Below are 114,615 nucleotides of genomic sequence, written 5' to 3' on the forward strand. Positions count from 1 at the left end.
GCGCTGTTCCGGCTGTCGATGTTGCTGGCCAAACCTGTCGACCAACTGCCAGCCGGCACGGGCACCTGTGCCGAGCTGCCACATATTGCTCAACTGCTGCCGGTAGGCGATGGCGCCACGCTGCTCAAGCGTCGCCCTGATGTGCGCCAGGCCGAACGCCAGCTGGCCGCCGCCACGGCGCGTATTGGCGTGGCGACCGGCGCGTTGTACCCGGATATCAGCATCGGCGCCACGGTCGGCACCGTCGGCCTGCTGGAAAACCTCGGCACGCCTGCCACCAACCGCTGGGGCTTTGGCCCGATGATCAGCTGGACTGTACCGACCAACGGCGCTCGCGCCCGCGTGCATGAAGCTGAAGCCGCGACCCAGGGCGCCCTGGCCCACTTCGACGGCGTGGTGCTCAACGCCATCCGCGAAACCCAGACCGGCCTGGCCCAATACACCGCCGTGTTGCAACGCCGCGACGCCCTGGCCGACGCCGAACAGTCGGCGCGAGAAGCCGCCGGCCAGACCCATCGCTTCTTCCAGGCCGGCCGCGAATCCTTCCTGGCCGACCTGCAAGCCACGCGCACCTACACCGATATGCGTGCGCAACTGGCGGCGGCCAACACCCAGGTTGCCATGAGCCAGATCGACCTGTTCCTGGCCCTGGGCGGCGGTTGGGAAAGCGGACGAACGCAAGGGGAAAAACCCGGCAAACCGTGAGGTGATTGCTATGCTTTCTTGGGTGAGGCCCGCTGGCGCCTCACCCGACAAAGCTCGCGTTTGCTCATGGGGATTCCAAGAATGAAAAACCCTTATGCTCCCGCTTTCTGGTGCGTGCTCTTCGCACTGGTTTTGTTATCGGCCGCGTATTTTTACGGCGTCATGCTCGCCCATCAACTCGACAAGGCCATGGTGTTCCTCGACAGCGCCTGCCTGGTGATCGGCACCTTGTCCATCGGCGTGGTGGCCTGGGCGTCGTATCAAAACCAGCGCGTGAAGAAAAAACTCCTCGAACAGGGCAAGACCCGCGTGGCGATCTGGGACACCAAGGTCGCCCTGCGCCGTGTCGAAACCGTGTTCGATCGCTATTTCTGGGGCAGTTACTGGCAGCCGGGGCGCACGTTCCAGGAAGTCATGGGCGACCTCACCGGCACGCCGCTGGAAAAAAGCCTCGAAATCCTGAAAAAACAATGTGTGCTGCTGGATCGGCAGGTTGCCGACGGTAGGCACTGGCTGGATAACGCGCGGGAATTGTCCGACGTGGCCACGCAAATGGCCCGCGAGCGCTACCAGCTGGACTTTTGCGACCCCAAGGCCGACACCCCCGGCAATGCCGTGATACATCGCGAGTTCGAGGTGCTGGTGTACACCTGGACCGCACGCTTGAAGAGTTTTGATCACCAACTGGATGAAGTCGAACAGGAGTACTCCTGAACTCCTGCTGAACTGATCCCTCTGAAAGGTTGGGCCGTTTACGCCCGCCAGTGCTAATCTTCCCCAGCCTTTGGCCACACGGGCCACGACTGTAGGAGCGAGCTTGCTCGCGAAAGACGCCAACGATAACGCGGGCATTCTGAATGAACGCGGTGCCCATGCGTTGTTCGCGAGCACGCTCGCTCCTACAGGAACCCCTACAGGGTTCAAGGAAGACAGCCCACTTCTCACAGGATTTGATCAGGTCACTTCATGAATAAGCCAGCCGTTGTTTTCTTGGGTTTTGTTGTCGCCGTCGGCGCCGTCAGTGCGGGCGGTGCCTGGTACACCGGTAAACAACTGGAGCCGGTCCTGCAAACCGCTATCCAGAGCGCCAATAAAGAACTGCAGACCTCCATGGCCGGCGTCGATGGCAGCGTGACCCTGGAGCTGGTGTCCCTGGACCGTGGCGTGTTCAGCAGCACCGCGCACTATCGCCTCAAGGGCCAAGGCAGCGTGTTCGGCGAAGACAACCCGAACCCCGAATTGCTGTTCGTCGACCATATCGAACACGGCCCGCTGCCGTTCTCGCGCCTGGTGACCCTCAAGTGGTTGCCGGTCATGGCCACCAGTCACTACGAACTGGAAAAGAACCCCACCACCGAAAAATGGTTCGCCGCCAGCAAAGACGTGTCGCCGCTCAAAGGCGTGGCGAATATCGGCTATAGCCGTTCGGTCAGCGGCAACATCGAATTGCTGCCCCTGGAGTTCAAGGACGCCACTTCCTCGGTGAGCTTCTCCGGCGCCAACCTCAACTTCGACAGCAGCGCCGAAGGCCAGAAGGTCAAGGCCGAAGGCTTCATGAACAGCCTCAAGGTTGCCGCAGTGGACGCCGAAGGCGCACCGTTCGAAGCGGAGCTGGCCGGCCTGACCGTCGCCAGCAACCTGGAAAAAACCACCTTCGGTTTCTACACCGGCCAGAACACCGTGGAGCTGACCGACACCAAGGTCACCTTCGGCCCGCAGAAAGCCGTGCTGACCCTCAAGGGTTTCGAGCAGAAAGACTCCAGCGAAACCAAGGACAACAACCTGGCTGGCCGCGTCGACTACAAGATCGACGAGATCGGCTACCAGGGCAAAGCAGTCGGTTCGGCCGCCATGGCCGTGAGCATGAAGAACGTCGACATTCCGGCGATGCTGGTGCTGACCAAGCTCTACCAGGACAAGATGCAACCGGTGCAAGCTGCCGCTGCTGCCGGTCAACCGGTGCCGGAGCTGCAAATGACCGAAGCCGAGCAAGCCCTTGCGGAAGCCAACGTCAACCAGGTGCTGGCCGCCAAGCCGCAACTGGCCGTGGAAAACCTGTCGCTCAAAACCACCCGTGGCGAAAGCAAGTTCAACCTGGTGGTGGACCTGGCCAAGCCAACGTCCATGGAGCTGCCGCCGGTTGAACTGGGCAAGCAAATGGTCTCGCTGCTGGATGCCAACCTGACCCTGTCCAAGCCGATGATCAGCGACGTGGCGGCCCTGCAAGCCCAGGTGGGCGGCGTGACCGACCCGCAAGCCATCGAACAGCAATCGCAGATGGCGGCTGAGATGGTCAGCAGCATGGCGGTCGGTACTCAACTGGCGACCCTGGTGGGCACCGACGTGGTTTCCAAGCTGCACTACGCCAACAACGAGGTGACCTTCAACGGCCAGAAGATGACCGTTGAGCAGTTCCTCAGCTTTGTGATGTCCAAAGCCGGTGCGGTCAGCGGCGCCCAATAAACCTGAAATGCGATAAAAAAATGTGGGAGCTGGCTTGTGTGGGAGCTGGCTTGCCTGCGATAGCATCGCCCCGGTCTGGCTGGACGACCGAGGTGCCTGCATCGCGGGCAAGCCCGGCTCCCACACAAACCCGGCTCCCACTTTTGTTTTGTGTGAGGGCAAAAAATCGCGGTCGTACAATTCTGAACAATTGTTCTGAATTGTGCTTCCCCCTACTTCCCTAAGGGATAGTTCCTACAGGAAAGCTAGGTCGGGTCCCGAGACGCCGACACCCTGAAGCGTTTCGCTCAGGACCATCTATCGTTAGAGCTTTCCGTGTGTAAGGAAGCTCACGACATGCTGCGAAACCACCCCTACAGTGCCTCAGGCCGGTTGCGTCTGCTTATCGGAGCCGCACTGTGCAGCCAATTGCTGGTCCCAGGCCTTGCATTTGCCGACCCTGCCTACGACGCTCTGATCATCCAGGCCCGCAACGGTCACTTCACGCCGGCGCTGACCCAACTTCGCCAACTCTCCGCCGAACGCCAGACCCCAGGCCAGGTCAGCGACCACCTGGTGATCGCCGGCTGGGCCGGGCAAGATGCTGAAGTGCTCAAGGTTTACGAGGCGCAAGGCAAGCATCGCAACCTCACCACCCAGGCACTCGCCACGGTGGCGCGCACTTATCGCAATCAAAAGCAGTGGGCTCAGGCCGAAGCGGTCTATCGCCAGGCGCTGCTGCGTGAACCCAATAACGTCGACCTGCAACTGGGCCAGGCCCTCACCCAGGCCGATGGCGGCAAAGCCAACGAAGCGGTACAACGCCTGCGCACGCTGGTGGCGGCGCAACCCAATGACCCCAATCGCCGCATGGCCCTGGGATATGCGCTGACACGTGCCGGCCTGAACTACGACGCGCTGTTCGAATTCGACCAAGCCTTTATCCGGGCGGGCGATAAACCCGAAGTGGCGCGTGAATACATCGTTGCCCTGCAAAAGGCGCGGCTGCCGGAGCCGGCACTGCGCCTCTCGGCCAAGCGCCCGGGGCTGGTGGACGCAGTCACCCAGCGCCGCCTCGAAGGTGACCTTGCCGCCGAGCGTGTGCGCATGGCTGAGTTCGCCACACGCAGCGAGAAGGAACGCTACGTCATCGCAGACCGTGCCCTGCAGGACTACGACAAACTGATCAGTCGCTGGGCGCCGGACGCCACAGCCAAGGACGACGTCATCCGCTGGCGCATTGACCGCCTGGGCGCGCTCAAGGCGCGAGCACGGCATGCCGAGGTGATCCGCGATTACCAGACCCTCACTGGCGAAGGCGTGCAACTGCCTACCTACGCGTTGCGTTGGGTTGCCGGCTCTTACCTGGAACAGCGCCAGCCGGAAAAGGCCGAGCCGTTGTACCGCCAGGTACTCACCGCCCCCGACACCGATGCCAGCTATCGGGTCGATGACAGCACGGCGCTGTTCTACGCCTTGTTGGAAAGCGACAAGGTCGAAGAGGCTCGCCAGGTCGCTAACAACCTGGCCAAGGAGCAAAACCCCCGCGTTGAGCTCAAGGGCTTGCCCATTGGTAACCCCAATGACAACTGGATGGACGCCCAACAATTATCCGCCCAGGCCGGTACCTATGGCGGTGACCTGCCCGGCAGCGAAGCCAGCCTGGAAGCCCTGGTGGCCAAGGCACCGGGCAATGTGGGCCTGCGCCTGGCCCAGGCCGACATGTACCGCGCCCGCGACTGGCCGCGTCGCGCCGAAGGCACGCTCAAGGAAACTGAAACCCAGGCTCCCCGCGATATCGGCCTGGAAGTCTCCCAAGCCTATACCGCCATGGACTTGCAAGAATGGCGGCAGATGGACGCGCTCACCGACGACGTGCTCGCCCGTAACCCGGACAACCGTCAGGTGCAGCGCCTGAGCCGCCTGCGCGATGTGCACGACATGGCCGAGTTGCGTGTCGAGGCCTACACCGGCAAGAGCTACGGTGGCGGCAATAACAACGACGCTGGTGCCGTCTCCGGCAGCCGAGACTGGGGCATTGAAAGCGTGATCTACACGCCTCCCATCGACGAAGATTGGCGCCTGTTCGCCGGTGCCGGCTATGCCACCGCCGACTTCCAGGAGGGCACTGGCCAACATCGCTGGCAGCGCGTGGGCGTGGAGCGTCGCACCCGTGACATGACCATCGAAGCCGAAGTGTCCAACCATTCCTATGGCGACGGTTCCAAGCAAGGCGCCAGCGTGTCGATTGCCCGCGACATCAACGACCACTGGCAATACGGCGGCAGCCTTGGTTATTTGCTCAGCACCACGCCGTTGCGGGCCCTGAATGACGGTGTCACAGCCAACGGCGGCAGCGGTTTTATCCGCTGGCGCGCCAACGAAAGCCGCGAGTGGAAACTGACCCTCAGCCCGTCCCATTTCAGCGACGGCAACGACCGCTTCGAAGCCTTGCTCACCGGCCGCGAGGGCCTCTACAGCTCGCCCCATGTGCAAGTGGACCTGGGCCTGGAAGTGGGCGCCAGCCGCAACAGCAAGGAAGACACCGTGTACTTCAACCCGAAGTCGGACTTCACGGTGTTGCCCATGATCAACGTCAATCACGTGCTCTATCACCGCTATGAAACCCAGTGGAGTCAGCAGTTCCAAATCGGCGCGGGTACCTACAGCCAGCGTGACTACTCCACCGGCGGTATTGGCCTGATTGGCTACGGCCAACGCTATCGCTGGAATGACGTACTGGAAATGGGCGCCAACCTCAGCCTGATCAGCCGACCTTATGACGGTGATCGCGAACGCGATCTGCGCCTGCTCGTCGACCTCACTTACCGTTTCTAAAAGAGCCTGACCATGACCGTCCTCAGCCGTTGCTTGTTGGTCCTGGGTGTAATGCTGGCCGCCGCCTGCGCCCAACAACCCGCGCCCTACACCCCACCCGCCGAACGGCCGATAGCGCCCAACGAAGCGCCGTGGCCGAAGAACCACTTTTTGGGCATTGCCTATCACGACGTGGAAGATCGCGACCCCGATCAAGCCGTGGTGGCGGTGCGCACCGAGCGTTTGATCGAGCAACTGGCGTGGCTGCGGGAGAATGGCTACCAGGCGGTAAGCGTCGACCAGATTCTGGCGGCCAGGCGTGGCGGCCCGGCATTGCCGCCCAAGGCGGTGATGCTCAGCTTCGATGACGGTTATTCCAGCTTCTACACCCGCGTGATGCCGATTCTGCGTGCCTACCACTGGCCTGCATTGTTGGCGCCGGTGGGGTCCTGGATCGACACGCCGTTGAACCAACCGGTGGATTTTGCCGGTACGCCACGACCACGGGGAGAGTTCCTGACGTGGCAGCAGATTCGCGAGGTGTCGCAGTCTGGCCTGGTGGAAATCGCCGCCCACACCGATGCCAATCACAAGGGCATCCTGGCCAACCCCCAGGGCAACCTGGAACCGGCCGCCACCACGCGAAGTTTTGACCCCAAAACCAACGGCTACGAAAGCGAAGCGCAGTTCCAGGCGCGTATGCGGGCTGACGTCGCCGCGATTTCGAACAAAATCCGAACCGTCACCGGCAAGGCGCCGCGTGTATGGGTGTGGCCGTACGGGGCCGCCGATGGCACCTCGTTGGCGGTGGTCGGCGAGCACGGCTACGAGATGGCGCTGACCCTGGAGGACGGGCTCGACGACCTCGGCAACCTGATGAACAGCCCACGCTTTCTGGTGGCCTCAGACCCGGACGGCGAGCATTTTGCCAACAGCATGGTCGCCGTGCAGACCAAAGCGCCGATGCGCGTGCTGCACGTAGACCTGGACAACGTGTACGACCCCGACCCGGCCCAACAGGCGCGCAACCTCGACGTGCTGGTTCAGCGCGTGGTGGACATGGGCGCTGGCACCGTCTTCCTGCAAGCCTTTGCCGACCCCAAGGGCGACGGCCTAGTGCATTCGCTGTACTTCCCCAACCGCCATCTGCCGATGCGTGCTGACCTGTTCAACCGGGTTGCCTGGCAATTGCACACCCGTGCCCATGCCAGTGTGTACGCCTGGATGCCGGTGCTGAGTTTTGCCCTGGACCCCAAGCTGCCGCGTGTGACCCGCTGGGACCCGAAAACCGGCCAGGTCGGCCCCGACCCGGATCAATACAAACGCCTGTCGCCATTTGATCCCAAGGTGCGGCAGGTCATCGGTGAGATCTACCAAGACCTGGCGCGTGTAGGGCCGATTGACGGCATCCTTTACCACGATGATGCGGTGTTCAACGACTTCGAAGACGCCAGCCCCGCAGCACTCAAGGCCTATGCGGCCCAAGGCCTGCCGGACACCATCGCCGCCCTGCGTGCCGACCCGGCCGTGATGCAGCGCTGGACCAGTTTCAAAAGCCGCTACCTGATCGACTTCACCCATGAGCTCACCGCCAAGGTCCGCGCTATCCGTGGGCCGCAGGTACTCACCGCGCGCAATATCTTCGCCGAGCCGATGCTCAACCCTGGCAGCGAAACCTGGTTCGCGCAGAACCTTGATGACTTCCTCCAGGCCTACGACTGGACCGCGCCGATGGCGATGCCGTTGATGGAAGGCCAGGAAGTGAAGACCTCCAACGCCTGGCTGGAAAAACTCATCGCCACGGTCAAGGCGCGCCCCGGCGCCATGGAAAAAACCATCTTCGAATTGCAAGCCAAAGACTGGCGCACCCAGGCCGCACCGGATATCAGCGCTGAGCAATTGGCAGAGTGGATGGGTGTACTCAAACGCCAGGGCGTCACCAGTTTCGGCTACTACCCGGACAACTTCCTGGAAAACTCCCCGGACTTGAAAACTATTCGTCCGGCCCTCTCCAACCAATGGAACCCTTGATCATGGTTGACAGAATCCTGGCTCTATTCGTGTTGGCACTGGTACTGGGCTTGCCCCTGGGCCTGATCTTCCTGGTGACCGGGCAGTTCCTGATGGACTTCGTGTTCTTCTACCCGTTGTTCATGTCGGCACTATGGATAGCCGGTGGCCTGTATTTCTGGCTGCACTGGGAACGCCACTGGCCGTGGAAAGAAGACACGCCGGCGCCGACCCTGGCCGGCGAGCCGCTGATCTCGATCATCATCCCTTGCTACAACGAGGGCGATAACGTCGCTGACACCATTGGCGCGGCCCTCGGCCAGTTGTACCCGAACATCGAAGTGATCGCGGTCAACGACGGCTCCAGCGACAACACCGCCGCAGTTCTCGATGCCCTGGCGTTGCAACACCCGCGCTTGCGCGTGCTGCACCTGGCGCAGAACCAGGGCAAAGCCGTGGCCCTGCGCATGGGCGCCGTGGCCGCCCGCAGCGAATACCTGGTGTGCATCGACGGCGATGCCTTGCTCGACAAAAACGCGGCCGCCTACATGGTCGCGCCGATGCTCGACAACCCGCGCCTGGGGGCCGTCACCGGCAACCCGCGCATTCGTACCCGCTCGACCCTGATCGGCCGGGTGCAGGTGGGCGAGTTCTCCTCGATCATCGGTTTGATCAAGCGTACCCAGCGGGTATTCGGTCGGATCTTCACGGTCTCCGGTGTGGTGGTGGCGTTTCGCAAGAAGGCACTGGACCGCATCGACTACTGGAGCACCGACATGATCACCGAGGACATCGATGTCAGTTGGAAGCTGCAACTCGATCACTGGGCGATCTTCTACGAGCCGCGCGCCCTATGCTGGATCCTCATGCCCGAAACCGTCGGCGGCCTGTGGAAACAACGCCTGCGTTGGGCCCAGGGCGGCGCTGAAGTGCTGTTCAAGAACATCCGTGGCATCTGGCAATGGCGCCACCGCTACCTGTGGCCGCTGCTGTTCGAGTACTGCCTGTCTACCGGTTGGGCCTTCACCTTCCTGCTGTCGGTGATCTTCTGGGCCGTGGGTAAATTCGTCACGCTGCCGGCGGCGATCACCGTGAGCTCGTTGGTGCCGCCCGCGTTCACCGGCCTGGTGCTGGCGATGGTGTGCCTGCTGCAGTTTGCGGTGAGCATCCTGATCGACCGGCGCTACGAAAAAGACCTGTGGAAAACCCTGTTCTGGACCGTGTGGTACCCGATGGTGTTCTGGCTGGTGAGCCTGCTCACCACCCTGGTCAGCTTTCCCAAGGTGTTGTTCAACCAGCATCAGAAACGCGCACGCTGGGTCAGCCCGGACCGCGGTATCAAACCTGCACAAGAGGAGGCGTGATCATGAAACTGGTCAGAACTCGCCAAAACACACTGATGTGGATCGTCGATGTGCTGCTGACCCTGCTGGCCTGGGGTGGGTTGATCTGGCTGCTGGCGCGAGGCATCAGCGCCATGCTTGAAACCCACGGCGGCCCACGCATCGAGGCGCCTATCTTTGCGGCGCTCAACACCTTGCAGGTTTACCTGTGGATCGCGCTGTTCAATGCGGTGATCCTGATCAGCTGGGCACGTTATCAACAGCATCGCGGGCGCAAATTCGCCCAGCGCCGCGCCGAGGCCAATGCGCTGAGCGACCAGCACCTGAGTGAAAGTTTCAACTTGGGCGACGGCGACCTCGAACAACTGCGCCGCCCCGGCGTGCTGGTGATTCACAACGATGAAGAGGGCGGCGTCGAAGAAGTGAAGTCCCACGTCTCCCGCGACGTCGAACGCCCCGGCCTGACCCTGGTACCCGACAAAGACAAGGGCATTGGCTAGACCTAAGCGAACGCAATGCCCAAAGCAATGAAGACCCAATGTGGGAGCTGGCTTGCCTGCGAAAGCGATAGTGCAGTAACAGTTGCAGTGACTGACACACCGCCTTCGCGAGCAAGCCCGCTCCTACAGGTAGTATTTCCACCCATGGCTTGCAGTGGTTCACTCCTCTTGTTGGAATTCCGATAAATGGGATCCAATTCACAAAACCCCCGCGAACTTTTCCCCCTTCTCCGGTACTAACCTAACTCGGCGAACATCTGATGGCTAAGTAATGGCAGTCGGAAAGTCATTCGTCGAATCGCCATCAAAACAGTTGCCACTTGTCGGAATAATCACTGCAAGTGCCCGACTTAAACTCTTTTGATGAAAAATTATCATTAATAATCAACAGGTTAGAAAACTAATCAGTCGAACGGCCCCACGTCGCCCGTTTCTAGGCGGGCTGGAAGTTCGATGTTAGTTTCGCGGCCCTTGATTTTCGATGGATCGAACATGTCTTCGTTATTGCCATGGACCCGGTTATTGCTCTGCACCCTCCTGCTCACCTGCATGGGCCTGAACAGTGCATCCGCCGCCCCCACGCCTGGCGATCAAGACTTGATCCGCGACCGGCAGAACCGCTTGCTTGAAGAGCAACAGCGGCGCCTCCAGGAGCTGCAGGACCTGCCCGGCAAAGCGGACAAGCCCCAAGCCCCGGCAACCCCGGCCGACACCCGTTGCTTCCCGATCAAAACCATCGAACTCAAAGGCGCCGACAGCCTGCCGGCGCCCGACCGCGAGCGCCTGCTCAAGCCCTACATCGGCCAGTGCCTGGGCGTGTCCCAGCTGAACGACCTGCTCAAAACCATCACCGACTACTACCTCGGCAAAGGCCGCGTCACCAGCCGTGCCTACCTGCCGCAGCAAGACCTCTCCACCGGCCATCTGCAAGTGCTGGTGGTGGAAGGCAAACTCGAAGCGTTGCGCAGCGCCGAAGGCAGCACGGTGACCGACCGCGAACTGGCCATGGCGTTTCCCGGCAAGGTCGGCGAAGCACTGAACCTGCGTGAAATCGAGCAACTGGTGGACCAGCTCAACCGCCTGCCGTCCAAACAAGCGCAGATGGAGCTGACGCCTGGCAAGCAAGTCGGTGGCAGCGACGTGGTGGTCAAGAACACCGCGCAAAAGCCCTGGCGCGCCAGCCTGTCGCGCAACAACGATGGGCAGAAAAGCACCGGCGAACAGCAATGGGGCGCTGGCCTTGAGTGGGACAGCCCACTGGGCCTGGGTGACCAACTGATGCTGCGCGGCGGCCATGACGCCATCAGCGACCACCAGAAAACCTCGAAAAACACCATGCTCTACTACAACCTGCCCTGGGGCTGGTGGAACTTCAGCTACACCTACAGCGAGAGCGACTACCGCACCTACGGCGTGACCGACGGCTTCAAATTCAAGCAGGACGGCGACAACCAGAACCACCAACTGCGCGCCGAGCGGGTGATCCATCGCGACGATGTGAGCAAGACCTCGGTCAACGTCGGCCTGGCGCACCTGCGCACCAACAACTACATCCTCGACACACGCACCGAGGCCAGCAGCAACCGCCTCAGCGAACTGCAACTGGGCGTCAACCACGGTCGGCGCATCGGCAGTGCCTTCGTCAACCTGGACCTGGGCATGCAAAGCGGCATTGGCCTGCTCGACGCCCAGTCTCAAGACGAGCGTGACCCGCTCGGTCGGCGTCAGCCCAATTCGCGCTACCGCAAATACACCGCCACCGTCAGCTACCTGCAACCGTTCAGCCTGTGGGGCGAGTCGTTCAGCTTCAGCAGTTTGGCCACCGGCCAACGCAGCGAAGACATTCTGTTTTCGCCCCAGCGCATGAGCCTCGGCGGCTCGGCCTCGGTGCGCGGTTTCAAGGACCAGTTGCTGACCGGCGACAGCGGCGGCTACTGGCGCAACGAAGTGCGCTGGGCACGCCCGGTGACCCTCGACTGGATGCGCCCGGCCTTCGCCGAATACGGCGCCAGCGTCGGCTACGACCAAGGCGTGATCCGCAACGACCGCTACAACGACAACGTTCATGGCCGGGTGTCCAGCAACTCCCTGGAGCTGTTCGCCCGTGGCAAACACGTCAGCACCAGCGTGACCTTTGCTCATTCGTTAGAAAGACCCGGTGTGGTGACCGAGCGCGAAGCGCCGATCTACTTCCGCATGGATTTTTTCCTGTAATTCAACGCCCCGCTGCATGAGAGCCTGACAATGGATGTTCGCCAATTCGCCTTCCTGGCCCGCCAACCTTCTGCCGCCCTGAAGCGCCGGGACGCGTTCTTCGGCCTGCCCAAGCGCGGGCTGGCGTTGATCCTTGCCAACGCACTGTTCTGGCAGCCGCTGCTGGCCCAGGCCGAGGGCATTGTGGTCAGTGCGCCGGGCACCACCGTGGGCGCGGCGGGCAATGGCGTGCCGGTGGTAAACATCGCTACCCCCAATGGCGCGGGCTTGTCCCATAACCAGTTCAAGGACTACAACGTCGGCCCCAACGGCGTGATCCTCAACAACGCCAACGGCACCATGACTAACACCCAACTGGGCGGGATCATTGTCGGCAACCCCAACCTCAAGGGCGGCGCGGCGAACGTCATCCTCAACGAAGTCAACGGCGGCAGCCCCAGCCAGTTGCGCGGTTATACCGAAGTGGCGGGGCAGTCGGCCAAGGTCATCGTCGCCAACCCGTACGGCGTGACGTGCAGCGGTTGCGGCTTTATCAACACCCCCAACGTCACCCTCACCACCGGCAAACCGGTGCTCGACGCCAGCGGCCAATTGCAGCGCTATGAAGTGGATGGCGGCGCCGTGACCATCGACGGCCAGGGCTTGAACGCCAGCAACGTCGAACGCTTCGACATCATCACCCGCTCGGCCAAGATCAACGCACAAATCAACGCCCGCGAACTCAACGTGATCGCCGGGCGCAACGACGTCGATGCGCAAAGCCTGAAAACCACCCCCCGCGCCGATGACGGCAGCGCCAAGCCGGAGCTGGCGATCGACTCCTCGGCCCTGGGTGGCATGTATGCCGGCGCGATCAAACTGGTGGGCACCGAAGCCGGTGTGGGCGTGAAGCTCGACGGCACCCTGGCCGCCAGTGGTGGCGATATTCAGCTCGACGCCAACGGGCGCCTGAGCATGGCGCAGGCGGCGGCCACCGGTAACGTCAAGATCACCGCGCAAAACATCGACCTCACCGACAAGGTCTACGCCAACGGCAACGTGCAGGTCACCAGCGCCCAGGCTTTGGTCAACCGCAAGAGCATCGCCGCCGACCAGCGCATCGAGATCAACGCGGCCAGCGTGAACAACCCCGGCATCATCGAAGCCGGCGTCGCCGCCGACAACAGCCGCAACACCACGGGCGACTTGGTGGTGAACGCGCAAACCGTCACCACCAGCGGCAACCTGCTGGCCAGCCGCGCCCTGGCGATTACCGCCGCACAAGCGCTGACCAACCAGGGCGCGATTATTCAGGCCAAGACCGTCGAGGTCAGCAGCGCCAAACTGACCAACCAGGGCGCCAGCGCACGTCTGTTTGGCGAACAAACCCTGGTGATCAGCTCGCCGGCCATCGTCAACCTAGGCGGCCTGATCCGCTTCGGCGAAGGCCAGGCCGCCACGCTCAACAGCGCCTCCCTGGACAACCGCCAGGGCCATATCGAAATGGCCGGTGGCAGCCTGGTGCTCACCAGCGCCAACCTGAACAACAGCGGCGGCCAAGTCATCGCCAACGACCTGACCGTCAACGCCGGCAACCTGAACAACCAGAACGGCGTGCTGGTGGCCAAGACCGCGACCGTTACTGCCAGCAACCTCGACAACAGCCTCAAGGGCCTGATCCAGGCCGACGGCGGCGCGCTCAACCTCGCCGTTTCCAACACCTTCAACAACAATCAGGGTTTCGCCCAGGCCAGCACCGATCTGAACGTTACGGCCGGCACCCTCAGCAGCAACGCAGGCGGCGTACTGAGCGCCGACACCGGCAAGCTCACCCTCACCGCCGCGCAACAGCTCAACAACGCCCAGGGCCGCTTGCAGGCCGGGCAGGGCGATATCGAACTGCACGCCGCGAACCTGGATAACCAGAGCGGCACGATCGTCGGCAAACAACTGCTGCTCGACGTGGCCGGCGGCGACATCGACAACCGCGCCGGGCGCGTGTTGGGTGACCACCTCGACGTGCGCGCCTCGGGCCTCGACAACCGCAACGCCGGCCTGCTGGCCGGTGGTGCCCTGGGCGTAAGCCTGCTGCTCAAAGGCCCGGGCCAGTTGCTCAACGCCCAGGGCCGCATCCAGAGCGAGGGCCTGCTGCAACTGCAAGGCGAGCGCTTCGACAACAGCGCCGGCATCCTGCTGGGCCAGACCGTCGACGTCACCGCGCAGACCTTCACCAACAGCAACAAAGGCGCGCTGGTCAGCAACGGCGGCGACGTGGTGCTCAAGGTCAGCGACCTGCTCACCAACGTCGGCGGCCAGATCGACGCGGGCGAACGCAGCGTGCTGGTCAAGCAGCTCACCACCCTCAACAACGACGGCGGCACCCTGCGCGGCAAGCGCCTGGACATCGCCGCCCAGCACCTGAACAACGACAACGGCCAACTGCTGGCCGGCGCCGAAGGCCTGAGCTACAGCGGCCAGGATGTAAGCAACCGCAAAGGCCTGATCCTCAGCGGCGGCGCCCTCACCGAACTGAACACCACCCGCCTGGATAACCAGGGCGGCACCGTGCAGGGCGACAGCCTGAGCGTCACCGCCAACAGCGTCGACAACGCCAGCGGCGGCCTGATGGCCAGCCTGGTCGGTAACCTGCAACTGACCGTAGAAGCCCTGGCCAACCGTGGCGGCAAACTGTTCGGTAAAGAACAAGTGACCGTCAGCGGCGCCAGCCTCGACAACAGCGCGGGCGGCCAGATCAGCGGCAACCAGATCAACCTGACCTCACGTGGCACCCTCAGCAACCAGGGCGGCCTGATCGAAGCCAACCAGGGCCTGACCCTCACCGGCGGCAACCTGGACAACAGCGCCAACGGCCAACTGCGTGCCCTGGGCGGCGCCAGCAGCAAGCTCAACCTCAGCGGTGCGTTGAACAACCAGAACGGCACCCTCGAATTCGGCAGCCAGGCCTTCAGCCTTGACGCCGCCAGCGTCAACAACCAGAACGGCATGTTGCAACACGCCGGCACCGGCCTGTTCCACCTCAACACCGCCAGCCTCGAAGGCAGCCAGGGCAATATCCAGGGCATGGGCAGCGCCGACTGGGCATTCGGTAAAGTCGACGGCCTGGGCCGTGTGCAACTCAACGACGTGCTCACCTACAAGAGCGACCAAGGGCTGGCCCTCAAGGCCGGTGACCGCATGGCCAGCGCCAAGGGCTTGATCCTCAACGTGGCCAGCCTGGACAACGGCGGCGAACTGCTCAGCGACAGTGACATCAGCATCACCACCGGCGATATCACCAACAGCGGCCGCGTCTCGGCCCTGCAAACACTCACCGTCGCCGCCAACAACCTCAGCCAGAACGGCGGCCGCCTGGCCGCAACCAATGCGCGCCTGACCCTGGGCGGCACCCTGGACAACCTCGGGTTCCTCACCGCCCGCCAGCAACTGGACATCGCCGCCGCGCAAATCAACAACCGTGGCACCCTCGGTGCCCAGGGCGCAGTGAACCTCACCGCAGTCAACGGCATCACCAATGCCGCCGATACGCTGCTGTTCAGCGGCGGCGACATGACCTTGCGCAGCAATGGCTTCAGCAACAGCTATGGCGATGTCTACAGCAAAGGCAACCTGAGCTTCGCCGCCCGCGATGGCGGGCGTGCCGTGCTGTTCAGCAACCGCTCCGGCACCGTGGAAAGCGAAGGCTCGATCGGCATCAATGCGGGCTTTATCGAAAACGCCAAAGACGAATTCGAACTCGGGCAAACGCTGACCACCGGCAGCTTGAGTTGGATCTGTGGCCAGCACTGCGGCGAGAGCGACAACTGGGAACGCGGCGAGATCACCATCTACGAAACGTACCTCGAGGCGGCGACCAAGGACTCGGTAGCGGCGCGCCTGGTGGCGGGCAAAAACATGCTGCTGCAAGGCGACAACGTGCAGAACCGCTACAGCCTGATGGCCGCCAATGGCGACCTGAGCATCACTGCCGGTGACCTGCTCAACCAGGGCGCCGCCACGCGCACGGGCCAGCGCAAGCTTGTAATCGGCACGCCAGGTCACGTCTCCGACGATTTGTTTGAACGCATGCAATATGTTGATGTGCCCGCGTTCAATGCGGCCACGGCGGCTGGGAATTTCGACAAGGCGCGCTTCGAAGAACTCAAAAGCCGCTCACCCAATAGCCTGCCGTTCGCCTACGCAAGTGACGTCACCACCTGGACCAACAACAGCGGCCCCGGCTACGACGCCACCCTGCAAGCGGGCGGCACGGTCAACCTCAACGTCGCCCGCACCCTGCAAAACGGCACGCTGCACAACAACACCCTGGCCCAGTTGACCGGCACCCTCGGCGACGACCAGACCGGCATCCCCGTCGGCGGCATCAACATCAACCTGAGCAAACACGCCAACGACCCGAGCGCCCAGGCGCCCGGCAGCGTATTGCCCGTGGTAGGCGTGGCCCCTGGTGGCGGCTTCGTGCCCGTGGACTACACCGGCACCGCGTTTGCCCCGGTCGACCCCACCACCTCGCCCACCTTCCAACTGCCCAAGGGCGAGTACGGCCTGTTCGTCAAAAACGCCGACCCCGCCAGCCACTACCTGATCGAAACCAACCCCGAGTTCACTTCCGTATCGGGCTTCCTCAGCTCCGACTACCTGCTCGGCAAGCTCGGCTTCAACGCCGACAACGCCTGGCGCCGCCTCGGAGACGGTCAGTACGAAACCCGCCTGATCCGCGACGCCGTGCTCGCGCAAACCGGCCAGCGCTTCCTCGCCGGCGGCCTGTACAGCGACGCCGACCAGTTCCGCTACCTGATGGACAACGGCCTCGCCAGCAAAGACGCCCTGCGCCTGAGCCTGGGCGTGGCCCTCACCGACCAGCAAGTCGGCGCCCTGACCCACGACATCGTGTGGATGGAAAACCGCGTCATCGACGGCCAGACCGTGCTCGTACCGGTGCTGTACCTGGCCCAGGCCGACTCGCGCAACGTGCGCGGCAACAGCCTCATCCAGGGCCGCGACCTCAACCTGGTCACCGGCGGCGACCTGATCAACGTCGGCACCCTGCGCGCCAGCAACAACCTCTCCGCCATCAGCAGCGGCAGCATCTACACCGGCGGTCTGGTCGAAGCCGGCAACAACCTCAACCTGCTCGCCCAAGACAGCATCCGCAACGCCATGGCCGGCGAAATCCGCGGCAAACAAGTCAGCCTCACGGCGCTCAAAGGCGACATCACCAACGAGACCACCGCCATCCAGGTACGTGACGGCGCCGGCATGCGCACCCTCACCGACACCAGCGCCGGCACCATCGTCGCCCGCGAAAACCTCGCCATCGACGCCGGCCGCGACCTCACCAACCGAGGCGCTCTCACCGCTGGCAACGACGCCAACCTCACCGCCGGCCGCGACCTCAACCTCATCGCCGCCAGCGACACCCGCGTCAAACACGAAACCCGCGACGGCGGCGAGAAATCCAGCATCACCACCGACGTCAAAAACCTCGCCGCCAGCGTCACGGCGGGCGGCAACCTCAACATGCAGGCCGGGCAAGACGTCAACATCATTGGCAGCACCGCCACCGCCGGCAAAGACCTCAACATCGCCGCCGGCCGCGACCTCAACGTCGCCTCGGTCAGCGACATGCACAACGTCGAGGGCAAGGAAAAGGACGGCAAAAAACGCATCAAGACTTCGGACGACCAGACTACTCAAGTGGCAAGCGTGCTGACTGCGGGTGGGGATTTCGTCAGCCAGGCGGGGCGTGATACCACGATTGTGGCGAGCAGGATCAGTGCGGGGAATGAGGCTTATCTGTATAGCGGGGATAAGTTGAACCTGCTGGCGGCGCAGAACAGCACCTACAGCCTTTACGACATGAAGGAGAAGGGGGGCTGGGGCGCGAAGAAGACCAAGCGTGATGAGGTGACCCACGTCACGAATGTGGGGACTGAGATCAAGACTGGTGGTGATCTGTCGCTGGTCAGTGGCGGTGATCAGTTGTATCAGCGGGCCAAGCTTGAGAGCGGTAAGGACCTGGCCATCACCAGTGGCGGCGCGGTGACCTTCGAGGCGGTCAAAGACCTGCACCAGGAGAGCCACGAGAAGAGCAAGAGTGACCTGGCGTGGACCAGCGCGAAGGGCAAGGGGAATACCGACGAGACGTTGCGTCAGAGTGAGTTGGTGGCGCAGGGCGAGCTGGCAATCAAGGCCGTGGACGGCTTGAAGATTGATGTAAGGCAGGTTAACCAGAATACGGTAAGCCAGACCATCGACGCGATGGTCCAGGCGGACCCAAGCCTCGCCTGGATCAAGCAAATGGAGCAGCGTGGCGATGTTGACTGGCGCGAGGTCAAAGAGCTGCACGACAGCTTCAAATACAGTAATTCCGGCCTGGGCGCCGGCGCGCAAATTGTCATAGCGATCATTGTTACCTACTTCACGATGGGGGCAGCAAGCGGCGCAATTGCCGCCGCTGGGACGGGTACCTCGATGGCTGGGGCGACGGCTGCTGCCACAGCCACATCTGCCGCAGGCTGGGCCAATGCTGCGGGCAGCGTTGTGCTTGCCGGCATGGCCAGCAATGGTGCTATCAGCACAATCAATAATCGTGGCAATTTAGGCGCAGTGGTCAAGGACGTAACCTCCAGCGATGCGATGCGGGGCTATGTTGTCTCGGGTGTTACCGCGGGGCTGACCGCAGGGTTCTATGACGACTGGACCAGCACGCAGACAGGCACTACTACTGCGCTACCTAACTCGGGCGCAGTGACATCCGCGAGCCCATTGAGTACCTGGCAAGGTGTTGGTCAATTTACTGCGAATCAGGTTCTGCAAAACGGCACATCGGCCATCCTGACTAAAGCGCTGGGAGGAGAAGCCAGCCTCGGGGATGCATTGCAAAGCAGCCTTGCCAATGCATTTGCTGCCTATGGCTTCAACATGATTGGTGATGTCTCCAAGAATCGGTTCGCCGACGGCGGTATCACCAAGATTGGGCTGCATGCGTTGATGGGCGGGCTGGCAGCTGAAGCCGCCGGCGGCGATTTCCGTACTGGTGCGTTGGCAGCAGGTGTGAACGAAGCCCTGGTAGACAGCCTCGCCAAACAGTACGCCAGCATGCCGGAGGATAAGAGAAAGAGCTTGCTGGTGATGAGCTCGCAGTTGATTGGTGTGCTTGCGGCGTCGGTGGACAGTGATGCTGACGGTGACAGTTTGCAAACTGGAGCATGGGTGGCGGGCAGTTCGACACAGTACAACTACCTCAACCATGAAGAAAACCAAGAGCGCTGGGCTGCCAAGAAGAAATGCCAGGGAGGAGATAGTGCTGCGTGTGGGCGTGCTGACGCTCTGGATGCTCTAGATAAAAGTCGAGATTTGGCGCTAACCACCGCCTGCAGTGCGAATGGTGCAGGTGCTACCTGTCGTTCTTTACGGCGAGAAGCTTCGGAGGCTGCTCGAAGCCTTGTGGTTGCGAGATTTGGCCCTGAGGCTAAAGAGCAGGCTAAGCAAGTTGAGCAGAATAAAGAGCTTGCGGCGTATTCCATTGAGGCGGAGCTTCGAAGCATTAAGCAAGTAGATAGCCCGATTGCGCTTGCTCAGACAAAGCGCCTGGCTGAGCAGCTCGCTGAATTTGGTTCAGACTTCATTCCGGTTTACGGCGATGCAAAGGGCTTCTATGAGGCTGAGGATCCGTTTGACTATGCCATGGCGAGTATTGGACTCATCCCGGGCGCCGGGGATGCGGCACAAAAAGTTTTAGGTAAGGCTAAAAAGCTGTATTTGGAAGGAAAGGTTGCTGAGTCTGCGGATTTGGTAGAAGAGCTAGCAAAGAGCTTACCTTCAGGAGCAGGTCCTAAAAATCCACTTCTTGGTGATTCGCTACCCCGAAGCGGTGATCGTTTAGTTGTGAATCAAGGGCCCGTACCTACATGTGGTCACAACTCATGTGGCATGGTTTTGGATACCATGGGACATAAAGTAGACATAGGAAATCTGATTGAAAAGCTTCCACCCGGAAAAGACGGGATTTTCCCTCAGGACGTTGCGAATTTGATGAAGTCTGAGGGCGTCAACACGGCAGTTTATGCAAGCCGTAACGTTGCTGATTTGGCAAGATACACAGCAAACGGAACGCCTGTTATTGTCCAAGTGGTGGATAAAGCAGCGGGTACCGGATTTTCCCATTTTGTTGTGGTCGACGGCATTACGACCAGAAATGGCATTTCTGTCGTAGCAATTCGTGATCCTCATGGTAAGCAGTATTTTAGCCCCGCGACTACTTTTGAAAAGAATTTTTCAGGTTATGTTGTTGTTCCAAAGGATGCTCTGAAATGAAATTAAGCATTAAGTTTCCCGAGAATTTGTTAACCCACAGCCTGCTCGAGCAAAGGCTGATTCCTTGCATTTGCAAAATTGCAACGGAGTTTGAAATTGAATTTTTGGACCCTTTGCCAGAAGCTGCAGGAACCGTTCTGGAGTGGGATCGTGCAGAACTTGAAAAAAGAGCGATAGGTGGGGTAGGTGGGCAATACTCTCACTATGCACACGGTCGGGTGTCGTTAAAAAAAGTTGATATTGATATCTACCAAATATTGGATCTTGAAATGTTTTATAGGCTTTTTGGATGGTGCAGCATCTTGGAAGATGGCAACTATGCGCCGCCGGGGCAGTTTTGGGATGATGAATAAGTTGAAGAAAAGGGGACTGAAGAAAAGGGACAAGAAAAGAGGACAGATTTATCTAGACTAGAGTTTAAAGGCTGTTTAGTCCTGAAGCATGTGTAAACCTATTTCAGGACTAGACAGTCCCCTTTTTTCGTTGATTCGTGACAAAAATGTTGGAAGAGATTAAGACAGAAGCAGTAATCGTGGGTAGTGAAGTTGATAAATGGCTTACGAGGGACTGAAATGAGATATTACTTAATGCGACAAGATGTAACTGTCTGCGATAGGTGGGTGCTCGGAGATGTACATCATGTAGATAACTGGCATTTCAGTGATCCTCCAGTTAATTTTACGGAGCCAGGCACATATACCCTCGATGTAAGGTTCGACGGTAAAGAAGTTGATTATTCCCTCGCTGGATACGCCAGTGTTCCTGTTTTAAGCGAGAGGGCAAAAAATTCGCTCGCCGGTTTGCCAGAGATAGACGAACTTTATCAGCATGTCGTTTTTGAGCCGGTTAAGATAAACAATAAAGTGGTTTGCCAGAGCTATTTTTTGATGATTATAGAAACGCAAATCGATTGCGTGGATGAAAAGCGCTCTCGCTATAAAAAGTTTGAGGTAGATGATGCTGTTAGGCCAGATATGGCCGGCAACTATCGTGCTTTCTACAATTTGGTGGTTGACCCGGGTAGGGTCGGATCAAGTCATATATTTAGACTTAAAAAATATTTGGGTGCGATCATAGTAAGTGAAGAAGTGAAACGGCGACTTGTGGCAGCTGGTGTTGTCGGCGTACTGTTTGATTCTGTTAATGGTGATCAAGAAACCGTTACCTAGTTAGTCAGGTAGTTGGGGGAAGGCGGCGAATTTGTTTAATTCGTGGTGGTAGTGCAAAGACCATTGATTAAATCTGCCCCCTTTTGTTGTGTTTAATTACATGGGGGGCGATTTGTGTCGGACAAACAAGTATATGAGCTAACGATTGATGATCTTGATCGCTACAGCGTTTGGTTTTTTCCGATGGACGATACCGTGGAGGATGAGTTAACTGTACGCCCCCTCGCCGAGCAGGAAACGTGCTCAGACTTTCAGATTATCGTTCGAGCTGATTTTTTTGGTGAAAGACACTCTGTGTATCGCGGCTATTTGTATTGGAACTCCAATTCCGCAATTGAATGCTTAAAGCCTGTTGTATTGTCTGATAAGGGAGCCGTCGTAAATTTTTGGAGCGGTATAGTAACTCCCGCGTGGGAAAGTTCAGAGTTTGCCGGTTCGATTAGATCCGAGCTGCCTATTTCTTATGCCTCGGAATCGGTTTTCGGTCTTCCTTCCATTTGCGGAAAGCTGGAGGGACTTTATTATCTTTCTGATGATCAGGTGTGCTGCGTTAAATGACGCGAGAAAAGGGGGGTGATTTATTTAAATTTGCGCTGGGATCTATTAAATAAATCTGTCCCCTTTTTGCGAGGTTTTTCATAATGGTGCGCGTCACGTCGGGTGGGAATCGATGAGTAAGGGGCAATAAATGATCGCTGGAGTAAGTTTTGATTCTTATTATGGTCAAGGTAATGCTGCTGACATAGAAGCTTTTGAAGCATTGGCGGGTATAGTTTTTCCTGCGGAATACAAAGAAGTTTCAGCGAAATTTAATGGCGCGTTTATTTTAAATAAACCTGTTTTCAATTTTTACAATCGTCTTCTCGGCGAAGATGTTACGAGCAGCGCTGGTATGTTTTTACCTTTCGGTGAAATCGAAGGCTCATTCGAGACAATGGAGGTGAAATACCGTCATCCGCCAGAAGATTTTGTTCAAGGCCTAATTATTTTCTCAGTATTAGGGAACGGAGATGCGCTCTGTTTTGACTATCGTAAAGATCGGCTTTCTGATGATCCAGAAGTTATGATGTGGCATCATGAAGCCGTTCCAGGTAGCGATTCAGAACTATCATTTGTCGCTTCCTCATTTTCAAAATTTTTAGACCAGTTATTTGAGCGGCCGCCCGAATAATAAGAAGTTTCGAAGGATCTAATGGGAGGTGGTGTCGGACAAAATTTAATTTCTAAGGCGACATCGGTATCAGATGTCCCCTTTTGTTTTTGGCATCATCACCAAGATAGCGGACGGATGCAGCTCGTTCCGGAGCTGATTCACTGCAGAACTGGACCCATAGGTGGTGAAGCTATGGGGGGCGGAAAGTGATTATAGAAAAAACTGAGCGTTACAGTGATGAACTTTTAGGGTTTGTAATTACCTGTCTGTTCTGCGAGGCTATTGATATATCAGAGTTACAATCGTGGTGCGCAGGATTTTTAGGGGCGGAGGGAGCTCCAGATTTTTTATATGATTTGATTGAATTTGAGCAGAAAAGGGGACAGATTTATTTAAATTAGAGTTTAAAGGCGCATTAAATAAATCTGTCCCCTTTTGTTAAAAGGCAATGATGTCGTGGTGACCAAGCCGAATGGTACGTTTGTGACGATTTTGAAAGATGGCGTCAACCAAAATCCATCAGTAAAAAGTGCGCTGGAAGGGAAGGTTAGATGATGAAAGAGTCTTCGTTGAAGGCGTGGCTTATACTTGCCATTGGCAAAAGGCTTTTGTCGGTGGACGCACTGATTCATAAGTTAGGCTCGGTGGCGCATGGTTTTCCGCAAGAAATTAGTTTACATTTTGAAGGAAGCATTCCTGGCCGTTTATTTTGCGATAGTGATGGGGTTTCGATAGGACTGTCCGTGGAGCCATTAACCGAGTGCGATATGCAAGAGTATGGCGCGCAAGTAATTGCGTCGATGTCCGACGATGCATGCTTTAGTAATGTTATAAACAAAACGCTGTCCTCAGCTGTTCTGGTGAAATCCTCAGTGGAGGATAGGGTTGTGGGTGTTGGTTTTTCATTTGATTGTGAAGAACGTCTTTTTATTTTGAATTTGGGAGATGAGATTTTTGTTTACAGGTCTATCCCCTCGGATGTTGTTGAAAGTGAATTTCTTGTTTTTATAGCCGTGGAGGGGGAGGACTGAAAGGTCTGGCTAATAAATATGAAAAATTTAATAATTTATTATTTTGGTTTGTTTGTGTTAAGTGGCTGTGTAACCAAAGATCTGAGCGTTGAAAACCGCCAGCAAATCAAAACTGTCAGTGTGTTGCTTGCCTCATTCCCGGAGCAGCAGTTCAAGTACACCAGCATGGATCAAGCCTGGGGGGCCGGCTTAGGTGCCGGTGCCGGGGCGGCTGTGGGAATGGCATCGGATTCGTCCAAAGTCGCTACCAGTGCTATGGCTGGCGTGGGTGTGGTAGCGGGCGCGAAAGTGGCTGATGGTGGAGCTTCAAGTCCACGGCAGGCAATTTTGTTGAACTTGCAGCGTAACGAAATAGATCCAGGGCAGTTGTTCAAACAACTGTTGGAGGCACGGATCAGTGCTGAGCATTTATTCAAAGTTGAACCGGAGGGCGGCCGGGCCGATGCGCATATAGAATTCGTCGTGTCCGAATGGGGCTTTGCCTTGAAAAACTACAGTGCAGAGCTTTATCCAACAGTGGGCATTGTAGCGACCATGAAGCTCGGCGACGCAGTAGTTTGGAGGAATTTCGAAACTGTCACAGCGTTCAGTGATGGAAATGTCCAGGCGTATACACCTCAAGAGTACTCAACAAACCCTGAAGCTCTCCGTAGCGCTTTGCAGAATGCTTTCGAGTTAGTGATAGCTAAACTAATAGCTGATTTGAAACAATAGGCGCTATAAGGCGTAGGGAGAAAAGGGTACAGATTTATTTGAATGAGGCTTGAAAAGCATATTAAATAAATATGTCCCCTTTGTTCTGCTGTTTGTCACGGTACTCCAGTCAGCAATATATTAAACCAAATTCCAGGGTTTAATGGGTTTGCTACATTGCACGATGGTTGGATGATTAACTTGAAAGCTCACAAACAAGCTGATATGTCGTTTTTTGAAAATTTGGGCAGCATGCCGCCTGCTCTGCTTGTAAATTATGGAGCACTGTACGATAAGTACCGCCCAGCAATTGAGTCGCAGAAAAAGCGTGAAAATTAATAAATGGCTTTTGGTAGTATTATTGTCGGCCTTGGCTGGCTGCGCACCTTCCCATTCCAATTGGGAAAATGGAATGAATCTATGGGTAGGTACTCATTTCGATTCCCACCTTTACAAAGACTGCACTCGAGGATGTGGCGACTCATATTGGTCGCCTGTAAATAAAAATAAGACCTTTGATAAGGTTGTTGATGAAAACGGAGGCAGGCGGTATTACATAACTTGGATTAGAGATTGCCGATATTCGGTTTTTGTCGCTGCGGATCGGCTAATAAAGTCATGGAGATACGAAACTTCTAACGTAAAAGGATGTTATGTCTTTTAACTGTTGTTTTAAGGGAAAAGAAAAGAGAGAAAAGGGGGCGAGAGAAAAGGAAGAGAAAAGGGGGCGGATTTATTTAAATTAGAGTTGAAGAGCATATTAAATAAATCTGTCCCCTTTTGTTCCTTTTGTTCTTTTGTTCGCAACGGCCCGTGAGAACTCTTATCCAGGACGAATCAGGCCGGTATTGGTTGCAAGGGCAAGGTGGGGGAAAATTACCCCTTCAGGTTCTTACGATTTTGTCACATTGCCGGATGGGACTATCAAGGTAAGCCGCCCAAATGTGAATGAGCAATTTTCAACCCATCTGGGGTAGCGTGGGGGGGAAATTAAATATGCCGGCTCTATACGCTTTGGTAATAATGACGGTCCAGAGCGAGGAAAAATAACAAGATGGGATAATAGTTCCGGTCATTATCAGCCACCTGCTACTCTAAAGGCTAACTCTGGGTTACCGGAAAACTCATTTAATCCAAGGAAATAGTTTGGTATGGATTCAAGATTGATATCACTCTGTAAAGAGTTGGCGAAAATGACTTCTGATCAGGCGGCAGCTTGGATATTGAGCCGGTACCCGCTTACTTCAGATAATTGGGGTGAAGCTTTATTACTCCTTCCTCATAGATCTTGGAAAAAACCAGAGCAGAAACGTTTAGCGGATTATTATTTTAAGAAAATTCCGTTCTCTAGCGCTAGAGGATATGAAACCTTCGCGTCAATTATGCCAGTTAAGTTAATGGTTGCATGCATTAACGATGCATTGCCCAAAGATCCTAGCAGGCTCGAGTTATTGTTTTATCATCTTGTCCCAGTGCTTAAGTGTTTTGCGAAGAATGATGCAGATCGAAAAATTATTGAGACTTTACTTTCGGCTTTTTCGATAAATTTTCCAAAAGATAATTGAGAACAAAAGGAGGCGGTTTGTTTGATCTTGCTAGAGAAGTGAAAAAAGGGAGCGGAAAAAAAAGGGAGCAGATTTATTTGAATTAGGGTTGAAAAATCTATAAAAAAAATCTGTCCCCTTTTTCTGATTTCCGGATCAGCATCAGGGTGGAATACATCGTGCTGGAGGTGTGCCCAGAGAGATTTTTTCAGATAAAAAGTAGGGGGTGAAGGTGGATATTAAAACTTTTTTGAAGAGTAAGAAAGAAGAGCATTTGCTTGATGGCTTGGCTGCTGTAGATGATGTCAGTCTTAATGCAATAAAGGTAGGGCAGAAAAATGCTCCTGATGATTACTTGGAGTTTTTGCAGGAGTTCGGAAGTGGGGAAATTGAAACAGCCGGATTTATGCTTTATAACGGCCTCCTAGAGGCAAGTGATATTTTTGATGATGAGACTGCGGCGCAATTCGAAAGTGTTATGATTTTTGGTGATGATATGCAGGGGCGATGCGTCGGTTTTGATAAAAATGATAAATGGGCTGTAGTGAAAATAGACTCTGCAGATATGAGTGTTAAGAAGTTATGTGAAACATTTTCTTTGTTTGTTTATAGTTTGTTGAGGTGACTCTGGGAGAAAAGGGAAGGAAATGGGAAGGGAAAGTGATTAAGCCTAGATCAAGGTGGCAGGCGTTTTTGTTATTGTTGATTTATCTGTTTTTATTGTTTTTGTTGGTGGGGGTTATCGCAAAGCTCATGGGGGCGCTGGTTAATTATTCAAAGATTGGTGTATGGGACTTTAGTTGGGCTGAAATCGTAGATATGTTACCCGGTGTTTTTGCCTATGCAATACCTACTGGGGTAGGCGTTTGGATACAGTCCTGGTTGAAAAATCGTAAAGAGAGTGGCCAAGGGAATTGAGCGCAAAGCGGGCGACACAAAGGCCGCCCGATTTTCACTCAGGACGGATCGGCATTAAGCCTGCGACTGATGACATCCAGCAAATCACACCCATCGCGCAGCGGAATGGCCAGCAAATGGGCGAAGTCTGAAAGTACTACGGCATCGCTGCTGAGTTGTTCGCGGAAGGCCAGGTTTTCCAGCAGTTGGGTGACGGCCCGAATGCGGTGCACGGCGGCGTCGTGAAGGACGTCGAGAGGTGCCTGGGTGTCGATGATCAGGGCTGGGACGGTGCAGTCGTGGCCGGTTAGGGGAATGTATCGATTCATCATTAAGCTCTCTGGATTATTGAGGGCTCGTTCTTCGGGTCGCCAAACCCGGTCGCTTTTTGAGCGACGGCCGGACTATAAGCCGCACCACCAAGCCCGCGCAAGGCATCAAAATGCCGCTGCTTCGGAGCGTGTACGCAGCTACTAACGTCTTGCCACCCATTGCCGACATACTGCTCACGAACAAACGCACTACGACTATGCAAATCTGAAAGCCTCACCCCAAACATTAAAGGACCAATGTGAAAAACCTCCTCCTCATTCTCCTCACCACCCTCATCCTCGGCGGCTGCGTCAGCCACCCCCTCACTCCCGAAAACCGCGCGCAGATCAAGACCGTCAAAGTCCTGCCCGTGAAGTGGGAAAAGAACATGGTGTACTTCGGCCGCGAACAGGCCTGGGGCGCGGCCCTGGGTGCCGGGGTTGGCGCGGGTGTTGGCATGGCCAGCGGGGCGTCCAAGGTGGGTACTGCGGCGTTGAGTGGTGCCGGGTTTGCCGGCGGCATGAAGCTTGGGCAGTTGGCCGAGATGCCGACGCCGGTGGCTATTCTGACGGTGATGGAGGCGGAAAAACTCGATGTTGGCGTGTTGCTCAAGCAGGGCTTTGTCGATGAGTTGGGTAAGACGTCGACGCTCAAGGTGGTCGGCGACGATGAGCCGGCTGATGCGCAGATTCAGCTGACCGTGTCCGAGTGGGGCTTTCGCCTGACCCAGGGTTTCAGCAGTGTGATTTATCCGACCCTTAACGTGTTAGCGCAGATGGATCGCGGCGATGAGATGATCTGGCGCACCTTTGAAGCGGTCACGCCGTTTAATGGTCAGAACGTTTATGGCTATACGCCGTTAACCTACCGCACGGACCCGGAAGCTTTGCGCCGGGCGTTGACCGGGATTACGCAGATTTCTGCGCAGTACCTGGTGAAGGAGCTCAAGTAGGGCTGTGCGAAGGCAGGCTGCTGTTGGTGGGCGGGCTTGGACTAATACCAGTCAGGGTTAAACGCAGTTCCCCTGTGGGAGCGGGCTTGCCCGCGAAGGCGGTGTGTCAGTCGCTGCATCTGTTGCTGCACTATCGCTTTCGCAGGCAAGCCAGCTCCCACATTTGATCTTTGTTGCTTTGAGTATTGCGGTCGGCAGTAGGGTAAGCCACCCACCTATGGCCGAAACAACTTGAGAACCGCTCTCAACCCCGTAAAATGCCGCAGCCGTTGTATCACCGTCTTTCAGGGAAGAATCCAGGCCAGTGCGTTTTCAGGCTGCCTTTCTCCTTGGAAAACCCAGCAACGCTGATTTCCTCACCCAAGGAGCACCCTGTGAAGACACTGTCCAAAATCCTGCTGTCGGGCCTCACCGCCGCGGCGCTGTTGACCGTGGCCGGTTGTGCCACCGAGAGCAACCGCGCGATGCCGGTGGAGCAAGTCGCCAGCGCCCACCTGGCCTATTCCGGCGTGCGTGTGCCGATTGCCGTGGGTAAGTTCGATAACCGCTCCAGCTACATGCGCGGCATCTTCTCCGATGGCGTTGACCGTCTCGGCGGCCAGGCCAAGACCATCCTTATCACCCACTTGCAGCAGACCAACCGCTTCAGCGTGCTGGACCGCGACAACATGGGCGAGATCTCCCAGGAAGCCAAAATCAAAGGCACCGTGCAGAAGCTCAAGGGCGCTGACTATGTGGTGACTGGCGATGTGACCGAGTTCGGCCGCAAAGAGACCGGCGACCGCCAGCTGTTCGGCATCCTCGGCCGTGGCAAGACCCAAGTGGCCTACGCCAAAGTTGCGTTGAATATCGTCAACATCAATACCTCCGAAGTGGTGTATTCCACCCAGGGCGCCGGTGAGTACGCGCTGTCCAACCGTGAAGTGATCGGCTTCGGCGGCACCGCCAGCTATGACTCCACCCTCAATGGCAAGGTGCTGGACCTGGCCATGCGCGAAGCGATCAACCGCCTGGTCGACGGCATCAACGCTGGCGCCTGGAACCCGCGTAACTGATCAGCCACACCACAAGGAGCAGTACACGGATGAGCAAGGCAGTGAAGTTAGCGCTGACGCTGGCAGCAATCGCGACGGTAGCCGGGTGCCAAACGGCGCCCCAGCCCCTGTATCAATGGGAAAGCTACCAGCCGCAGGTTTACGAGTACTTCAAGGGCGAGCCCAAGGAAGCGCAGGTGGAAGCACTGGAGCGCGATCTGCAGAAGATCAACGCCAGTGGCCGCAAGGCGCCGCCGGGTTACCACGCGCACCTGGGCATGCTGTACATGAACATGGGCAAGGATGACCAGATGGTGCAGGAGTTTCGCACCGAGAAGGCGCTGTTCCCTGAGTCTGCTGCGTACATGGACTTTCTGTTGAAAAACGCCAAAGCCGGAGTCGCCACCAAATGAGCCTGTTAAAACTCACCGGCGCCTTGCTGGCCCTGGCGTTGCTCGGCGGTTGCGCCGCGCCCAAGACGGTTGATTATTCGGCGTACAAACAGGCGCGGCCCAAGTCGATCCTGGTATTGCCGCCGATCAACGAATCGCCGGAAGTGCAGGCGTCCTACAGCCTGGTGTCGCAAGTCACCTACCCGCTGGCCGAAGCCGGCTACTACGTGTTGCCGATTGCCCTGGTGGACGAAACCTTCCGCCAGAACGGCCTGACCACCGCCAACGATATCCAGGCCGTACAACCGGCCAAGCTGCATGACATCTTTGGCGCGGACGCGGCGCTTTACATCACCATCAGCGAGTACGGCACCCAGTACATGCTGATCTCCAGCGACACCTCGGTGACGGCCTCGGCCAAACTGGTGGACCTGCGCACCGGCACCACCCTGTGGACCGGTTCGGCGCGGGCGTCGAGCGAAGAAGGCAACAACAACGGTGGCGGCCTGGTGGGCATGTTGATCACGGCTGCGGTCAAGCAGGTGATCAACAGCTCTACCGATGCGGCGCATCCGATTGCCGGTATCACCAGCGCACGGTTGCTGTCGGCGGGGCAGCGCACCGGGATTTTGTACGGCCCGCGTAACCCGAAATACGGCACGGACTAAGAGAACACCGCCATACAACTGTGGGAGCTGGCTTGCCTGCGATAGCGGTGGGCCAGTGCTGGAAAGGCTGCCTGACACACCGCTATCGCAGGCAAGCCAGCTCCCACATTGATCGAGGTGAATTTCGAGGGTTTAACCCGAACCCAACCTACCTCGCGTCTGACCTTGTGAACGGCTCATTCATTCACGAGGTTCAGCCCCATGTCCCGCCCTCTGCTTTACCTGCGTCCCGCTGCCCAAGGCTTCACCGTTACCCTGCTGGTGGCGCTGGCTGGGTGTGGGCTGTCATCGTCCCCCGAAGTCTCCAAACCGGTTGAACCGGCGCCTCTCGCCGAGCTGCACAGCGCGCCGATCCAGAATGCAGTGGTCAAACGCATGGCCATGCCGGCACCGATGGCGGTGCGTGAAATGGCGATGATGAATGACCGCAGCGAACCCCGAGAGCAATACGCCAACCTGCCCGACAACCCTGTGCACCGCGTTACCGAAACCCCCGTCTCCACCTTCAGCGTGGATGTCGACACCGGCAGCTACGCCAACGTAAGGCGCTTCCTCAACCAAGGCCGCCTGCCGCCCGAAGGCGCGGTTCGGTTGGAGGAAATGGTCAATTACTTTCCCTATGACTACGCACTGCCCACCGACGGCTCACCCTTTGGCGTCACCACCGAAGTGGCCGCCACACCGTGGAACCCGCGCACAAAACTGCTGCGCATTGGCATCAAGGCCTCCGATAAAACCGTGGCCGAACTGGCGCCCGCCAATCTGGTTTTCCTGGTGGACGTGTCCGGCTCCATGGACCGCCGCGAAGGCTTGCCGTTGGTCAAAAGCACGCTGAAGTTACTGGTGGATCAACTGCGTGATCAGGACCGTGTGTCACTGGTGGTCTATGCCGGTGAATCCCGCGTGGTGCTCAAGCCCACCTCGGGCAGTGAAAAAGCCAAGATCCGCAAAGCCATCGACCAACTCACCGCCGGCGGCTCCACCGCAGGCGCGTCGGGCATCGAGTTGGCCTACCAGATGGCCCGCGAAGGCTTTATCGACCAGGGCATCAACCGCATCCTGCTGGCCACCGACGGCGACTTCAACGTGGGCATCAGCGACTTCGACAGCCTCAAGCAGATGGCCGTGGCCCAGCGCAAAAGCGGCGTATCGCTGACCACCCTCGGCTTTGGCGTGGACAACTACAACGAACACCTGATGGAACAACTGGCCGACGCGGGCGACGGTAACTACGCCTACATCGACAACCTGCGCGAAGCACGCAAGGTGCTGGTAGAGCAACTCAGTTTCACCCTGGCCGTGGTGGCGCGGGATGTGAAACTGCAGGTGGAATTCAACCCGGCCCAGGTCAGCGAATACCGCCTGCTGGGCTATGAAAACCGCGCCCTGAAGCGTGAGGATTTCAACAACGACAAGGTCGATGCCGGTGAGATTGGCGCAGGGCACACAGTGACGGCGTTGTATGAAATCGTGCCCAAGGGCGAGAAGGGCTGGTTGGAGCCTTTGCGCTATGCCGCTGCGCCTGCGGACGCAGGCCAATCCGCAGAGCTTGCGATGCTTCGGGTGCGCTACAAACTCGCTGCGGGCGGTAACAGTCAGTTGATCGAACGCCCCATCGCCAACCAAACCACCCCGGCCAGCGATGATCTGCGCTTCGCGTCTGCCGTGGCCGCCTTCGCTCAACAGCTCAAGGGCGATGGCCGCTACACTGGCATCATGAGTGTGCAAGACACCGCCAAACTGGCGCGCTCGGCCCGCGGCGATGACCCGTTCGGGCTGCGCAACGAGTTCGTGCAACTGGTGGAGTTGGCCCAAAGCCTCAAACCCTGACCTCGCTCACAACCGAGATCAAATGTGGGAGGTGGCTTGCTGCTAAAGCTTTTTGTAGGAGCGAGCTTGCTCGCGAAAAACTCACAGGCACCGCGTTTATCCAGGAAGCACCCGTTATCGTTGACGTTCTTCGCGAGCAAGCTCGCTCCTACAGTAACCCTGCTTCGGCTGACCAAAAGGAGTTCGCCCATTACATGGCCGTTCCAGACGACTCACCCAGCGACGAATCGCTGCTGGCCCGCTACCGAACCGGTGACGCGGGCGCCTTCGAAACCTTGTACACGCGCCACCGCCAGGGCCTGTACCGCTTCCTCGTGTCCCTGTGCAACAAAGCCGAACTGGCCGAAGAAATCTACCAGGACACCTGGCTCAGCCTGATCCGCAGCACCACCCAGCCACAAGGCCGGGCGAGTTTTCGCACCTGGTTGTTCCAGATCGCCCGCAACCGCCTGATCGACCACTGGCGCAAGCACGGCATCCACAACCCCCTGCACGACAGCTACGATGAACAGCTCCACGCCCAGGCCGATGACAGCGACGGCCCCGAGCAACAACTGACCCTCAGCCGCGACCAGGCGCGCCTCGACGCGGCCCTGCAAGCGTTGCCCGAAGACCAGCGCGAAGTGTTTCTGCTGCGCCTGCACGGCGAGCTCGAAGTACCGCAAATCGCCACCCTCACCGGCGCCCCGCTGGAAACCGTAAAAAGCCGCTTGCGCTACGCCCTGCAAAAATTGCGGCGCCTGCTGGCCGAGGAGGTACCCGTATGACTGACTCCCGACACACCCCGGACGACGCGCTGCTTCAGCACTACCGTCAACACAGCACGGGCGAACCGCCCGCGTCCCTCGACGCCTTCATCCTCAACGCCGCCCGCCGCGAAGCCCCGCAGCCGCAACCCAGCCTGTGGCAACGCTGGCTGCAAGCCTGCCAACGCCCGCGCTGGCAAATGGCATTTGCCACCGTCGCCGGGTTGGCACTGATGATCGGCGTGGTCATGCGCTCCCCCGTGCCGCCACCTGAAATCTCCACCGCGACATTCTCTGCGCCGCACCACGAAGAAGCCGCCCAGCCAGCGCCGCAAGCCTTCTCCGCCCCCGCGCCAATGGCCCGGATGGCGATGGCGCCACGCGTTGAAAGTGCTCCGGCTCAAGCCGAAAGCGCATTGGCGGATCAGCCAGCGCTGAAACTCAGCAAACGGGCGCTGCCTACGTTGGAAGCAGGTCTGCAGGAAATTGTGAACCTGCGCCGAGCGGGTGAAGCCAGGGCCGCGGATGAAAAACTGCTGGCGCTGTACCAACGCTTTCCCGAGGAGGACTTGCCGGCGCGGCTAGAGGCGTTGCAACAGCATTGAACCTGTCGCCACGAACCAGCCCCAGGCCTGTCGACCTGGGGCTTTTTATTACAACCCGCCGTAGGCCCGGGACCAGGCCACCGTGTCCGTGAGGGTCTGCTCCAGCACGCGAAAGCTCAACCCCAGTTCTTCTTCACTTTTACGGTGGTCAAAGCGGGTACGGTGCTCCTCGCGTATCAACAGCCGCAACGTCGCCATGCTCAGCAAGATGGGCTTGCCGGTCAGGTAGGCGTAGGCCTCTTGCACCGCTGCCAACAGGTACAGCGCGGGCAGCGGCAGTTGGCGCGAGGGTACCTTGACCCCGGCAATACGCCCCAGCACCGGCATCAGCTGGCGCATGGTCAAGTTGCGACCGGCCGCGAGATAACGCTCGCCCCGTCGCCCGCTCTGGGCGGCAGCAATGTGCGCCCAGGCCACATCGCGGGCATCGACCAGCGAAAAGGTGCCAGGAATCAGCCCCGGCAACTTGCCGTTGATCACGTCCCGGACCAACTGCCCCGAAGACGTCGGCCCACGGTCGCCCGGCCCCCACATCCAACCGGGCAAGACCATGCAGGCGTGCATCTGCGGATGGCTTTCAAGAAACCTCAACACCTCCCGCTCAGCCAGGATCTTGCTGCGGTAGTAGTCGTCCGCATCGGCTTCGGCCCGCAGGCACGTCTCGTCGATCGGCGTACCGGGGGCACCGTCGAGCACGGCAATCGACGAGGTGTGCACAAACCGTCGCACACCGGCGTCATACGCCCGTTGCAGCAGGGCACGCGTACCGACGACATTGATCTTCTCCAGTTCCTCCCAATGGCTGCCGCCCTTGTAGTTATCCCGAAAAAACGCCGCGCAGTGAAACACCGTATCGCAGCCTTGCAACGCCGCCGCAAAGGCATCCACATCAGCCATGTCCCCCACCACCTGCTCCACGCCCGGCACACCGCCGAACTGCAGCGCACCCTTGGCCGCCGAGCGCACCAGCGCCTTCACCGCATAACCCCGTGCGACCAGCTCCCGTACCAGGTTATTGCCCAGCAAGCCGGTGGCACCGGTCACAAAGGCGCTGCGCAAGCGATTGGGGTTCGTGTTCATACATGCCATTCCATTTGTTGAGAAGGCCAGTAGATATACCGGTCAGCCCGCGCCGTAAAAACAGTGCCTGCGGCATAATGGCTTTGCACATCTGCACACCAGGGAAGCGCGGAGATATGGCATTGCAGGCAAATTGGGACGATCTTCGACTGCTGCTGGCAGTCTCACGGCGCGGCAGCTTTTTACAGGCAGGCCAATTACTGGGTATCGCGGCCTCTACCGTCTCCCGCCGCCTCACCCAACTGGAAACCGCCCTGGGCGAACCACTGGTGGAACGCGGCGTGGAAGGCTGCCGGCTCACCTCCCGAGGCCAAGCCCTGGTAGACGTCGCCCTGGCCGCCGAATCCGGCCTGCGACGCCAGGCCCCCGCCGACGGCACGCCAGCAACCCTCAGCGGCACCGTGCTGGTGAGCGCCGGCGAAGGCTTTTCCGCCAGCGTGCTTGAGGCCGCCAGCCGCTTCACCTCCCAGCACCCAGGCTGTTCCGTAGAACTACAGGTCACCACCGACTTTCACAAAATCGTACGAGGCGTGGCCGACATCGCCATACGCACCGCACACCTGGGCGAACCTTCCCTGATCTACCGAGGGCTCGGCAAACTCGCTTACGGCGTATTCGCAACTGCTGAATACCTGCAACGGTTTCCTGCGCTAACGCCAGCTACCGCCGCCAGTATCGCCTTGCTGCCGCCGCTGGATCTGCTGCCGCAAATGCGCGCTGCGAAAGCTGCGGGGGTGGACCGTGCGCCGATCAGGGTGAGTTCGTTTGCGGTGCAGCTTGAATCGGTGAAGCGGGGGATGGGGGTGGCGGTGTTGCCGCGTATTTTGGCGACGGGGTTGAGTGAGGTTTTTCAGGAGATAGAACTGCCGGCGATGGAGGTTTATTTGGTTACGCGGCCGCAGGCGTTGAAGCAGGGGCATATTCAGGGGTTTTTTGGGGTGTTGGAGGGGGTGTTGCGCGGTGAAATTTCAAGCCTGGAAAAGCAGCATTCCGGGAATTCATCAAGGCTTTCGTAATACTCAACCCATCGGGATGTAGGCGCTTAGCCACTCGTAGCAACATCGAGTTGCGCGTGCAAGTGGCTCACAAAAAAGCCCCGGGTCTAAAGACCTCGGGTGTTTCATTCATATCTGGCTCCACACTTCTGCGGCGATGGTGCTGGCGTCCTTTGACATTTCCAACACACCAATGCGTTCTTGCCATTCCTCGAATTTGACAGGTAGAAAGGACGCATTTGTAATGCGCAGCGCAGCTTCGGTGATATACCTCTAAGGCATTAACTGCATCTCCGACAAACCGTATTCCCCCAACGAATACAGCAACGTCCCATACCCCAGCTGGACGTAGCCAACCCTGTCAGCACCATAATCCCCGCCACCACCTTCCACTTGGACGTTATTTGCCATGGCCTGCACATTCGGTGCGCTGAGGCCCTTTCGCACGGCGTAGTGGTTGTAGAGCAGTTCCCATATCGGACGGGTTTCGCCGCGATGATCGGCCGAGATAACGGTCTGTTTGAAGCTGCTGTTGGGGATGGGGGTAAACGGCACCTCCTGGCCAAGGTTGTACTTGGCCACATACTCGGCGCCCTGCAGCACGCGGTTGTTCTGGTAGCCGAACAGGTCGTTGCCCTGGCTCCAGGCCATTTGGCAGAAACTGCCGAGCAGGGCTATGTCGAGCATGGCGTGTGACTGATCACGTCCGCTTTCCTGGACTTGACCAAGGCCATCGCCGTAGAGCTTCCACACCGCGTGGGCGATGGCGCCGTTACCGGTGCCGTGCTTGAAGTAGTCGACGGCCTCGTTGTAGAGATCGCGGCGGTCGGTCAGTACGCCGATGGCCAGCATCGAGTTCATGTTGGCTAGGTCCCAGCTGGCCCCATGATGATCAGGCCGGGCGCCGTCGTGGTTCACCAGGAAGTCATGATTGATGGGGTAGAACACAGTGAGCATCATGCCTTGAAAACGCTGGAAATCTTCCGCCCGCCACTTTGGGTAGCTGCGCAGCAGTTCGGCCGCGTTGGCCAGTTGGTAGCCGTACAAGCCTGCCACCAAAGCTCTGCCGGGCTTGTCTTTGATCGCGGTGAGGGTCAAGGCCCACTGGTTCAAAATACTCACGGCCTTGTCGGCATACGCCGGGTTGTTGGAGATCTGCCAGCGCAGGGCCAGTGCATACGCGGCGGCTGCGTCGTTGAACAGAACACTGTCGTTATTCGGGCCGCCTGAAGTGGGGTACACCACCGGCATCGGGTTGGGCTGCCAGGCTAATGAGGCATGGGGGTTGGCGATCAGCTTCTGCCAGCCGGCCAGCCACGGCTGGTTATAGTTGGCCAGCTTCTCGCGTATCCGCGTGAAGTCCTCCCGGGTCTGGAGCAGGCCAGGATGCACGAACGCTTCGGTATGCAGGGTGGGGGAGGCTTGACTGCCGATACTCATCAATAGCGCATAGAGCAGCACGGCTCTTTTGGACAGGTACTTCAAACGGATCATCGTGTGTACGCCCTGATGGGGAGAACCTTGCGCGGTCTGAAAAGCCATTCGCACAGGACTGGAATCTGCCCCAGGGATAGTTCAGATGAAGCCTGCATACCCGGGGCTTGTTGTCAGAACGTGTAGTTGATTGCAAACAGGCCCAAGCCTGCGGTTTCGCGCCTTACCAGCGGGCTGTCGCTGGCCTGGTCAGCGTATTGAGTCAGCGTCAGGCTGGCCAGCGTTGACCAGTGCGCGTCGAAGGTGTGCTGCCAGTTCAAGGCAGCGGAGTAGGCATAGATCCCGGCGTCGGCGGTGTACTTGCTGTAGATCGAGCGTTGGCTCTGAGCCTGGGTGACGCCGAAGAACGTCTGGTTGTAGCGGCTATCGCCGGCATGGGCGTCGATGGCCAGGCTCAGGGTGTCGCGGTCTGTGTGCAACAAGATGCCTTCCAGGCCAAAGCGGTAACGGTTGCCTCGGTGCTCGCCGGCCATGCGCAGTTCGGCTTCGCCGTTGACCGACAGCCAGTCAAGCAGTTGTTGGCTGAGGGTAAAGTCGGCGACGGTTGCGCCGTTGATATCGCCCATACCTCTGAGCTCGTCGCCGCCCGGGCTGGTGATGCTGTCCTTCTCTTTGCGGCCCAGGTCGTAATTGATCGCTGCGCTGGCGCTAAAACCACTGTCGGATTGAAATTGCAGGCCCACGCCGCGAGTGGTGTCGGCGAACAACGCTCCGTGCTGGATGCTGAGCATCGGCAGTACGAGCGGACGGTAGCGGTCAGCACCCATGTAGCGAGGCGTGACACCCATGCCAAGGCCCAGGGTAACGGTGGTTTCTTCGGCTGTCGGGCTGGCGTCGGTCGCCTGAGCCTGGGGCGCGAGCGCGCAGCACAGCAGCGTGACGGCGCCCAACAGAACGTTGTGGGTAGGGGAGGTGGTGAAGTTCATGGTCAAGCCCTATGTGCAAAAGAAGACAGCAGTGCGCCCGCCGACGCGCGACACAACGCCTCCCTCTGATCGAGCTGTTCAGGCCCGTTGATAGGCTTGGACAGCGATGCAGTGGTCGGCATAGGATCGGCTCGCGAAAGCGGGCGTAGGGCAATACTGGCAGCGCACTTTCAATAAACCGTTCGTAAATTATCAAGGTTTCATCAAGAGGCTTCTTTGTGTCAGGAAAACGTATCCTCATCGTCGAAGACGACGCCGACAGCGCCAACATTCTCGAAGCCTACTTGCTCCGGGATGGCTATGAGGTGGCCCTGGCCGAAGACGGCCAGCGCGGTCTGGACCTGTACAAAAGCTGGCAGCCCGACCTGATCCTGCTCGACGTGATGCTTCCGCGCTTGAGCGGCACCGAGGTGTTATCCGCCGTGCGCCGTAGCAGTGACACGCCGGTCATCATGGTCACGGCCATGGGCGACGAACCGGAAAAACTCGGTGCCTTGCGTTATGGCGCGGACGACTATGTGGTCAAGCCTTACAGCCCGCGCGAAGTGGTGGCGCGGGTGCACGCGGTGTTGCGGCGCACCACCGGCAACCAACCGGTCGAACACCTGCTGCGCCATGAAAACCTGCGGGTGGATCTTGTTGCGTTTACCGCGGCCATTGAGCAGGGCGAAGCACCACCGCAATGGCTGGACCTGACCCCAACGGAATTTAAGCTGCTGGTGACGTTGCTCAAGACGCCGTCCAAGGCCTTCACTCGTGATGAGTTGCTGGAAATCTGCCTACCGGAAAGCGAAGCCCTGGCCCGCGTCGTCGACACCCACGTGCACAACCTGCGCCGCAAGCTGGAAAACCACGGCATCACCGGCGTTCTGGTCACGGTGCGCTCCATTGGCTATCGATTCAGGTAACGCACATGCTTGAGCAACCGCGGGTCAACGACAAACCCATGTGGCGCTGGATCGGCCTGCGCATGAGCCTGCTGGCGATCGGCGCGGTGGTGGTGATCTCGGTGTGCATGTGGATCAACGTCACACTGTCGGACTGGTATTTTGTGCAGCATCTGCCGCCTGGGCCGCGTGAGGAGCTGCTGGCGTTGCGCGCCGAGCCAGAGCTCAATGAGGCACGCTTGCGTCAAGTGGTTGCCCAGTACTATCCGCTGGACTATTTCCAGCCGGCTATCGCCAATCGCGACTGGCTGATACTGATCGGCCTGGTGCTGGCCGCGATCCCTATCATCATTGGCTTCGGCCTGTGGTTTTCGCGGCCCTTGTCCAGCCAGTTCTCGGCAATTGCCCAGGGCGCCCGGCGAGTCGCCGGCGGTGATTTCCTGACTCGCCTGCCGGTGCACCGCGACGCGCCCGACGAGCTGCAACGGCTGGTCAGCGACTTCAACAGCATGACCACGCAACTGGAGCGCTATGAGCGCGATGTGCGTGAATCCAGCGCGGTCATTGCCCACGAACTGCGCACACCCTTGAACGCCGCCATGGGGCGTGTGCAGGGTATGCTCGATGAGGTATTCCCCAGCGATGCCATGCAGTTGGGCATGGTCAAGCGTCAGCTCGATCAACTCAGAAAGCTGGTGGATGATTTGCACCTGTTGTCGATGGCTCGTGCTGGCCGGCTGGTGCTGGAGCGCAGCGAGTTTTCTCTGGTAGCTCTGGTGGCGGAGCGGTTGGCGTGGTTCCAGCCGCAGTTGGATGAGGCTTGCGTGCTGACGCAGGTCAGTATTGCTGATGGGCTTCGTATGCATGCCGATCGTGATCGCCTGGGCCAGGTGATCAACATTCTGGTCGATAACTTGCTGCGTTATGCGGCCGGGGGAGGCGAGTTGAATGTAACGGCGCGCCGGGTTCACGGTTCGGTGGTGATTGAAGTCGGTGACCGAGGGCCAGGTATCGAAGCCCAGCATCTGGACAGCGTGTTCGACCGCTTCTGGCGTGCAGAGCGCTCCAGGGCACGTTACTCGGGGGGGAGCGGGCTAGGCTTGTCCATCGCCCGTGCGATCTGCCACGCCCATGGCGGTACCATTACTGCCCGCAATCTGGCCGAAGGCGGTACGCTGATCAGGGCGGAGGTTCCTGTGTAGGCGTTTCTTCTTTGCTTGAGACCGGCGCTCAAGACGGTGAAATCGTAATGATCATAGAGCTGGAAAACTGCTTGGGAAAAAGGGAGGGGAAAAGGGGATTTATTTTCACCTCTACTATCCCGACGCGACTCAACACTCTCTCACCACCCACCAAACGCACAAAAAAGCCCCAGATCTCCCGACCTGAGGCTTTTTCATTTCATATCTGGTGCACCCGGCGGGATTCGAACCCACGACCCCTGCCTTCGGAGTCCTAAAAGTCGACGTTTAGAATCAATACGTTAGCGCGGATTAGCTGGGAAATCAAAGGGTTGTGATAGCTGGGCTTAGCGAGTTTTCGCCCCGGTTAGCAGGGCGAATGTGGCAAATTTGTGGCATCGCGATAGAAGACTTAATGTGGAATGAGCTTTGGAGGGCGACTGGACGTCTGAGTAATCTAAATTAATCCGCCCATCTTCTCCTATGAGCGGAAAAGCTTGAGCTTATTCTGCCAATCCTAAGCTCCGCTAGACTGGAGACTTTCGTTTGCTCCTGTGTCTTGCGGTATCTTTGCTTTTCGCTGGATGCTCTGGTGCATTATGAATCCTCCCCCTAGTTTCGAAGTTACATGCCGCTGTCCATCAAAAAGGGGACAGATTTATTTTCAACCCGTCGTGAAGCCGCGTAAGGAGGGAATCACCTCGTCGGCCGATGAGATGTTGCTGGTGCTGCATAAGCGCTTTCCGAACGAGGTCTCATCAGCGCGGTTTGAGGTGTTGCATAAGCACTAAATCACCACCCACAAAAAAGCCCCAGATCTCTCAACCTGAGGCTTTTTCATTCCACATCTGGTGCACCCGGCGGGATTCGAACCCACGACCCCTGCCTTCGGAGGGCAGTACTCTATCCAGCTGAGCTACGGATGCTTGTGCGGGCGACATCATACCCATGTCGACCTGATGCGTCCATTCCGGCATTCCCCCCGCCCCCTGTCGTCCATTTCCGCCAAAAAATGGCTAATCGCCACCCTCATTCACAACTCCCCGCGCCGCACGTCCCTTTGTTTGCTTTGCTCTTGTGGCTTTAACCCCGCTTCCACGCCGCAATTCCTCAGGTGAACGCATGCATTCCAAAGGAACCGTGATGCTCGATCTCCCGCTCAGACAAACCCTGCTGGCTCGCTCCGATTTGTTTCGAGGTATGCCGGAGCATCTCTTGCGCTACGTCGCCACCCATATGGTGGAGCGCACGCTGGATGATCGTGAGCTGTTGTATTTCAAGGATGACACCCTCGAATTCATTGCGTTGGTGGTGGAGGGCCGGATTTATTCGGTGGTGCATGGGCCGGATGGGCGCGAGCAGATTATCGGCAGTACCGGGGTCGGGCAGGTGGTGGGGGAGACGGCGTTGATCAAGGATCATGGGCGCGAGTCTTCTACCTTTGCCAGCGGGCCCACGCGGTTGTTGCAGCTGGGTAGTCGGCATTTTGCTGTGTTGTTTGAGGAGCCGGTGTTTCTGCGGCGTTTGTTGATGCTGATGATGCTGAGGTTGCTGCACGCCATCGAGTTGCTGGAGTTGGTGTGTCTGCATCGGCTGGAGTCGCGGTTGGCGCGGTTTTTGTTGGCGAACCTGGGTGAGATCGACCTGGCGTTGGCCTTGCCCAGTGTGTCGTTGCCCGCAAGCCAAGGGGTGTTGGCGTCGATGCTGAACACCAGCCGCCCCAAGCTGAATGTGCAGCTGCAAGTGTGGCGGCGCAGTGGGGTGATCAGCGGCGATCTGGAGCGCATGGTGATCAACGATGTCGAGCATTTGCGGCGCAAGGCTTTTGCGCTGAATTAGTTGTGGCGGTGTTCCCCAGGTAACAGCGTGCCCCCGTCGAGCCCTCGCAGACTGGCCCTTCATCAAGGATGCACAGGAGTGCTGGCGATGGGGATGACTGTTCAGTTCAAGGATCAATGGGCCGCCGATGACCGTTTGTTCGAAGCGAGTTGGCGTGCTGTGCACGGCGAGCTCAGGCGCCGGGCGTTGCGGCGGGCCAAGGGCAATCTGGACCAGGGCCAGGAGTGGTTGGCGGCCACGGCGATCAAGGCCCTGTTGTTTTTTCGGCGTTCGCCGGAGCGCATTCGCGACCCTGAGGGGTTTCTGTTTCTGGTGCTCGATCATGTGTTTCTCGACAGCTTGCGGCGCAGCAAGCGCGAGGGGCGGTTGTTCGATGATTCGGTCGACCTTGAACACGATCACCTGGCCGCGCTCGCCGCGCCCTGCGCCTCGGTGCTGGAGCGGGTGGAATGCTATGAGCGCCTGGAGCAGATCGAGGCGCACGTCGCACGGTTACCGCTGTTGCAGCAGCGCTTGTTCGAGATGCGTTTTGTCGATGACCTGCCTTACCCACAAATCGCCGCCGAGCTGCACGTGAAGCTGCCGCTGGTGCGCAAGCGTGTGCAACTGCTGCGCAGTGCCTTGCGCTGAAGGCGATTCACAGACGTTGGCGTGGGGCGTTCTAGTGGTATGAGCGCAGCACGCCGCCGCTATCCACACCCAAACCTGGGTGAATGCCATCAAGGAGAGATGTATGACAGAGGTCAACAGCCAGATCACCGACGCGGTCACTCAAACCAACGTCAAGGTGGTGGCCGAGGCGCCAGCCCAGGCCATCGCGTCCCTGTACCAGGTGGCCAGCAGCGCGGCGGGCCTGTCGTTGCAGAACGCGGTCAACAGCCAGCAGGCGATGAATCAGATTTCCAACGCGGTGATCTCCAAGGCCGTGGCGCTGATCATGCAGATTGGCGAGAAGGGCTGAGCCCTCGGGAGATCGATTATGTCGTGGTTCAGCAGAAAGAAACCCGCCGCCTCCCAAGCAACGCCCGCCGCCGACCCACCTGCGTCGGCGCCCGCCGCACCGGCCTCGCGCTCGATCATGGCGCGCATGAACGAGCACCTGCTCAACCAGGTGAGCACGCCGTCATCCGACAGCACGGCGGCGCTCAATAGCCAGATCGTGCAGGCGGTGCAGTTCACCAACGCGCAGAACTTTGCCTATGCGCCGGCGCAGATCGCGGTGCCGGCCGACATGATGATCAGCCAGGCGGCCGGGCTGGTGGCGCAAGCGGCGGCGGGGTACTTCGATGGGGTCAGCAAGATCGCGTTGGCGGCCCAGGCCGTGCTGCTCCAGCAAATGACCGAGAACATCGTCAAGGACAACCTGCCGGCCGCTGCCGAAGACGCCTTGGGCGCCTTGGCCACCGACCTGCTGGTAGGCGCCGCTGCCGCCGTGGCTGCCGCTGCCGGTGCGATGGAAGCCGAAGCCGCCAGCGTGGCCATCGACAAGATCGACCAGAGCATCGCCAAGTACGCCGACACCTTGGCCAACCGGGCCGCGCCAGCGGCCTGAACCGAGCACAGCGCTTCGGCGTTCTGCTGGGGCGGTGCAACAGCAACTTGAAAGCAACTTTTCTTGAGTGAGGAGCGACATCATGGACGTTGGAGATCTTATTTTTTCGGTGAAGCAAGAAGATGACAGTACGACGCGGGCTTTCATCAAAGCCGGTCAGTTGGTCAAAGCCAAGGTGTTCTCACAGGACACGACGTATCTGAATGTGGTCCACCCGGCAATTGCGGTGAGCAAGACCATGGTGATCGAAAGCGTCGGCACTGGCCTGGCGTTGACTGACGTGAGCCTGGAAAAACCCCCTCGCACCGCCATGGTGTTTTCCTGCCGTGACACTGAGCTGGGGTTTGCGGCGGCGCTGGCGGCCAAGCAGTTTTATTTCGACAAGCTCGGCGATGAAATCGACGGCAGTTATAGCGCGTGGAACGCGATGCTTTCTGCATTCAAGAACTGGAAGGCCAACGACACCCTACAGGCTCGGATCAATGAGTCGATAGCGATAGGCAGCGGTTCCTTTTGCTCACAATTCGCGGCCAACGCTTATGAGGTCGGCAACCTCTACAACGCGGCCAATCTGGTTCCGCCACCGCCGGCCATCTTCAATCGGCAACCCTCAGCGATGACACCGGCAGAGCTCGCGACGTTCTGTGCTGCGTCGCCGCGTTTTTTCTTTGCCGGTTTCTGGGAAGACGGCAGAGAGGTGCGGCTTTAGCGGCCCTTTTGCAGGCGACGTAAAACCCAAGGAGATCGACATGGCACCCCCTTCCACACCCTCGGTCCTGTCTGCCGATGACCGCCAGCGGCTCGAAGCGATGCTGCGCAACCCGCAGATCTTCGCCGGAACGCCCCATGCCACCGTCGACGAAACCCTCAAGCGCGCTACCGAAGTGCTTGCGCAATCGAAGGCCAACGAACAAGCGCTCAAGACCGCTGCCGAGCAACGTGAGGCGGCGCTACGCCAGGTGTTGGACGGCGCAGCTCCCGACCAGGATGCGCAACGCAAGGAAGTGCAGGCACTGATCCAAGGGTTGATCGCCCAGATTGAAGCGGCGTTGGGTCCCACTGCAAAACCTTGACCCTGCGTTTCACAGCGCCTGTTTCGCAACGTTCATTGATGAACACGGAATGCACCGTGTACTAAATAAGGAAATTGATCATGCCATTAGTCAACGAGCAAATTACCGACGCGGTCACCCAGACCAACGTCAAAGTGGTGGCCGAATCGCCTGCGATGGCGATGAGCACTATTTATCAATCCATGGCGCAGGCCACGGCGATTCTGTTCCAGAACGCGGTGTCGGCCCAGCAGCAGCAAAACACCCTGGCCCAGGCGGCCACCAACCAGGGCGTGATGCAGATCTACAGCGTCGATACCACCGCAGGTGCGGCGGCCACCGAGAAAGTCGCCCAGGGCGGCGTGTCGGATAACCTCACCAGCCTGTTGACCGTGCTCAAGTCGTTCCAGCCGTAAGCACTGAGCAATAACGGATGTTGTTCTTTCTCAACCCAGGAGTTTCAACCATGAGTACAGTCAGCCCGCAAATCACCGATGCCGTCACTCAGACCAACGTCAAGGTGGTTGCCGAATCACCCGCGATGGCCATGAGCACCATTTACCAATCCATGGGCCAGGCCACGGCAATCCTGTTCCAGAACTCGGTCTCGGCCCAACAGCAACAAAACACCCTGGCTCAGGCGGCCACCAACCAGGGCGTGATGCAGATCTACAGCGTCGACACCACCGCTGGCGCCGCCGCCACCGAGAAAGTCGCCCAGGGCGGCGTGGCCGACAACTTGACCAGCCTGTTGGCCGTGCTCAAGTCGTTCCAACCTTAAACTGCAGAGCCCCCAGCAGCCCCGGCGCCCACAAGGCTCCGGGGCTGTTGTCGTGTGGGCACTTGATCCGAAAGATGAATCAGATGCGCCATAATCGTTCTTTTTTTCGAACAGACTATTGCCCTGTACCCCCATTGATCCTAGGATTCGTTTGAGATTTCAAACGCTCTGTCTCCCGTGCGCTTTTCACCTATGCTGGCGTGCTGGACTGATTTCCCTGACGGCAGCCCAGGTTGATGTCGTGTAGGAGCGAGCTTGCTCGCGAAAATCGATAACGATGACGTCGCGCTTCTGGTTTTACGCGGCGCCTTTGAATTTTTCGCGAGCAAGCTCGCTCCTACAACGACATTGCCCACAAGGCGCCTTTCAACAACTCTAATTCGCTCCGCGTGCGCGCGGTGCTGTTAAGGAAAGCCGACATGCAGCTTAAAGACACCCAGTTGTTCCGCCAGCAAGCCTTTATCGATGGCGCTTGGGTCGATGCGGACAATGGTCAAACCATCAAGGTCAACAACCCGGCCACGGGCGAGATTCTCGGCACCGTGCCGAAGATGGGCGCCGCGGAAACCCGCCGCGCCATCGAAGCCGCCGACAAGGCCCTGCCAGCCTGGCGTGCACTCACCGCCAAGGAGCGCGCCAACAAGCTGCGCCGCTGGTTCGAACTGCTGATCGAAAACCAGGACGACCTCGGCCGCCTGATGACCCTCGAACAAGGCAAGCCGCTGGCCGAGGCCAAGGGCGAAATCGTCTACGCCGCTTCCTTTATCGAGTGGTTCGCCGAAGAAGCCAAGCGCATCTATGGCGACGTGATCCCCGGCCACCAGCCCGACAAGCGCCTGATCGTGATCAAGCAGCCCATCGGCGTGACCGCAGCCATCACCCCGTGGAACTTCCCTGCGGCGATGATCACCCGCAAAGCCGGCCCGGCTCTGGCTGCCGGTTGCACCATGGTGATCAAGCCGGCCTCGCAAACCCCGTTCTCGGCCCTGGCCCTGGTTGAGCTGGCGCACCGCGCCGGTATCCCCAAAGGCGTGCTCAGCGTAGTCACCGGCAGTGCTGGCGACATCGGCGGCGAGCTGACCAGTAACCCCATTGTGCGTAAATTGTCCTTCACCGGCTCGACCGAAATTGGTCGCCAGCTGATGGCCGAATGCGCCAAGGACATCAAGAAAGTCTCCCTGGAGCTGGGCGGTAACGCACCGTTCATCGTGTTCGACGACGCCGACCTGGATAAGGCCGTCGAAGGCGCGATCATCTCCAAGTACCGCAACAACGGCCAGACCTGCGTCTGCGCCAACCGCCTGTACATCCAGGATTCGGTGTACGACGCCTTCGCTGAAAAGCTCAAGGTGGCGGTGACCAAATTGAAGATCGGTAACGGTCTGGAAGACGGCACCACCACCGGCCCGCTGATCGACGAAAAAGCCGTGGCCAAGGTGCAGGAACATATCGCTGATGCCCTGAGCAAAGGCGCCAAGTTGTTGGCCGGTGGCAAGGTGATGGAAGGCAACTTCTTCGAACCGACCATCCTGGTCGACGTGCCGAAAAACGCCGCCGTCGCCAAGGAAGAAACCTTCGGCCCGCTGGCGCCACTGTTCCGCTTCAAAGACGAAGCCGAAGTGATCGCCATGTCCAACGACACCGAGTTCGGCCTGGCTTCCTACTTCTACGCCCGCGACCTGGGCCGTGTGTTCCGTGTGGCCGAGGCCCTGGAATACGGTATGGTCGGCGTCAACACCGGGTTGATCTCCAACGAAGTGGCGCCGTTCGGCGGCATCAAGGCCTCCGGCCTGGGCCGTGAAGGCTCCAAGTACGGGATCGAGGACTACCTGGAAATCAAATACCTCTGCCTGGGTATCTAAGGCACGGGATTGCAGTAAACGCAGAGGGCACGAGAGCGCTGCCCCTTTGCGTGTTTCACATGGTTATTCGCAGTGGCCGGGAAAGCTGTGGCAGTCGATCATCGCATGCTGCCGTAGTTGCCTCCCCGCCACCTATCCTTGAGCCACGCCGCCCGATGAGCGGCGAATGAGGACTTTATGAGCAAGACCAACGCATCCCTGATGAAACGCCGCGAAGCCGCTGTACCGCGCGGTGTTGGCCAGATTCACCCGATCTTCGCTGACTCCGCGAAGAACGCCACCGTGACCGACGTTGAAGGTCGCGAGTTCATCGACTTCGCCGGCGGTATCGCCGTGCTGAACACCGGCCACGTGCACCCGAAAATCATCGCGGCCGTGACCGAGCAACTCAACAAGCTGACCCACACCTGCTTCCAGGTATTGGCCTACGAGCCCTACGTAGAAGTGTGCGAAAAAGTCGCCGCCAAGGTGCCGGGTGATTTCGCCAAGAAAACCCTGCTGGTCACCACCGGTTCCGAAGCGGTGGAGAACGCCGTGAAGATCGCCCGCGCCGCCACCGGCCGTGCCGGTGTGATCGCCTTCACCGGCGCCTACCACGGCCGCACCATGATGACCCTGGGCCTCACCGGTAAGGTCGTGCCTTACTCGGCCGGCATGGGCTTGATGCCGGGCGGCGTGTTCCGTGCGCTGTACCCCAACGAACTGCACGGTGTGAGCGTCGACGACTCCATCGCCAGCATCGAGCGCATCTTCAAGAACGACGCCGAGCCGCGTGATATCGCCGCCATCATCATCGAGCCGGTACAGGGCGAGGGCGGTTTCTACGTCGCGCCGAAAGCCTTCATGAAGCGCCTGCGCGAACTGTGCGACAAGCACGGCATCCTGTTGATCGCCGACGAAGTGCAAACCGGTGCCGGCCGTACCGGTACCTTCTTCGCCATGGAACAGATGGGCGTTGCCGCCGACCTGACCACCTTCGCCAAATCCATCGCGGGCGGCTTCCCGCTGGCCGGTGTGTGCGGCAAGGCCGAATACATGGACGCCATCGCTCCAGGCGGCCTGGGCGGCACCTATGCCGGTAGCCCGATTGCCTGCGCAGCAGCCCTGGCCGTGATGGAAGTGTTCGAAGAAGAGCACCTGCTGGACCGCTGCAAGGCCGTGGGCGAGCGCCTGGTGACTGGTCTCAAGGCCATCCAGGCCAAGTACCCGGTGATCGGCGAAGTGCGTGCCCTGGGCGCGATGATCGCGGTCGAGCTGTTTGAAGACGGCGACACCCACAAGCCAAACGCTGCCGCCGTTGCCTCCGTGGTAGCCAAGGCACGTGACAAGGGCCTGATCCTGCTGTCCTGCGGTACCTACGGCAACGTATTGCGCGTACTGGTGCCCCTGACCTCGCCGGACGAGCAGTTGGACAAAGGCCTGGCGATCATCGAAGAGTGTTTCTCCGAACTCTGACCAACCTTAGTCACTGTGGCGAGGGAGCTTGCTCCCGCTGGGGCGCGAAGCGGCCCCGCTCTTTGATTTGGGACTGCTGCGCAGTCCAGCGGGAGCAAGCTCCCTCGCCACAGGTTACAGCCCGTACAAAAAAACCGCTTCGGCGGTTTTTTTGTGCCTGCTTCATTGTACGCACGCGCCTGCATTGTCTAAGGTGCAAGCATTGCCGATGGAGCGTGCTGGATGACTGCTGTTGATTTACCCGCTGTACCCCGAGTGTTAATCGCCGAAGCAGACCCTTGGTCGCGGGACCTGCTCAAGCAAGTGCTGTTGAATGTGCGCTGTGACGCACGGCTGGATGTGTGCGCCGATGGGCAGCACGCCGCCACGCTGTTGGGCGAAAAAACCTATGACCTGATCCTGGCGGATTGGGAACTGCCGGGCGTGGATGGCCTGAGCCTGCTGCGCAGCGTGCGCCAGAAGCGCCGTTCGCTGCCGTTTATCTTGCTGAGCAGTCGCAACGACAGCGCCAGCGTGCGCGAAGCCTTGCCCCTGGCGCCCACCGCCTACCTGACCCGCCCGCTGAACATGGAAAGCCTGACCCAGCGCTTGCAAGACCTGCTGCTCAACGAAGGCGAAAGCGTGTACTGCGAAATCCCACCCCTGGCGCCGGGCATGACCTTGCCCGCCTTCCTCGAGCGGCGCCGGGAGGTCTGCGATGGGGCGCCGTTGCGTGTGGATGTGAAAACCGCCGTGCAACGCAGCCTGGGGCCCGAAGGCCTGGACCTCAAGCAGTTGGAAGACCAGGTGCACAGCGACCCGCAAATCACCGCCGTACTGATCGCCGCCGCCAACAGCGCCGGCTACCACGGCACGCCAGTGCAGACCCTGTCAGAGGCCCTGCATAAGTTGGTGCCCGGCCAGAGCATGAACCTCATCCTGGGCCTGGCGCTCAAGCACAACGTGGTGTTGGGCGACCCTGGGCTGGTGGCCTACGCCGAGCGGCACTGGCAATTGTCCCAGGACAGCGCCGACTACGCCCGGCGCCTGGCGCGCATGCTGGAGCTCGACCACCAGCGCTGCTACAGCGCCTGCATCCTGCATCGCTTGGGCGACCTGGCCTTGTTGCGCTGCCTGGAAGACTGGCGCCAGGGCGGCGGCGCCCTGGATGATGAAGCCATCGGCGAATCCCTCGACGCCTTTGGCGCCGCCTACGGTTCGGCGTTGCGCACGCGTTGGCGCTTGCCGCTGGAGTTGCGACAGTTGATCGCAGGGATCTATTCACTTGAAGGCGGGGTGTATTCGCGCGAAGCCCTGGTGGTGAACCTGGCGGTGCAAATGGCGCGGCTTACCGAGCATGAAGGGCTGGAAGAACTGGCGGGCAGCAAGCCAGCTCCCACAGTGGGTCGGTGTTAACCGGCGATAACGCGGTTCTTGCCCTGGCGCTTGGCCTCGTACATCGCCGCATCCGCTCGCGCAAACAGGCTGTCGAGGGTGGAGTCATCTTCGCGCAGGCCGGCCAGGCCTTGGCTGACGGTCACATTGAATTCATGCCCTTCGTAGCTGAACACCAACGCCTGGATTTCCTTGCCCAACCGTTCGGCCACCTGCAGGGCCATCTCCGGTGGGCAACCCGGCAGCACAGCAGCAAATTCTTCGCCGCCAACGCGTCCGAACAGGTCGCCACGGCGCAATACCCCGCGTCCGCTCTCAGCGATGCGCCGCAGCACCTGGTCGCCTTCCAGGTGGCCGTAGGTGTCGTTGATGTCTTTGAAATCATCGATGTCCAGCAACAGGAACGCCAGCGGCGTGCCCTGCGCGCAGGCATTTTCGAACGCCTGGTTGGCGAGTTCGAAGAAGTGTCGGCGGTTGCTGCTTTGGGTCAGTACGTCGGTGGTGGCGAGGCGATGCAGTTCCAGCTCAAGTTGCTTCTTTTCGGTGATGTCTTCGGCGATGCCCACCACGATCAGCGCTTCACCGGGCACCACCTGCTGGTTGATGTAGCACTTGTCACTCAACCAGCGGATCTGACCGTCAGCGGTGATGATGCGGTACTCGCGGTCCTCCACGGCGCCCTGTTCCAGCACACGGGCCAGGCTGTGTTCGGCGTAGTCGAGGTCTTCGGGGTGGACGCTGTTGCGCCATTCACGGTGGTCGGCCAGCAGCAGGCCGGCGGAGCGGCCAAACAGGCGCTCGTACGCCGGGCTTACATACAGCACGCGGCGTGTTTCCCAATCGATGGCCCACAGCACGGCGTTCACGCTGACCAGCAGGGAACTGAGCAGTTGCTCACGCTCACTCAGCCGCTCGACTTCACCTTGAGCATGCATAAGCGCCAACAGGGTCGCCGCCGCGGCCGGGCGCGGCGGCTCTGCGGTGGGCACATCGGGCAGGCTGGGCTTTTCGTGAACCATCGGTACAACTCTCTCTGGGCGCGCCGCAGGGTGCAAAAGCGGTCACTACAAGGGGTCACCATGATGGCGAAGTGTTCTTTGAGAGAGGGGAATTGCGGTGAAGTTCCGTGATCAGCATGCATTGACGGTGCCCGGAAAATGGCGCCAAAAAGCCAGTGCGTGGGAGGGCGAACCCTCCCACGGCGCCCTCACGCCGCTGTAGGACGCAACGAGTAAGTCTTCAACTGGTGGGCAAAATCGCGCAGGGATTGGATGCCACTGGCCTCGGCTTCATGCACCCATTCCTTGATCGCAGCCAGCATGTCGTGGCCGTTGGAACTGGTCTTGAGCCAGATCTGCTGCAGCGCCAGGCGCTTCTCGTAGATCACCGTGAGGGCATGGCTGTGTTCCAGCATGCTCTGGATGCGCAAGTGGTGGCGGTCTTCCAGCAAGCTGGTTTCCCGCGACAGCAGGCGCTTGGCGCGGTGGAACTGGTGGCGCACCGAATGATCGACCTTCTCCAGCTCCTGCTTGACCAGCGGGCCAATCACCAACTTGCGGTATTGGGCCATGATCTGGAAGCGGTTGTTGAGGATCGCCATGGCGGTGTCCATGTCCAGGCTGCCCTTGCCTTCGACGCGGTGGGCGATGGGGGCCACGCGCTGCACCTTGGCCAGGCGCAGGAAGCTGAACACTTTTATCCAGGCCCAACCCAGGTCGAACTCCCACTTCTTCACCGACAGCTTGGCGGAGTTGGGGTAAGTGTGGTGGTTGTTGTGCAGCTCTTCGCCGCCGACGATGATGCCCCACGGCACCAGGTTGGTGGCGGCGTCACGGCATTCGAAGTTGCGATAGCCCACGGCATGCCCCAGGCCATTGATCACGCCTGCGGCCCAGAACGGAATCCACATCATCTGGATCGCCCAGATGGTGATACCGATGGTGCCGAACAGCAGCAGGTCGATTACGCCCATGAGCGCCACGCCCAGCAGCGGGTAGCGCGTGTAAAGCTTGCGTTCGATCCAGTCGTCCGGGCAGTTTTTGCCGTAGATACGCAGGGTCTCGGGGTTTTCCGCCTCGGCGCGGTACAGCTCGGCACCTTTGCGCAGCACGGTGGACAAGCCCTTGATCACCGGGCTGTGCGGGTCATCGACGGTTTCGCACTTGGCGTGGTGCTTGCGGTGGATGGCGGTCCATTCGCGGGTGTTCTGCGCCGTGGTCAGCCACAGCCAGAAGCGGAAGAAGTGTTTAAGGCCGGCATTGAGCTCGAGCGAGCGATGGGCCGAATAACGGTGCAGATAGACAGTGACCCCAATAATGGTCACGTGGGTCATCAACAGCGTGACTGCCACCAGTTGCCAGGCGGACAGATCAAGAAAACCGTTGTACCACATAGGCTGTATGGCCCTCAGATAAAGAAAAAAACAGCACCCGCATTATCACTTCCTTTGCAGATAAAACCAGTCACCGTTTCAGATAAGACTTACAAAGTGTTTCCTACTCTATAATCCTGATCCTTTGTAGGGCGATTCTGGTTATTTAGTAAGGATTACTAAGCATATGCTGTTTTCATACCGAGGTGCCCTACGTGCGGGGTTGGTGTACCTGCTGGTTTCCATCCTTTGGCTCCAGCTCAGCCATTACCTATTAATCAACTTTATCGATGAACCCCTGGAGCTGGGACGTTGGCTGCAAGCGCGTGGTTATGTGTGGGTCAGCCTCAGCGCCTTGCTCATCTACTGGATAGGCCGGCGTTTTGCCCGTGCCCATGCGTTGCAACAACCCCTGAAAGAGAACCGCGAGCGCCTGCGCCAGGCCGCTGCGGTGTTCGATTGCACCCGCGAAGGGGTGCTGGTCACCGATACCCAAGGGCTGATCGTGCACGTTAACCGCGCTTTCATGGAGATCACCGGCTACCAGTGCGAAGACGTCATGGGCCAACGGCCAAGCCTGTTCAAGTCCGGGCGCCACTCGGCGCATTTCTACCAGCAAATGTTCCAGGCCCTGGAAAGCACCGGCGAATGGAGCGGGGAAATCTGGAACCGCCGTAAAAGCGGCGAGGTTTACCCCCAGTGGCAAACCATCCGGGTGATTCACGACGACCAGGGCCAGGTCAGCCACTACGTGGCGGTGTTTTCGGACATCAGCGCCATGAAGAACTCCGAGCACGAATTGGCGCACCTGGCCCATCACGACCCGCTCACCGACCTGCCCAACCGCCTGCTGTTCACCGATCGCGCCGAGCAGGCCCTGGCTTCCGCGCAGGTGCATAAGCGTGGCTGCGCTCTGCTGTTGATGGACCTGGACCACTTCAAGATCATCAACGACAGCCTCGGCCATAACGTTGGCGATCAGTTGCTCAAACTGGTGGCCGAACGCCTGAGCGGCCTGTTTGGGCCGGGGGTTACCCTGGCGCGCCTGGGGGGCGACGAATTTGCCGTGCTGGCAGAAAGCTGCCCGCAGGTGGTGCAAGCGGCGGCCTTGGCGCAGCGCATGCTCAACGCCATGAAGGATCCGTTCATTTTTGACGGCAACCAGCTGTTTATCAGCGCCAGTATCGGTATCAGCCTGTTCCCCAGTGACGCCCTGAGCGCCGAGCAACTGCTGCGCAACGCCGATTCCGCGTTGTTCAAGGCCAAGAGCGCCGGGCGCGAAGGCTACGCGTTGTACACCGAAGAACTGACCGCCCACGCCCAGCATCGGGTGGAAATCGCTGGCGAGCTGCGTCGCGCCCTCGACCAACATGAGCTGCGCGTCTATTACCAGCCGGTGCACGACCTGCATGATAGCCGTTTGGTCGGCGTTGAAGCACTGGTGCGCTGGCAGCACCCGGAGCGCGGCCTGGTACCCCCGGGCGAGTTCATCCCCATCGCCGAGCGCACCGGGTTGATTGCCGAGATCGATGCGTGGGTGATGGACCAGGCCTGCCGCCAAATGTGCCAGTGGCTGGCCGACGGCGCGCCGCTGAGCTTTATCGCAATCAATGTCTCCAGCCGCCTGTTTGCCCGGCGCGAGCTGTATGAGCAAGTGGCCCAAGTGCTGCACGCCACTGGGCTGGACCCAGCCTTCCTGGAGCTGGAGGTCACCGAGAGCGCAGTGATGGACGACCCGGAAGTCGCACTGGAGCAACTGCACCGCCTGCGCGAACTGGGCCTGCGTCTGGCGATCGACGACTTTGGCACCGGCTATTCCTCGTTGTTGCGCCTCAAACGCCTGCCGGTGCAGAAGCTCAAGATCGACCAGGGCTTTGTGGCGGGCTTGCCGTGGGACGAAGACGACGCCGCGATTGTGCGCGTGGTGATCGCCCTGGCCAAAAGCATGGGCATGCAGGTGCACGCCGAAGGGATCGAGCAGGTGGAACAGGCGCGGTTCCTGCTGGATCAGGAATGCGACATGGGCCAGGGGTACTGGTTTGGACGGCCGATGCCGGCTGATGAAATCGACTGGACCCGAGCCCCTCTGATTCGTCAGGACTGACTCGGCCAATGTGGGAGCCGGGCTTGCCCGCGAAGGCGGCGTGTCAGTCACTGTATCTGTAACTGCACCACCGCTTTCGCAGGCAAGCCAGCTCCCACAGGGGTTCTGCGGCGCCTGTGTGTGAGCGTTTTTTCTGCCGAAACCCTTGCAACCCCATGCCCTATCAGAAAATTCTTTCTGGTTATATAAACATTCTTAAATAGTATTTTTAAGAATATCCGCGCTTATCTACTATCGCCCTCACGCCGCAAGCAGTGCCGCCACTGCCAGGCACTACTCATTTTCAGGAGCGAGACCATGAGCGCATCTCTACGTAGCGTTGACGGCCAGGACGAAGCAGCCATTTTGCGTGAAATCCAGAGCGCCCTGCGCGATCTGCGGTTTGGCGCGGTGGAAATCACCGTACACAACGCCCAAGTGGTACAGATCGAACGCAAGGAAAAATTCCGTCTGCAGAACCCCGGTAACAAACCGAGCTGAGCAAGAACGGCGATAGACCCGCAATTACAAGAAAAGCCAACACTCAAGAATTTCAGGAGCTTCTATGTCGTCGATTCGCCGTTATGCCTTGGCCGCATTGGCCAGTGCCGTGTTTGCCGGTTCCGCCGTTGCCAAGGACTACGAGTTGCTCAACGTCTCGTACGACCCCACCCGTGAGCTGTACCAGGATTACAACGCTGAGTTCACCAGCTTCTGGAAACAGTCCCACCCCGGCGACAACGTGAAGATCCAGCAGTCCCACGGTGGCTCGGGCAAGCAAGCACGCGCAGTGATTGACGGCCTGCGCGCCGACGTAGTGACCCTGGCCCTGGCCGGTGACATTGATGAAGTCGCCAAGCTGGGCAAGACCCTGCCGGAGAACTGGCAGACCCGCCTGCCGGACGCCAGCACGCCCTACACCTCCACCATTGTGTTCCTGGTGCGCAAGGGCAATCCCAAGGGCATCAAGGACTGGGGCGACCTGATCAAGAAAGACGTTTCAGTGATCACGCCCAACCCGAAAACCTCCGGCGGTGCACGCTGGAACTTCCTCGCCGCCTGGGCCTACGGCCTCAAGGCAGGCGGCAGCGAAGCCAAGGCCCAGGAATACGTCAAAGAGCTGTTCAAGCACGTGCCGATACTGGACACCGGCGCACGCGGTTCTACCATTACCTTCGTCAACAACGGCCAGGGTGACGTGCTGCTGGCGTGGGAAAACGAGGCGTTCCTGGCCTTGAAGGAAGACGGCGGCGCCGACAAGTTCGACATCGTCGTGCCGTCCCTGTCGATCCTGGCAGAACCGCCTGTGGCCGTGGTCGACAAGAACGCCGAGAAAAAGGGCAACACCGAGATCGCCACGGCGTACCTCAACCACCTGTACAGCCCGGCGGGCCAGGAGATTGCGGCGAAGAACTTCTACCGTCCACGGGATGAAAAAGTCGCCGCCAAATACGCCCAGCAGTTCCCGAAACTGGACCTGGTGACTATCGACAAAGACTTCGGCGGCTGGAAAACTGCCCAACCGAAATTCTTCAATGATGGTGGTGTGTTCGACCAGATCTACACGGCGCAATAATCAACACCGACTATTGCGCGGGGCTTGTTGTGGCGAGGGAGCTTGCTCCCGCTGGAGTGCGAAGCACTCCCAAAACCGGTACTCACGGTACATCGTGGTTGCCTGGTTCTGGGGCCGCTTCGCAGCCCAGCGGGAGCAAGCTCCCTCGCCACAGTGGGCCGTACGCATATCCGTTCCGCTAACCAAGGACTCTTATGTCGCGTCGTATCTCCCCCGTCATACCCGGCTTCGGGCTGACGCTGGGCTACACCGTCGTGTACCTCAGCCTGATCGTGCTCATCCCGCTGGCGGCGATGTTTGTACACGCCGCTCAACTCACCTGGGATCAGTTCTGGAACATCATTTCCGCACCTCGTGTACTGGCGGCCTTGAAGCTGAGCTTCAGCACCGCGCTGTACGCCGCACTCATCAACGGTGTGATTGGCACTTTGCTGGCCTGGGTGCTGGTGCGCTACACCTTCCCCGGGCGCAAGGTCATCGACGCGATGATCGACCTGCCGTTCGCGCTGCCCACCGCCGTCGCCGGTATCGCGCTGACGGCGCTGTACGCGCCCAACGGCCTGGTCGGCCAGTTTGCCACCGACCTGGGCTTCAAGATCGCCTACACCCCCCTGGGTATCACCCTGGCGCTGACCTTCGTCACGTTGCCCTTCGTGGTGCGCACGGTGCAGCCGGTACTGGCCGATATCCCCCGGGAAATCGAAGAGGCCGCCGCCTGCCTCGGCGCCAAGCCGTTGCAAGTGTTCCGCTACATCCTAGTGCCGGCATTGCTGCCCGCCTGGCTGACCGGCTTCGCCCTGGCCTTTGCCCGAGGCGTGGGTGAGTACGGTTCGGTGATCTTCATCGCCGGCAATATGCCGATGAAAACCGAAATCCTGCCATTGCTGATCATGGTCAAGCTCGACCAATACGACTACCGCGGCGCCACCTCCATTGGTGTGCTGATGCTGGTGGTGTCCTTCGTCTTGCTGCTGCTGATCAACCTGTTGCAGCGGCGCATCGAACGTCCATAAGGAGGCGCGGAACATGTCCCAATCGTCTATTTCTGCCGCGTCCTCGGCCAACGCCGCCCGCCGTGGCAGCGCGACCTCGCGACGTATCCTGATCGGCCTTGGCTGGCTGGTATTCGCGCTGTTCCTGCTGCTGCCGTTGCTGGTGGTGGTGTCCCAGGGCTTGAAAAACGGCCTCGGCACGTTCTTCAGCGCAATCCTTGAACCCGACGCGCTGTCGGCGCTGAAACTCACGGTGATCGCCGTGGTGATTTCGGTGCCGCTCAACCTGGTGTTCGGCGTCAGCGCCGCCTGGTGCGTGAGCAAGTACTCGTTCCGTGGCAAGAGCATCCTGGTCACGCTGATCGACCTGCCGTTCTCGGTGTCGCCGGTGATCGCAGGCCTGGTGTACGTGTTGATGTTCGGCGCCCAGGGCTTCTTCGGGCCGTGGCTGCAAGACCACGACATCCAGATCGTGTTCGCCCTGCCGGGCATCGTGCTGGCGACCATCTTCGTCACCGTGCCGTTCGTGGCCCGTGAGCTGATCCCGCTGATGCAGGAGCAGGGCACCCAGGAAGAAGAAGCCGCACGCCTGCTGGGCGCCAATGGCTGGCAGATGTTCTGGCATGTCACCGTGCCGAACATCAAGTGGGGTCTGATCTACGGCGTGGTGCTGTGTACGGCGCGAGCCATGGGTGAGTTCGGCGCAGTGTCGGTGGTGTCCGGCCACATTCGCGGCGTCACCAACACGCTGCCGCTGCATGTCGAGATTCTCTACAACGAATACAACCACGTTGCCGCGTTTGCGGTGGCCAGCCTGTTGCTGATCCTGGCGCTCTTCATCCTGCTGCTCAAGCAGTGGAGCGAGAACCGAATCAACCGCCTGCGCAACAGCGCGGGTGAGGAATAAGTCATGTCGATCGAAGTCCGTAATGTCAGCAAGAACTTCAATGCCTTCAAGGCCCTGGACAGCATCAACCTGGATATCCAGAGTGGCGAGCTGGTGGCGTTGCTGGGCCCGTCCGGCTGCGGCAAGACCACGCTGCTGCGCATCATTGCCGGCCTGGAAACCCCGGATACCGGCAGTATTGTGTTCCACGGCGAAGACGTCTCCGGCCACGATGTGCGTGATCGCAACGTGGGCTTTGTGTTCCAGCACTACGCGCTGTTCCGCCACATGACCGTGTTCGACAACGTCGCTTTCGGCCTGCGCATGAAGCCGAAAAACCAACGCCCCACCGAAAGCCAGATCGCCAGCAAGGTTCACGAGCTGCTGAACATGGTGCAGCTTGATTGGTTGTCGGACCGTTACCCGGAACAACTCTCCGGTGGCCAGCGCCAGCGTATCGCCCTGGCCCGCGCCCTGGCGGTGGAGCCCAAGGTGTTGCTGCTCGACGAACCCTTCGGCGCCCTCGACGCCAAGGTGCGTAAAGAACTGCGCCGCTGGCTGGCGCGCCTGCACGAAGACATCAACCTGACCTCGGTCTTCGTGACCCACGACCAGGAGGAGGCCATGGAAGTCGCCGACCGTATCGTGGTGATGAACAAGGGCGTGATCGAGCAGATCGGTTCACCGGGCGACGTCTACGAAAACCCGGCCAGCGATTTTGTGTACCACTTCCTGGGTGACTCCAACCGCTTGCATTTGGGCGAAGACAAGCACCTGCTGTTCCGCCCCCACGAAGTGTCGCTGTCACGCCATGAACTGGAAGATCACCATGCGGCGCAAGTGCGGGATATTCGGCCGTTGGGCGCGACCACTCGCGTGACCTTGAAGGTTGAAGGCCAGAGTGAATTGATCGAGGCCGAAGTGGTGAAAGACCATGACAGCCTCACCGGCCTGGCGCGGGGCGAGACCCTGTTCTTCAAACCCAAAACCTGAGCCTCACGTGATCGTTCCCACGCTCTGCGTGGGAACGCCTCTGGTGACGCTCTGCGTCACGCTTTTGGACGCGGAGCGTCCTGGCCTGCATTCCCACGCAGAGCATGGGACCGATCAAGACCGCGCCGCGCCACCGGCCCAGAGCGCTCTTCAATCTGGCGCTTGAGGTCCTGCCGCAACCCCAGCAAAAACGCCAACTCCGCCACCACAAACAACGGCCCCACGATCAGCCCGGACACATCGTCCACAAACGCAGGCTTCCTGCCTTCGTAGTAATGCCCGATGAACTGAATCACCCAGCCCACCACAAACATCCCCACGCCGCTGCTCAGCCACACCGCCGTGCTTTGCGCCGCCAGCACATGCCCGGCCCACACCGACAAGCCCATCAGCATAGTCATCAACACGCCCAGGGCCAGTTCCAGGCGCAGATAAAACCACGCCGAAAACAGCGCCAACAGCACCGCAGGTGATAGCCACAGCCCGCCCACCGACCATTCGGGGCGCGACAGCAGCACGGCCACCGCCACCACAATCAACGGAATACCGATGAAGTGGCTGGCGATGTTGCGTGGGTCGCGGTGGTACGCGGCGTATTGACTGAGGTGGTCGACGAGGCTTTTCATTGTTGTTCCTCCTGTAGGATGTTTGATCATGCCCTGTCAGTCGGTGCCTAACTGTCAACTGGGCGACAATCTTCGGAGTTCGCATGGACACAGGGACATGGCACGCGCAATTGGCTCGCGGTCATTGGTTCAGCCATTTGCCGCCAGACTTGCAGCATAGCCTGCTGGGGGCGGCGCGGTTGCGTGTGCTGACGGCGGGGCAGTACCTGTTCAAGCGCGGTGACCCGCCGTGCGGCGTGTATGCGGTGCTGGAAGGCACGGTGCGCATCAGTGCGGTCAGTGCTCAGGGCAAGGAAGCGGTGTTGAGCCTGGTGGAAACGCCCTACTGGTTCGGCGAGATCTGCCTGTTCGACAACCTGCCGCGCACCCACGATGCCATGGCCACGGGTGCTTGCAGGCTGCTGCAGGTGCCGCAGGCGGCGATGCTCGGCATTCTCGAGCAGCATCCGCTGTTTTGGCGGGAGATGGCGCTGTTGATGAGCCATAAACTACGGCTGTCGTTGATCAATATCGAACAGACAAGCCTGATGCCCGCCTCAGAGCGGCTGGCCCATCGGTTGCTGATGATTGCCCAAGGCTACGGCGAAGTGGATCATGCGCGCCGCGTGCTGCAACTGCCCCAGGAGGATCTGGCGGCGATGCTGGGCCTGTCGCGCCAGACCATCAACAGTCTGCTCAAGGCGCTGGAGCAACAGGGCATTATCGGCTTGAGTTACGGTGCCATCGAGATACGCGACCTCAATGGGCTGCGGCTGGCCGCGGGCCTATGAACCGCGATAGGTAGAGAAACCGTAAGGGCTGAGCAACAGCGGGATGTGGTAGTGCTGGTCGGCCTGCTTGACCTGGAATATCACCGGTACCTCAGGGAAAAACGTCTCGCGGTTAGCCTTCTTGTAGTAATCGCCGGTCTTGAACACCACGCGGTACTCGCCCGGCTGCATGCTGCGGTTGGCCGGGAACAGCTCGGCGATGCGGCCTTGCTGGTTGGTCACACCTTCAGACAGCGACTGCCACTTATCGCCCACATGCTGTTCAAGGGTGACATTGACCCCGGCGCTTGGCAGGCCGTTTTCCAGGTTGAGTACGTGCACGCTCAGGGGGTTGCCGTCGGCCAGGGCCAGGTTGCACAGGCCGCTCAGGCTCAGTGCGGCGAGGGTCATGCTCAAGGTTTTCATCGCGAAGTCCTTTTGAGGGAAGTGGAATCAAGGGGTGATTTTCAGGCCCAGTTGCTCGGCGGCCTGTACGGCGCAGGCTTCATCCTGCGCGGCGCCACCGGCACCGGCGATGCCTAGGGCACCGACCAGTTCGGCGTCGGCAAACAGCGGCACGCCACCGCCGAGCAACAGCAGCTCGGGCAAGCTGTTGAGGTTGGCGGCTTCGGGGTTATTACGCGCCCGTTCGGCAAACAGCCGGGTCGGGGTTTTTGTCGACAGCGCCGTGTACGCCTTGCGTTGGCTGGCGAGGCTGTTGTGCGGGCCGACACCGTCAGCGCGCAGGCCCAGCAACAGGTTGCCACCGCGGTCGAGTACGGTCAGCGCAGCGGTGCAGTGGGCCAGGCTGGCGTCGGCCAGTTGGCGAGCGGTGTGCAGATCCAGCTCGGCATGGCGTGGTAATTGTGGCGCCGCCTGGGCGACGGTGGCCACGGCGAGGCTCAGGAACAAGGCAGTGCGGTACATAGTGAGGGCTCCAGAAAGCAGGCCGTCACGGTAACCAGCGGACGCGGACAAAAGCCGCACAATTGGATGACAGGTTTGTAATCAAACTCAGGGATTTGTGGTGTTTGTACTGGCCTCATCGCAGGCAAGCCAGCTCCCACATGATGTGAACCCCATTCCCCTGTGGGAGCTGGTTTGCCTGCGATGAGGCCCTTCCTACTGCAACCCGTCGCGAAACTGCCCCGGCGTCATCCCCGTCCAGCGCTTGAACGCACGATTGAAACTGCTGGTATCGGCAAACCCCAGCAAATGGCTGATCTCGGCCAATGAGCACTGCGGGTCGCGCAGGTGCAATAACGCCAGGTTTTGCCGGCACTCATTGAGCAAGGCGTCAAACCGACACCCTTCATCGGCCAGATGCCGCTGCAAGCTGCGCAGGCTCAAATGCAGCGCTTGAGCAATGTGTTCGGCGCTTGGCTCGCCGTCTGGCAATTGCGCCTCGATGGCGGCGCGCACCTTGCGTTCCCAGGTCAGCGGTTGCAGTTGGGCGAGGGTGCGCTTGAGCACGGTTTCGTTGTGTTCGGCCAGCTCCGGGTTGGCGTCGTCCAGATGGCTGTCGAAGTCGCTGGCGGCGAATTCCAGGCGGTCTTCGTCGGCGGCAAACCATACCGGAGCGCGAAATACCCTGTGCCACGGCTCGGGGTCGGCGGGTTCCGGGCGCCGCAGGTAAACGGCCAACGGCGCATAGTCGCGACCCAGGCGGTTGCGACACGTGCGCACGTAGATCGCCGCAAAGGCATCAATCGCTTCCGGCGCGGGCGCAGGGCTGCCTGGGGGTTGGAGCAGGCGAAAACGGTAGACGTCGCCGTGGCGGCTCAGCTCCAGGTCCAAGGCATCACTGACCACCTGGTGATAGCGCACGATGCGCTCGAACACCTCGCGCAAGCTGCCGCTGGCCACCAATGCGTAACCCAGCGCATGAAAGGTGGTGGGGCTGACAAACCGCGACACCCGCAGCCCAATCGCCGGGTCGCCACTGGCCTGTACCGCCAGCGCCCATAGGCGCGTGGTGGCCGACAACCGGTAGCGGGCGTTGGGGTCGTCCATCTGCTGCGGGTCGAGCCCGGCCTCGGCGCACAGCGCGGCGCTGTCGAGGCCCAGGGCGTCGAGCTGCTTGCGCAGGGCACGGGTCCAGCTGGCGAGGGAAGTGGGTTCGGTCATGGCAATTGGCGCTTGTGGTCAACAGATTGGCGTGCGCGGCTAGCGTCCTGCGCTAGGGTTGGGTGCAGGATGCAGGCATCACTTCACAAGAGAATGGAAGCATGGACGGTACTTCTGCAAGCCCCCAGCCGTTGAACGCACAACAGCGTTCGGCGCATATCCGCGAGGTGGTGATGGCCGAAGGCGTGCGCTTGCGCCAGCGGCACCCCTGGTTGTTGCATCAGGACGCGCTGGGCGCAGGCATCCTGGCCTTTGCCCTGCTGGGCATGTTCGGCTCGGCAGCGCTCTATATCAGCGGTCATATGGCCTGGTGGGTGTGTCTGCTGCTCAATGCCTTCTTCGCCTCGCTCACCCACGAGCTGGAACACGACCTGATCCACAGCATGTACTTTCGCAAGCAACGCGTGCCCCACAACCTGATGATGGGCCTGGTATGGCTGGCGCGGCCAAGCACCATCAACCCATGGATACGCCGGCACCTGCACCTCAACCATCACAAGGTCTCGGGCACCGAAGCCGACATGGAAGAGCGCGCGATCACCAATGGCGAACCCTGGGGCATCGCACGGTTGCTGATGGTGGGGGACAACATGATGTCGGCCTTGATCCGCCTGTTGCGCGCCAAGACCTGGCCGCACAGGTTCAGCATCCTCAAGCGCGTGCTGCTGGTGTACGCACCGCTGGCCTTGCTGCATTGGGGCGCGTGGTACGTCTTCCTGGGCTTTCATGCCGCCAATGGGATTGCCAGTTTGATGGGCGCGCCCATTCAGTGGTCAGCCGGTACCTTGCAGGTGATGCAGGTGATCGATATCGCTGCGGTGGTGATCATCGGCCCGAACGTGTTGCGCACCTTCTGCCTGCACTTTGTCAGCTCCAACATGCATTACTACGGCGATGTGGAACTGGGCAATGTGATGCAGCAAACCCAAGTGCTGAACCCTTGGTGGCTGTGGCCGTTGCAGGCGTTCTGCTTCAACTTCGGCAGCACCCACGGCATCCATCACTTTGTGGTGAAAGAACCGTTCTACATCCGCCAGATGACCGCCAAGGTGGCGCACAAGGTCATGGCCGAGATGGGGGTGCGCTTCAATGATTTGGGCACGTTTGCGCGAGCCAATCGCCTGGAGCCCCAGGAACACCCGCGCACTGAGCTCTCTTTCAGCAAGCAATGAACGCCAATGGCAGGTCGCGGATCTGTTCGCGCACCGGCGGTTGGTAATGGTCGTCGCTGGTTAATTCGTGCAACAGCTCTTCGCGTAGCTGGTGGAATTCAAAACTGCTGCGCTGGCGCGGATGAGGCAGGGCGATCTCGACGACCTGCTTGATTCGCCCCGGACGCGGCTCCATCACCACCACGCGATCGGCGAGGAAAATCGCCTCTTCCACATCGTGGGTCACCAGTACCGTGGTGATCCTGGCGCGGGCACGAATCGCCAGCAGTTCGTCCTGCATCTGCTGGCGCGTCAGTGCATCCAGGGCGCCGAAGGGTTCGTCCAGCAACAGGATGCGCGGGCTGGCCACCAGGCCGCGGGCAATCGCCACCCGTTGCGCCATGCCGCCGGAGAGTTGGTGGGGGTAGGCGCGAGTGAAATCGGTGAGGCCCACCAGTTCGATAAAGTCGCTGATGCGCCGGTTGCGCTCGGCCTCGTTCAGGGGCTCGTTGACCAGGCCCAGGCCGATGTTTTGCGCCACGGTCAGCCACGGGAACAGGCGGTGCTCCTGGAACACAATGCCGCGCTCGCCGCCGATCCCGCTGACGGCTTTGCCATCGACCTGGATCTCGCCGCGAAACTGCGTATCCAAGCCCACCAGCAAGCGCAGCAGTGTGGATTTCCCGCATCCACTGGAGCCGACAATCGCAACAAATTCCCCTTCGGCCACCTCCAGGTTGAATTCATGGATGGCTTCCAGTTCGAAGCCATCGACGTCGAAGGACTTACCCACGTGGTTGAAGCTGACAATCGGTGCGTTCATGCGTGTCTCCAGCGGGTGGCACGGGTTTCGATGCGTTGGCCGATCAGGTTCAGAGCGGCGCCGGTGAGGCCGACCAGCAGCATGCCGCTCATGATCAAATCCATGCGCAGCAACTGTTGGGCGCCGATCATCAGGCTGCCGATGCCGCCATCTGAGGGCATGAAATATTCGGCGCCGAGGGTGCCCATCCAGGCGTAGATCAGGCTCAGGCGCAGGCCGGCGAAAATCCCCGACGCGGCGCCCGGCAGTACCATGCGGCGCAAGCGTTGCCAGAGGTTCAGGCGCAGCACCTGCGCGGCTTCGCGCAGCTGGGGCGACAAGTTGAGCACGCTGCGCTGGGTGGCAATAAACAACGGGAAGAAGGCGGCGAGGGCGATAAACACCCACTTGGCCAGTTCACCCAGGCCGAACCAGGCGGTGAGCAGCGGCACCCAGGCGAAAATCGCGATCTGGCGCAGCGCGGACAAAGTGGGGCCAAGTAGCCGCTCACTGCGCCGCGACAGCCCCAGCCACAGGCCCATGGCAAAGCCCAGGCTACCGCCCAGCAGCAACCCGCCCAGGGCCCGGCCAAGGCTTTTGCCCAGCGCCGTAGTCAGGCTGCCATCCAGCACGCCCGCCACGCTGGTTTGCAGCACCGCCCAGGGGCTGACCAGAATGTTTGGATCGACCCAATCCTGCTGAGTCGCTACTTGCCATAACGCCAATAGCAGCAGCGGCAACAGCCAGGGTTGCAAGCGCTGCCAGCCTTCGTAGCGTGGCCCGCGTCGAATCTGCGCAGTGGCCGGATGGGGCCAGTGCACCCACTTGCGGTCCAGCCAGCCGATGCCGCGGTCCATCACCACACCCAGCACGCCAATGACCACGATGCACACGAAGACGATATCGAGCATGAACAACTGGCGCGCCCACACCATCAGGTAACCGATGCCTTCGCTGGAGGCCAGCAGCTCCACGGCCAGCAGGGAGGTCCAGCCCGCCGCCAGGGCCAGGCGTACACCGGCCATGAACGCAGGCAGTGCGGCGGGCAGGACCAGACGGCGGATCAGCAAGTGGCGAGGCAGGCGCAGTACACGGGCGGCTTCGCGCAGATTGGGCTGGGCGTCGCGAACGCCTACCAGGGTATGCAGGGTCACGGGCACCACGATGGCCTTGACCAGCACCACCAGCTTGAGGGTTTCGCCAATGCCGAAAAACACCATGAACAGCGGGATCCAGGCGAGGGTCGGCACTTGCGCCAGCGCGCTGAACGTCGGGAACACCAAGCGCTCGGCGCGCGCACTGAAACCCAGGAACGCGCCCAGTATCGCGCCGCCACTGACACCGGCCAGCAGGCCCCAGAACAAGCGCTGCAAGCTGATGGCCAGATGGCTCCATAACTCGCCGCCGGCCAATTCCACCGCGCTGCTCCACACCAGGGCGGGAGTGGGCAGAATCTGCTCGCTCATCCAATGATTGCGGCTGGCCAGCCACCATAAGGCAAACAGCGTGAGCGGCAGCAGCCACGGCAATAAACGCTGGCCCAGCTGCGGCCAGCGCGGCGCGATGCCTTTGGGCGGGGCCGCCAGCGGCAGGCTAAGAAGTGAAATTCGGGCCATGGAAGACCTCCGAATGCGTTATGTGATTTCGATCTTACAAAACCATGATCAAGATGATTGTGAGATAAGAAAAGTCATTTAAAGCCTCACGCCGCCACGCATCCAATGCATTCGAAGAATATTTTCGATGCTGTTTATGCATATGCCTCTGGAGGCTGCGGGTTAACTTGCATATTTCTAAAAGCTATTAAATTGTGAATTTATAGTATTTAAAGTTTTGTTCAGTCTGTGACTACTTTTTGCTCCCCAGGCGACCGTCGCCCACCAGGAGCTGCGCTTATGAAACTGCCCTTTAAACGTCTGATCAGCCTGTTCGCCGGCACCGCCCTGGCCGGGTTGGTGCATGCCGCCGACCTCAAGGAAATCCGCATCGCGGTGCCCGACCTCAGTGCCGGCAGCCAGCACAGCGGCGGTGGCATCACCGACGTGTTGCGTGAACAGCAGATCTTTGAAAAAGCCTTTGCCGACCAAGGCATCAAGATCCAATGGAATTACTTCAAGGGCGCCGGCCCGGTGATCAATGAAGCGTTCGCCAACGGCCAGGTGGACCTGGCCTATCTGGGCGACCTGGCAGCGATCATCGGCCGCTCCAATGGCCTGGACACGCGGCTGCTCAGCGCCTCTGCACGGGGAGTGAAACACTACCTCGGCGTGGTGCCGGGCTCCGGCATCAAGACCCTGCAAGACCTCAAGGGCAAGCGCGTGGCGGTGTTCCGTGGCACGGCCAGCCAGTTGTCGTTCGACAGCGCATTGGCCAGTCAGGGCTTGAGCGAGAAGGACCTGAAGGTGATCAACCTGGACTTCAACGCGGCCGCTGCCGCCCTGGCGGCCAAGCAGATTGACGCCACCTGGGGCGGTTCCACCCTGACGGCGTTGCAGGCCAAAGGTTTGGCAGAGATACCGCTGACCACCAAAGACCTGGGCGATGCCGGCAGCATCCAGGCCGTGCTGGTGGGCAGCGCCAAGTTTGTCGATGAACATCCCGATGCGGTGGCCAAGCTGCTCAAGGCCCAGCAGCAAGCGGTGCAGTGGTTGACCGATGACAACAACAAACAGGCGTACATCGCACTGGTGTCAGGGCTGGCCAGTTACCCGCCGGTGATCCTCACCAATGATTTGAAAGACCAGAAACTCAGCGAAGTTTTCCCCTCCACACTCGACCCGGTGTTCCTTGGAAAATTGCAGGATGCGGTGGACTTGGCGTCCAGGGAGAAGTTGATTCGCAAGTCGTTTCAGGTGAGTGATTGGGTGGCGCCTGGGTTGGTGGCGGCGGGGCTCTGAGCTTGTCGGTGCCTGGGCTATCGCTATCGCAGGCAAGCCAGCTCCCACACTTGAACGTGTTCACCGCTCAATGTGGGAGCTGGCTTGCCTGCGATGAGGCCCTTCAAACCGCCACACTGACCTGCTGGCTATCCACCTCCACCAATGTCTCGATCATCGCCTTCGCCGCCGGCGACAACCGCGACCCCGTGCGGCTGACGATCCCGCAGCGTGCGCTCAGGGTATCCATGTGCTGCGGCAAGTTGCGCCAGTGCAGCAGCACCAGCGCCCCCCTGGCAATGTCCTCGGCAAAGGCTTCTTCAGTGCCGACGCCGATGGCATTGGTTTGCAGCACGATGCTCACCAGTGCCGGGAAGTGCTCGGTCTGGATGCTCGGTGAAAAATCCATGCGCCCACTCAGGTTCGCCAGCAGTTTGCGAATGCCTTGGGAGATCAGCGGCGCCGCCAGCGGGTAGTCGAACATATCGTTGGTGGACAGGCTGTCCTTGGCCAGCAAGGGATGCCCAGGGCGGCAGAAAAACACCCCGCGTTTGGGGGTGAGTGCGCGGGTCTGGAAATTCGGGTCGGCTTCGAACTGGCGGATGTCGGCGATAAAGAATTCGATCTCTTCACGGCTCAGGCGGCGGCTGAGGGTTTCCCAGTTATCCACCTGAAACGTGGTACGGATTTTCGGGTGGGCGTTGATAAACCGCGCCACCGCATCCGGCACCAGTTTCACGGCTGGCGCCGGGCCGCAGCCGAAGCGCAGGTCGCCGGCGTCGAGCTTGGTCATGCGCGTCACTTCACTGCTCAGCAGCGCTGCGCCATGCACCAGGCTTAGGGCGTGCTGCAACACCACCTGGCCTTCCGGCGTGGGGCGCAAGTCCTTGTGGCCACGGTCTACCAGCACGCAACCAAACTCCTGTTCCAGCCCCTGGATGCTGCGGCTGAACGCTGGTTGGGTGATGCCCATGGCGTCCGCGGCGCGCACGAAACTGCGGTGTTCGTTGAGGGCGATGAAGTAGCGCAGTTGGCGAAGATCCATATGCTTTCCCGGCATTTTAAAAATAGGTCGAAGGCATTTGCGACCGAGCAAGCTCAGGTTTTAAATGCAAGCTCTTATTCCGTCAACGAAGCATTCATTCATTTGCTAGACCTAAATTGCATATGGATAGAGCGTTGCTGGAAGCGTCCCCCCACCGTTTCGCAGGCACATGAGGGTCATCACAATGAGCAACGCCGCATTAGCCGTTCAACCCATCGCCCAACCACTTGATATTCACCCGGTAGCCGGGCGGATCGGCGCCGAAATCCGTGGCATCAAATTGTCCGGTGAGCTGGATGTCGCCACCGTCGAGGCCATCCAGCAGGCGCTGGTGCAGTACAAGGTGATCTTCTTCCGCGAACAGACCCATCTCGATGACCAGAGCCAGGAAGCCTTTGCTCACCTGCTCGGCGAGCCGATCGCCCACCCCACCGTACCGGTACGAGACGGCACGCGGTTCCTGATGGAGTTGGATGGCACCCGTGGCCAGCGCGCCAATTCCTGGCACACCGACGTGACGTTCGTCGATGCCTACCCTAAGGCCTCGATCCTGCGTTCGGTGCTGGCGCCTGTGTCCGGCGGCGACACCGTATGGGCCAACACAGCCGCTGCCTACAACGACCTCAGTGTGGAACTGCGCGCACTGGCTGATCACCTGTGGGCGGTGCACAGCAACGAATACGACTACGCCGCACGCAAGCCGGATGTGGCGGTGGAGAAGCTGGAGGAATACCGCAAAGTATTCACTTCCACGGTGTATGAAACCGAACACCCGGTGGTGCGCGTGCATCCGGTCAGCGGTGAGAAAACCCTGCTGTTGGGGCACTTCGTCAAACGCCTGAAAGGCTACTCCCAGGCAGAGTCGGCGCAGTTGTTCAACCTGCTGCAAGGCCATGTCACCCGCCTGGAAAACACCGTGCGCTGGCGCTGGAACACCGGTGACGTGGCGATCTGGGATAACCGCGCCACCCAGCATTACGCGGTGGACGACTACGGCACCCAGGAGCGCATCGTGCGCCGGGTTACGCTCAAGGGCGATGTGCCGGTGGGGGTGCAGGGGCAATCAAGCAAAACCACTAAAGGTCTTTAAGCCGGGTGAGGATAAAAATATGGGAGCGGGCTTGCTCGCGAATGCAGTGGGTCAGTTGATGAATACGTCGACTGACGCTGCGCATTCGCGAGCAAGCCCGCTCCACATTTGGATTTGTGGTGTTTACCAGACTCCGATCTTCACCACTTTCTCTGCCTCTGGCTCACCATAACGAAACCATTGCCCGCGCACCTCAACCTCCGTGTGGCTGATGGTGGTGCGCCGTTTCAACCCGCGTAACCAGTCGAACAGATAACCCAGGTGCGTCTCGCGCACCTCGGCATAGGCAGGATCGCTGCCCAGGTCGTACAGTTCTTGCGGGTCGTTTTCCAGGTCGAACAGTTGCGGGCGAAAGCCGTCGTACGCCAGGTACTTCCAGCGCTCGCTGCGCACCATGGTCATGCGGCAACGGTCGATGGGTTGCTCCAGACGCTCGCGAGCCGGGGCCTGGAAGGCGTAGTCGTATTCGGCAATGGCGTAGCGGCGCCAGGCGGGTTGCGCGCCGTGCAGCAATGGAATCAGTGAGCGACCTTCCAGGCGATGGTCGGCGGCGGGCAAGCCCAAGGCGTCGAGGAAGGTGGGCAAGGCGTCGATGGTTTCCACCAGACGCTCATCCACGGTGCCGCGGCTGACATCGGCGCTGGCACGTGGGTCGCGCACGATCAGCGGTACACCCACCGCAGGCTCCAGCAAGAATTCTTTTTCACCGAGGAAATGATCGCCCAGGAAGTCGCCGTGGTCGCTGGTAAACACGATCAGCGTGTCGTCCCAGCGGCCAGCGCTTTGCAGAAAGTCGAACAGCCGCCCGAGTTGATCGTCAATCTGTTTGATCAGGCCCATGTAGGTCGGAATCACCGTGAGGCGCACCTCGTCACGGGAGAAATTCTGGCTCTCCTGGTGTTGGCGAAATGCCTGGTACACCGGGTGATCGCTGGTGTGGTCAGGTTGAATCGGCGCTTGCACATGCTCGGTTCCGTACAGCGCGTGATACGGCGCCGGCGCGATGTAGGGCCAGTGCGGCTTGATATACGACAGGTGCAGGCACCAGGGCTGTTCACCTTGTTCGTCGATAAAGTCGATGGCGCGGTCGGTGGTGTAGACGGTCTCCGAATGTTCTTCGGCCACCCGTGCGGGTTTGCCGGCGTTGCGCATATGCCAGCCGCTGAGCACTTCGCCGTTCTCACCTTCGGCGGCGTTGGCCCATTCGTGCCAAGGGTTGCTGCCGTGGTAGCCGTGATCACGCAAGTATTGGGTGTAGGGCGCGGACTCGCGCTTATCCTCGAACAGCGGGCTGTCGGGGTAGATGCCGTCGTGACGCAGATACGCGTCGAAGCCGACCTCATTGAGTGGCTCGGCCTGGGCACTGTCGGGGTCTATCTGCAGGCGCTGCAAGGCCTCAATATTCGGCGTGGCGTGGGTCTTGCCCACCAGGGCGGTGCGGATGCCGTGGGGGCGCAGGTAGTCGCCGATCGTCAGCTCTTCGAGCGGCAGCGGCACTGCATTCCACGCCACCTGATGGCTGCTGACATAGCGCCCGGTGTAGGCCGACATGCGCGACGGGCCGCAGATGGTGCCTTGTGTATAGGCCCGACTGAAACGCACGCCAGCGGCGGCCAGGCGGTCGATATTCGGCGTGTGCAGATGGGCATGGCCGTAGCAGGACAGGTAGTCGCGGCGCAGTTGGTCGCACATGATGTAGAGCACGTTGCGCAGGGGTTTGGGGTCAGACATAGGAATTTACCGAACGGAGGACAGGTGGGTTTTTTCGCCGTTCGAGGGGCGCTCTGGCAAGTGCATTTGGGGACTGGGTTCTATGCATTGAGTGCATGGGTGTGGCTGCTGGCGTCATCGCAGGCAAGCCAGCTCCCACAGTTGAAATGCATTTCCCTGTGGGAGCTGGCTTGCCTGCGATGACGGCCTGACAGCAGATACATATCTACCTGCCACCCCGCGATCAAATGGTGGGAGCAGGCTTACCCGGCGAAGGACCTGATGTGAGCGGCCAGTCCTGCCAGCGCTTTATCATCTGCCCTGGAAGCGTCATGGGAGGAGACATAGCCTTCATAACGCTCAAAATATTTGTCCTGGGTCGAACTGATTTTTTTGAAGGCGCTATCTTCCCCGGTCCCATGCATCGGGAATAATTTGGCGTGCAGATGATCGACGCCATAACCCTCCAGAATCATGCCCGTTCTAGCCACACCTTTTAGCGCTTTGTCCAAAAGCTTCGCCGTCTTCTTGGCTGCGATGATCAAGTCACACAGCACGGTGTCCGGTTCGGCAAACGCATAGCTGCCGTGATGGGTTTTAGGGATAACCACACTGAACCCCGGCGTATTGGGAAATATGGAGAGAAAGGCCATGTGGGTCTGGTCTTCCCACAGGAGGTGGGAGGGTGCAGTACCGCGGGCAATGCTGCAAAAGATACAGTCCATCAAACGCGCTTCCTCGTGCGGGTCAAAAGGTAGACTCTCTTGTATGTGATCTTTGTTATCTAATGATGACTTCACTGACGTTGCGGGCCGCTGTTCACCGCTTGGTCAGACCGCAATATTTTCCAACGCATAAGCATCCTCGTCTCTCTCATCAATCTCCTTGATTTGCTCAATCATCGCCTGCGCCAGCGGCGACAACCGATACCCTGCGCGGCTGACGATTCCGTAGCGGGTGTAGCGCTCCTCCAGGTTTTCGTCCAATCCCTCAATCTGCAAACACACCAGTTCGCCGCGGGCCATGTGCAGCACGTCACTGTTGGCGCTGACGATGCCGATGGCGTCCGAGCGCAGCACCACGCCCATCAGGCTGTAACCGTTTTCGCATTCCACATTGGGCTGGTAATCCGGCCGGCCGCTGAGGTCGACGATGACTTTGCGCAGGTTCGGCGGGCGGATGGTTACTGCCAGCGGGTAGCTCATCAGCTCGGCGGCGCTGACGCTGTTGCGCGCGGTCAGGGGGTGGCCGGCGCGGCAGCAGAAGTACCAGCGACGTGGGCGCAGGCGGTGGGTGTGGTAGTCGGGGTTGGCTTCGAAGTGGCGGGTGTCGGCGACGAAGAATTCGAACTCTTCGCTGAGCAGGCGCTTGCCCAGGCTTTGCCAGTCGTCCACCTGGAACTGCACGCGGGCCTTGGGGTAGCGCCCGATAAAACTGCCGATGGCGCGGGGGACCAACCCACCTGCCGGGGCCGGGCCGCAGCCGAAGCGCAGCTCGCCAGCTTCCAGGCCGTTGAACTGGCTGATTTCGTTGGCCAGTTGTTGTGCGCCGCTGACCAGGCGCCGGGCATGTTCGAGGAGCACCTGGCCTTGCTTGGTGGGCGCCAGGTCCTTGCGGCCGCGGTCCACCAGTTGGCAGCCGGCGCTGTGTTCCAGGGCCTGGATGCTGCGACTGAACGCCGACTGCGACAGGTTCACGGCCAAGGCTGCCGCGACAAAACTGCGTTGTTCAGCAAGGGCGATGAAGTGGCGAAGCTGGCGCAAGTCGATATGCATTTTTCACATCAAAAATATCCGGGAAATGCATTGGCTATGCATTACGTCGACTCCTTATAAAGGCTATCTCTTATGCAGTAAATGTTCGTAAAAACATAAATAAATAGCCTTTAGGAATATGAGGCGACGAGTATTCCGGGGTTTTGGAGCCGCTTATGAGTTTGTTCAAGTCCTTGCCCCTGGCTGTTCTAGTGGCCGGTAGCAGCAGTTGGTCGCCGGCCCAGGCCGCTGAAACACCCGCGCCTGCCGGCAAGGGCGAAAGCGCCAGTGGCCAACTGGAAACTGTCACGGTGACTGCCCGGCGGCGTACCGAAAGTGCCCAGGCCGTGCCGACGCCCATGAGCGTGGTCGGCGGCCAGGCTCTGGAAACCCAGCGGGTGTACCGCATCCAGGATTTGCAGCAACTGGTGCCCAGCGTCAACGTCGCCTATATGCATGCGCGCCAGTCCAGCGTGTCGATCCGCGGCCTGGGCAACAACCCGGCCAGCGATGGCCTGGAAGGCAGCGTGGGGCTGTATATCGACAATGTCTACCTCGGGCGCCCGGGCATGGCGGTGTTCGACCTGATGGACATTGAGCAGCTTGAAGTTTTGCGCGGCCCCCAGGGCACGTTGTTCGGCAAGAACACCACTGCCGGGGTCATCAACATCAGCACCCGCGCACCGAGCTTTACCCCGGAGCGCAGCATCGAAACCTCCTTGGGCGAGGACGGTTATTTCCAGACCAAGGGCACGATTTCCGGCCCCCTGACCGATGACCTGGCAGGGCGTTTCTCGGCCTATCGCACCCGCAGCGACGGCGACATCAAGAATGAACACGATGGCCATGATCTGAACGGCGGTTCACGCCAGGGCTTTCGCGGGCAACTGCTGTACAAGCCCAACGAAGCGTTCAACCTGCGCTGGATCGGCGACTACAACGAAGAAGACTCCAGCGCCGGCACCCGCGTGCTGTACAGCACCGGGCCGACCATCAATGGCACCAACCTGTATCAATCCCGGGCCAACGCGGCAGGCGCCACCCTGGTGGACGGCACCCATCGCAAGGTCAACCTGGACAACGACCAGCACGTCACGGTGTTCCAGGGCGGTACCTCGCTGGAAGCCAATTGGACGCTGCCCAGCGACTTCACCCTGACCTCGGTGAGTGCTTACCGCTGGTGGAATTTCACCCCGCGCAACGATGATGGCCTCAACGTACCGGCGTCGTATAACGCCGGGGTTTCGGTGGAAGATAAGCAGTGGTCCCAGGAATTCCGCTTGGCGTCGCCCAGCGGTGGTTTCTTCGATTACGTGCTCGGCGCCTACTACTTCGGCTCCGACCTGGATAACAAATCCTTTGCCTACTACGGGCCCAAGGCCGATATCTGGAACGGCACGCCCGCCGGTGCGTTGAGCAATGTGAGCAGTGTGGGCAACGGGCATATCCGCACCGACAGTTTCGCGCTGTTCGCCCAAGGCACCTGGCACCTGACCGAGCGCCTGGATTTCACCGCCGGTGTACGCGGCACCTACGAAGAAAAAAGCGCCTGGGTCACGCGCAATGCGCCCGTCGGTGGCGCGGCGGTCAGCGGGGCCGCCGCCATGGCGCGGCGTGGGCGTACCGGGGCCTATGACTCGGGCGACCTGTCGCAATACAGCGCTACGCCGTCGGGGCTGCTCAACCTCAGTTATCACTTCAATGAAAACCTGCTGGGCTACGCGACGCTGTCCCATGGCGAGAAGTCCGGCGGTGTGAACCTGGCGGTGGGGTCTGCGCCGACGGCCGGTGCCGACTCGTTGCTGATCGGCACCGAGCGCGCCAACAACGCCGAGCTAGGCTTCAAGAGCACGTTGTGGGACCGCCGCCTGCAGCTCAATGCCAACCTGTTCTGGACCCAGGTCAACGGCTACCAGACCAACGCCTACGACCAGGACAACCGCGTTCAGTACCTGACCAACGCCGGCTCGGTACGCTCGCGGGGGGTGGAGGTGGAAAGCACCCTGGTGCCGATCAAGGGCCTGACCCTGAACATCAACGGTTCCTTCAATGACGTGACGTACCTGTCTTACAAGGATGCGCCATGCCCGCCGGAAACCAGCCTGCGTCCCGGTGCGCCGGCGTCCTGCGACTTGAGCGGCCACCAAGTGGTGGGCGCGTCCAAGTGGATTGCCAACGCCAACGGCGAGTACAAGTGGAACCTGGCGAACGGCTTCGAACCCTACGTCACCGCCAGCTACGCGTTCCGTTCCAAGGCGGTGGGCACCGTGGAAGATTCCGACTACGGGCAGATCCCGGCGTATGCGGTGGTCAACCTGTCTACCGGTTTGCGCGGCGACTATGACCAGGGGCAGTGGGATGTGTCGCTGTGGCTGAAAAACGCTTTCGACAAAACCTACTACACCACCCTGTGGACCGGTGGTAACGGCGGTTACGAGGGCCTGCTGGGCACGCCGCGCACCCTAGGCGTGACTGGGCGCTACGACTTCTAGGTCGGTGCGATAGGTGGCCGGGCTGAACACCCGCGTCACCAGCAGCATCGCCACCACCGTCACCGTCAGCACCACCCATGCACTGACAAAGTTGCCGGTAAGCTCGCGCAGCCAGCCGGTCAGCCACGGCGAAATCGCATTGATCAAAAAGCCTACGCCTTGCACGAACGCCGCCAGTTGCCCGGCTTGGCGTGGGTCGCGATGGTGGTCGAGGGTCAGCAGCAGGCTCAGGGCAAAGCACGCCCCTAACCCGAAGCCGCACAAGGCCACCCACAGGTGGGGATATTCCTGCGGCGCAATGATCAGGCCGAGGTAGCCGATGGTTTGGGCCAGCAGGCTGATGCTGAGCAATGGGCGGCGGTCGATACCGCGTTGCGCCAGCACCGGCATCAGCAGGGCGGCCGCCACCTGAAAAATCGTCATGAATGCCAGCAACGACCCGCTGGGCAGCACGCCCCAGCCCAGTTGCTGATAGTAGGCCGGCAGCCACGCGACCATGCTCATGTAGCCGCAATTGACCAGGCCGAAATACAGCGCCAGCAGCCAGGCGCGGCGGTTGCGCAACCCTTTGAACGCAGGCGCCTGCAGTGGATTGCGCGCGGCGCCCAGCGGTAGCCAGGCCCACAGCAGCAATGCCCCCAGCGCCGGCAATAACCACACACCCAGGCCTGCCTGCCATTGCTGGAAATGCGTGGCTATCACCGGGCTGAGCAGCGCCGCCAGCCCACCGCCGGCCATCAGCGACGCCGAGTACACCCCCATCGCTACGGGCACACGGTGATGGAATTCACGCTTGATCATTGCCGGCACCAGCGCCTGGATCAGCGCAACACCCGCACCGCCAAGCAGCGCGGTAACCAGCAGTGCCGAGGCTTCGCCTATCAACCAGCGCGCCAGGCACGCCAGCAGAATCATCAACAAGCCCAGGGCGATGCCGCGACGCTCGCCCAAGCGAGCCTCCACGCGCACGCCCACCAGTGCCACCAACCCCATGCAGATCACCGGCAGGCTGGTGAGCAGGGCACTGCTCTGAAAGCTCAGGCCGGTGGCCTGGCGAATCTCGCCGAGCAGTGGGCTGATGGAACTGAGGATCGGGCGCAGGTTCAGGCCGAGCACCACCAGCAGGCCCCAGCCGGCGAGGGATTTATTCAGGGTCATGCAGGGTTTTCCACTGGTGATACAGCGCAGTCATTGCGGTATCGGGCAGGTGCTGAATGGGCAGGCGTTGCGCGTCGATGGGCAAGCCAACCTGTTGGCTGATGGCTGCGGTCGACAGGCCGTAAGGCTCGGCCATTTCGTTGCTGGCGGCAAACACTACGCGTTCTACACCGCACAGGTACATGGCGCTCAGGCACATCGGGCAAGGCTGGCCGCTGGCGTAGATCACGCACCCTTCCAGGCGTGCACCCAGCTGCCGGCTCGCTGCGCGAATTGCCAGCAGCTCGGCGTGGGCGGTGGGGTCCTGGGTCAGGTGGATCTCATTCACGGCTTCCACCAACACCTCATCGTTGCGCGTCAGCACCGCGCCGAAGGGGCGGCCACCTTGGGCGACGTTGGCATGGGCCAAAGCGATAGCGCGTTGCAGGTGTGGTTGATCGTTGGTCATACAAGGCCCCGGGGTGCGATGAAAGGTGAAGTATGGTCAGCCAGCAAGGTATGCTGAAATTAAATATAAACATGCCAATCAGTGGCAAACGCAATGGTGATGACGTTGTTCGATCCCGTGTTGTTGCGCAGCTTTGTCGCCGTGGTGGACTGCGGCAATTTCACCCGGGCGGCCGAGCGCCTGCATTTGACTCAATCCACCGTCAGCCAGCAGATCCGCCGCCTGGAAGACGCAGTGGCCTGTCAGTTATTGGACCGCGATCAGCGCCGGGTAGTGGCCACCGCCGAGGGTGAGCGTCTGCTCGCGTATGCGCGCCGTATTCTCGCGTTGCACGAAGAAGCCGCCGACGTGCTGATCAACCAGCAAAGCGACGGTGTGTTGCGCCTCGGCGTGCCGGAGGATTTCGCCGCCGAGCGCCTGATGCCGCTGCTTTCGGCGTTTGTGGTGGCGTACCCACGGGTGCGGCTGGAAGTCACCAGCGGTCTGGGCCCCGAATTGCAGCGCCAGTACCGGGGCGGTGAGTTCGATGTGTTGCTGGTCAAGCAGATGGGCGACAGCGACGACTGTGTGGCGTCGTGGCCGGAGCCCTTGTATTGGGTCGACAGCCTGAGCACCCCGGCCCTGGGCCGCGACCCGCTGCCGCTGGTGGCTTTCCCCGTAGGTGGCCTGTATCGCAACGACATGCTGCACCATCTGGAACGGGCCGGCTGGCGTTGGCGCATCGGCTATTCCAGCGCCAGCCTGGCCAGTGTGTGCTCGGCGGTGGCGGCAGGCTTGGGCATCAGTTTATTGCCAGAACGGGTGTTACAACCGGGCCATCGCATACTCGGCCCAGAGAGTGGCTTGCCACCTGTTCATGGCGTGCGGTTGGCCCTGTATGGCCGCAGTGGTTTGGGCGCAGCGGGCCAGAGTTTGTTGGACGAGTTACTGGCGTTGTGCAGTGGGAACCCGCACTGAGCCCATACCTTTGACGAATATTTTGTATGCCTTAAAGGCATTGAAAAACAACGGCTTGAAGCCAGGCCACGGACCACGTGGCTTTGGTGTGATCGGCTGTTTTATTTATGCGTTTTTGTTCTATATATAACTTTAAAGATTACTTTAAGAGATAAGTGTCTGGCACCGATGATTCAGCCCTCGACGGGCCTTCACGCTGGCCCGTCGGTTTTTCAAAACCGCAGGGAGTGAATCAATGGGCAAAGTCCAGACCGCCGCCAGTGCATCTGAGGCGCAGTGGCGCCAGGCACCGAGTGGTGAGTTGGTCGACCTTGGCCGGCCGCATCGCGCGCCGTTGGGGCAATTGCGCTTGCAGAAGACCCCGAAGCGTTTTTCCAGCCGCCGCGAAGGGGTTTTGCTCGGGTTGCTGGTGTTGGCGCTGCACGGTGCAGTGATCTATTGGGTGAGCCAGAAACCCACGCCGGTGCTGCCGATTGTGCCGCCGGAAATTCCACCGATGACCATCGAATTTTCCCAGCCGGCGCCGCCGGTGGTTGAGCCGCCACCGCCTGTACCGCCACCACCGCCTCCGCCTGTGGTCGAGCCCCCGCCGCCGCTGGTGGATGAGTTGGCGGCCAAGCCGGCGCCGCCCAAACCCATTGCGAAACCCAAGCCCAAGCCCGTGCCTAAACCTGAGCCCAAGCCGGCCCCCAAGGCCGTCGAGCAGCCACCTGCACCACCGACGCCAGCGCCACCTGCACCGCCCGCACCTGCGGCGCCAGCGCCGGTGACGCCTGCTTCGGCCAACGCCGCGTACCTGAAAAACCCGGCGCCGGAATACCCGTCACTGGCTCAGCGTCGCGGTTGGGAAGGCACGGTGTTGCTGCGGGTGCAGGTGCTGGCCAGCGGTAAACCGGGTGAGATCCAGGTGCAAAAAAGCAGTGGTCGCCAGCAGTTGGATGACGCGGCATTGGCGGCGGTGAAGCGCTGGAGTTTCGTGCCTGCCAAGCAGGGCGATGTGGCCCTCAACGGCTGGGTGAGCGTGCCCATCGATTTCAAGATTCATTAATTATTCAGCGGCGCAGAGGGAAAACATCATGGCATTGGCATCTCCACTTGAATCCATCGAAAGCACGGTGATCTGGCTGCTGGTGGCCTTTTCGGTCGCCACTTGGGGCCTGGCCTTGCTCAAGGGCGTGCAGTTCGGTCGCCTCAAGGCCCAGGATCGCAAGTTTCACAAACAGTTCTGGGCGGCATCGAGCCTCGACTCGGCCGCCGAACTCGCCGAAACCCAGCCTGGCGCCGCCGCCCGTGTAGCCCAGGCCGGTTATGCCGCGATCCAGGTGGGCGATACCACCCACGCTGCGGATTTGAGCCAGGCGATCAATCACCAGGACCGCCTCGAACGCGCTCTGCGCCAGCAAATTGTGCGTGAGCGCCGCTCCCTGGAAACCGGTCTGGCTGTAGTCGCCAGTATCGGCAGCACCTCGCCGTTTATCGGCCTGTTTGGCACCGTGTGGGGGATCATGGAAGCGCTGAAGGGGATCAGTGCTGCCGGGTCCGCCAGCCTGGAAACCGTGGCCGGGCCCATCGGCGCGGCACTGGTGGCGACCGGCGTGGGGATCGCCGTCGCGGTGCCTGCGGTGCTGGTCTACAACTACTTTTTGCGCCGCCTGAAGCTGACGGCGGCAGACCTGGATGACTTTGCCCACGACTTCTACAGCCTGGCGCAGAAAAACGCGTTCCGCGTGCTGCTGCACCCGGCGCTGACCAAGGCCGGCGCCGGTAGCCCGCAGAAAGTGAAGGAGGCGTCCTGACATGGCCTTCTCCACGCAAGACAGTGATGAGGTGCTGAGCGAGATCAACGTCACGCCGCTGGTGGACGTGATGCTGGTGCTGCTGGTGGTGTTTATCGTCACCGCGCCGCTGTTGACCAACTCGATCCCGATCAACCTGCCCAAGACCCAGGCCGTGGCACCGGTTGAGCAGAAGGATCCATTGGTGGTGAGCATTGACGGCGCCGGCAAATTGTTTATCAACAAGGACGAAATCCAGTCGGATCTGCTGGAGTTCAACCTGCAGGCGGCGAAGGCCAAGGACCCCGATGTGCGGGTGCAACTGCAGGCTGACGATGGAGTGAACTACGGCGAAGTGGCACGAGCCATGGCGTCGATTGAGCGTGCGGGCATCACCAAGTTGTCGGTGATCACTGCACGTTAGTTTCAAAAAGTCTCGACAGTTTTTGGGCCGCTTTCCTTGGCAGGGTGCGGCCCTTTTTTTATCTAAGCATTGCATGTTTACAGATGTTGCACAGGAAAAGAATTTACATGTATCCGAGCGTGCAATTTTCGGCTGCATGCTTATTCTGGTCGGCGCATAGAGTGATTTAATTAATGGAGTAATTGCATGTCTATACGCGTTCCTGTCCAAGTCGTGAATACGTTCGTTAATCCCCATTTAACGGTTGAAAAGCCTGAAGAAAAGCCTGCGGTAATGGCATCTTCGAACGATCGTATGGCCGGCCTGAGACATCCATCAGCCTGTATTTTGCCCACGCTGGCTGACTATAAGAGAAAACAGAGTTTACTGCAGGGCGCTGAAGCAAGCCCTACGCCAGGAGGTGGGAGCAACTCGGCATTCAAAAAAAATACTCGTTTAGAATCTTATATCAGCAAGCAAACCGCCGACTTTGTAACGCCCGAAAAAGAAATTTCCACTATTTTATCTGCAAAGATAAAGCAGCAGTGGGGTGTGGATATTGATCCAGATAAAACCTATCTGGTGACATTTAAAGATGACAGTGAGGATGAAAAAGAGGTGGTAGAAAAAATCACCCTGACACAAGCGGCATTGAAAAACAGGCAAGATGTAACAATTAAGAAAGATGAAAGCTGGTTCGTAAAGATTGGCAAGTACTTTTCGCCAGCGATATATATTTACAACCAGATTGACGGTTGGGTGCAGGAAGCAAACACTCGACAAGGTATTTATCGGGAGCCCAGTGCGCCGGGCGATGCCCCCTATAACGACGACACCCGCGTTTCCATACCGGTGGATGACTTCAAGGCATTAGTCTGGGATACAGACCGGACCCAACTGTATAAGAAGACCCTTGATGGGTTTTGGGACAAGCACAGCGAATCTTATACGGCATTGAGTAAAATCTCGTTTGTCAAAGCCATCAATCTGCAGCGCCTGGAAGGGAGCCTTGGCTCTGCCGAGACGGCACTCGCTCAGCGAGCGTTGGGGCCTGTTGCGCAAAAGGATTGGTCCAAGCTGACGGTCCAGGATTTTGAAGGGCCTGCCGTGAAGGACCCGGATCTGGACATCGGCCTGCTGAGCATCAATGGGTTTGAGTCGACCGACTTGATGTGTGTGACCGATCGGAAAACCCAGTTGACGTTGCTTTACATCCCTGGCAACTCCTCGCCAATACATCGCTTCGATAATCCCCAGCAAATGACAACGTGGCTGGCCGGGCAAGCCTCGGACCCCGTAAAGCGCGCGTCCTTGTTGACGCACTTTTCCCTCAAGGATCAAGCTGACAGAACGTTTTCAGACGGCGTACGTCAGACCCTGCAAGGGATGGGAAATTGGTCCGATGCGCAGGCATCAGGCAATGCTTTCCTTGCGAGCCTCAACGGTTGGGTGCCGGATCGTTTCATCGCTGTTGAGCAGATGCACGGCGATCCTTTCGAAGCGGTCAAGGTTCGGCAAAAAGCACGGTCCTATTCGGACGCCGACAATGCGATTGTCAGTGACGGGGACTACACCAAGAACCAGGTGCTGCATGTCGTGGAAGAGGCTACCAAGGTCGCCATGTTCATGACGCCCCTGGCGCTGGTGATGCCCGAAGTCGCTATAGGGCTGGATGTTTTCTTCCTGGCCGCCGGGGCTGCCCAGACAGGTATCGGTATTGATGATGCCGTCCAGGGAAAAGCAACGGCTTCCGACCGCATTGTGTTTGGCGTGTTGAACGCCGTACCGCCGTTGGCCACTCACGCGGGAGCACCACTGGCGAAAGCGCTGACAGAGAGGGTGTCCGGCGGTGGCGTTGCAGCAGGGGTTGATGCTGCAACCCGCACACCCACCCAAGTGACTGAACAAGCGCGCCCATTCTTCAGGCCACCACAACGTGTCAATGGGCATATCGGATACCCGATGGGGCCCGTCTCACCTCCAGTGATCCTTGAGGAGGTCAGGGTTCCCATGGATGACGTGAGGCGCATGATCGGGAAAGACTATATGGTTTATGTCGGTCAATACGGTACCAAAGTTACGTATGACGTCGAAGCGGGTCTTTGGCGCGGGCTCCAGGCCAATGGTCAGGTGAACGACATCTTTTATTGGCGTAAAGGTCAAGGACGGTGGCTGGGTGGCACTCAAGCCGAAGCGATTGAGGCCAGTAAAAATGCGCCTGCTTCGATGACAACCAAAGTACTGAAACTACCGAGAATGCCGGTACTGCCGTCCGGCGCTACAGATGTGCCGAAAGTGATCCACTATTTTTGGGCCGGCAATGAAATGCCGGAAAATCTACTCAATAATATTATGGAAAATTCCCGGAAAAGCCCCGGGTATAAATCGATTGTTCACGTTGATGCCAATGACGCGGATACTTTTCAGAAAATACATTCAGCGTTGGATCATAAAGTGGGCGGGCTTGAAGTTCATGATTTAAAGGCCGATGAAAGTTTTCAGGCTCTGAATGCAGGTCAATACGGCGAGATGTATCAGTTTTTCCGTTCAGGGCGCGGGCAGAATTTAGCGGCCTCATCGGACGTCATGCGCGCGGTGCTAATGAAAAAGTACGGTGGCATCTATCTGGATACGGATGATGCACTGACCTTTAATGTGGGCGAGGTCACATTGAAAGCCACGCCCAATGACATCTTGATGAACGTGCCGGTTACTTACGAACCTGCGGACTTCAATGGGTTCAACACCAGTAATTTTGCCAGCCACCCAGACAACCCTGTATTTGACGAGATTCTGGAGACGGCGTATGAGCGATACAAGGCAAACGAAGAATGGTTGAACGCTAATCGTCCCTTTCTGAAGGAAAACTCGACAGCCGCAGAGCGGCAAATTTATAACGAGTATGTAAAGAAAATTTTCGAGATCACTGGGCCGAGAATGTTTGGTGATGTATTGGCGCAAAAAGAATATGGTTTTTTTTCAGAAGTTGAGGAACTGACGGAACTGTTGGAAGCGCGTATTTTACTTCCGCAAGCGTATGCGGAAAAACTTACACAAGTGCGTGATTATTATATGGCGATGAACCATAAGTTCGGAGTTGCTATCGGCTCGGAACACTCTATGCATCATTCTCGCTGAGGTTGGCTCGGTCATTGCGCCGCGGTGGCAGGGGCGCAATGGCCGGTTTTAATGAAGGGCTTGGTAAAGCAAGTTCTGAAAAGGGCGTAAATTCCTTTTGGTTATTAATAAATTCTTTTTTATTCCTTATTGGTGCGTGAGCCTCACCCTATACTGACCAGCAACGTTAAACGCTGCAGGAGGGCACACCCATGCACAGCGAGTCGATTCGTTATCTGATCGTGCCGGGCTGGCAAGGATCGCCAGAAGATCATTGGCAAACCCATTGGCAAAACAGCTTGCCCAACAGCGCACGGGTGGAACAGGCCGATTGGCTGACGCCGCGTCGCGAGGATTGGGTCGCCGCACTGGCCGAGGCCATCGCTGCCGACAGCACGCCGGTCATCCTGATCGCTCATAGCCTGGGTTGCATCACCGTGGCCCACTGGGCCGCCACTGCCCCCGTGCGCTTCTTGCGGCAGGTACGCGGCGCATTGCTGGTGGCACCGGCGGATGTCGAGCGTCCTGCGTGTGCCCCTGCACTGCGCAATTTCGCCCCTATTCCAACTGACCTGCTGCCATTTCCCAGCCAGGTGGTCAGCTCCGACAACGACAGTGCCGTAAGCGCCCCCAGGGCTCTGGAACTGGCGCGTCAGTGGGGCGCCGAAGCCGGCATCTTGTCGGGCGCCGGGCATATCAATGTGAAGTCCGGCCACCGGCGCTGGGAGCAAGGGTTTGCTTACCTCTATCGCCTGCAACATCGCCTCGAGCACCACGCTCGGCGCAGCGCCTAATATTTTCAACGCCCCGTCCCTGTGTGGATTGGGGCGGGAGCCTGCCATGAGTCTGCATGAAACCTTCGGCCAGCCATTGCTGACCTTCCCGGACGCGGAAAAGAGTCCGCTGAGTATTCGCGCCAAAGCTCTGGTGTTTGTCGACCCACGCTCACGCCAACTGCGCGAAGAGCTGGAAAGCCTCGCACCACGTGCCTTGCCTGTGCTGATTCGCGGCGAGACCGGTAGCGGTAAAGAACTGCTGGCACGGCATATCCACCGTGGCAGTGACCGTACTGGCCTGTTTGTCTCGGTCAATTGTGGCGCAATCAGCCCCACCTATGCCGATGCCGAGTTGTTTGGCTATGCCGCCGGTAGCCACAGTGGCGCGGCCAGTAGCCGCGCGGGTTGGTTCGGCTCGGCCAATGGCGGCACCTTGTACCTGGATGAGATCGGCGACTTGCCGCTGCCGATCCAGGTGAAATTGCTCGCGGCTTTGGAAAACCACGAAGTCACGCGTGTGGGTGCCCACCAGCCCAGCCCGGTGGATGTGCGCTTGGTGGCCGCCACCAGCATCGACCTGGCCCAGGCCGTGGCCGTGGGCAAGTTTCACGAGCGTCTGTTCCATTATTTGAGTGAGGGCCGGTTGGACCTGCCGGCGTTGCGCGAGCGGGTGGGGGATATCTTGTCCCTGGCCGAATATTTCCTCGGCATCTACAGCCAGCGCCTGGACCTGCCGGTGCCACTGATCAGCGACGCCGCCCAGCAGGTGCTGGAACACCACACTTGGCCGGGTAATACCCGCGAACTGGAAAACGTCATTCACTTTGCCTTGCTGGTGAGCAGCGGCGATGAAATCTTGCCCGAGCATTTGAACTTGCCAGCGGCGGGTTCGCCGCTGGAGCAAGTGCGACGAATTTTGGCCAGCGCCAGCCCGGCCGAGCAGGAATCGGTGCGTAAATTCCTGTATGAGCAAAATGGAATATCAACGTGAATAAAAGATATTGTTCGGGAATAAAAAATCTAGGTATTGTCCTTTCCACGCCGCGATAGCACTTCGCTGGCACCTCACATAAAAACGGTCGTTAGAAGGACATTGCATGAAAAAGGTTCTGTTGTTTACCGCTCTGGCGGCTGCCCTGACTGCTGGTTTTGCCCAGGCCAGCGAGAAACTGGTGGTGGCTGCTACGCCGATTCCCCACGCCGAAATCCTCGAGCTGATCAAGCCGACCCTGGCCAAGGAAGGTGTGGACCTGCAGATCAAAGTCTTTACCGACTACGTACAGCCAAACGTGCAAGTCGCTGAGAAACGCCTGGATGCCAACTATTTCCAGACCCTGCCGTACCTGGAAAACTTCAACAAGGGTAAAGGTACCAATCTGATTACCGTGGTGGGCGTGCACGTTGAACCCTTCGGCGGCTACTCGAAAAAGATCAAGAAAATCGAAGATCTGAAAGACGGCGCCACCGTGGCGATTCCGAACGAAGGCTCCAACAGCGGCCGCGCCCTGTTGCTGCTGCAAAAGGCCGGTGTTATCACCCTCAAAGACCCGACCAACGCCCTGGCCACGCCGAAAGACATCGCCAGCAACCCGAAGAACCTGAAGTTCAAAGAGCTGGAATCGGCCCTGCTGCCACGGGTGCTGGACCAGGTTGACCTCGACCTGATCAACACCAACTACGCCCTGGAAGCTGGCCTGAACCCGGCCAAGGACGCGTTGATCATCGAAGACGCCAAATCACCTTACGTAAACTTCCTGGTGGCCCGCCCGGACAACAAGGACAGCGATGCTATCCAGAAGTTGGCCAAGGCCCTGACCAGCCCGGAAGTCAAAGCTTTCATCGAGAAGAAGTACAACGGCGCGGTGGTGCCAGCGTTCTGATGTAAGCCAAAACCCCCTTCAAGGTTTCAACGCCGACGGCTACTACAGCGTCGGCGTTTTTTTATCTGAAATACAGTCAAAACTGTGCGATTGCTCGTTCCCACGCTCCGCGTGGGAACGTCTCCTGTGACGCTCTGCGTCACGACTTTAGAGCGGACGCAGAGCGTCCTGGGCTGCATTCCCACGCAGAGCGTGGGAATGATCGACAGCTCCCGCAGGGGTTAGGTTTTTGGGTGATACCAATATGCTATTTTGGTATTTAAATTTTGATTTTTATACTTTTAAAGTTCGCGCTAGCTGACGTTATCCACGTCAGCACGGACTGCGCTCGCGGCATTACCCATGCGGCGATATGGACTGCACATGACCTTCGATTTCGCTTTTATCCTCAGCACCCTCCCGGCGTTTCTCAAGGCTGTGGGTGTGACGCTGCAAGTCGGCCTGATCGCCATTGCCACGTCCTTGCTGGTGGCGCTGATCAACGCTGCGCTGCTGGTGTTTCGCACGCCTTACCTGTCGCGCCTGGTGGCGCTCTATGTGGAGCTGGCGCGTAACACGCCGCTGTTGATCCAACTGTTCTTCGTCTACTTCGCGCTGCCGGCCCTGGGTTTCAATATTTCCGGGTTCTGGGCGGCGATCATCACCATGACCTTTCTGGGCGGCGCCTATCTCACCGAGGTGCTGCGCGCTGGTGTGGAAGCGGTGCCGCTGGCGCAAATCGAGTCGGGCAAGTCCATTGGCCTGTCCGATTGGCAGCTGTTGCGCCATGTGATCCTGCCCCAGGCCGGCATCCTCAGCCTGCCGGCGCTGTTCGCCAATTTCATCTTTCTGCTCAAGGAAACCACGGTGGTTTCCGCCGTGGCGGTGCCGGAAATTCTCTACACCACCAAGAGCTACATCGCCCTCTACTACAAGACCTACGAAATGCTCGCTGTGCTGACGCTGATTTGCGTGCTGTTGTTCTTGCCGTTGTCGCTGTTGCTCAGCCGCCTGGAAAGGAGGCTCCAACATGGCCAGTTCGGGTCTTGAGTTGCTGTGGGTGTCGTTGCCGCAACTGGGCAAGGGCGCTGCGCAAACCCTGTCGATTTCGTTTTTGAGCATCGCCTTCAGTACGGTTGGCGGCGTGCTCTACGGCGTGCTGCGCACTTTGAATAACAAAGCGATCAACGGCGTGCTGCGGGTCTACCTGGAACTGTTCCGCGCCATTCCGGTACTGGTGTGGTTGTACCTGCTGTTTTTTGGCGTGCCGATCTTCTTCGGCCTGAGCATCCCCAGTTTCTGGTGCGCGGTGCTGGTGCTGTCGTTGTGGGGCGCCAGCGAGGTGGGCGAAGTGGTGCGTGGCGCGTTGCATTCGCTGCCCCGTGGCCAGCGCGAAGCGGGCTTGTCGATTGGCCTGTCCGGCCCACAGTTGTACGGCTATGTACTGCTGCCCCAGGCCCTCAAGCGCATGACGCCGCCGACCATCAATGTGTACACGCGCATCATCAAGACCAGCTCCCTGGCGGTGCTGATCGGCGTGGTGGATGTGATCAAGGTCGGCCAGCAAATCATCGAGCGCACCTATGAGTCGGTATTGATCTACGGTGCGCTGTTCCTGTTTTTCTTCTTTATCTGCTACCCGTTGTCAGCCGCCTCCAAGGTGCTGGAACGGCGCTGGGCCCAAGCATGAGCGCATTGATCGAGTTCCAGGGTTTCAACAAATTCTTCGGCGAGGCGCAGGTGCTCAAGGGTATCGACCTGAGCGTGCAACGCGGCGAAGTGGTGGTGATCCTCGGCCCCAGCGGCTGTGGCAAAAGCACCTTGCTGCGTTGTTTGAACGGGTTGGAAGTGGCACACAGCGGCAGTCTGCGGTTCGCCGGCAAAGAGCTGCTGGATAAAACCACCGACTGGCGCCAGGTACGCCAGGACATTGGCATGGTGTTCCAGAGCTACCACCTGTTCCCGCACATGAGCGTGCTCGACAACATCCTGCTCGGCCCGCTCAAAGTGCAAAAGCGCGACCCACGGGAGGCCCGTGAGCAGGCGGAAAAATTGCTGGAGCGCGTGGGCCTTGCCGACAAGCGCGACGCCTTCCCACGCCAGCTTTCCGGCGGCCAGCAGCAACGCATCGCCATCGTGCGCTCGTTGTGCATGAACCCTCAGGTCATGCTGTTTGACGAAGTCACCGCGGCCCTCGACCCGGAGATGGTCAAGGAAGTGCTGGAAGTGATCCAGGACCTGGCCCGCGATGGCATGACCCTGCTGATCGTTACCCACGAAATGGCCTTCGCCCGCGCCGTCGCCGACCGCGTGGTGTTCATGGAGGCCGGTCGCATCCTCGAACACAACACCCCCGAGGCATTCTTTACGAACCCGCAGACCGCACGCGCGCAGCAGTTCCTGGAGAAGTTCTCCTTTGTTTCAACACTGCCCAAAAAGATCAAGGAACTGGAGCTGATATGAAAAAGTTACTGCTGCCACTGTTTGCCGTCGCCTTGCTGGCCGGCTGCGATAAAAAGGCCGAAGAGCCGGTAAAACCCGCGGCTGTGAGCTACATCGACAAAATCAAAGCGCGGGACAAGCTGATTGTCGGCGTGTTTACCGACAAGCCGCCATTCGGTTTTGTGGACGAAGCGGGTCGTTATGTCGGCTTCGATACCGACATCGGCCGTCAATTCGCCAAGGACCTGTTGGGCGACGAAAACAAGGTGGAATTTGTCGCCGTGGAACCGGCCAGCCGCATTCCCTTCCTGCAAAGCGACAAGGTCGACCTGATTCTCGCCAACATGACCGTGACGCCTGAACGCAAGGACGCGGTGGACTTCACCAACCCCAACCTGAAAGTCGCGGTGCAGGCTCTGGTGCCGAATGACAGCGCCGTCAAAAGCCTGGCTGACCTGGCAACCCGCACGACCATCGTCACCACCGGCACCACGGCGGATATCTGGCTGACCAAGAACCATCCGGACTGGAAGCTGCTCAAGTTCGAGAAGAACTCCGAGTCGCTGCAAGCTCTGTCGGCCGGGCGTGGTGATGCCTATGCCCAGGACAACCTGGTGCTGTTCAGCTGGGCCAAGCAGAACCCGGGTTACCGCGTGCTGGAAGAGAAGCTGGGTGATGAAGCGCCGATTGCCCCGGCGGTGAAGAAGGGCAATATCGAGTTGCGCGACTGGGTGAATGCCGAGCTGGCGAAGTTGGGGGAGGAGAAGTTTCTGCTCAAGCTTTATGACCAATATGTGCGAAAAGAACTGAGCGATGACACCAAGCCTGAGAGTGTGATTGTCGAAGGCGGTAAGTGGCAGGGCTGATTGTTCACCCCGTCCTTGTAGGAGCGAGCTTGCTCGCGAAGAACGCACAGGCAACGCGGGCTACCAGATAGCGCTGCGTTATCGTTGACGTTTTTCGCGAGCAAGCTCGCTCCTACTCCGGCCAGTGCCAGGCCGGCCCATCCAGCATCCCTTGCCCCACAATCCGTGTCTCCCCCAACACCTTCTCCAACACAATCGAGTTACACCCCTCATCCTGCTGCAACGCTGCAATCAAGCGGCTGGCATGGCTCACCACCCACACCTGGCACTGCTTCGACGCCTGGATAATCAAGCGCGCCAGTGCCGGCAACAGGTCGGGATGCAGGCTGGTCTCCGGCTCGTTCAGCACCATCATGGTCGGCGGGCGTGGGGTCAGCAGTGCTGCGATCAGCAGCAGGTAACGCAAGGTGCCGTCCGACAGCTCCGCCGCCGACAACGGGCGCAGTAAGCCTTCCTGATAGAACTCAATGGCAAAGCGTCCGCCCTGCAACGGTTCGATATGCAACCGTGCGCCGGGGAAGGCATCACTGACCGCGTGCTGCAACGCCTCGACATCGCCCACTTCGCGAATCGTCTGTAACGCGGCCGCCAAATCCCGACCGTCGTGATGCAGCACCGGCGTGCGCGTGCCTAATTGCGGCTGGCGTACCGGCGCATCCACATCGCTGCGAAAGTGATCATAAAAGCGCCAGCCACGGATGCTTTCGCGCAGCAGCAACACTTCCGGCGAACCGCGCAGGCTGCCGACCTGATCGAACAGGCTGTGATAGTTGGGCGTGTGTTGGGCCAGCACGTCCCAGGCGCGGCCATCACGGGCGCGTACCATCGGTCCCGAGCGCTGAACCAGCAGGCTAGCCGGGCGATAGAGAGGGCCGGCCCAGATACATTCCTTTTTAATCTCCGGGTCCAGTTTGAACTCGCTGCCGGGAACCGGGATGGGCATGCCCAGGGAGATGGCGTAGCTGAAGTCCTCCCCGGCAAAGCCCAGGCGCAAGCGTTTGACGCCTTGGGCGACCACGGCCTCCACCGGTACTTCGCCATTGCGCATGCGCCGGCTGATGTTTTCCGGCCCGGCCCAGAATGTGGAATCCAGCCCGCCTTCGCGGGCCAGCGCATTGATCACCCCACCCTGGGCAGTTTCGGCCAGCAGGCGCAGGGCGCGATACAGGTTGGACTTGCCGCTGCCATTGGGCCCTGTCACCAGGTTCAGCCGGTCCAGGGGCACCACCAATTTGTTGATCGAGCGGTAATTGGCCACCGCGAGGGTTTTAAGCATGTGTATTTAGTCAGCATGGGAACCATTGGAGTATGGGATCCTCCATGCAGATAAGGAACCCTGATCTAAGCTCACAGTCGCATACACACTTGAACGTCGGCATCACGCAAAAGGAGCCTGCATGGGCGGTCGCACCTCGACATTTATTTTCAGCCTTGGCCTCCTGGGGCTGCTCAGTGGCTGTGGCCAAGACAAGGCCGAGCCCAAGCAGCATTCACGGGTGTTCGTGCAAACCGTGCAGTCGGCGGATTTTGCCGCGGCGGTGACGCTGACCGGTGATATCCAGGCGCGGGTGCAAACCGATCTGTCCTTTCGCGTGGGCGGCAAGATCATCCAGCGCATGGTCGACGTGGGCGACCGCGTCACAGCCAGGCAAGTCCTGGCCAAGCTCGACCCCAAGGACCTGCAAACCAACGTCGATTCGGCCCAGGCCCAGGTCGTGGCCGAACAGGCGCGGGTCAAGCAGACCGCCGCCGCCTTTGTGCGCCAGGAAAAACTCCTGCCCAAAGGCTATACCAGCCGCAGCGAATATGACGCCGCCCAGGCCGCGCTGCGCAGCAGCCAAAGTGCCCTGGCCGCCGCCCAGGCGCAGTTGGCCAATGCCCGCGAACAATTGGGCTACACCGCGTTGATCGCCGATGCCTCGGGGATCATCACGGCGCGCCAGGCCGAAGTCGGCCAAGTGGTACAGGCCACCGTGCCGATCTTCAGCCTCGCCCGCGATGGCGAACGTGACGCCGTGTTCAACGTGTATGAGTCCTTGCTGGTGGAGCCGCCGCCCGACGCGCCGATTACGGTGAGCCTGCTGGACAACCCGAGCATCAAGGCCGTGGGCAAAGTCCGCGAAGTCACGCCCGCCGTGGCCGCCAATACCGGCACCGTCCAAGTGAAGATCGCCCTGCAAAGCCTGCCCAAGGGCATGGAACTGGGGTCGGTGGTCAGCGCCACCGCCAATGGCCCGGCCAAGGCGAGCATCGAGCTGCCTTGGTCAGCGCTGACCAAAGACCTCAACGAGCCAGCCGTGTGGCTGGTGGACGGCGAAGGCAAGGCGCAGTTGCACAAGGTCACCGTGGCGCGCTACCTCACCGGCAAAGTGATCATCGGCGAGGGCCTCAAAGGCGGTGAAAAAGTCGTGATAGCCGGTGGGCAATTACTGCACCCCGGCATGGTCGTCGAGATCGCCCAACCCGGAGCGCAGCCATGAAGCAATTGACGCTCATTGTCGCCGCCAGCCTGTTGCTGATGGCCTGCTCCAAGGAAGAGGCGCCGCCCGAACCCATACGCCCGGTGCTGTCCATGGAAGTGAAGGCTGAAGACCAGGAAAACCTGGGCCGTTTCGCCGGCACCATCCAGGCCCGCTATGAAAGCAACCTGGGTTTCCGTGTGCCGGGCCGCATCGCCCGTCGCGCTGTGGATGTCGGCGCCGAAGTGGAGAAGGGCGCCCTGCTCGCCGTGCTTGACCCCACCGACCAGCAGAACCAATTGCGCGCTGCCCAGGGCGACCTGGCGCGCGTACAGGCGCAGTTCATCAACGCCCAGGCCAACGCTCGGCGGCAACAGGAGCTGTTCAACCGTGGCGTCGGCGCCCAGGCCCAGCTGGATGTGGCCCAGACCGACCTGAAAACCACCCAGGCGACCCTCGACCAGGCCCGTGCTTCGGTCAACCAGGCCAAGGATCAGCTCAACTACGCAGAACTGCGCACCGACCATGCCGGCATCGTCACCGCCTGGAATGCCGAGGCCGGCCAAGTAGTCAGCGCCGGCCAGCAAGTGGTGACCCTGGCCCGTCCGGACATCAAGGAAGCGGTGATCGACCTGCCCGCCGGCCTGGCTGAACGCTTGCCTGCCGATGTGGTGTTCCTGGTCGCTGGCCAACTGGACCCCAGCGTGCACACCACTGCCGTGGTGCGTGAGATCGAGCCTCAGGCCCAAAGCGCCACGCGCACCCGTCGCGCACGCCTGAGCCTGGCCGAAACCCCGCCGGCGTTCCGCCTGGGCACGGCAATCAGCGTGACTTTGAGCACCGCCATCGCCCCGCGTATCGAACTGCCACTGAGCGCCTTGCAGGAAGTCGACGGCAAGACCCGTATCTGGCTGCTCGACACCCAGAGCCAGACCGTGCAACCCCGCGAGGTCACGGTTATCAGCCGTGATGCTCACAGCGCCTTGCTCAATGGCAGCGTCAAACCCGGCGAGCACATTGTCACCGCCGGCGTGAACAGCCTGAAACCTGGGCAAAAAGTCAAAATCGACGAGGACAGCCCGCGATGAAAGGGAGCTTCAACTTATCCGACTGGGCCCTCAAGCATCAGTCCTTCGTCTGGTACCTGATGTTCGTCGCGCTGCTGATGGGCGTGTTCTCGTACATGAACCTGGGCCGTGAAGAAGACCCGTCGTTCACCATCAAGACCATGGTGATCCAGACCCGCTGGCCGGGCGCGACCCAGGAAGAAACCCTCAAGCAGGTCACCGACCGCATCGAGAAAAAACTCGAGGAACTCGACTCCCTCGACTACGTGAAAAGCTACACCCGGCCGGGCGAGTCCACGGTGTTCGTGTTCCTCAAGGACACCACCAGCGCCAAGGCCATCCCGGAGATCTGGTACCAGGTTCGCAAGAAGATCGATGATATCCGCGGCACCTTCCCCCAGGGTTTGCAGGGGCCGTCGTTCAACGATGAATTCGGTGACGTGTTCGGCTCGGTGTACGCCTTTACCGGCGATGGCCTGTCGATGCGTCAGCTGCGTGATTACGTGGAGCAGGTGCGCGCCGAAATCCGTTCGGTACCGGGGCTGGGCAAGGTCGAAATGATCGGCCAGCAGGACGAAGTGATCTACCTGAATTTCTCCACGCGCAAACTCGCGGCCCTGGGGATTGATCAGCGCCAGGTCGTGCAAAGCCTGCAATCGCAGAATGCGGTAACGCCGGCCGGGGTAATCGAGGCTGGGCCGGAGCGGATTTCGGTGCGCACCTCCGGGCAGTTCGCCTCGGAGAAAGACCTGGCCAACGTCAACCTGCGCCTCAATGACCGTTTCTACCGGCTGGCGGATATTGCCGACATCAGCCGTGGCTATGTGGACCCGGCGCGGCCGATGTTCCGCTTCAACGGCAAACCGGCGATTGGCTTGGCCATCGCCATGCAGAAGGGCGGCAATATCCAGTCGTTCGGCAAGGCCCTGCACGGGCGCATGGACGAGCTGACCGCCGACCTGCCGGTGGGCGTCGGCGTGCACAAGGTGTCCGACCAGGCCGAAGTGGTGGAAGAAGCCGTCGGCGGGTTTACCAGCGCGTTGTTCGAGGCGGTGATCATCGTGCTGGTGGTGAGCTTTATCAGCCTCGGCATGCGCGCCGGGTTGGTGGTGGCGTGCTCGATTCCGTTGGTGCTGGCGCTGGTGTTCGTGTTCATGGAATACAGCGGCATCACCATGCAGCGCGTGTCGCTGGGCGCATTGATCATCGCCCTCGGCCTGCTGGTGGATGACGCGATGATCACCGTGGAGATGATGATCACGCGCCTGGAAAAAGGCGAAACCAAGGAACAGGCGGCGACATACGCCTATACCTCCACGGCCTTCCCGATGCTCACCGGCACGCTGGTGACCGTGGCCGGCTTCGTGCCGATTGGCCTCAACGCCAGTTCGGCGGGCGAGTACACCTTTACCTTGTTCGCGGTGATTGCCGTGGCGATGCTGGTGTCGTGGGTGGTGGCGGTGCTGTTTGCGCCGGTGATCGGCGTGCATATCCTCAGCGCCAATGTGAAACCGCACAACGCCGAGCCAGGGCGCATTGGCCGGGCCTTCAATGGCGGCATGCTGTGGGCCATGCGCAACCGTTGGTGGGCGATTGGTATCACCGTGGCGCTGTTCGTGGCCTCGGTGTTTTCCATGCAATTTGTGCAGAACCAGTTCTTCCCGTCGTCGGACCGTCCGGAAATTCTCGTCGACCTGAACCTGCCGCAAAACGCCTCGATCAACGAGACGCGCAAGGCGGTAGACCGCCTCGAAGCGATCATCAAGGACGACCCGGATATCGCCCGTTGGAGCACCTACATCGGCCAGGGCGCGATTCGTTTCTACCTGCCGCTGGACCAGCAGTTGGAAAACCCCTACTACGCGCAACTGGTGATTGTGAGCAAGGGCCTGGAAGAGCGTGGCGCCCTGATCGCCCGCCTGCAACAACGCTTGCGCGATGATTTTGTCGGTATCGGCAGCTACGTGCAGCCGCTGGAAATGGGCCCGCCGGTCGGGCGGCCGATCCAGTACCGCGTCTCTGGTAAAGACACCGACCAAGTGCGCAAGCACGCCATTGAACTGGCGACCTTGCTGGATCAGAACACCCACCTGGGCGAGATCATCTACGACTGGAACGAGCCGGGCAAAGTGCTGCGCGTCGACATCGCCCAGGACAAGGCGCGACAACTGGGGCTTTCGTCGGAAGACGTGGCGCAGTTGATGAACAGCGTGGTCAGCGGCGCGGCGGTGACCCAGGTGCACGACGATATCTACCTGATCAACGTGGTCGGCCGCGCCGAGGATGCCGAGCGCGGTACGCCGGAAACCTTGCAGAACCTGCAGATCGTTACGCCCAATGGCACCTCGATTCCATTGCTGGCCTTTGCCACGGTGCGTTACGAACTGGAGCAGCCGCTGGTGTGGCGTCGTGACCGCAAGCCGACGATTACCATCAAGGCCGCGGTGCGCGATGAGATGCAGCCGACCGACCTGGTCAAGCAATTGGCGCCGACCATCGAGAAATTCAGCGAAGGCTTGCCGGTGGGCTATAAAGTCGCCACCGGTGGCACTGTGGAAGAAAGTGGCAAGGCTCAGGGACCTATCGCCAAGGTGGTGCCGTTGATGCTGTTCCTGATGGCCACCTTCCTGATGATCCAGTTGCACAGCGTGCAGAAGATGTTCCTGGTGGCCAGCGTCGCGCCACTGGGGCTGATCGGCGTGGTGCTGGCGTTGATCCCCACGGGCACGCCCATGGGCTTTGTGGCGATCCTGGGGATCCTGGCGCTGATCGGCATCATCATCCGCAACTCGGTGATTCTGGTCACACAGATCCACGAGTACGAAGAGGCCGGCTACACGCCGTGGGATGCGGTGGTGGAAGCCACAGAGCACAGGCGCCGGCCGATTCTGCTGACGGCTGCGGCGGCGAGCCTGGGCATGATCCCGATTGCGCGGGAGGTGTTCTGGGGGCCGATGGCCTACGCGATGATCGGCGGGATCATCATTGCGACGTTACTGACGTTGCTGTTTCTGCCGGCGCTGTATGTGGCCTGGTACAAGATTCGCGAGCCGAAACAGGAACATCAGCCACAACAGGATTAACACTGAGAGAGGGGGCTGCCAGTTAAGCGCAGATCCCCTGTGGGAGCGGGCTTGCCCGCGAAGGCGGTGCGTCAGTCGCAGCATCTGTGACTGAACTGTCGCTTTCGCAGGCAAGCCAGCTCCCACATTTGGAACTTCATTCTGGTTGAGGCTGTGTGAAGTTTCTGAAAAATCCCCATGTCGTGCTGGCTCGCTACTGCATGCTGTACCCTCTGGTCCTCATTTCAAACCCAGGTCGGTCCTCATGCAGTGCCTGCGTTTCACCTTGCTGTTTTGCGCGTTGCTCCTTGCACCGCCTGCCTTCGCCGCCACCGTACTGGAAAACGCCTTGTGGCGCGTCGAACTCGACCCCGCCACCCTGGCGCTGCGCGTGACACCCGCAGGCCAGACTTCGGTGCAGGCATCCAGCGGTGTGGCCGCGCATGCCGTCAGCCAATTGCAGAACACGCCTGATCAAGCCACTTGGCAATGGGACAACGGCGCCTATCGCCTGACCGCCCGCCTGCAACAGCGCGACCTGGCCTTGACCATCAACGCCCGCGAGCCCGGTGAGCTGGCCCTGCTGCGCCAGCCTGCCGAGGCCATGGGGCGAGGGTTGATCTGGCCCTTGGCCGAGGGGCATTACGTGCCTGCCGGCAATGCCATCTGGAAGACGTTTCTGCTGGAGCGGGGTGAGTTCAATACCACCCAGGACCTGAGCCTGCCGCTGTGGGGCGTGGATCACGGTGGCTTCACGTTGAACTGGCTGTTGACCAACCCCTACAACAACCGCCTGCAATGGCAAGCCGACGGCAACGGCCTGGCCCTCTCCGCGGCCCATGAATTCACCTCGCTGGCGCCTGATGCGCCGATGACGCTGCGGCTGTACCTGGGCGATGCCGACCCATTGGCTGGCGCCAAGCGCTACCGCCAGTGGCTGGTGGAGCAGGGCCGCTATGAACCGTTGGCGGACAAGCTGCGGCAAACACCCGAAGCCCAGAAGCTGCTGGGCGCCAGCCATGTGTACCTCTGGGACAACGGCCTGCTGGCTCTGGGCGATGTGCGTGATTGGCCAACATTGATCAAACGGCTGCGCAGCCATGAACTCAAGACGCTGATGGACAAAGAGAGCGCACAGCTGCTGGCGCAGTCCACTCCCTTGAATCGCTATGAGCAAACCGTGCTGCTGCGCGGTCTCAACGCGGCGATCAACACCAAGGCCCGGCAGGCCTGGCAGGTGGAAGAGCCCGACATGACCCGCCTTGCCGCCCGCTATGGTGAGCTGCGCAGTGAACTGGCCGTGGACTTTGCGGGGGCCTTGAGTGACAGCCCGCAAACCTGGGGCAGTAGCACGATTCAAACCCTGCGCGACGCCGGGCTGCAGCGTCTTCTGCTGACCTTGGGCGAAGGTTGGGAGGGTGGTCTCTGGCATCCCGAAGCGATTCGCGCGGGGGTGGAAGCCGGTTTTCTGATGGCGCCTTACGACTCCTATGAAACGGCCCTGTCCGCCACCGAAAACCCCGATTGGACCACTGCCCACTTGGGCGCCAAGGCCTATCGCGACTGCGCGATCGTGTTGAAAGACGGCAAGCTGAAAACCGGTTTCCAGAAGTCCGGCCATTACACCGACCCGCGGTGTGTCCGGCCGCTGCTGGAGGCGCGGGTGAAGGCGGTACACGCCAAGGCTGGCTTCAATGCCTGGTTTCTCGATGCTTACGCCACCAGCATGCTGTTCGACAGCTATCGCAGCAACGCCAGCATGACCCAGGCACAAAACGCCGAAGGCAATATCGACGCCTCCCGCTGGATCAACACCGTGCCGAAGCTGGTCACAGGCTCCGAAGACGGTAACGCGATCACCGCCCAGGGCATCCTGTTTGCCCACGGCATGCAGACCCCGGTGATCGGCTGGGGTGACCGCGAGATGACCCATGACCCGCAGTCGCCGTACTTCGTAGGCAACTGGTACCCCACGGAGCAACCGGCGGTGTTCTTCAAATCGGTGCCGTTGAAGGAGCCGTTTCGCACGCTGTATTTCGAACCGACGATGCGCCTGCCGTTGTATCAGGCGGTGTTCCACGGCTCGGTGATCACCACCCATCATTGGCTGTTCGACAGCCTCAAACTGAGCAATGTGCAGGGCGACAATGAACTGACCCAACTGCTCTACAACGTGCCGCCGCTGTACCACCTCAGTGCTGCGACGCTCAAGGCGCGGCTGCCGATTATTCAGCGCCAGGACCGCTTCTTCCGGCCGTTGCACCAGCGCTTGGCGACCCAGGAAATGACTGGTTTCCGTTGGCTGACGGTGGACAAACAGCTGCAGCAAACCACCTTCGCCGATGGGACGCGGCTGGTGGCGAATTTCTCGGCGGTGGAAAAACAGGGGTATGCCGGGCGCAGTGTGACGGTGCTTGTGGAGGGGGAGGAGCCGGTGGTGTATCAGGTGAAATAACGCTGCCCGTTACGGCGCCATCGCGGGCAAGCCCGCTCCCACAGGGGAATGCATTCCAAAGGTGGGAGCTGGCTTGCCTGCGATGAGGCAGGTACAGGCGATGCAGTACTAAAGTTTACGCCACACACTCGCCAACCAAGGCTGCTGTTCCCGCGGCAACCCGGCCGGCCGGTAGTAATGCTCCAACTCTTCAAACCCTGCCGCGGTCAGCAAGGCCTGCCACGCCTGCAGGTCGTGATAAGAGCCATACCGCGGCCCATTCCAGCCCTCTTGGTTCTCACCCCGAGGGTTGGAGCTGAACAGCACGCCCCCAGGCTTCAACGCGCCGTGCAGCTCTTTGAGCACTCGGGGCAACTCCTGCTTGGGAATATGAAACAGCACAGCATTGGCAAACACCCCATCGAAGCGTTCGGCGGGCAGGTCCAGCTTGAGAAAGTCCTGCTGCAGCACCTCACAGCCGCTGTCTTCGCGGGCCATCTGCGCAAAACGCTCGGAGCCATCCAGGCCAACGGCGATATGCCCCATGCGCGTAAACGTCTGCAAATCCCGCCCTGGCCCACAGCCGAAATCCAGCACAGTGAATGGCGGCGTGCCCTGGATATGCCGCAGCAGCGCGTCGATGTTCTGGCTCACATCGTGATCGCGGGTGCCTTCACGGAAGTCTTCGGCCACCTTGTTGTAATGGCCCAGGGTGGTGGAGGTGATCTGGTTGAGGTCGTCGGGAGCAAGTTTCATGGCATGGCGCACGGCTGCGGCTGAGGTAGCGGGACTATACCCCGGCCCACTCTTGAGTTGAAAACCGTGTATCCGCTGTAGGGCACTTCATGGCGGTCGCAGTGCGCGCATCCGACAGACCGCCACGGGAAATGGTGGGTAAGATTCGGCCCTCATTTGCAGAGGGCTACACATCCATGGAAGAGGAAAAACGTTCACCCGTTGGCGACAACACCGCGCCGAACAAGGTCGACCAATACGCCACGAGATTGAGCAATGGCCTGTTGTGGCTCAATGAGCGTGCCTGGCCGCTGACGGTGGGGGTTCTCTCGGTGGCGGGCCTGTACCTGTACCAGTACATCCAGGTGGAAAAGGTGCCGCTGAGTATCCTGTCGGCGTCGGCGTTCACTGCCTTGCCGGCTATGTTCGCCATGTTGGTATTTGTGATCGGCATGATGGGTGCATCGATCCTGGTGCCCACGTTCATCTTGTTCACGCGCCTGAACGGCACCGGTGTGCGCCTGAGTGATCAACTCAATCTCAGCCCGCAGTCGCCGCAAGAGACGGCCCAGCACAGGAGGTTACTGGGACATTGGGCGGCCAGCCTGTTGGTGATGTTTGTGTTCTGGATGTCCGCCGTGTACCTGTCCGTGAACGCCGAAAGTGGGTTGTTGCTCACGCTCAGTTGGATCGTGGCGATCATGGCGGCGGTAGTAGCTTATGTCGGCATCATCATTCGTGCGCGTCCCGCCGATGTTGCCCTGCGTGAGCTGACCGGCGAGTTCTGGCTGGCCAGTGCTGGCGCCGGGGTCGTTCAAATGATGGTCATTTTGATGGTGACGGTGCCGGTCTCCCGCGCCTTCAGCGAGTACTCCGACAGCGCCGTGTTCTTTGCGCCGTTCATGGCCGCCGAAATGGCCGTGCTGTTCCTGATCCAGGGGAGCGCCGCCTGCTTGGTGGTGCGCATGCGCGTCCAGAAAAACCCGGTGGCGTTCGCCTCATTGGTGGCCTTTGCGCTCATCGTTTTGCTCGGGCTGATCCCGGCGAGCGGGGCCAAGTTGGGTGGCCTGCCGCTGCAAGGCTCCGCCTCGGGAGGGCGTGTTTGTACCTTGATGACCTGGGCGGCAGAGGCCAAGGTCCCCGGCGCGCTGGTAGACGCCGACAACCCCAAGCGCAGCGTAAAACTGCGAGTGATGGCCGACTCGGATGGCAGCTACATCGTGCGGCCCTGGCAGGCCAAGGAAAAAACCATCACCTTCGTGCCCCGTGCCAGCGTTGCCCAATTGGATGAGTGCCCGTGACGTCAGCGCTTGTTCAATACCCGCGCCAATCGGTCCCCGCTCAGCTGGATCACCGCCACTAGCACCACCAGCAGCACAATCACCGTGAGCATGATCTGCGTATCGAAGCGCTGGTAGCCATAGCGGTAGGCAATATCGCCCAGGCCACCGGCGCCGATCGCCCCGGCCATGGCCGATGAGTTGATCATGGTCACCAGGGTGATGGTGAAGCCGCCGACGATGCCGGGTAACGCCTCTGGCAACAGCACATGCCAGATGATGTGCCAGCGGCGGCAACCCATGGCCTGCGCGGCTTCGATCAGGCCATGGTCGACCTCGCGCAGGCTGACTTCGGCGATGCGTGCAAAGAACGGTGTGGCGGCGATGGTTAGCGGTACCACTGCCGCCCAGACGCCATAGGTGGTGCCGACGATCAGGCGCGTGAACGGGATCAGCGCCACCATCAGGATCAGAAACGGAATGGAGCGGAACAGATTCACGAACGCTCCCAGCACGCGGTTAAGGGCCGGTGCCTGGTAGATGCCGCCCTTGTCGCTGGTGACCAGGAAGACCGCCAGCGGAATGCCCACCAGCAGCGCGATCAGCGATGACACCCCCACCATCAACAAGGTGTCGATGGCGCCCTGCACTAAACGATCAAACCACATAGCCCAGCACCTCCACCTGTTGTGCCCAATTGGCCGCGCGTTTGCGCAGTTCTTCGGCGTTGTGCGGCGATCCATTCACCGCCAGCAGCAGTTGCCCCAAGGCATGCCCCTGGATGCGTTCCACGCCGCCTTGCAGTAAACGCACACGGCCGCCGAGGGCACTGAACAGTGCCGCGAGGTCTGGCTCCAGGGTGTCGCTGCCGGTGAACTGCAGGCGCAGTACCAGTGCGGCGTCGGCCGAGGCTGGCGTGGGTTGCAGGCGGCTTTGCAACTCTGGCGGCAAGCCGTGTTGCAGCGGTGCGAGCAGGGTCTTGCTGACCTCATGTTGCGGATCGCCAAACACCTGCCACACCGGGCCTTGCTCGACGATACGCCCGTGCTCCAGCACCACCACGCGGTCGCAGATGTCGCGGATCACCGCCATCTCATGGGTAATCAGCACGATGGTCAGGCCCAGGCGCTGGTTGATCTCGCGCAGCAGGCCGAGGATCGACTGGGTGGTTTCCGGGTCGAGGGCCGAGGTGGCTTCGTCGCACAGCAGAATCTCGGGGTCGTGCACCAGCGCGCGGGCGATGCCGACGCGCTGTTTCTGCCCGCCGGACAGCTGCGCCGGGTACGCCTTGTGTTTGTCTTGCAGGCCTACCAGCTCCAGCAGTTCATGCACCTTTCGTGCGCGTTGTGCCTGGGGTACACCGGCGACCTTGAGCGGCAACTCGACGTTCTGCCACACGGTCTTGGCTGACATCAGGTTGAAGTGCTGGAAGATCATGCCGATGCGTCGCCGCAGCGCCACCAGATGGTCTTCATCGAAGCTGCCGATGTCCACCTGGTCGATCAGCACACGCCCGCTGCTGGGTTGTTCCAGGCGGTTTATGGTGCGGATCAGCGATGACTTGCCGGCCCCGCTGCGGCCGATGATGCCGAACACTTCGCCACGCTGGATCGCCAGGTCAATGCCCTGCAGCGCGTGCACCGTGCCGTCATAGGTTTTGCCCAGGTTGATGAACCGCACATGGGCGCGGTTCAAGTCCGGGTGCAGTTCAGTCTGTTCGGCGTGGCTGGGTGCAGGGACCAGATCGTGCAATCGGGCGTTGGCGGCACTCATGGTTTAGCTTCCCAGCCGACCTGGTAGAGCTTGCCGAGGGACTTGTCCAAAGCCGCACGCACCACTGGCGAGTGCTGGTAGATATCGACGAACTTGATCACCCGTGGGTCGGTTTTGCTCTTGGGCTGGATGACGAACTGAATCACGTATTCCGGATGATCGAGGCCGTCGAACAACAGTGCCGACTCGGCATCGAAGGTCTTGGACAGGCGGATGTACGCCGGGTAGCCCTGCACCAGATCAGCGTCGTCATAGGCGCGCACCAGTTGCACCGCTTCCACTTGCAGGATCTTGATGTTTTTCGGGTTGGCGACGATGTCTTCTTCGGTGGCTTTGTAGCCCACGCCCGGCTTGAGGGTGATCAGCCCGGCCTTGGCCAGCAGTTGCAGGCCGCGACCGCTGTTGATCGGGTCGTTGGCAATCGCCACGCTGGCGCCTGCGGGCAGTTCGTTGAAGTTTTTGTACTTTTTCGAATACAGCCCGACGTTATTGATGATGCCTGGCGCATACGGCACCAGGTCAAACCCGGCGGCGGCCTTGGCGTTTTCAAGGAAGGGGATGTGCTGAAAGTAGTTCACGTCGATATCGCCGGCGGCGAGGCTGACGTTGGGCGCGATCCAGTCGGTGAACTCCACCAGTTCGACCTTCAGGCCCTGCTTGCCGGCCTCTTCTACGGCGGCTTCCAGCGGAATGGCGAAGGCAGCGGTGGTGCCGATTTTCAGCGGGGCGTCGGCGGCAAATACCGCCGAGCTGAATAAGCCGAAGGCCAGGGCCAGTGCTTTGACTGGGTGGTTTAGGAATGTCTTTTTCATAGTGGTTTTCCAGTCATAAGGTCTTAGGTAGCGAGATCGTTCCCACGCTCCGCGTGGTAATGCCGCCAGGGACGCTCCGCGTCCCACAAGCGAACGCAGAGCGTCCAAGAGGCATTCCCACGCGGAGCGTGGGAACGATCAAACAATGTGGCGGTAGGTAGAGCCGGTGTGTTGGTTGGGTAAGCGAGCCGTGTCGTGGAAGACTTTTTCCCGCAGCGTTCCCTGCGCATATTCCGTCTTGTACGAGCCCCGTCGTTGTAGCTCCGGTATCACCAGCTCAATGAAATCCACATAGCTCTCCGGCGTCACAATGCGCGTCAGGTTGAAACCATCCAGCCCGGTTTCACTGATCCAGGATTCCAGCTCATCGGCCACCTGTTCAGGCGAGCCCACCAGGGTGATATAGCGCCCGCCCAAGGCGTGCTGTTCAAGCAATTTGCGCCGGGTCCAGTCGTTGTTCTGCAGGTTCTGGGTGGCCGACTGGATCGCGTTGCTTTTGACATACTGGATCGGTTCGTCCAACGCGTACTGGGCAAAATCAATCCCGGTCGAGGCCGAGAAGTGCGCCACGCCGGCTTCCGCGCTGGCGTAGCTGAGGTACTCGGCGTGCTTGTTCCAGGCCAACGCTTCAGTGGCGCCAACGATGACGTTCAGGCCCATGAACACCTTGATGTCGTCCGGGTTGCGCCCAGCCTCCACTGCGCTGGCGCGCACCTTGTCCACCTGGCGCTTGGTCGCGGCCTTGTTCTGCCCGCTGATAAACACGCACTCGGCATGCCGCCCGGCGAACAGCAAGCCGCGCTCGGAACTGCCGGCCTGGAACAGCACCGGCGTGCGCTGCGGCGAGGGCTCGCACAGGTGGTAACCCTCCACCTGATAGAACTCGCCGTGGTGCTCTACCTTGTGCACCTTGCCCGGTTGCGCATACACCCGCGCTTGGCGATCGTTGCGCACCGAGTCGTCTTCCCAGCTGCCTTCCCAGAGCTTGTACAACACCTGCAGGTATTCATCGGCCTGGTCGTAGCGCCGGTCATGCTCGACCTGTTCGGTAAGGCCCATGGCCTTGGCGGCGCTGTCGAGGTAGCCGGTGACAATGTTCCAACCCACCCGGCCACGGCTCAGGTGATCCAGCGTCGACATGCGCCGTGCGAACAGGTACGGCGGCTCATAGGTGAGGTTGGCGGTAAGGCCGAAGCCAAGGTGCTGGGTGACGGCGGCCATGGCCGACACCAGCAGCAGCGGGTCGTTGACCGGTAGCTGGATCGACTCCTGGAGCGGCACGTCAATGGAGTCCTGATAGACGTCATACACGCCGACGATATCAGCGATGAACAAACCGTCGAACAACCCGCGTTCAAGGATCTTCGCCAGTTCAGTCCAGTATTCGAGGGTCTTGTACTCGGTCGAGTTGTCTCGTGGATGAGCCCACAAACCGTGATTGATGTGCCCGATGCAGTTCATGTTGAAAGCATTGAGCAGGATCTTTTTTTTGCTCATCAGATGGTCCCCCGCAGCGGCGGGTTTTCATCGTTGAGGTAGTAGTTGCCAACCGCATGGTATTTCCAGCGCACCGGGTCGTGCAGGGTGTGCACCCGGGCGTTGCGCCAGTGGCGGTCCAGGCCGTGTTCGGCCAGGGTCGCCTGGCTGCCAGCCAGTTCGAACAGGGTGCTGCCGGCCGCCAGGGAGATCTCGGTGCTCAGAGCGCGTACTTCGGCAACGGCGATGGAGGCTGCGGCGACGGTCTGGGCATTGCTGTCGGCCTGGGCGCGGTCGAGGAATTCACCCGAGCGTTCCAGCAAGGCTTCGGCGGCGTGCAGCCGGCTGCTCAGGTGGCCGAAGCTCTTGAGTGTCAGCGGGTCTTCGGTGGCCTTGTCGTTGTCGGCGTCGATCCATGGGCGGGTCTTGGTGCGCACAAAATGCAAGGCGTCCTCAAAGGCCGCGCGGGCGATGCCGGTGTCGATGGCTGCGTGGAGGATCTGCGCCAGCGGGCCGACGGTGGTCGGGCGTTCGAAAGCGCTCTGGAACGGCACCACGTCTTGCGCCGCGACCCACACGTTGTCGAACACTACCGAGCCGCTGCCGGTAGTGCGCTGGCCGAAGCCGCTCCAGTCGTCGATCACCGTCAGTCCCTCGCTGTCACGCGGTACGAAGGCCAGTTGCTGCACGCCATTTGCATCCACCACCGAAGTGGGGATGCGCTGGGCGTAGATCGCGCCGGTGGCGTAGAACTTGCGCCCGTTGATGCGAAAACCGTCGCCGTCGCGGGTGAGGCTGGTAATGCGGTCGTGGGCGGTCTTGGTGCCCAGCTCCGCCAAGGCGTTGCCAAAGCGTTGGCCGGCCAACACCTCGGCGTACAGGCGTTGCTGCTGTTCGGGGCTGCCGTTCACGCGCAGTACTTCGAGGGCATAGAAATGGTTTTGCGGAATCTGGCCCAACGAGCCATCGGCCTGGGCGATCAGTGCGATGACCTTGGCCAGGGTGACGTTGGACACGCCCGCGCCACCGTAGGCCTTGGGCACGCTGATGCCCCACAGGCCAGAGCGGGAAAACACGTCCAGTTCGGGCAATGGCAGGCGGCGTTCGCGGTCGCGTTGGGCGCTGTTGCGGCGCAAGTCTTCAGCAAGATCGCTGGCGACAATAAGCGCTTGTTCGTCGCTGGTGATGACCGCGACGGGGTGAGAAAGGGTCATGAGTTTCTCCAGAAGCTCGTGGAAAAAGTGTTCTGGTTGGTTAAATCCACGAATGACGAGCCGGCAAGGTGCCGTTGAGCCGATAGGCGCCGATGGCGTGGTACTTCCAGCGCACCGGGTCGTGCAGGGTGTGCACCCGGGCGTTGCGCCAGTGACGGTCAAGGTTGAATTCGGCCAGGGTGGCGCGGCTGCCGGCCAGTTCAAAGAGCTTCTCGGTGACTTGTAACGCCACTTCGGTGGTCAGCACCTTGGCCTCGGCCACGGCAATCGAGGCGTGGGCGGCGGACTGCGCGGTGATCGGCGCGGCGCTGACCTGGTCAAGCACCTGGCCGGCCTTGCGCAGCAGGGCTTCGGCGGCGTGCAGTTCGATCTTCAGCTTGCCGATATCAGCGATCACATACAGGTCGTCGCTGGCCCGTTCGACCTTGGCGTCGATCCACGGGCGTGAGCGTTCACGCACGAAGGCAATGGCATCGTCGAGGGCGCCTCGGGCGATGCCAGCGTCGATGGCGGCCTGGATCAGTTGCGACACGGCCCCCTGAATATTCGGGCTTTCGCCCAGGCGCCAGTTGTCGATGACCAGGCCCGGCTCCACGGCCACGCGATCAAGCAAGACGGTACCGCTGGCGGTGGTGCGTTGGCCAAAGCCCGACCAGTCATCGACGATGCGCAGCCCCTCGCTGCCGCGCCGCACGAAGGCCATGACTTGCTTGCCGTCATCGTTCAACGCTTTTATGGCGACCCAGTGAGCAAACAGTGCGCCGGTGGAGTAGAACTTCTGGCCGCTGACCACGTACCCATCACCTTCGGCCGTAATGCGTGCCTTGAGCTCCAGGGTATTTTTGGTGCCGCGTTCCGGGCCGCCGTTGCCGATGCGCCAGCCGTCGAGCACGCTCTGGAACAGCTGCTTTTTCTGACGCTCGGTCGCGGTGCCCTGCAATACGTACAAGATGCCGAAATGGTTCTGCGGGATCTGCCCGAGTGCCGGGTCGGCTGCGCTGATGATCGCGAAGACTTCGGCCAGGGTCACAAACGACACCTGTGGGCCGCCGTATTCCCGGGGAATGGAAATACTGCCCAAGCCGCTGCGGGTGAACTGTTCGATCTGCGCCCAGGGCAGTTTGCGTTGCTGGTCGCGCTGGGCGGCGTGCAGGCGTGCAGCCTGGGCCAGTTCGTGGGCTGCACTCAGTGCTTGGGCGTCGTTGCGCAACACCGTGGCGGGCAACAGCAGGGGGGCTACGTCCAGATCACTCTGGGGGGGTGTTAGAGCCAAGTTAGACATCAGCGCCGCTCCTTGGCTGCACGCAATGCCCTGGCGTTGCGCACCGGGGTAATTCTGACCATACCGACCTCGCATTCAATGAAATAAACAGAAAAATCAGGAATGTCCGGTGGTCCGGTGCATATACCCTAAGCGTGTTAATTGTTTAAATAAACTAACTTTTAGGAATATGCATAGAAGGGCTGTCACCCCGGTTCACAGGGTGAACCGAAGCGACGCGGTTGATAGCCCGGTGCGGGCGAGGCAGGGCGGGGCGGTGTGCAGGCGGCGATGCGCAGCGTGCGGGCGGGCGCCCAGCGGGAGTTGTTACCCACGCGGTCGAGAATGCAGTAGGTGACTTCCAACCGGCAGTCGTCGCCGGCTTCGACAATCACGTGGGGCGGCACCCACACCCGCACCGCCAGGCCGACGCTGTTGGCTTGGATGCGGGGCAGGTCCAAGCGTACATCGCCCCAGCGCAACGTAATGGCATCGCCCGTGCTCATGTTCAGGTAAGGCTCGATGGTCAGCGGAATGCCGCGCCTTACCTGGCTGCTGTTGACGCCGTGGCGGCGAATCGTCTCGGGCAAGTTCACCGGCGCCAGATTCTGGTTTTCAGTGTCGCCTTCAGGGTTCAGGCGCGGCGAAGGCTGACCGCCCGGATAGCTGGTTTTGACCCGCACCAGCGTCACCGCCGAGCGCATCGGGCCATGGCCGATCTGCAAGACCTGGTAATGGACGCGTGCCGGTCCGTCCTGCACAAAGCTCTGCGGTACGCATAAGTGGGTACACGTGCCGATCCTGCAGGCCGTCACCTTGCGCGAGGCGGCGAAGCAGTTGTTCCAGAACAGTTCGATCAGGTCGCCTTCTTCCATGCTCGGGTAGGGTGAAATATCGACCTGCAAGTGGGCGGAGGCCAGGGCGCTGATGCCGTTTCCAATAGCCTGGGGAAGCCTTGGGGCACTGAGCGTGGCCGGGGTTTGAGTGTGTGTCATAAGTAATCTCCTTGATGCAGCCAGCAGCAATCGTTCCGAAACCTGGACGCACAGGCGCAAGGGGGTTCGAAAGGCACGATTCAGTCAGTAGCCGGGATAGGATCCAATCCTCAAGGCGCTAGATAAGAGGGTTGGCCAAGGAGCGTCAATGGAGGCAAAGGGCTAAACGGCGGGTTTGGCGAGATTCAGACGGGTCTGACGGGGAGGGGGATTTCAAGAGGCAGGCGGCAGGGTCTTTTACGGGTTGGAATGGCGACTCCCTGTAGGGCCTGGCTTATGTGGGAGCTGGCTTGCCTGCGACAGCATCTCCCCATTTTGACTGCTACACCGAGGCGCTTGCATCGCAGGCAAGCCAGCTCCCACACAGAACGTCAGTGGGCGAGGAATTTGCTCAGGAACTGCTTGGTACGTTCTTCCCTGGGGTTGGCAAACAGCGCCTTGGCTTCGCCCTGTTCGACGATCACGCCCTTGTCGAAAAAGATCACCCGGTTGGCCACATCACGGGCAAAGCTCATCTCGTGGGTGACGATGACCATGGTGCGGTTTTCTTCGGCCAGGCTGCGAATGGTCGCCAGGACTTCGCCCACCAGTTCCGGGTCGAGGGCCGAGGTGGGTTCGTCGAACAGGATCACCTCCGGCTCCATGGCCAATGCGCGGGCAATCGCCACACGCTGTTGCTGGCCGCCGGACAGGCGCCGCGGGTACGACGCTTCCTTGCCCGCCAGGCCGACCCTGGCCAACAGCTTGCGCCCCAGTTCGGCCGCCGCTTCCCGTGGCATCTTCTTGACCACAATCGGGCCTTCGATGACGTTTTCCAGCGCGGTGCGGTGGGGGAACAGGTTGAAGTTCTGGAACACAAATCCCACATGCTGGCGCAGGCGCCGCACCAGGCCCTGTTGCTGGTTGAGCGGCCTGCTGCTGTCGATCTCGATGTCACCCACCTTGATACGGCCGCTGGTGGGTTCTTCGAGGAAGTTCAGGCAGCGCAGGAAGGTGGTCTTGCCCGAACCGCTGGGGCCGATGATGGCGACCACTTCGCCTTCCTTGACCTCCAGGTCGATGCCGTTGAGCACCACCTGGCCGTTGAATTGCTTGGTCAGTTTTTCAACCACGATCATGCTTCAAGACTCCAAGTCATGCCGGTTGACCCGGTCTTCCAGACGATTTTGCAGATGCGCCAGGATGCTCGCCAGGATCCAGTAGATCAGGGCCGCGGACAGATACATGGTGAAAATTTCGAAGGTACGTGCCGACACCAGTTGGGCCTGGCGGAACAGCTCGGGCACCTGGATGGTGGCGGCCAGCGCCGTGTCCTTGACCAGTGAAATAAAGCTGTTACCCAAAGGCGGCAACGCCGTGCGCATCGCCTGGGGCAGGATGGCCCTGCGCAACGTCTGCGCACGGGTCATACCGATACTGGCAGCAGCTTCCCACTGGCCACGCTCGATGGAGGCGATGGCGGCCCGCAGGATTTCACACGCATAGGCAGCCATGTTCAGCGAAAAGCCGATCATGGCGGCCGGGATCGGGTCCAGCTCGATGCCCACTTGCGGCAAGCCGTAGTAGATCAGGAACAGCTGCACCAGCAACGGCGTGCCGCGAAAGAACGACACGTAGACCCGGGCGGTCCAGCTCAAGAGCTTGAAGCGCGAGAGGCGCATCAAGGCCAGGCCGAAGCCCAGCAGCAGGCCGAAAAACATCCCGCCCAGGCTGAGGATTACCGTGTAGTACGCGCCCTTGAGCAGAAAGGGCGCGGAGTCCAGCGCGAGTTGGAAACCTGCTTCCATTATTGCGTGACGTCAGCGTTGAAGTACTTCTCGGACAGCGTCTTCAACGTGCCGTCGGCGCGCAGTTTGTCCAGAGCCTTGTTCACCGCATCGAGCAGCTCGGGCTCACCTTTGCGCAGGGCGATACCGGATTCCTGACGGGAGAAGGCGTCGCCGGCAGCGGCGGTGTCGGGGGCTTTCTTGGCGTATTCCAGGGCGGCCAGGCGGTCGATCAGGATGGCGTCGATACGGCCGATGCGCAGGTCCTGGAACTTGGTCGGGTCGTCGTTGTAGGTCTTGATAATGGCTTTTGGTTGGTTGTCCTTGAGCCATTGTTCGTAGTTGGTGCCCAGGCCCACACCGACTTTCTTGCCGGCCAGGTCGTCGGCTTTCTTGATCGAGTCGACGTTCTTTTTCAGCACCAGCGCCTGGATGCCGGACACGGTGTAAGGCTTGGAGAAGTCATACTTTTTCTTGCGCTCTTCGGAGATGGTCACCTGGTTGACCACGGCGTCCAGGCGCTTGGATTCCAGCGCGGCGAGGATGCCGTCCCAAGGGGTGGCTTGCAGCTTGACCTTGACGCCCAGCTCCTTGGCCAGCGCCTCGGACAGTTCCACTTCGAAACCGCTGAGTTTGCCGCTTTCATCGACAAAGCTGAACGGCGGGTAGGTGCCTTCCAGGCCGATCTTGATCTCGCCGGCCTTCTTGATGGTGTTCAATTGCTCGCCGGCAACCGCCTGGCCCAACCAGCCAGCGCCAAGCGCGAGGCCCAAAGTGCCAACCAACAGCGTGCGACGAAATGCAGAAATAGTCATGGAGAGCCCCTGTGTTTTTTATGGTGAGCGAAGCAGGTGACGCGGTAGTCGTATCCTGCCCTAAAGCGCGAAGCGCGTCTTCGCCTTCGGCGCGATGATAAGGTGGGTTTTTAAGTCTTGAAAATAATAAAAATACAATTTCATATTCTTTTTAGAAATATGTACACCTCCCACATCGACAGTATTCAATCAGTTGAATACTGAGTCATAGGCAAACAATGCCGGCGCGCCACCGGTATGCAGGAAAATGATCGGCCCCTCTTCAAAGCGCTGGCGCCCGATGCCGTCGAGCAAACCGGCCATGGCCTTGCCGGTATACACCGGGTCCAGCAACAGACCTTCCTGGCTGGCCAAAAGTTTGATCGCCGAGAGGGTGCCAGCGTTTGGCTCGCCATACCGCGGCCCGAAATACTCGTCCCACAGGGTGACCTTGAAGGCGTCGGGGATAGCCACACCGAGCAACTCGGCAGTGCGTTCGGCCAGGCCCTGCACTTTCGGGAATTGCGCTTGCTCGGAGCGCGACACCGTGATGCCGATCACTGGCAGCTGCGGCAGTGCTTCGCTCAAGGCCAGGGCCAGGCCGCTGTGGGTACCCGCACTGCCAGAGGCGAGCACCACGGCGGCGAATTGAATGCCGCTGTCTTCAATTTGCGCGGCCAACTCCAGCCCGGCGCGCACGTAGCCCAGCGCGCCGAGTGCATTGGAACCGCCAATAGGCACCAGGTACGGCTTCTTGCCGTTACTGCGCAGGCGGTCGGCGAGGGCGTTGAGTTGGTCGTCGGCGTTGTCGAGGTTTTCCACCAGCTCCACTTTGGCGTCGAACAGCTCCAGCAGCAGGCGATTGCCGTTGCCCAGGTAGTTGGGGTCGTCGGTGCCGGTAGGGTTTTCCAGCAGGGCAACACAGCCCAGGCCAAGCCTGGCGGCGAGCGCGGCGGTCTGGCGCACATGGTTGGACTGGATCGCGCCGGCGGTGACCAGGGTGTCGGCGCCCTGGGCGATGGCGTCGGCGGCCAGGTATTCGAGTTTGCGCAGCTTGTTGCCGCCCATGGCCAGCGGCGTGGTGTCATCACGTTTGACGTAGATGTCCCTGCCCAGCCAAGCCGACAGCCGCTCGAGTTTTTCCAGGGCCGTGGCACTGCCCAGTAGTTCCAGACGGTTAAAACGGTCGAGCTGTTGTTTGATCATGGTTACGCACGGTGGCTGAGTGATTGGGGGACTATAGGCAGGCACTTTTCATCGGGCAACCGCCAATCGCTTATGACTAAAGGTTCTTAGCTCCACACCATTGGTTCTTAAGAGCTGCCTGGGTGCATACCGTAAAGTGATGGCCATTTCGTCAGGAGTGAATACCGTGAGTGAGCGTTCCAGTCATTGGCAATTGCAGACCATCGTCAGCCAGCTGCGCGGCGCCCGCGACCAGTGGCGAACGCGCAATGGGCGCTTGAGTGGCGAGCATGGTGGCCGCGAGTTGCCGTCCCGCGAGGCGGTGGCACAGATTCTTGAGGCCTTGTGCGGCGCCCTGTTTCCGATGCGCCTGGGCCCTGCGGACTTGCGCGAAGAAAGCGAAGACTTCTACGTGGGCCATACCCTCGACGTCGCGCTCAACGCCTTGCTCGCCCAGGCGCGCCTGGAGTTGCGCTATGCCGCGCGCCAGAGCGGTGAGGACGACAGCGAAGTCAACGCCCACGCCATTCGCCTGATCCAGGATTTCGCGCTGGCGTTGCCATCCTTGCGCAGCCTGCTGGACACCGACGTACTGGCCGCCTACCACGGCGACCCGGCCGCACGCAGTGTGGATGAGGTGCTGTTGTGCTACCCGGGCATCCTGGCGGTGATCCATCATCGCCTGGCCCACCACCTGTACCGCGCCGGCCTGCCGCTGCTGGCGCGGATCAGTGCGGAAATCGCCCACTCGGCCACCGGTATTGATATCCACCCCGGCGCACAGATCGGCCCGAGTTTCTTTATCGACCACGGCACAGGCGTGGTGATTGGCGAGACCGCGATCATCGGCGAGCGCGTGCGCATCTACCAGGCCGTGACATTGGGCGCCAAACGCTTTCCGGCGGATGAAGATGGGCAATTGCAGAAAGGCCACCCGCGTCACCCTATTGTTGAAGATGATGTGGTGATTTACGCCGGGGCGACGATCCTGGGGCGGATCACCATTGGCCAGGGTTCGACCATCGGCGGCAATGTGTGGCTGACCCGCAGCGTGCCGGCCGGGGCGAATATCACCCAGGCGAACTTGCAGCATGATGATGGGGCGCAGAAGTAATACCTGAGTCAAACGCCGGTCAGTGTGGGAGCTGGCTTGCCTGCGATAGCGGTGTATCAGTCAACAGATGGGTGGCTGACCCAGCGCTATCGCAGGCAAGCCAGCTCCCACATTTCGTATGTATTTCACCGTCGGGTTGCTGAACGATTCGTCTCCTCCACGCGTCATACCAATCCCTGAGCTAGTGTAGGAAACACCTACCACTCAGCCCTGCGATTAGTCCAAGACCGCCTATTCATGTTTAACTTGAACGTTCGTTCAAGTTAAACCGGTGGTTCGCTGCCCGCTCACAACAGGAGGCTTACCTTTGCTGAGTCCGTTTTTTACAGCCATATCCCGCAACCTTGAGGTGCATCGTTCATGAGTGCATCGTCCACCCCTTCCAGCGGCATGGTGCGCATGAATGCGCCCGTTTTCTACTTTGCCGCCACCGTCATCCTGCTGTTCGGCATCACGGTCATCGCTATCCCGCAACAGGCCGGTGCCTGGCTGCTGGCGGCGCAAAACTGGGCGGCCAACACGGTCGGCTGGTACTACATGCTGGCGATGACGCTGTATCTGGTCTTCGTGGTGGTCACCGCGCTATCGGGCTACGGCAAGATAAAACTCGGTGCCGACCACGACGAGCCCGAATTCAGTTACCTGTCCTGGGCCGGCATGTTGTTCGCCGCCGGGATCAGCATCACGCTGTTTTTCTTTTGCGTCTCGGAGCCGTTGACGCACTTGGTGCAGCCGCCCCAGGGCGAAGCAATGAACGCCGATGCGGCGCGCCAGGCCATGCAGGTGTTGTTCCTGCACTGGGGCCTGCATGGCTGGGGCGTGTTCGCGTTTGTCGGCATGGCCCTGGCGTATTTCGCCTACCGGCATAACCTGCCGCTGGCGTTGCGCTCGGCGCTGTACCCGCTGATCGGCAAGCGCATCAATGGCCCTATCGGTTACGCCGTGGATGGCTTTGGCATCATTGCCACGGTGTTCGGCCTGGGCGCCGACATGGGCTTTGGCGTACTGCACCTCAACTCTGGCCTGGACTACCTGTTTGGCATTGCCCATACCCAGTGGATCCAGGTGGGCCTGATCACCCTGATGATGGGCGCGGCGATCATCGTGGCCGTGGCCGGCGTCGACAAGGGCGTGCGGGTGATGTCCGACATCAACATGCTGCTGGCCTGTGCGCTGCTGCTGTTCGTGTTGTTCGCCGGGCCTACCCAGCACCTGCTCAACACCTTGATCCAGAACATCGGTGACTATCTGGGGGCGCTGCCCACCAAGAGTTTTGATGTGTACGCCTACAACAAGCCGAGCGACTGGCTGGGCGGCTGGACGGTGTTCTACTGGGCCTGGTGGATCGCATGGTCGCCGTTCGTGGGCCTGTTTATCGCGCGCATTTCCCGTGGTCGTACCATCCGCGAGTTCGTGTTTGGCGTGCTGCTGATTCCACTGGGCTTCACCCTGGCGTGGATGTCGATCTTCGGTAACAGCGCCATCGACCAGGTGCTCAACCATGGCATGGCTGCACTGGGCCAGTCGGCGATAGATGACCCATCGATGAGCCTCTACCTGCTGCTGGAAACCTACCCGTGGAGCAAGACGGTGATCGCGGTCACGGTGTTCATCAGCTTTGTGTTCTTCGTGACCTCGGCTGACTCCGGCACTGTGGTGCTGTCCACCCTCTCGTCCAAAGGCGGCAACGCGGATGAAGACGGGCCGAAGTGGCTGCGTGTGTTCTGGGGCGCGATGACCGCCCTGGTCACCAGTGCCTTGCTGTTCGCCGGCAGTATCGACTCGCTCAAGTCTGCGGTGGTACTGACCTCGCTGCCCTTCTCGCTGATCCTGCTGCTGATGATGTGGGGGCTGCACAAGGCGTTCTACCTGGAGTCGCAAAAGCAGATCGCGCAGTTGCATTCCCTGGCACCGATCTCCGCTTCGCGCAAAGGCCGAGGCGGCTGGCGCCAGCGTTTGAGCCAGGCGGTGCATTTCCCATCCCGCGATGAGGTATACCGTTTCCTCGACACCACGGTGCGCCCGGCGATTGAAGAAGTGACCGCAGTGTTTGTCGAGAAGGGCCTTACGGTGGTGACCCAGCCCGACCCGTCCAACGACAGCGTCAGCCTCGAAATCGGCCATGGCGAAGAACGTCCGTTCATCTACCAGGTGCAGATGCGTGGCTATTTCACACCGTCGTTCGCCTTGGGCGGCATTGGCAAGAAAGAGAT

Annotated in this window: 101 protein-coding genes and 1 tRNA gene (2 of these 102 running past the window's edge); 70 read left to right on the plus strand and 32 right to left on the minus strand. The window is 60.1% G+C overall.

Annotated elements, in window-relative coordinates; all coding sequences use genetic code 11:
* The 19 genes from ACP7CZ_RS07770 to ACP7CZ_RS07860 all read left to right on the plus strand — a co-directional run.
* Positions 1–705, plus strand: the end of a protein-coding gene (locus ACP7CZ_RS07770; RefSeq protein ID WP_032894227.1) for an efflux transporter outer membrane subunit. The gene continues 738 nt to the left of window position 1, outside the view; only the last 705 of its 1,443 coding nucleotides appear in the window; its start codon lies beyond the left edge, outside the window; the stop codon is at positions 703–705.
* 81 nt (positions 706–786) lie between these two features.
* Complete coding sequence (locus ACP7CZ_RS07775) at positions 787–1,419, plus strand: hypothetical protein (protein ID WP_054896844.1); 633 nt, start codon at positions 787–789, stop codon at positions 1,417–1,419.
* A 252-nt stretch (positions 1,420–1,671) separates the two neighbouring features.
* Positions 1,672–3,168 (plus strand): YdgA family protein, encoded by a 1,497-nt coding sequence (locus ACP7CZ_RS07780; RefSeq protein WP_034125427.1) that lies wholly within the window; start codon positions 1,672–1,674, stop codon positions 3,166–3,168.
* Positions 3,169–3,504: 336 nt separating this feature from the next.
* The gene (gene pgaA / locus ACP7CZ_RS07785; protein WP_089042756.1) at positions 3,505–5,985 is read left to right on the plus strand and encodes a poly-beta-1,6 N-acetyl-D-glucosamine export porin PgaA; all 2,481 of its coding nucleotides are present in this window, start codon (positions 3,505–3,507) and stop codon (positions 5,983–5,985) included.
* A 12-nt stretch (positions 5,986–5,997) separates the two neighbouring features.
* Positions 5,998–7,995: a poly-beta-1,6-N-acetyl-D-glucosamine N-deacetylase PgaB gene (gene pgaB / locus ACP7CZ_RS07790; protein ID WP_294173319.1), complete on the plus strand. Its 1,998-nt coding sequence runs from the start codon at positions 5,998–6,000 to the stop codon at positions 7,993–7,995.
* 2 nt (positions 7,996–7,997) lie between these two features.
* Entirely contained in the window at positions 7,998–9,338 is a 1,341-nt protein-coding gene (pgaC, locus tag ACP7CZ_RS07795; protein ID WP_054896841.1) for a poly-beta-1,6-N-acetyl-D-glucosamine synthase, read from the plus strand.
* A 2-nt stretch (positions 9,339–9,340) separates the two neighbouring features.
* On the plus strand, positions 9,341–9,817 hold the full coding sequence (gene pgaD / locus ACP7CZ_RS07800; RefSeq protein WP_003187480.1) for a poly-beta-1,6-N-acetyl-D-glucosamine biosynthesis protein PgaD: 477 nt from the start codon (positions 9,341–9,343) through the stop codon (positions 9,815–9,817).
* A 492-nt stretch (positions 9,818–10,309) separates the two neighbouring features.
* Positions 10,310–12,031, plus strand: coding sequence for a ShlB/FhaC/HecB family hemolysin secretion/activation protein (locus tag ACP7CZ_RS07805; protein ID WP_294173310.1), 1,722 nt, complete (start codon positions 10,310–10,312; stop codon positions 12,029–12,031).
* 30 nt (positions 12,032–12,061) lie between these two features.
* Positions 12,062–20,347 (plus strand): DUF637 domain-containing protein, encoded by an 8,286-nt coding sequence (locus tag ACP7CZ_RS07810; RefSeq protein ID WP_294173309.1) that lies wholly within the window; start codon positions 12,062–12,064, stop codon positions 20,345–20,347.
* Positions 20,344–20,700: a hypothetical protein gene (locus ACP7CZ_RS07815; protein ID WP_003187492.1), complete on the plus strand. Its 357-nt coding sequence runs from the start codon at positions 20,344–20,346 to the stop codon at positions 20,698–20,700. The genes ACP7CZ_RS07810 and ACP7CZ_RS07815 overlap by 4 nt, the downstream gene beginning before the upstream one ends.
* A gap of 234 nt (positions 20,701–20,934) precedes the next feature.
* Entirely contained in the window at positions 20,935–21,516 is a 582-nt protein-coding gene (locus ACP7CZ_RS07820) for an imm11 family protein (protein WP_426174025.1), read from the plus strand.
* A gap of 114 nt (positions 21,517–21,630) precedes the next feature.
* The gene (locus ACP7CZ_RS07825) at positions 21,631–22,074 is read left to right on the plus strand and encodes a hypothetical protein (RefSeq protein ID WP_087945075.1); all 444 of its coding nucleotides are present in this window, start codon (positions 21,631–21,633) and stop codon (positions 22,072–22,074) included.
* Positions 22,075–22,204: 130 nt separating this feature from the next.
* A complete protein-coding gene (locus ACP7CZ_RS07830; RefSeq protein ID WP_294173301.1) occupies positions 22,205–22,687 on the plus strand; it encodes an SMI1/KNR4 family protein in 483 nt (160 codons plus the stop codon).
* A 21-nt stretch (positions 22,688–22,708) separates the two neighbouring features.
* Entirely contained in the window at positions 22,709–22,879 is a 171-nt protein-coding gene (locus ACP7CZ_RS07835; protein ID WP_365692794.1) for an HNH endonuclease, read from the plus strand.
* A gap of 341 nt (positions 22,880–23,220) precedes the next feature.
* The gene (locus tag ACP7CZ_RS07840; protein WP_127880565.1) at positions 23,221–23,700 is read left to right on the plus strand and encodes a hypothetical protein; all 480 of its coding nucleotides are present in this window, start codon (positions 23,221–23,223) and stop codon (positions 23,698–23,700) included.
* A gap of 18 nt (positions 23,701–23,718) precedes the next feature.
* Positions 23,719–24,414: a hypothetical protein gene (locus ACP7CZ_RS07845; protein WP_057709502.1), complete on the plus strand. Its 696-nt coding sequence runs from the start codon at positions 23,719–23,721 to the stop codon at positions 24,412–24,414.
* Positions 24,415–25,586: 1,172 nt separating this feature from the next.
* Positions 25,587–25,958, plus strand: a complete 372-nt coding sequence (locus ACP7CZ_RS07850) for a hypothetical protein (RefSeq protein ID WP_233098237.1) — start codon at positions 25,587–25,589, stop codon at positions 25,956–25,958.
* A 211-nt stretch (positions 25,959–26,169) separates the two neighbouring features.
* Positions 26,170–26,562, plus strand: a complete 393-nt coding sequence (locus tag ACP7CZ_RS07855; RefSeq protein ID WP_106117644.1) for an SMI1/KNR4 family protein — start codon at positions 26,170–26,172, stop codon at positions 26,560–26,562.
* Positions 26,559–26,855 (plus strand): hypothetical protein, encoded by a 297-nt coding sequence (locus tag ACP7CZ_RS07860; protein ID WP_146135763.1) that lies wholly within the window; start codon positions 26,559–26,561, stop codon positions 26,853–26,855. The genes ACP7CZ_RS07855 and ACP7CZ_RS07860 overlap by 4 nt, the downstream gene beginning before the upstream one ends.
* A 38-nt stretch (positions 26,856–26,893) precedes the next feature.
* On the opposite strand, the gene ACP7CZ_RS07865 is transcribed toward ACP7CZ_RS07860, so the two are convergent.
* The gene (locus tag ACP7CZ_RS07865; protein ID WP_005783616.1) at positions 26,894–27,151 is read right to left on the minus strand and encodes a hypothetical protein; all 258 of its coding nucleotides are present in this window, start codon (positions 27,149–27,151) and stop codon (positions 26,894–26,896) included.
* A gap of 254 nt (positions 27,152–27,405) precedes the next feature.
* Here ACP7CZ_RS07865 and ACP7CZ_RS07870 point away from each other — a divergent pair, with 254 nt between their 5' ends.
* The 7 genes from ACP7CZ_RS07870 to ACP7CZ_RS07900 all read left to right on the plus strand — a co-directional run bounded on the left by ACP7CZ_RS07870 (position 27,406) and on the right by ACP7CZ_RS07900 (position 33,373).
* Complete coding sequence (locus ACP7CZ_RS07870; protein ID WP_054920389.1) at positions 27,406–28,098, plus strand: hypothetical protein; 693 nt, start codon at positions 27,406–27,408, stop codon at positions 28,096–28,098.
* 374 nt (positions 28,099–28,472) lie between these two features.
* On the plus strand, positions 28,473–29,153 hold the full coding sequence (locus tag ACP7CZ_RS07875) for a CsgG/HfaB family protein (RefSeq protein WP_054920387.1): 681 nt from the start codon (positions 28,473–28,475) through the stop codon (positions 29,151–29,153).
* Between the two features lie 29 nt (positions 29,154–29,182).
* Positions 29,183–29,545, plus strand: a complete 363-nt coding sequence (locus ACP7CZ_RS07880) for a DUF4810 domain-containing protein (RefSeq protein ID WP_005783622.1) — start codon at positions 29,183–29,185, stop codon at positions 29,543–29,545.
* Positions 29,542–30,192, plus strand: coding sequence for a DUF799 domain-containing protein (locus ACP7CZ_RS07885; protein WP_005783625.1), 651 nt, complete (start codon positions 29,542–29,544; stop codon positions 30,190–30,192). Before ACP7CZ_RS07880 ends, ACP7CZ_RS07885 begins: the two co-directional genes overlap by 4 nt.
* Positions 30,193–30,393: 201 nt before the next feature.
* Complete coding sequence (locus ACP7CZ_RS07890; protein ID WP_294173294.1) at positions 30,394–32,022, plus strand: vWA domain-containing protein; 1,629 nt, start codon at positions 30,394–30,396, stop codon at positions 32,020–32,022.
* Between the two features lie 194 nt (positions 32,023–32,216).
* On the plus strand, positions 32,217–32,789 hold the full coding sequence (locus ACP7CZ_RS07895; RefSeq protein WP_054896831.1) for an RNA polymerase sigma factor: 573 nt from the start codon (positions 32,217–32,219) through the stop codon (positions 32,787–32,789).
* Entirely contained in the window at positions 32,786–33,373 is a 588-nt protein-coding gene (locus tag ACP7CZ_RS07900) for a hypothetical protein (protein ID WP_072445735.1), read from the plus strand. The genes ACP7CZ_RS07895 and ACP7CZ_RS07900 overlap by 4 nt, the downstream gene beginning before the upstream one ends.
* Positions 33,374–33,421: 48 nt before the next feature.
* On the opposite strand, the gene ACP7CZ_RS07905 is transcribed toward ACP7CZ_RS07900, so the two are convergent.
* Positions 33,422–34,453, minus strand: coding sequence for an SDR family oxidoreductase (locus tag ACP7CZ_RS07905; protein ID WP_294173290.1), 1,032 nt, complete (start codon positions 34,451–34,453; stop codon positions 33,422–33,424).
* 116 nt (positions 34,454–34,569) lie between these two features.
* Between ACP7CZ_RS07905 and ACP7CZ_RS07910 the strand changes: the two genes are divergently transcribed.
* Entirely contained in the window at positions 34,570–35,469 is a 900-nt protein-coding gene (locus ACP7CZ_RS07910) for a LysR family transcriptional regulator (protein ID WP_294173287.1), read from the plus strand.
* A 252-nt stretch (positions 35,470–35,721) separates the two neighbouring features.
* On the opposite strand, the gene ACP7CZ_RS07915 is transcribed toward ACP7CZ_RS07910, so the two are convergent.
* Positions 35,722–36,942: an alginate lyase family protein gene (locus ACP7CZ_RS07915; RefSeq protein ID WP_054896827.1), complete on the minus strand. Its 1,221-nt coding sequence runs from the start codon at positions 36,940–36,942 to the stop codon at positions 35,722–35,724.
* 113 nt (positions 36,943–37,055) lie between these two features.
* Positions 37,056–37,868 (minus strand): MipA/OmpV family protein, encoded by an 813-nt coding sequence (locus tag ACP7CZ_RS07920; protein ID WP_054896826.1) that lies wholly within the window; start codon positions 37,866–37,868, stop codon positions 37,056–37,058.
* 218 nt (positions 37,869–38,086) lie between these two features.
* Between ACP7CZ_RS07920 and ACP7CZ_RS07925 the strand changes: the two genes are divergently transcribed.
* Both ACP7CZ_RS07925 and ACP7CZ_RS07930 read left to right on the plus strand, forming a co-directional pair.
* On the plus strand, positions 38,087–38,776 hold the full coding sequence (locus ACP7CZ_RS07925) for a response regulator (protein ID WP_003187519.1): 690 nt from the start codon (positions 38,087–38,089) through the stop codon (positions 38,774–38,776).
* Positions 38,777–38,781: 5 nt separating this feature from the next.
* Positions 38,782–39,957, plus strand: a complete 1,176-nt coding sequence (locus tag ACP7CZ_RS07930) for a sensor histidine kinase (protein WP_054896825.1) — start codon at positions 38,782–38,784, stop codon at positions 39,955–39,957.
* Between the two features lie 828 nt (positions 39,958–40,785).
* Here the strand turns inward: ACP7CZ_RS07930 and ACP7CZ_RS07935 are convergent.
* Positions 40,786–40,862: transfer RNA gene (locus ACP7CZ_RS07935), tRNA-Arg, on the minus strand.
* 196 nt (positions 40,863–41,058) lie between these two features.
* On the opposite strand from ACP7CZ_RS07935, the gene ACP7CZ_RS07940 reads away from it, so the two are divergent.
* The 11 genes from ACP7CZ_RS07940 to ACP7CZ_RS07990 all read left to right on the plus strand — a co-directional run bounded on the left by ACP7CZ_RS07940 (position 41,059) and on the right by ACP7CZ_RS07990 (position 49,872).
* Positions 41,059–41,775 carry a Crp/Fnr family transcriptional regulator gene (locus tag ACP7CZ_RS07940; protein WP_198833788.1) on the plus strand — a complete coding sequence of 239 codons (717 nt, stop codon included), beginning with the start codon at positions 41,059–41,061 and terminating at the stop codon, positions 41,773–41,775.
* 87 nt (positions 41,776–41,862) lie between these two features.
* Entirely contained in the window at positions 41,863–42,405 is a 543-nt protein-coding gene (locus ACP7CZ_RS07945) for an RNA polymerase sigma factor (RefSeq protein ID WP_172415492.1), read from the plus strand.
* A gap of 103 nt (positions 42,406–42,508) precedes the next feature.
* Positions 42,509–42,736: a RebB family R body protein gene (locus ACP7CZ_RS07950; protein ID WP_003187543.1), complete on the plus strand. Its 228-nt coding sequence runs from the start codon at positions 42,509–42,511 to the stop codon at positions 42,734–42,736.
* Positions 42,737–42,754: 18 nt separating this feature from the next.
* A complete protein-coding gene (locus tag ACP7CZ_RS07955) occupies positions 42,755–43,327 on the plus strand; it encodes a hypothetical protein (protein WP_057978429.1) in 573 nt (190 codons plus the stop codon).
* 82 nt (positions 43,328–43,409) lie between these two features.
* The gene (locus ACP7CZ_RS07960; RefSeq protein WP_034125445.1) at positions 43,410–44,036 is read left to right on the plus strand and encodes a hypothetical protein; all 627 of its coding nucleotides are present in this window, start codon (positions 43,410–43,412) and stop codon (positions 44,034–44,036) included.
* A gap of 40 nt (positions 44,037–44,076) precedes the next feature.
* Positions 44,077–44,400: a hypothetical protein gene (locus ACP7CZ_RS07965; protein WP_294173266.1), complete on the plus strand. Its 324-nt coding sequence runs from the start codon at positions 44,077–44,079 to the stop codon at positions 44,398–44,400.
* Positions 44,401–44,480: 80 nt separating this feature from the next.
* Positions 44,481–44,795, plus strand: coding sequence for a RebB family R body protein (locus tag ACP7CZ_RS07970; RefSeq protein WP_003187550.1), 315 nt, complete (start codon positions 44,481–44,483; stop codon positions 44,793–44,795).
* Between the two features lie 50 nt (positions 44,796–44,845).
* Complete coding sequence (locus ACP7CZ_RS07975) at positions 44,846–45,160, plus strand: RebB family R body protein (RefSeq protein WP_003187551.1); 315 nt, start codon at positions 44,846–44,848, stop codon at positions 45,158–45,160.
* Between the two features lie 419 nt (positions 45,161–45,579).
* On the plus strand, positions 45,580–47,022 hold the full coding sequence (gabD, locus tag ACP7CZ_RS07980; RefSeq protein WP_003187552.1) for an NADP-dependent succinate-semialdehyde dehydrogenase: 1,443 nt from the start codon (positions 45,580–45,582) through the stop codon (positions 47,020–47,022).
* 177 nt (positions 47,023–47,199) lie between these two features.
* Positions 47,200–48,477: a 4-aminobutyrate--2-oxoglutarate transaminase gene (gene gabT, locus ACP7CZ_RS07985; protein WP_014716416.1), complete on the plus strand. Its 1,278-nt coding sequence runs from the start codon at positions 47,200–47,202 to the stop codon at positions 48,475–48,477.
* Positions 48,478–48,699: 222 nt separating this feature from the next.
* Positions 48,700–49,872, plus strand: coding sequence for an HDOD domain-containing protein (locus tag ACP7CZ_RS07990; protein WP_294173258.1), 1,173 nt, complete (start codon positions 48,700–48,702; stop codon positions 49,870–49,872).
* Here ACP7CZ_RS07990 and ACP7CZ_RS07995 read toward each other — a convergent pair.
* Both ACP7CZ_RS07995 and desA read right to left on the minus strand, forming a co-directional pair.
* Positions 49,869–50,870 carry a GGDEF domain-containing protein gene (locus ACP7CZ_RS07995; protein ID WP_294173257.1) on the minus strand — a complete coding sequence of 334 codons (1,002 nt, stop codon included), beginning with the start codon at positions 50,868–50,870 and terminating at the stop codon, positions 49,869–49,871. The two genes, ACP7CZ_RS07990 and ACP7CZ_RS07995, sit on opposite strands and share 4 nt — an antisense overlap.
* Positions 50,871–51,058: 188 nt before the next feature.
* The gene (desA, locus tag ACP7CZ_RS08000; RefSeq protein ID WP_032894197.1) at positions 51,059–52,243 is read right to left on the minus strand and encodes a delta-9 fatty acid desaturase DesA; all 1,185 of its coding nucleotides are present in this window, start codon (positions 52,241–52,243) and stop codon (positions 51,059–51,061) included.
* 166 nt (positions 52,244–52,409) lie between these two features.
* Here desA and dibA point away from each other — a divergent pair, with 166 nt between their 5' ends.
* The 6 genes from dibA to ACP7CZ_RS08030 all read left to right on the plus strand — a co-directional run bounded on the left by dibA (position 52,410) and on the right by ACP7CZ_RS08030 (position 58,752).
* The gene (dibA, locus tag ACP7CZ_RS08005) at positions 52,410–54,326 is read left to right on the plus strand and encodes a phosphodiesterase DibA (protein ID WP_197900289.1); all 1,917 of its coding nucleotides are present in this window, start codon (positions 52,410–52,412) and stop codon (positions 54,324–54,326) included.
* Positions 54,327–54,623: 297 nt separating this feature from the next.
* Entirely contained in the window at positions 54,624–54,806 is a 183-nt protein-coding gene (gene oscA, locus ACP7CZ_RS08010) for a sulfur starvation response protein OscA (protein WP_003170956.1), read from the plus strand.
* 64 nt (positions 54,807–54,870) lie between these two features.
* Positions 54,871–55,881: a sulfate ABC transporter substrate-binding protein gene (locus ACP7CZ_RS08015; protein ID WP_014716420.1), complete on the plus strand. Its 1,011-nt coding sequence runs from the start codon at positions 54,871–54,873 to the stop codon at positions 55,879–55,881.
* A 194-nt stretch (positions 55,882–56,075) separates the two neighbouring features.
* Positions 56,076–56,894 carry a sulfate ABC transporter permease subunit CysT gene (gene cysT / locus ACP7CZ_RS08020; protein ID WP_032894195.1) on the plus strand — a complete coding sequence of 273 codons (819 nt, stop codon included), beginning with the start codon at positions 56,076–56,078 and terminating at the stop codon, positions 56,892–56,894.
* Between the two features lie 13 nt (positions 56,895–56,907).
* A complete protein-coding gene (gene cysW / locus ACP7CZ_RS08025) occupies positions 56,908–57,780 on the plus strand; it encodes a sulfate ABC transporter permease subunit CysW (protein WP_054896816.1) in 873 nt (290 codons plus the stop codon).
* Positions 57,781–57,783: 3 nt separating this feature from the next.
* A complete protein-coding gene (locus tag ACP7CZ_RS08030; RefSeq protein WP_034125451.1) occupies positions 57,784–58,752 on the plus strand; it encodes a sulfate/molybdate ABC transporter ATP-binding protein in 969 nt (322 codons plus the stop codon).
* 56 nt (positions 58,753–58,808) lie between these two features.
* On the opposite strand, the gene ACP7CZ_RS08035 is transcribed toward ACP7CZ_RS08030, so the two are convergent.
* Positions 58,809–59,378: a DUF962 domain-containing protein gene (locus ACP7CZ_RS08035; protein WP_054896689.1), complete on the minus strand. Its 570-nt coding sequence runs from the start codon at positions 59,376–59,378 to the stop codon at positions 58,809–58,811.
* A gap of 83 nt (positions 59,379–59,461) precedes the next feature.
* On the opposite strand from ACP7CZ_RS08035, the gene ACP7CZ_RS08040 reads away from it, so the two are divergent.
* Positions 59,462–60,148 (plus strand): Crp/Fnr family transcriptional regulator, encoded by a 687-nt coding sequence (locus ACP7CZ_RS08040; protein WP_181124499.1) that lies wholly within the window; start codon positions 59,462–59,464, stop codon positions 60,146–60,148.
* Here ACP7CZ_RS08040 and uraH read toward each other — a convergent pair.
* The 3 genes from uraH to ACP7CZ_RS08055 all read right to left on the minus strand — a co-directional run bounded on the left by uraH (position 60,143) and on the right by ACP7CZ_RS08055 (position 62,254).
* Positions 60,143–60,553 carry a hydroxyisourate hydrolase gene (gene uraH / locus ACP7CZ_RS08045; protein WP_014716425.1) on the minus strand — a complete coding sequence of 137 codons (411 nt, stop codon included), beginning with the start codon at positions 60,551–60,553 and terminating at the stop codon, positions 60,143–60,145. The two genes, ACP7CZ_RS08040 and uraH, sit on opposite strands and share 6 nt — an antisense overlap.
* 27 nt (positions 60,554–60,580) lie before the next feature.
* A complete protein-coding gene (locus tag ACP7CZ_RS08050) occupies positions 60,581–61,054 on the minus strand; it encodes a GlcG/HbpS family heme-binding protein (RefSeq protein ID WP_034125453.1) in 474 nt (157 codons plus the stop codon).
* Between the two features lie 195 nt (positions 61,055–61,249).
* On the minus strand, positions 61,250–62,254 hold the full coding sequence (locus ACP7CZ_RS08055; RefSeq protein WP_054896687.1) for an AraC family transcriptional regulator: 1,005 nt from the start codon (positions 62,252–62,254) through the stop codon (positions 61,250–61,252).
* A 101-nt stretch (positions 62,255–62,355) separates the two neighbouring features.
* Here ACP7CZ_RS08055 and ACP7CZ_RS08060 point away from each other — a divergent pair, with 101 nt between their 5' ends.
* Positions 62,356–63,426: a fatty acid desaturase gene (locus ACP7CZ_RS08060; protein ID WP_054920343.1), complete on the plus strand. Its 1,071-nt coding sequence runs from the start codon at positions 62,356–62,358 to the stop codon at positions 63,424–63,426.
* On the opposite strand, the gene ACP7CZ_RS08065 is transcribed toward ACP7CZ_RS08060, so the two are convergent.
* Together ACP7CZ_RS08065 and ACP7CZ_RS08070 are read right to left on the minus strand one after the other, a co-directional pair.
* On the minus strand, positions 63,413–64,228 hold the full coding sequence (locus ACP7CZ_RS08065; RefSeq protein ID WP_054920341.1) for an ABC transporter ATP-binding protein: 816 nt from the start codon (positions 64,226–64,228) through the stop codon (positions 63,413–63,415). The genes ACP7CZ_RS08060 and ACP7CZ_RS08065 overlap by 14 nt on opposite strands.
* Positions 64,225–65,823: an ABC transporter permease gene (locus ACP7CZ_RS08070; RefSeq protein ID WP_294173081.1), complete on the minus strand. Its 1,599-nt coding sequence runs from the start codon at positions 65,821–65,823 to the stop codon at positions 64,225–64,227. Before ACP7CZ_RS08070 ends, ACP7CZ_RS08065 begins: the two co-directional genes overlap by 4 nt.
* A gap of 279 nt (positions 65,824–66,102) precedes the next feature.
* Between ACP7CZ_RS08070 and ACP7CZ_RS08075 the strand changes: the two genes are divergently transcribed.
* Positions 66,103–67,104: an ABC transporter substrate-binding protein gene (locus ACP7CZ_RS08075; RefSeq protein WP_072445744.1), complete on the plus strand. Its 1,002-nt coding sequence runs from the start codon at positions 66,103–66,105 to the stop codon at positions 67,102–67,104.
* A 103-nt stretch (positions 67,105–67,207) separates the two neighbouring features.
* On the opposite strand, the gene ACP7CZ_RS08080 is transcribed toward ACP7CZ_RS08075, so the two are convergent.
* Complete coding sequence (locus ACP7CZ_RS08080) at positions 67,208–68,128, minus strand: LysR family transcriptional regulator (RefSeq protein ID WP_003187586.1); 921 nt, start codon at positions 68,126–68,128, stop codon at positions 67,208–67,210.
* A gap of 184 nt (positions 68,129–68,312) precedes the next feature.
* Here ACP7CZ_RS08080 and ACP7CZ_RS08085 point away from each other — a divergent pair, with 184 nt between their 5' ends.
* Positions 68,313–69,218 carry a TauD/TfdA dioxygenase family protein gene (locus tag ACP7CZ_RS08085; protein ID WP_054896682.1) on the plus strand — a complete coding sequence of 302 codons (906 nt, stop codon included), beginning with the start codon at positions 68,313–68,315 and terminating at the stop codon, positions 69,216–69,218.
* Between the two features lie 123 nt (positions 69,219–69,341).
* Here the strand turns inward: ACP7CZ_RS08085 and ACP7CZ_RS08090 are convergent, their stop codons facing one another.
* The 3 genes from ACP7CZ_RS08090 to ACP7CZ_RS08100 form a co-directional block, all read right to left on the minus strand.
* Complete coding sequence (locus tag ACP7CZ_RS08090) at positions 69,342–70,949, minus strand: alkaline phosphatase family protein (RefSeq protein WP_198790429.1); 1,608 nt, start codon at positions 70,947–70,949, stop codon at positions 69,342–69,344.
* Between the two features lie 242 nt (positions 70,950–71,191).
* Positions 71,192–71,653, minus strand: coding sequence for an HIT family protein (locus tag ACP7CZ_RS08095; RefSeq protein ID WP_054896680.1), 462 nt, complete (start codon positions 71,651–71,653; stop codon positions 71,192–71,194).
* 105 nt (positions 71,654–71,758) lie between these two features.
* Positions 71,759–72,703, minus strand: coding sequence for a LysR family transcriptional regulator (locus tag ACP7CZ_RS08100; protein WP_294173060.1), 945 nt, complete (start codon positions 72,701–72,703; stop codon positions 71,759–71,761).
* Between the two features lie 155 nt (positions 72,704–72,858).
* Between ACP7CZ_RS08100 and ACP7CZ_RS08105 the strand changes: the two genes are divergently transcribed.
* The gene (locus tag ACP7CZ_RS08105) at positions 72,859–75,174 is read left to right on the plus strand and encodes a TonB-dependent receptor (RefSeq protein ID WP_127880536.1); all 2,316 of its coding nucleotides are present in this window, start codon (positions 72,859–72,861) and stop codon (positions 75,172–75,174) included.
* Here the strand turns inward: ACP7CZ_RS08105 and ACP7CZ_RS08110 are convergent.
* Positions 75,145–76,332 (minus strand): CynX/NimT family MFS transporter, encoded by a 1,188-nt coding sequence (locus ACP7CZ_RS08110; RefSeq protein ID WP_054920326.1) that lies wholly within the window; start codon positions 76,330–76,332, stop codon positions 75,145–75,147. The two genes, ACP7CZ_RS08105 and ACP7CZ_RS08110, sit on opposite strands and share 30 nt — an antisense overlap.
* Entirely contained in the window at positions 76,319–76,780 is a 462-nt protein-coding gene (locus ACP7CZ_RS08115; RefSeq protein WP_054920323.1) for a nucleoside deaminase, read from the minus strand. Before ACP7CZ_RS08115 ends, ACP7CZ_RS08110 begins: the two co-directional genes overlap by 14 nt.
* A 105-nt stretch (positions 76,781–76,885) precedes the next feature.
* Between ACP7CZ_RS08115 and ACP7CZ_RS08120 the strand changes: the two genes are divergently transcribed.
* The 12 genes from ACP7CZ_RS08120 to ACP7CZ_RS08175 all read left to right on the plus strand — a co-directional run bounded on the left by ACP7CZ_RS08120 (position 76,886) and on the right by ACP7CZ_RS08175 (position 88,975).
* Positions 76,886–77,737 (plus strand): LysR family transcriptional regulator, encoded by an 852-nt coding sequence (locus ACP7CZ_RS08120; RefSeq protein ID WP_054920352.1) that lies wholly within the window; start codon positions 76,886–76,888, stop codon positions 77,735–77,737.
* 235 nt (positions 77,738–77,972) lie between these two features.
* On the plus strand, positions 77,973–78,785 hold the full coding sequence (locus ACP7CZ_RS08125) for an energy transducer TonB (RefSeq protein WP_198861772.1): 813 nt from the start codon (positions 77,973–77,975) through the stop codon (positions 78,783–78,785).
* Between the two features lie 25 nt (positions 78,786–78,810).
* Positions 78,811–79,533: a MotA/TolQ/ExbB proton channel family protein gene (locus ACP7CZ_RS08130; protein ID WP_087149534.1), complete on the plus strand. Its 723-nt coding sequence runs from the start codon at positions 78,811–78,813 to the stop codon at positions 79,531–79,533.
* A 1-nt stretch (position 79,534) separates the two neighbouring features.
* A complete protein-coding gene (locus ACP7CZ_RS08135; RefSeq protein ID WP_198790434.1) occupies positions 79,535–79,936 on the plus strand; it encodes an ExbD/TolR family protein in 402 nt (133 codons plus the stop codon).
* 186 nt (positions 79,937–80,122) lie between these two features.
* On the plus strand, positions 80,123–83,053 hold the full coding sequence (locus ACP7CZ_RS08140) for a glycosyltransferase family 32 protein (RefSeq protein ID WP_294173041.1): 2,931 nt from the start codon (positions 80,123–80,125) through the stop codon (positions 83,051–83,053).
* 191 nt (positions 83,054–83,244) lie between these two features.
* On the plus strand, positions 83,245–83,826 hold the full coding sequence (locus tag ACP7CZ_RS08145) for an alpha/beta hydrolase (protein ID WP_070415457.1): 582 nt from the start codon (positions 83,245–83,247) through the stop codon (positions 83,824–83,826).
* Positions 83,827–83,872: 46 nt separating this feature from the next.
* Positions 83,873–84,799 carry a sigma 54-interacting transcriptional regulator gene (locus ACP7CZ_RS08150; RefSeq protein ID WP_054920316.1) on the plus strand — a complete coding sequence of 309 codons (927 nt, stop codon included), beginning with the start codon at positions 83,873–83,875 and terminating at the stop codon, positions 84,797–84,799.
* Positions 84,800–84,905: 106 nt separating this feature from the next.
* Positions 84,906–85,688, plus strand: a complete 783-nt coding sequence (locus ACP7CZ_RS08155; protein WP_034125470.1) for a MetQ/NlpA family ABC transporter substrate-binding protein — start codon at positions 84,906–84,908, stop codon at positions 85,686–85,688.
* A 363-nt stretch (positions 85,689–86,051) separates the two neighbouring features.
* Positions 86,052–86,717 carry an amino acid ABC transporter permease gene (locus ACP7CZ_RS08160; protein WP_003187615.1) on the plus strand — a complete coding sequence of 222 codons (666 nt, stop codon included), beginning with the start codon at positions 86,052–86,054 and terminating at the stop codon, positions 86,715–86,717.
* Positions 86,698–87,357, plus strand: a complete 660-nt coding sequence (locus tag ACP7CZ_RS08165) for an amino acid ABC transporter permease (protein ID WP_034125471.1) — start codon at positions 86,698–86,700, stop codon at positions 87,355–87,357. The genes ACP7CZ_RS08160 and ACP7CZ_RS08165 overlap by 20 nt, the downstream gene beginning before the upstream one ends.
* Positions 87,354–88,130, plus strand: a complete 777-nt coding sequence (locus ACP7CZ_RS08170) for an amino acid ABC transporter ATP-binding protein (protein ID WP_034125472.1) — start codon at positions 87,354–87,356, stop codon at positions 88,128–88,130. Before ACP7CZ_RS08165 ends, ACP7CZ_RS08170 begins: the two co-directional genes overlap by 4 nt.
* The gene (locus ACP7CZ_RS08175) at positions 88,127–88,975 is read left to right on the plus strand and encodes a transporter substrate-binding domain-containing protein (protein WP_054896672.1); all 849 of its coding nucleotides are present in this window, start codon (positions 88,127–88,129) and stop codon (positions 88,973–88,975) included. Before ACP7CZ_RS08170 ends, ACP7CZ_RS08175 begins: the two co-directional genes overlap by 4 nt.
* Before the next feature lie 112 nt (positions 88,976–89,087).
* Here the strand turns inward: ACP7CZ_RS08175 and ACP7CZ_RS08180 are convergent, their stop codons facing one another.
* Positions 89,088–90,251: an AAA family ATPase gene (locus ACP7CZ_RS08180; protein ID WP_294173016.1), complete on the minus strand. Its 1,164-nt coding sequence runs from the start codon at positions 90,249–90,251 to the stop codon at positions 89,088–89,090.
* 121 nt (positions 90,252–90,372) lie between these two features.
* Between ACP7CZ_RS08180 and ACP7CZ_RS08185 the strand changes: the two genes are divergently transcribed.
* From ACP7CZ_RS08185 to ACP7CZ_RS08200, 4 genes are all read left to right on the plus strand, one after another.
* Positions 90,373–91,455 (plus strand): efflux RND transporter periplasmic adaptor subunit, encoded by a 1,083-nt coding sequence (locus ACP7CZ_RS08185; protein WP_070415489.1) that lies wholly within the window; start codon positions 90,373–90,375, stop codon positions 91,453–91,455.
* Complete coding sequence (locus tag ACP7CZ_RS08190; RefSeq protein ID WP_054920307.1) at positions 91,452–92,522, plus strand: efflux RND transporter periplasmic adaptor subunit; 1,071 nt, start codon at positions 91,452–91,454, stop codon at positions 92,520–92,522. Before ACP7CZ_RS08185 ends, ACP7CZ_RS08190 begins: the two co-directional genes overlap by 4 nt.
* On the plus strand, positions 92,519–95,584 hold the full coding sequence (locus ACP7CZ_RS08195) for an efflux RND transporter permease subunit (protein WP_294173010.1): 3,066 nt from the start codon (positions 92,519–92,521) through the stop codon (positions 95,582–95,584). The genes ACP7CZ_RS08190 and ACP7CZ_RS08195 overlap by 4 nt, the downstream gene beginning before the upstream one ends.
* A 244-nt stretch (positions 95,585–95,828) precedes the next feature.
* A complete protein-coding gene (locus tag ACP7CZ_RS08200; RefSeq protein ID WP_294173008.1) occupies positions 95,829–98,018 on the plus strand; it encodes a glycoside hydrolase in 2,190 nt (729 codons plus the stop codon).
* Positions 98,019–98,126: 108 nt separating this feature from the next.
* On the opposite strand, the gene ACP7CZ_RS08205 is transcribed toward ACP7CZ_RS08200, so the two are convergent.
* Entirely contained in the window at positions 98,127–98,753 is a 627-nt protein-coding gene (locus tag ACP7CZ_RS08205) for a class I SAM-dependent methyltransferase (protein WP_060772801.1), read from the minus strand.
* A gap of 176 nt (positions 98,754–98,929) precedes the next feature.
* Between ACP7CZ_RS08205 and ACP7CZ_RS08210 the strand changes: the two genes are divergently transcribed.
* On the plus strand, positions 98,930–100,033 hold the full coding sequence (locus tag ACP7CZ_RS08210) for a hypothetical protein (RefSeq protein WP_294173000.1): 1,104 nt from the start codon (positions 98,930–98,932) through the stop codon (positions 100,031–100,033).
* Between the two features lie 2 nt (positions 100,034–100,035).
* On the opposite strand, the gene ACP7CZ_RS08215 is transcribed toward ACP7CZ_RS08210, so the two are convergent.
* The 11 genes from ACP7CZ_RS08215 to ACP7CZ_RS08265 all read right to left on the minus strand — a co-directional run bounded on the left by ACP7CZ_RS08215 (position 100,036) and on the right by ACP7CZ_RS08265 (position 111,309).
* A complete protein-coding gene (locus ACP7CZ_RS08215) occupies positions 100,036–100,680 on the minus strand; it encodes a methionine ABC transporter permease (RefSeq protein WP_003187635.1) in 645 nt (214 codons plus the stop codon).
* Positions 100,670–101,785 carry a methionine ABC transporter ATP-binding protein gene (locus ACP7CZ_RS08220; RefSeq protein WP_236455061.1) on the minus strand — a complete coding sequence of 372 codons (1,116 nt, stop codon included), beginning with the start codon at positions 101,783–101,785 and terminating at the stop codon, positions 100,670–100,672. The genes ACP7CZ_RS08215 and ACP7CZ_RS08220 overlap by 11 nt, the downstream gene beginning before the upstream one ends.
* Positions 101,782–102,597, minus strand: coding sequence for a MetQ/NlpA family ABC transporter substrate-binding protein (locus tag ACP7CZ_RS08225; protein ID WP_054896665.1), 816 nt, complete (start codon positions 102,595–102,597; stop codon positions 101,782–101,784). The genes ACP7CZ_RS08220 and ACP7CZ_RS08225 overlap by 4 nt, the downstream gene beginning before the upstream one ends.
* 138 nt (positions 102,598–102,735) lie before the next feature.
* On the minus strand, positions 102,736–104,094 hold the full coding sequence (locus ACP7CZ_RS08230; protein ID WP_294172981.1) for an LLM class flavin-dependent oxidoreductase: 1,359 nt from the start codon (positions 104,092–104,094) through the stop codon (positions 102,736–102,738).
* Entirely contained in the window at positions 104,094–105,287 is a 1,194-nt protein-coding gene (locus ACP7CZ_RS08235) for an SfnB family sulfur acquisition oxidoreductase (protein WP_054920299.1), read from the minus strand. Before ACP7CZ_RS08235 ends, ACP7CZ_RS08230 begins: the two co-directional genes overlap by 1 nt.
* 40 nt (positions 105,288–105,327) lie before the next feature.
* Positions 105,328–106,569 (minus strand): SfnB family sulfur acquisition oxidoreductase, encoded by a 1,242-nt coding sequence (locus tag ACP7CZ_RS08240; protein WP_181124517.1) that lies wholly within the window; start codon positions 106,567–106,569, stop codon positions 105,328–105,330.
* A gap of 185 nt (positions 106,570–106,754) precedes the next feature.
* On the minus strand, positions 106,755–107,543 hold the full coding sequence (locus tag ACP7CZ_RS08245) for a hypothetical protein (RefSeq protein ID WP_034125486.1): 789 nt from the start codon (positions 107,541–107,543) through the stop codon (positions 106,755–106,757).
* 371 nt (positions 107,544–107,914) lie between these two features.
* A complete protein-coding gene (gene tcyN, locus ACP7CZ_RS08250; protein WP_014716461.1) occupies positions 107,915–108,661 on the minus strand; it encodes an L-cystine ABC transporter ATP-binding protein TcyN in 747 nt (248 codons plus the stop codon).
* Positions 108,662–108,664: 3 nt separating this feature from the next.
* Positions 108,665–109,330, minus strand: coding sequence for a cystine ABC transporter permease (gene tcyL / locus ACP7CZ_RS08255; protein WP_003187646.1), 666 nt, complete (start codon positions 109,328–109,330; stop codon positions 108,665–108,667).
* A complete protein-coding gene (gene tcyJ / locus ACP7CZ_RS08260; RefSeq protein WP_014716462.1) occupies positions 109,330–110,124 on the minus strand; it encodes a cystine ABC transporter substrate-binding protein in 795 nt (264 codons plus the stop codon). Before tcyJ ends, tcyL begins: the two co-directional genes overlap by 1 nt.
* 189 nt (positions 110,125–110,313) lie before the next feature.
* On the minus strand, positions 110,314–111,309 hold the full coding sequence (locus tag ACP7CZ_RS08265; RefSeq protein ID WP_034125487.1) for a D-cysteine desulfhydrase: 996 nt from the start codon (positions 111,307–111,309) through the stop codon (positions 110,314–110,316).
* Positions 111,310–111,475: 166 nt separating this feature from the next.
* Between ACP7CZ_RS08265 and epsC the strand changes: the two genes are divergently transcribed.
* On the plus strand, positions 111,476–112,402 hold the full coding sequence (epsC, locus tag ACP7CZ_RS08270) for a serine O-acetyltransferase EpsC (protein WP_014716464.1): 927 nt from the start codon (positions 111,476–111,478) through the stop codon (positions 112,400–112,402).
* 399 nt (positions 112,403–112,801) lie between these two features.
* Positions 112,802–114,615, plus strand: the 5' portion of a protein-coding gene (betT, locus tag ACP7CZ_RS08275; RefSeq protein WP_167514232.1) for a choline transporter BetT. It continues 148 nt past the right edge of the window; 1,814 of the gene's 1,962 nt are visible here — the first part of the coding sequence; its start codon is at positions 112,802–112,804; its stop codon lies beyond the right edge, outside the window.

Origin of the sequence: Pseudomonas sp. DWP2-2, assembly GCF_049897065.1 — a bacterium.
In the GTDB taxonomy this organism is placed as follows: Bacteria; Pseudomonadota; Gammaproteobacteria; order Pseudomonadales; family Pseudomonadaceae; genus Aquipseudomonas; species Aquipseudomonas paracarnis.

What these genes read in the sequence shown, in the direction of transcription:
- ACP7CZ_RS07775 (WP_054896844.1), top strand. Translation starts at nt 787, where the DNA reads ATGAAAAACCCTTATGCTCCCGCTTTCTGGTGCGTGCTCTTCGCACTG.
- ACP7CZ_RS07780 (WP_034125427.1), top strand. Translation starts at nt 1,672, where the DNA reads ATGAATAAGCCAGCCGTTGTTTTCTTGGGTTTTGTTGTCGCCGTCGGC.
- pgaA (WP_089042756.1), top strand. Translation starts at nt 3,505, where the DNA reads ATGCTGCGAAACCACCCCTACAGTGCCTCAGGCCGGTTGCGTCTGCTT.
- pgaB (WP_294173319.1), top strand. Translation starts at nt 5,998, where the DNA reads ATGACCGTCCTCAGCCGTTGCTTGTTGGTCCTGGGTGTAATGCTGGCC.
- pgaC (WP_054896841.1), top strand. Translation starts at nt 7,998, where the DNA reads ATGGTTGACAGAATCCTGGCTCTATTCGTGTTGGCACTGGTACTGGGC.
- pgaD (WP_003187480.1), top strand. Translation starts at nt 9,341, where the DNA reads ATGAAACTGGTCAGAACTCGCCAAAACACACTGATGTGGATCGTCGAT.
- ACP7CZ_RS07805 (WP_294173310.1), top strand. Translation starts at nt 10,310, where the DNA reads ATGTCTTCGTTATTGCCATGGACCCGGTTATTGCTCTGCACCCTCCTG.
- ACP7CZ_RS07810 (WP_294173309.1), top strand. Translation starts at nt 12,062, where the DNA reads ATGGATGTTCGCCAATTCGCCTTCCTGGCCCGCCAACCTTCTGCCGCC.
- ACP7CZ_RS07815 (WP_003187492.1), top strand. Translation starts at nt 20,344, where the DNA reads ATGAAATTAAGCATTAAGTTTCCCGAGAATTTGTTAACCCACAGCCTG.
- ACP7CZ_RS07820 (WP_426174025.1), top strand. Translation starts at nt 20,935, where the DNA reads ATGCGACAAGATGTAACTGTCTGCGATAGGTGGGTGCTCGGAGATGTA.
- ACP7CZ_RS07830 (WP_294173301.1), top strand. Translation starts at nt 22,205, where the DNA reads ATGATCGCTGGAGTAAGTTTTGATTCTTATTATGGTCAAGGTAATGCT.
- ACP7CZ_RS07835 (WP_365692794.1), top strand. Translation starts at nt 22,709, where the DNA reads ATGGGAGGTGGTGTCGGACAAAATTTAATTTCTAAGGCGACATCGGTA.
- ACP7CZ_RS07840 (WP_127880565.1), top strand. Translation starts at nt 23,221, where the DNA reads ATGATGAAAGAGTCTTCGTTGAAGGCGTGGCTTATACTTGCCATTGGC.
- ACP7CZ_RS07845 (WP_057709502.1), top strand. Translation starts at nt 23,719, where the DNA reads ATGAAAAATTTAATAATTTATTATTTTGGTTTGTTTGTGTTAAGTGGC.
- ACP7CZ_RS07850 (WP_233098237.1), top strand. Translation starts at nt 25,587, where the DNA reads ATGACTTCTGATCAGGCGGCAGCTTGGATATTGAGCCGGTACCCGCTT.
- ACP7CZ_RS07880 (WP_005783622.1), top strand. Translation starts at nt 29,183, where the DNA reads ATGAGCAAGGCAGTGAAGTTAGCGCTGACGCTGGCAGCAATCGCGACG.
- ACP7CZ_RS07885 (WP_005783625.1), top strand. Translation starts at nt 29,542, where the DNA reads ATGAGCCTGTTAAAACTCACCGGCGCCTTGCTGGCCCTGGCGTTGCTC.
- ACP7CZ_RS07890 (WP_294173294.1), top strand. Translation starts at nt 30,394, where the DNA reads ATGTCCCGCCCTCTGCTTTACCTGCGTCCCGCTGCCCAAGGCTTCACC.
- ACP7CZ_RS07895 (WP_054896831.1), top strand. Translation starts at nt 32,217, where the DNA reads ATGGCCGTTCCAGACGACTCACCCAGCGACGAATCGCTGCTGGCCCGC.
- ACP7CZ_RS07900 (WP_072445735.1), top strand. Translation starts at nt 32,786, where the DNA reads ATGACTGACTCCCGACACACCCCGGACGACGCGCTGCTTCAGCACTAC.
- ACP7CZ_RS07905 (WP_294173290.1), bottom strand. Translation starts at nt 34,453, where the DNA reads ATGAACACGAACCCCAATCGCTTGCGCAGCGCCTTTGTGACCGGTGCC.
- ACP7CZ_RS07910 (WP_294173287.1), top strand. Translation starts at nt 34,570, where the DNA reads ATGGCATTGCAGGCAAATTGGGACGATCTTCGACTGCTGCTGGCAGTC.
- ACP7CZ_RS07915 (WP_054896827.1), bottom strand. Translation starts at nt 36,942, where the DNA reads ATGATCCGTTTGAAGTACCTGTCCAAAAGAGCCGTGCTGCTCTATGCG.
- ACP7CZ_RS07920 (WP_054896826.1), bottom strand. Translation starts at nt 37,868, where the DNA reads ATGAACTTCACCACCTCCCCTACCCACAACGTTCTGTTGGGCGCCGTC.
- ACP7CZ_RS07930 (WP_054896825.1), top strand. Translation starts at nt 38,782, where the DNA reads ATGCTTGAGCAACCGCGGGTCAACGACAAACCCATGTGGCGCTGGATC.
- ACP7CZ_RS07940 (WP_198833788.1), top strand. Translation starts at nt 41,059, where the DNA reads ATGCATTCCAAAGGAACCGTGATGCTCGATCTCCCGCTCAGACAAACC.
- ACP7CZ_RS07945 (WP_172415492.1), top strand. Translation starts at nt 41,863, where the DNA reads ATGGGGATGACTGTTCAGTTCAAGGATCAATGGGCCGCCGATGACCGT.
- ACP7CZ_RS07950 (WP_003187543.1), top strand. Translation starts at nt 42,509, where the DNA reads ATGACAGAGGTCAACAGCCAGATCACCGACGCGGTCACTCAAACCAAC.
- ACP7CZ_RS07955 (WP_057978429.1), top strand. Translation starts at nt 42,755, where the DNA reads ATGTCGTGGTTCAGCAGAAAGAAACCCGCCGCCTCCCAAGCAACGCCC.
- ACP7CZ_RS07960 (WP_034125445.1), top strand. Translation starts at nt 43,410, where the DNA reads ATGGACGTTGGAGATCTTATTTTTTCGGTGAAGCAAGAAGATGACAGT.
- ACP7CZ_RS07965 (WP_294173266.1), top strand. Translation starts at nt 44,077, where the DNA reads ATGGCACCCCCTTCCACACCCTCGGTCCTGTCTGCCGATGACCGCCAG.
- ACP7CZ_RS07970 (WP_003187550.1), top strand. Translation starts at nt 44,481, where the DNA reads ATGCCATTAGTCAACGAGCAAATTACCGACGCGGTCACCCAGACCAAC.
- ACP7CZ_RS07975 (WP_003187551.1), top strand. Translation starts at nt 44,846, where the DNA reads ATGAGTACAGTCAGCCCGCAAATCACCGATGCCGTCACTCAGACCAAC.
- gabD (WP_003187552.1), top strand. Translation starts at nt 45,580, where the DNA reads ATGCAGCTTAAAGACACCCAGTTGTTCCGCCAGCAAGCCTTTATCGAT.
- gabT (WP_014716416.1), top strand. Translation starts at nt 47,200, where the DNA reads ATGAGCAAGACCAACGCATCCCTGATGAAACGCCGCGAAGCCGCTGTA.
- ACP7CZ_RS07990 (WP_294173258.1), top strand. Translation starts at nt 48,700, where the DNA reads ATGACTGCTGTTGATTTACCCGCTGTACCCCGAGTGTTAATCGCCGAA.
- ACP7CZ_RS07995 (WP_294173257.1), bottom strand. Translation starts at nt 50,870, where the DNA reads ATGGTTCACGAAAAGCCCAGCCTGCCCGATGTGCCCACCGCAGAGCCG.
- desA (WP_032894197.1), bottom strand. Translation starts at nt 52,243, where the DNA reads ATGTGGTACAACGGTTTTCTTGATCTGTCCGCCTGGCAACTGGTGGCA.
- dibA (WP_197900289.1), top strand. Translation starts at nt 52,410, where the DNA reads ATGCTGTTTTCATACCGAGGTGCCCTACGTGCGGGGTTGGTGTACCTG.
- oscA (WP_003170956.1), top strand. Translation starts at nt 54,624, where the DNA reads ATGAGCGCATCTCTACGTAGCGTTGACGGCCAGGACGAAGCAGCCATT.
- ACP7CZ_RS08015 (WP_014716420.1), top strand. Translation starts at nt 54,871, where the DNA reads ATGTCGTCGATTCGCCGTTATGCCTTGGCCGCATTGGCCAGTGCCGTG.
- cysT (WP_032894195.1), top strand. Translation starts at nt 56,076, where the DNA reads ATGTCGCGTCGTATCTCCCCCGTCATACCCGGCTTCGGGCTGACGCTG.
- cysW (WP_054896816.1), top strand. Translation starts at nt 56,908, where the DNA reads ATGTCCCAATCGTCTATTTCTGCCGCGTCCTCGGCCAACGCCGCCCGC.
- ACP7CZ_RS08030 (WP_034125451.1), top strand. Translation starts at nt 57,784, where the DNA reads ATGTCGATCGAAGTCCGTAATGTCAGCAAGAACTTCAATGCCTTCAAG.
- ACP7CZ_RS08035 (WP_054896689.1), bottom strand. Translation starts at nt 59,378, where the DNA reads ATGAAAAGCCTCGTCGACCACCTCAGTCAATACGCCGCGTACCACCGC.
- ACP7CZ_RS08040 (WP_181124499.1), top strand. Translation starts at nt 59,462, where the DNA reads ATGGACACAGGGACATGGCACGCGCAATTGGCTCGCGGTCATTGGTTC.
- uraH (WP_014716425.1), bottom strand. Translation starts at nt 60,553, where the DNA reads ATGAAAACCTTGAGCATGACCCTCGCCGCACTGAGCCTGAGCGGCCTG.
- ACP7CZ_RS08050 (WP_034125453.1), bottom strand. Translation starts at nt 61,054, where the DNA reads ATGTACCGCACTGCCTTGTTCCTGAGCCTCGCCGTGGCCACCGTCGCC.
- ACP7CZ_RS08055 (WP_054896687.1), bottom strand. Translation starts at nt 62,254, where the DNA reads ATGACCGAACCCACTTCCCTCGCCAGCTGGACCCGTGCCCTGCGCAAG.
- ACP7CZ_RS08060 (WP_054920343.1), top strand. Translation starts at nt 62,356, where the DNA reads ATGGACGGTACTTCTGCAAGCCCCCAGCCGTTGAACGCACAACAGCGT.
- ACP7CZ_RS08065 (WP_054920341.1), bottom strand. Translation starts at nt 64,228, where the DNA reads ATGAACGCACCGATTGTCAGCTTCAACCACGTGGGTAAGTCCTTCGAC.
- ACP7CZ_RS08070 (WP_294173081.1), bottom strand. Translation starts at nt 65,823, where the DNA reads ATGGCCCGAATTTCACTTCTTAGCCTGCCGCTGGCGGCCCCGCCCAAA.
- ACP7CZ_RS08075 (WP_072445744.1), top strand. Translation starts at nt 66,103, where the DNA reads ATGAAACTGCCCTTTAAACGTCTGATCAGCCTGTTCGCCGGCACCGCC.
- ACP7CZ_RS08080 (WP_003187586.1), bottom strand. Translation starts at nt 68,128, where the DNA reads ATGGATCTTCGCCAACTGCGCTACTTCATCGCCCTCAACGAACACCGC.
- ACP7CZ_RS08085 (WP_054896682.1), top strand. Translation starts at nt 68,313, where the DNA reads ATGAGCAACGCCGCATTAGCCGTTCAACCCATCGCCCAACCACTTGAT.
- ACP7CZ_RS08090 (WP_198790429.1), bottom strand. Translation starts at nt 70,949, where the DNA reads ATGTCTGACCCCAAACCCCTGCGCAACGTGCTCTACATCATGTGCGAC.
- ACP7CZ_RS08095 (WP_054896680.1), bottom strand. Translation starts at nt 71,653, where the DNA reads ATGGACTGTATCTTTTGCAGCATTGCCCGCGGTACTGCACCCTCCCAC.
- ACP7CZ_RS08100 (WP_294173060.1), bottom strand. Translation starts at nt 72,703, where the DNA reads ATGCATATCGACTTGCGCCAGCTTCGCCACTTCATCGCCCTTGCTGAA.
- ACP7CZ_RS08105 (WP_127880536.1), top strand. Translation starts at nt 72,859, where the DNA reads ATGAGTTTGTTCAAGTCCTTGCCCCTGGCTGTTCTAGTGGCCGGTAGC.
- ACP7CZ_RS08110 (WP_054920326.1), bottom strand. Translation starts at nt 76,332, where the DNA reads ATGACCCTGAATAAATCCCTCGCCGGCTGGGGCCTGCTGGTGGTGCTC.
- ACP7CZ_RS08115 (WP_054920323.1), bottom strand. Translation starts at nt 76,780, where the DNA reads ATGACCAACGATCAACCACACCTGCAACGCGCTATCGCTTTGGCCCAT.
- ACP7CZ_RS08125 (WP_198861772.1), top strand. Translation starts at nt 77,973, where the DNA reads ATGGGCAAAGTCCAGACCGCCGCCAGTGCATCTGAGGCGCAGTGGCGC.
- ACP7CZ_RS08135 (WP_198790434.1), top strand. Translation starts at nt 79,535, where the DNA reads ATGGCCTTCTCCACGCAAGACAGTGATGAGGTGCTGAGCGAGATCAAC.
- ACP7CZ_RS08140 (WP_294173041.1), top strand. Translation starts at nt 80,123, where the DNA reads ATGTCTATACGCGTTCCTGTCCAAGTCGTGAATACGTTCGTTAATCCC.
- ACP7CZ_RS08145 (WP_070415457.1), top strand. Translation starts at nt 83,245, where the DNA reads ATGCACAGCGAGTCGATTCGTTATCTGATCGTGCCGGGCTGGCAAGGA.
- ACP7CZ_RS08150 (WP_054920316.1), top strand. Translation starts at nt 83,873, where the DNA reads ATGAGTCTGCATGAAACCTTCGGCCAGCCATTGCTGACCTTCCCGGAC.
- ACP7CZ_RS08155 (WP_034125470.1), top strand. Translation starts at nt 84,906, where the DNA reads ATGAAAAAGGTTCTGTTGTTTACCGCTCTGGCGGCTGCCCTGACTGCT.
- ACP7CZ_RS08160 (WP_003187615.1), top strand. Translation starts at nt 86,052, where the DNA reads ATGACCTTCGATTTCGCTTTTATCCTCAGCACCCTCCCGGCGTTTCTC.
- ACP7CZ_RS08165 (WP_034125471.1), top strand. Translation starts at nt 86,698, where the DNA reads ATGGCCAGTTCGGGTCTTGAGTTGCTGTGGGTGTCGTTGCCGCAACTG.
- ACP7CZ_RS08170 (WP_034125472.1), top strand. Translation starts at nt 87,354, where the DNA reads ATGAGCGCATTGATCGAGTTCCAGGGTTTCAACAAATTCTTCGGCGAG.
- ACP7CZ_RS08175 (WP_054896672.1), top strand. Translation starts at nt 88,127, where the DNA reads ATGAAAAAGTTACTGCTGCCACTGTTTGCCGTCGCCTTGCTGGCCGGC.
- ACP7CZ_RS08180 (WP_294173016.1), bottom strand. Translation starts at nt 90,251, where the DNA reads ATGCTTAAAACCCTCGCGGTGGCCAATTACCGCTCGATCAACAAATTG.
- ACP7CZ_RS08185 (WP_070415489.1), top strand. Translation starts at nt 90,373, where the DNA reads ATGGGCGGTCGCACCTCGACATTTATTTTCAGCCTTGGCCTCCTGGGG.
- ACP7CZ_RS08190 (WP_054920307.1), top strand. Translation starts at nt 91,452, where the DNA reads ATGAAGCAATTGACGCTCATTGTCGCCGCCAGCCTGTTGCTGATGGCC.
- ACP7CZ_RS08195 (WP_294173010.1), top strand. Translation starts at nt 92,519, where the DNA reads ATGAAAGGGAGCTTCAACTTATCCGACTGGGCCCTCAAGCATCAGTCC.
- ACP7CZ_RS08200 (WP_294173008.1), top strand. Translation starts at nt 95,829, where the DNA reads ATGCAGTGCCTGCGTTTCACCTTGCTGTTTTGCGCGTTGCTCCTTGCA.
- ACP7CZ_RS08205 (WP_060772801.1), bottom strand. Translation starts at nt 98,753, where the DNA reads ATGAAACTTGCTCCCGACGACCTCAACCAGATCACCTCCACCACCCTG.
- ACP7CZ_RS08210 (WP_294173000.1), top strand. Translation starts at nt 98,930, where the DNA reads ATGGAAGAGGAAAAACGTTCACCCGTTGGCGACAACACCGCGCCGAAC.
- ACP7CZ_RS08215 (WP_003187635.1), bottom strand. Translation starts at nt 100,680, where the DNA reads ATGTGGTTTGATCGTTTAGTGCAGGGCGCCATCGACACCTTGTTGATG.
- ACP7CZ_RS08220 (WP_236455061.1), bottom strand. Translation starts at nt 101,785, where the DNA reads ATGAGTGCCGCCAACGCCCGATTGCACGATCTGGTCCCTGCACCCAGC.
- ACP7CZ_RS08225 (WP_054896665.1), bottom strand. Translation starts at nt 102,597, where the DNA reads ATGAAAAAGACATTCCTAAACCACCCAGTCAAAGCACTGGCCCTGGCC.
- ACP7CZ_RS08230 (WP_294172981.1), bottom strand. Translation starts at nt 104,094, where the DNA reads ATGAGCAAAAAAAAGATCCTGCTCAATGCTTTCAACATGAACTGCATC.
- ACP7CZ_RS08235 (WP_054920299.1), bottom strand. Translation starts at nt 105,287, where the DNA reads ATGACCCTTTCTCACCCCGTCGCGGTCATCACCAGCGACGAACAAGCG.
- ACP7CZ_RS08240 (WP_181124517.1), bottom strand. Translation starts at nt 106,569, where the DNA reads ATGTCTAACTTGGCTCTAACACCCCCCCAGAGTGATCTGGACGTAGCC.
- ACP7CZ_RS08245 (WP_034125486.1), bottom strand. Translation starts at nt 107,543, where the DNA reads ATGACACACACTCAAACCCCGGCCACGCTCAGTGCCCCAAGGCTTCCC.
- tcyN (WP_014716461.1), bottom strand. Translation starts at nt 108,661, where the DNA reads ATGATCGTGGTTGAAAAACTGACCAAGCAATTCAACGGCCAGGTGGTG.
- tcyL (WP_003187646.1), bottom strand. Translation starts at nt 109,330, where the DNA reads ATGGAAGCAGGTTTCCAACTCGCGCTGGACTCCGCGCCCTTTCTGCTC.
- tcyJ (WP_014716462.1), bottom strand. Translation starts at nt 110,124, where the DNA reads ATGACTATTTCTGCATTTCGTCGCACGCTGTTGGTTGGCACTTTGGGC.
- ACP7CZ_RS08265 (WP_034125487.1), bottom strand. Translation starts at nt 111,309, where the DNA reads ATGATCAAACAACAGCTCGACCGTTTTAACCGTCTGGAACTACTGGGC.